The organism is Psychrobacter immobilis, assembly GCF_904846185.1.
GTDB lineage: Bacteria > Pseudomonadota > Gammaproteobacteria > Pseudomonadales > Moraxellaceae > Psychrobacter > Psychrobacter immobilis_B.
Window position 1 is genome coordinate 1 of record NZ_CAJGZQ010000012.1, and the last position, 105,086, is coordinate 105,086.

The window sequence follows — 105,086 nt, forward strand, 5'->3', positions numbered from 1 at the left end:
CATGTCTTTGTTTTGGACACTTTTGATCACTTGCGCTCGAAAGTCTGCTGAATAGGTCATGTATTCTTCTGCCGTGTCGCTTATTTTAAAAGTATTGTATCTTATTTATAAAAGACTGACTATATATCTAATATTTTCTTTCGAGATAAAAAGTGCAAACATGGAGCCTGTCGATATTAAAGCTCTTAAAGGTGCGCATATTTCTGCACTATCATCTAAATATAATGGCGAAGAAGCTTTAGAAGAAGGTAATAATTTCTACATAGCTTTAAAAGAAAAATATCCAGATTTTGATACATTTGATATGTTATTAGAAGACTCTGTATGGATTGATATATTCGATAAGAGTTTAATACATAGGGAAAAAATAGAAGAGTCTTTAAAGAACTCACGTTATTTTCCTAATAAAAATCAACCAGAGTGGATACGGCTATGGTATTTTATGCATCTTGAAGATGATGAATTTGATAGTCTATTATATATCGTAAAAAAGCAGTTCTGTAATAAAAAATATGAGGAATTAGGTGAGATAAAGCACGTAACTGGTTTGTTTTTGGAGCTTATAGATAAAGGACTTCTGAATATAACTAAAGAAGAAGTTTTTGACATAGCTAAAGATAATATTGATAACCTAATTATTAGTGGAAAAGAAATACCTTTCTATGATTGTGTTAACTTCTATGACGATATACAGACATTTGGTCTGGGGTTTCGGAATAAAGATGATATTAAATTTATAAAATTATTAGAATATATAACTGAGATGTCTAAAAAGCAAGTTGACGACAGCTTGCCACAATTGGGCAAAGGGTTGTTAAAGTATATAGAAAATGATCTAGGCAGTTTTCATGAAAAAATTCGTTATACTGGATCAGTAAATAATTATAATAATTACCCTATCTTAACTTATATTAGACCCAGTGATTTTGTAAAATGTTTAATTGGAGCTCAATCCTGCGAAAGGCTAGATGTTATCAGAAGTATTTCATTAAGATATAAAAAATCAGCAGATATTAGGTTGTTTTTACCAGAGATAGCTTGGTTACAAGAAGTGGTGTTTTTATTAAAAGAAGAAGAAAAACAAAGAAAGGGTAAGGTTACAGGGAATCAGATTAAGGCATACATAATTGATTATTTAGTACCTGCTATCAACTTGTTGCATCAGAGTAATTACAATATTAAACAAGTGAAGAATTATAGATGGTTGGAATATGATAAAAACTATAGCTACCTCAAAATAGTTCTATTCCTGAGTTAAATATATTTTTTAACTGCTCATAATAATTTATGAGCATCTCTAAGAGGAAAAACTGGAATAATGGGCTCCATTTTATATCCACGGAAAATTAAAAAACAATCGACTCTAGGCATTCTTACTAATTGTCTGAATACTTATTAATTTTCTCTTTAGCCCCAGCAATCAACTCATGAATCTTGGCACTTTCCTTTAGCACACACGCATCATAAGCAGAGAGCGGCTCAGACTCTAGTTCTTTTTCCTGATCTTGCTTGGCTTTTTCTGCTAAATACTTTTCAAGTTTATCGGCTTCAGAATCGCTCATAGTTTATCCCTCGTATAATTTTTACTTTATAAAAATCGGCACTGAAATCAGTGCCGTTTTATCAGTCGTGATAATGTAAACCCTAACCACGACTCCTAAAATACTGACGCACCACATTATCAATCCCAGCTTAAAATCACCTTACCGCATTGTCCGCTTTCCATGATATCAAAGCCTTCTTGAAAGTCATCAATGTGCATGCGATGGGTAACGATGGGCGATAGATCAATACCGCTAATCAGCATTTGCTCCATCTGATACCACGTCTCCCACATCTCACGGCCATAAATACCTTTTAGAGTTAGCGCCTTGAAAATAATCTTGCTCCAATCCACCGTGGTGGTGTTCGGCAAAATACCCAAGAGAGAGATTTTAGAGCCGTTATACATATTACTAATCATCGAATCAAAGGCCTGAGGCGAGCCTGACATCTCAAGCCCAATATCAAAGCCGTGCATTTTTAACTCAGCAATGGCGCCTTCGATGGTTTCACCTTTGGCTGGGTTGATGGTCATCGTCGCGCCCATTTTTTTAGCAAGCTCTAGGCGATAATCACTGATATCACTGACCACGATATTACGCGCCCCTGCGAAGCGGCAAATCGCTGTCGCCATAGAACCAATCAGTCCAGCACCCGTAATCAGTACATCTTCACCAAGGACAGGAAATGAAAGGGCAGTATGTGTGGCATTGCCAAAGGGATCCATAATGGCTGCCATCTCATCGCTGATACGCTCATCGAGTTTGATGACATTATCAGCAGGTATCACCAAATATTCGGCAAACGCGCCATCGCGGTCGACGCCCACGCCGATGGTGTTTTCGCACACATGCAGCTTACCACGGCGGCAGTTACGGCAATGCCCGCAAGCGATATGTCCTTCGCCAGTGACTCGATCACCCACTTCAAAGTGCTTTACGCCATCGCCCATTTCGCTAATGATACCGACGTATTCGTGTCCGATGATCATAGGCGTCTTGATGGTTCTTTCTGACCACTCATCCCATTTATAAATGTGCAAATCTGTACCACAAATAGCGGTTTTCTTAATTTTAATTTTAACGTCATTGATGCCAACAGTAGGTTCTGGCATGTCTTGCATCCAAATGCCTTTTTTGGGATGGGCTTTAACCAGTGCTTTCATACTTTTCTCTTATTTAACGGTGTTGTACTTAATGGTTGAATCTAGCGAGTGAATACCGAACAAATACCGAACGACACTTAATCAATCACTTTCATTTGCTTAGCAACTTTGACAAAGGCGGTGATACATTGGTCTAGCTGCTCGCGAGTATGGGCAGCAGAGAGCTGGACGCGAATGCGAGCCTCGTCTTTGGGTACGACGGGGTAAAAGAAGCCAATCACATAAATGCCTTCTTTCAGCAGCTCATCTGCCATTTGCTGAGAGACATTGGCGTCATAAAGCATAACCGCACAAATCGCCGATGCGGTGGGCTTGATATCGAAACCCGCGTCTTGCATTTTCTTCACAAAATAGGCGGTATTCTCATGCAATTTATCTTGTAGAGTATTGTCTTGCGACAGCATCTCAAACGCTTTTACCCCAGCTGCCGCTACCATAGGAGGAATGGAGTTTGAAAACAAATACGGGCGTGAGCGCTGACGCAACATCTCAACGATTTCTTTTTTACCCGTGGTAAAGCCGCCAATAGCACCGCCAAATGCCTTGCCTAAAGTACCAGTGATCAGCTCAATATCACCACGTAGATTGAACAATTCAGTCACGCCGCCACCAGTGTGACCGACCACGCCTGCTGAATGCGACTCGTCAATCATTACCATGGCATCATATTTTTGTGCCAATGCATAAATCTCATCCATTGGCGCGACATTACCATCCATCGAAAACACACCATCGGTCACAATCAAACGAAAACGCTGTGCTTGCGCCGCTTGTAATTGCGTCTCTAAATCTTGCATATCTGCATTGGCATAGCGATAACGCGCCGCTTTACACAGGCGTACACCATCGATGATTGAGGCATGATTTAACGAATCAGAAATAATGGCATCTTCACTGGTCAGTAGTGGCTCAAAGGCACCACCATTGGCATCGAAACAGGCCGCATAAAGAATCGTGTCTTCGGTATTAAAAAACTTAGAAATCGCTGCCTCTAATTGCTTATGCAAATCTTGCGTCCCACAAATAAAACGTACCGATGACATGCCATAACCTGAGTTTTCGATAGCCTCGATAGCTGCCTTCTTAATCTCAGGGTGATCAGACAATCCAAGATAATTATTGGCACAGAAGTTAAGCACCTCACGGCCATCAGTGATCTTGATGAGAGCATCTTGTGGAGAGGTGATCACACGCTCGTTTTTATACAGTCCTGCCGCGCGTATGTCGCTGATTTCTTGTTGTAGATGTTTCTGAAAGTCTTGATACATAAAGATTCCTTTTTTAATATTATTAAGGCGTGTCCTCAATTCAAACGATAATATCTAAATGGGCTAAAAATAGCTAAATTTTGCCAAACATAGTCAAATAGCTTATCAATATCCCGATATTATTTGCGCTATTTTCCTCGTTGGACTGCAATTTATCCAATTTTTATGACCATTTTTAGCATGAGGACACGCCTTAGATTTCGCTTGATGATGCAGATATTAGAACTGCTGATAGGAGCAAACTATTTATTATTAATGTGGTTTAAGCACAAATTGCTAAATACTGACGCACGACATTATCCATGCCTTGCTCCAGTGATTCAATCGTAAAGGCATGACCAATCGACACCTCAGCGATATCACTAAGCGCGAGCAGATCAGCCAAATTATCCAAATTCAAATCATGACCCGCATTGACGCGGATACCGTTTTGATTGGCTAGATTAATACAGTCGCTAAAGCGTTGCTTGACCTCATCGAATTGGTCGCCGCTCTTACTATTACTGTAGGCGCGCGCCCATTCTTCGGTATACATCTCGATCGTCTGTACATCACTCTCGATGACCGCTTTAATTTGCTCGATATCAGGATCGATAAACACCGCACAGCGCGTACCAAAGGCTTGTAGCTCATGACTGAGTTCTGACAACATATCTTTATGCTTGATAATGTCGAAACCATGATCGGAGGTCAGTTGATCTTCGCTATCGGGTACGAGGGTACATTGATGCGGCTTTACTTCACGGATAATCTTTAAAAACTGCTCGTTTGGATTGCCTTCGATATTGAACTCAATCTCTGGATAGTCCTTTAAGAATGCACTGATATCATAGACGTCCTGATATCTGATATGACGCTCATCGGGTCTCGGGTGTACGGTAAAGCCTTTAACCCCTAGGTCAATCAGCTTTTTCACAAAGTACAACAGGTTAGGGTAGTCAGTACCGCGCGAGTTACGGATCAAAGCCAATTTATTCAAATTTACGCTAAACAATGTGCTCATAAAATTCCTTGTACAGCTTGTTTATTATTGATGATATGAAAGGGTTAATAAAAATCGTTGGTATCAGCATACTTCTTATTCAATGCCTTTAAAATAGCATAAGTCTCTAAGTCTACCGTTCCTGTTGGGTTACGGGGTCGAAAGTGTAGTTGGAACGCATAGACGACATCGCGACTGGTTTTGTCCCACTCGTCGCTACTGTTAACCTGATAGCCATAATCACGAAACTGCTGCTTCAGCTCAGGTATCGTGGCCGCTGCAAATGCGTTTGTATCCATAAAAGCAAGCTTATCAGTGTCATCATACCAAGCACCGATGCCATACTCTTTATATAGCTGCTGCCAAGGGAACTTTGCACCGGGGTCTATTTTGCGCGAGGGTGCCATATCAGAATGACCGATGATATTTTTCGGTGAGATGTCATATCTCGCGGTGATATCTTGTACCAACTCCGCGACCTTTTTAATCTGCCACTCATTAAATGCCACATAATGGTCATAAGGATGATAGTCGAGTTCGCCATTCTTTAGCGCATCTTTATATTCAGGCGCAATCCCTGCATTGACAATTTCGATGCCGATAGAGGTATCGTTCAAGATGGTTCTACCCGCAAAGCCACCATCACCCGCATGCCAAGCGCGCTCGTTTTCTGGTACGAGGTTATAAATTTTATCATCGTCATTATCTAACACTAAATAGTGTGCGCTGACCTTGCCTGTGGTCAGTGTTTTGATGGATCGGTCATTATCTGACACCGTGTAGTGCAGCAGGATGGTTTTAATTCGCTCGCTTTTGCCAGTGGCTTGGTAGGTTTTACTGTCCACGATGTAGCTTTTGGTGGTCGCGACTGGAGAGGTCGTGGTCACGCAGCCAATTAAAGGCAGTGTTAGGCCAAACGCTAAGAATATGTTTTTTACCATGAAATGCTCTGTGTAAATAAAGGTGAGCTTTGATATAGTCGTTTCAATATGATTTGGATACAAGGAAGGCGAGCGAAAGTACTACAAATAGTAGACTAAGCGAGCCTGACACCGTATCTGATTTATATAGGATTGACTATACTTGCCTTTATTTTTTTATTGATAGTAGATAGATGAGGTCGAGATATCTTTGAAAGCTTTTTTAATTCTTGCGAATCTTCTTAGCCAACACCTTTTTCCAACTATCTTCTAAACACTCAATCGCGAGCCATGGCTCAATCACCTCGGCATTAAACTTCTCTTTTGAATTAGACAATTGCCACAGCTTCTCTAGCGTGGCGAATGGATAAGGGCGTTCTCTCAAGTAAACTGGCAAATCCGCATTAATTATGCCATCACGTACCACTTGGAAATACCAACCAGAGATGCCTTGCTTGCTGACCCATGCTGCGATATTGGGTACTTTGGTAAACTGTCCGATCTGATCATTGATCTTATAGCAGGGGCGGCGCGGTTGGACGATGCGCAGTTGTAAATTATCAACATCATCCGTACTAGTAGCCGTATCACCATACTCAAAAACGTCACCAATGCAAACCGTAGATTCGGTCATTTCAGGCAAATCATTTACTGCTTCGGTCGTGAGATTTTCGCCCAATGTACCGACGCGTACCTTTAGACCAAATTCTGTATTGATCCTCTCATAAGTTGCAGGTGCCAGTTGATGCACGGCTTTGAGTGGGCCGCCATGATGCTTACGATCGGCTTGTTCGTCAGTAATTAATCCCATAAAATTGACCGCGACAGGTGCGTTAATCGGTGCTTTATCAATAGCACTCATTTCTTCACGGGTGAATGGCATGGCTTTGCCAGCGCGGACGCAGATTAGATTCGCAATATGTAACGGCAGGGTTTGGTTAAAGTCGGCTACATTTTTTGGGGTAGAAGATGTTAGCGTTGCTATATTTACAGGTTCTAAGCTCATAGGTTTTCCTAATCTATAGGGATTTATTAGGGGAGAGGCTACTTTAATACTGGTATTAATAATGCGTATTATCTTAGCTTAATCATTCATCTAATGCTAAGCATTCAGCCGCTTAATATTTAGCAGTAGGTGAAAGGGTATTAGAACGGTAAATTTTAGACAAAAAAAGACCAGAATAGATATCTGGTCTTTTTGGTTTTCACAGCGTTATAAAAATAAATAAAATTATTTATTTTTATTGCGGCGACCAGCGGTTTTCTTTTCACGCGGTACAGCGACCAGCTCAGCCAATTGCTCAGGTGATGACCATAGACCTTCTAAGTCATAGAACTCACGGGCTTGTGGCGTCATTACATGCACGACGACAGCGCCCAGATCAATCAATGTCCAGTCAGAGTCGATACCGCCTTCGCGACCAAGTGGCATAAAGCCCGCTTGTTTCGCTTCAGCGCCGACATTGTCAGCCATCGCGCGTACATGGCGCTTAGAAGTACCGTCAGCGATAACGATGCGTTCGGTTACGTCAGTCAAATCTTCTACGTTCATTACGGTGATGTTCTTCGCTTTCATATCGTCTAGAGCGGTCTCAACAACGGCTAAGCATTCTTTTAAGCGTTCTTCAGTCATGGTGTTGGTCATAAATTTTGATCTCTTGAATCGTCAATATTAAAAATAAAAAGGTAAATCGTCAATTTGCATGCGTTGGCATTGTCGAATGGACTAGATGTCGCCAGTCAGCTGTAGAGACTGGATGGGCAAAATGACAAAGATAAGGCGATTTTAACGGAATTGAGCAGCAGAATATAGCTGATGGGCGATAATATATTGATAAACAGCAGGATTTAGCCATTTAGCTAATGGATTGGGTGCAGTATTGTCTATGATATCATTTATTGGTGCGATAGATGTAATTTGCCTTGCCGCTGCGGATATTATATTCGATCGATTGTCTGTCGGCTGCAACTGTTGGCGTATCTGTGTACTGGATATCGTGGCGATAGGACGCGAGTCTATATAAATGTGGCCTTGATGGGTGTTTTTCAAGAGACGGCTATCGGTCAGTGCTTGAGAGGTGGGCTGTAATAAGTCAATCGGCGCATCGATGCGTAAAGATTGCAGCTGCGCAGGTAATTGGGCGTGCAAGTTCATCGTATCCTGCGCGACTAACGTTTTGTTGGCGCAATGAGTCGTGGTTGTCAAAAGGCGATTATTTTTATTGTTAATATCAGACAGGTCATCACGATTAAACACCCAAAGATTGACGTAATCCGTAAGCTCTAAACCGTTTTTCCATTTGCTCAAACTCAGCGCGCTATCCATACCGATGATGAATATCAGACTGTCATTTGGATAATGCTGGCGCAACGTGCGTACACTATCGATGGTATAAACAGGCGGTGTTTGCCACAGCTCAAGCTCATTAATTTGTAGCGGTGTATGGAGTGTCGCAAGCTTTAACATCGCCAGACGGTGTTTAGGGTCTGTACTTTTTTCTTTAAAGGGAGAGCGTGCATTGGGTAATAGTGACACGTGCAGCGCGCGCTGTTGCTGCTTGGCTATCGGTAGCAAACGCTGATAAACAGTCATCGCCATTTGCAGATGACCATCATGTACGGGATCAAATGAGCCGCCAAGATAAGCACGGATGGCTGGCGCAGGTGTATTTTTTTGAGGATTTTTGCTGGTATTTGGCATAAATAAATGCGTAAAAATAGATAAGAGGTACGTTGTCGTTGATGCATTTTACCCTTTTATCAGCGGACCTTTTTAGGTTAAATGCTTCGATGGTAGCGCTATTGTAGAGGGCAAGCGGGCATCTGTCATTAAAAGCGCTGAAATACTAGGTAAAATGAGCGCTTAGATATCCGTAATGAAAATTTTTTAGAAAGTCAGTTGTAAACGTAGCCAATAAAAAACCGACCATCATTTTGATAGTCGGTTACCTATAGCGCAATTAGTCCTACATTTTAATGCAATTAAATCGCGTCGCTATGAGCTTGAATAGCAGTAAGGGCGATGGTGTAGATAATATCATCGACCAAGGCTCCGCGAGACAAGTCATTTACTGGCTTATTCAAACCTTGCAGCATTGGGCCAACACTCACTACATTGGCGCTACGTTGTACGGCTTTATAAGTGGTATTGCCCGTATTGAGATCTGGGAAAATAAAGACGTTGGCTTGCCCAGCGACAGGCGAATCAGGCGCTTTTTGCTTGCCGACGCTCATGACAGAAGCGGCGTCATACTGTAGTGGTCCATCGACTTTTAAGTGTGGCGCACGCTCGCGGACGATTTGGGTCGCACGGGTGACTTTTTCGACGTCCGCGCCAGTTCCTGATGAGCCTGTAGAATAGCTAATCATCGCGACTTTTGGATCAATACCGAAGGCAGCAGCAGACTGTGCTGATTGAATGGCAATCTCAGCCAGTTCTTCGGCATTTGGATCAGGATTAATGGCACAGTCACCGTAGACCACCACTTGCTCAGGCAGCAGCATAAAAAATACTGATGATACGAGCGAGTATTGCGGTGCGGTCTTAATCAACTGAAACGCTGGACGGACAGTATTGGCAGTGGTATGAATCGCGCCAGAAACGAGGCCGTCGACTTCGTCCATCTGTAGCATGGTCGTGCCTAGATATACGGTGTCTTTTAAGTATTCAGCAGCGACTTCTGCGCTGGTTTTACCTTTACGGCGTTCGACCACTGCAGCGATATATTTGCTCATGTCAAGCGTATCTGGATCAATTATTTCAAGACCTTCAGGTAAAACTAAGTCGAGATTTTTAGCCACTTGCTCGACATCGCTACGCTTAGCGAGTAGTACACAGTTGGCGATGCCGCGGCTTTGACAGATACAAGCGGCTTCAACCGTACGCGGCTCAGAACCCTCTGGTAGCACGATGCGTTTTTTGGCGTCTTGTGCTTTTTTAACCACTTGATGACGGAATGCAGATGGTGAGAGGCGCGGCTCATGATTTTGACTAAAATAGTCTTTAATCCAGCTAAGATCTAAATGGGCGGCGACATAACGGGCCACTTCTTCAGCACGTTCAGTATCATCACTTGGAATCTCTGCGCTCATGTGCATGAGGCTCTGTACGGTCTCATAGCTGTCGCTTTCGACACTCATGACAGGGATGCCTGTTTTGAGGGCAGATTGCCATAGCTCAGCGACGGTTGTACTCGGCTCGACGCCGCCAGTTAATACCAATCCTGCCAGCGGGATACCATTGATACAAGCCAAACCAGCTGCTAATAGTAAATCATCACGGTCACCGGGTACGACGATAAGGGTGCCACGTTTAAACACCTCATCGACGCGTGCAACTGAGCGTGCGGTTAGGCTAATGCGGTTAATACGGCGTGACTTAGCTTCACCAACATTGAGCCATTTGGCATCCAGCTCAGTGGCAATATCCCACGTACGAGGCACGGACAGTGAATCACTGAATGGCACCACCCCGATTAAACGGAACGCGTCAGTATTAAAATGCGGTGATAGGCGCTGGACTTCTTGCATAAAGCTTTCATCTAAACTCACAACCGCTTCACCAGGGGCAACGATTTGATTTTCTACGGTGCTTTGCGCATTTGGCAAGTCATGTACACGCATCAAAATCGCGCCGAGCGTGCGCTCATGGGCGATGCCGCCAAACTCACGAGCGTGAACGTCAAGCTTATCAGCCAGATAGGCCGGTTTACTGGTATCAGCAGTGCTAACAAAGATGATTCTAGCATCTAATGCATGGGCAATCGCACGGTTGATTTGTGAGGCATAAGAGGTCTCTGTGGTCGGTACTAAGCCCTCACAGATCACCACATCGTAATCATCGCCCAGAGTATGATAATTGACGACCACTTCTTCCATCAAGTCATCAAGGTTACCATCACCAATCATACGCTCAACACGCTGCCGACTGATAGATTTAGGTGGCGTCAGACCAAAAGCATGCATTGCTAACGCGCTTGAGCTGTCTAAACTGTTTTGCTTATCAAGTGTATCATCTTGCAAAAATGGCTTCATAAAGCCCGCTTTGATACCGTTGTAATCAAGAGCGCGAATCAATCCAAGCGCTGCTGACGTTACGCCGATACCACGGCTGATGGGAACTAGTAAAATGGTTTGCATAAAGTATCCTACGGTTTATTATATTTTTAAAGCTCACTTCATCCTTGCTGGAATGAGTAAAACGTCGCGCTTCTCATCATAGGCTATGTATAAGAAGCGCTGGGCAAAAAAATAACTTAACACGTCTAATGAATAAAAAAGCTGATAAGACGACTAAAAGCTTATGAGAAAATCACAAGTAACTTATAATATAAGCAACTTATAAAAAGCATTGAGCTTAGAGTAAGCCCAATGCTTCACGTGTTTCTTGAGCAATACGGCACTCTTCATCAGTTGGCACAACCCACAGCTCAATGCTGCTATCGTCTGCGTGGAAGCTGCCTTCGCTACCACCAAACAAGCTCGCATTTTTGTCAGCGTCTACTTTTATGCCGAAATGACGCATCACTTCTAAGATACTGGTACGGGTGGTGACTGAGTTTTCGCCGATACCGCCCGTAAAGACAATGCCTGTGAATTCTGGTAACGCGCAGCTTAAGCTGGCAAGATATTTACCGACGCGGTAACAGAACATCTCGATAGCGAGCTTGGCATCTGCGTGACCTTCGTTCGCCGCTTGTTCGACGGTACGTAAATCATTAGACAATCCTGAGACACCCAATAGACCACTTTCATTATTGAGCATGGCATCAATCTCTTCCAAGCTCATACCGAGCTGGCGCTTTAGGTGTATGTGTAGACTTGGGTCAACATCACCACTACGCGTACCCATCATGAGCCCTTCAAGCGGGGTCAGACCCATGCTGGTATCGAAACTTTTGCCATCATAAACGGCAGTCGCCGAGCAGCCGTTGCCCAGATGCGCTGTAAGCCAACCATGTGGGCCTTTAGACTCAGTAATTTCACTGGCACGCTCTGAGACATAGGCATGAGACGTACCATGAAAGCCATAACGGCGGATTTTGTGTTCTTCGTATAGGGCTTTTGGTAGTGGGTAGCGAAAAGCAACAGGAGGCATGGTTTGGTGAAAGGCTGTATCAAAGACGACGACTTGAGGAATATCAGGATAAATCGCCTGTACCGCTTCGATACCTAAAGCATGGGCAGGGTTATGCAGTGGCGCGAGTATTTTTAAGCGTTTTACTTCGTCCAGCACATGCTCATCGACACGGACTGCTGCAGAGTACTCACGGCCACCATGAACCACGCGATGACCAACGGCGATGAAATGATACTGTTCTAATAGCTCAAGGATTTTTTGTAATGCTAACTGATGACGACCACCTGAGATAGAGATTTCCAGCTTATCACCATTCAACGTCGTGTGTTTGATACGAGCAGTATCGAGTCCTAAGTTTTCGGCCAAACCAGTGATACGAATAGAATTGTCTTCGCTAATCAGCGCGTATTTGATAGAAGAGGAACCGCAGTTGAGGACTAAGGTGGGATTGATTAGGTTCGATGTTTCGGTATTTTTGTCATCAAAAGTGGTGGTTAGGCTGGCGCTCATACTCTGTCCTTAGATTGTATTTTGTAAAGGGTGACTCATCACAGACGAGTACCGGTTGAATAAACAAAAACCAGCCGCATCCATGCCGACATAGGTCAAGCAAGTACATTGCTGATTCTGGTCACTCTTGGGCTGGCACTATTGATCAGTGCTTGTTAAGTCGCATGCTAGCGCCTCAACACAGTCGCAAGGTCTACACATAATGTACCATAGTTTTATGGCTATACCACGATAACTATAAGGGTTAAATTGATAGAATGTGGTATAGACAATACAACTGTACACCGAGTGTCGCTAGGGTTTGTCGGCTGCTACAGCCAAATATAGTAGCTCATAATAAATTGTAAGAAAATTTGTCTAAGTAAATATAATAGGCTGTTTTACCATTATAGCGATACATTAAGACCGCTAGTATCAACGATCGCTTAGTAAATGGCAGTCGCACGGTCTAGTAAAGCTTAGCAAAACTTAGAAAAACCAAACTCGTCCAAATTTATTGATTAGGGACATTCAGTATGCACACAGCATTATGTAATAATGCTATTATCCAAAGCAGTCATATTGTCATTTTTTAGCGATGGCGATAGCTTTTATTTAGCTGTCTATAGGGTTGGATCTATCGCCTTTATGACTCGTGCTTTTTATCATCCTCATGCCATTGCAAAGTCACAGGTTCTCTATTCTATGTTTACTATTAACCGCTTTTCGAAAACTGAGCACACTAATGTTGCTGATCTTGGTCGCCGTGTTATCTCCACTTTTATTATTAGTGGGGTGATTATGATGGGTTTGGTGGGTTGTGGTCAAAAAGGCAATCTATACCTCGCCGACGCTAGTAGCCAGACGGTTCAAGGAGCTACGGATAGCGCTGACATACAGGGTAGTACCTATTCGGCACAAGATGATGGTCATCAAGAAATGGATGATTTTAAGCTACCGGAACCCAGTGAAGACCCTAATGATTATTGATTTTTATTAAAAACTCAATGCCGTCAACGAGATTTCGGTGTGCACCCTAAGATTTTTTAACTTTGATAACCTGATGAAATTAGAGATGTTTATATGAGTCATTCTGAGCAAAAAACTGGCGAATCTGTCACGATCCAAACTGAGCAAGGCTTGTATGTTAATCCTCAAGCTTTAACCGCCCATTTACCTGCGCTAGATTATCGTGATGGTGCATTGTATATGGAGCAGGTGAGTATTGATGATGTGGTTAAACACTACGATACGCCATGCTATGTCTACTCAAAACAAGCCATTTTGGATGTCTATCAAGCTTATAGCGATAGCTTTGCCAGTTTAACGCACCAGATTTGTTATGCGGTAAAAGCAAACTCTAATCTTGCAGTACTTGGTATATTGGCGCAAGCAGGCGCAGGATTTGATATCGTTTCACGCGGCGAGCTCATGCGCGTACTGGCGGCAGGTGGTGATGCTTCACGTGTGGTGTTCTCAGGTGTGGGCAAGACTGATAGCGATATCGAGTATGCCCTGACCCAAGGTATTGGTTGTTTTAACGTTGAGTCAATCAGCGAGCTGACTTTGATTAATGATGTGGCACAGAAATTGGATAAACCTGCGCCAATTTCACTACGGGTTAATCCCAATGTCGACGCCAAGACGCATCCGTATATTTCAACAGGGTTAAAAGACAATAAATTTGGTATCACCCACGAAGACGCGGTTGCCGTCTATGAGCAAGCGGCGCAGTTATCCCATATTGATATCGTCGGTATTGACTGTCATATTGGCTCGCAGTTGACTGAAGTTGCGCCATTTGTAGCAGCTTTAGATAAAGTGATTGAGCTGATATATAACTTACATGATAAAGGTATCGAGCTGCGTCATATCGATTTGGGCGGTGGTTTGGGTGTGCGTTATATCGATGAGACACCAGTATCTATCGACGAGTTTGCCCAAGCGTTATTACCGAAACTTAGCGAGCTTGGCTTAACGGTATTCTTTGAGCCGGGTCGCAGTATTGTGGCAAATGCTGGGGTATTATTGACCAAGGTTGATGTGCTCAAACCAACGGAACATAAGAACTTTGCCATTGTTGACGCAGCAATGAATGACTTGATTCGTCCGGCGTTATATCAAGCTGAAATGGCAGTCATTCCAAGTGTCTTGTCTGATAATGGCATCGACACTGATGGCACGCAGCCATGGGATATCGTTGGCGCTATTTGCGAAACGGGTGATTTTTTAGCGAAAGACCGTTTATTGTCGCTCGCGGCAGGCGATGTTTTAGCAATCACAGGCGCTGGTGCGTATGGCTTTACCATGAGTAGTAATTATAATTCACGCCCGCGTGCTAGTGAAGTAATGGTCGCCGATGATAGCCATCAACTGATTCGCAAACGCGAAATTATTGAAGCGCTATATGCAGACGAAGTATTGTGGCAAGGTAAATAAATCGTTGACCAACAGATTTAGCCATTTTTAGCCCATTTAGGCGTTTTCGTTTAGATTGAGGGCATGCTCTAGATAAAAAGCCTATTGTCTTTATGATGATGGGCTTTTTTATGGCCTGCTCTAATGAGAGATATCAGTTTGGCTGTACAAGGTGGATTCAGCATCGTGTTAACTTAGTATTTGATAGCGGTGATAGTTATGATTGTATCTGACAGCGTGCTAATATAAGACATACATAAAAATAGGATAGGATAACAAGGATATGCTAATAGAATTTACGAAGATGCATGGTCTGGGCAATGATTTTATGGTCATCGATTTGGTGACTCAGCGCTTAGATTTGACCAAGGATTTGGTACAGTTACTGGGTGACCGTCATTTGGGTATTGGCTTTGATCAGCTGCTCGTCGTTGAGCCACCGATGCGTCCTGACGTTGATTTTAGTTATCGCATTTTTAATGCTGATGGGTCAGAAGTTGAGCAGTGCGGTAATGGTGCGCGCTGTTTTGCCCGTTTTGTGCAAGCGCGTAAACTGTCATTTAAACAGCGTTTGCGTGTTGAGACGGCAAGCGGCATCATTTCATTGACCACTGATCGTTACGGCTGGGTCGAAGTCGATATGGGTAAGCCGAAATTTGAACCAAGCGAGATTCCTTTTACCCCCAGAGCCACAACCAAAATTCAAAACGCCTATCATCTCGATGTAAATGGCACTCCTGTACAGCTTTATGTTGCCAATATGGGCAACCCGCATGCCGTTATCAAAGTTGATAACGTGCTCGATGCCGACGTTGAAACCTTAGGCAAAGCCATCGAATCGCATCCCGCCTTTCCTGACCGTGTCAATGTTGGCTTTATGCAAGTGATGAATCAGCGTCACATTCGTCTGCGTGTCTATGAGCGCGGTGTCGGTGAGACACAGGCCTGTGGTACTGGCGCTTGTGCCGCAGTAGCGGTTGGTATCCGCGAAGGCTGGCTCGATGAAGGCGAAGACGTGCGTGCGCAACTTTATGGTGGCAGTATGATCATCAAATGGCAGCCGGGTTATTCAGTGATGATGACCGGTCCGACCGCCTTTGTTTATGAAGGCGTATTTAGCCCAGATGGTCTGATGGCACAAGCGGGCATCAAGCCCAATCCAGAAGGTTAATGGATAATAGGGCTATGTCCAATAAAAACAATCATACGATGGAGCCTACCTCAGATTCTGAGGCAAAAGCATGGCTATCAGTCGAGCACGCCGCAGCTATAGAGTCGGATGCTGCATTACGTGATTTGTTAGCGCCCGTGCATCGTTGGCTTAATGTCTTGTCGGTGCGCCATCACTCGCCGCATACGTTGACCGCTTATTTTGCAGGATTGAATCAATTGGCGCTGTTTTTACGTGGGAAACGCCTGACGTGGACGCGCTGCGATAAGCGCCAATTAGCCCAGCATATTAGTCAACGCTTGGATGAAGACAAGCTCGCACTTGCTAGCGTCCAGCAAGAGCTGTCAGCCATTCGCCATTTTTATGGCTGGTTGATAGAAGAGGATTTAGCACGTATTAACCCAACGACTGGCTATCAGCTCAAGCGTAGTCCTCGACCGCTGCCGTCTATCGCTGATGTTGATTTGCTCACTCAGCTGCTTGACCAAAAGATGCCTGATACACCCGAACAAGCGCGCCTATGGCTGCGTGATAAGGCGATGTTTGAATTGCTATACAGCAGCGGTCTGCGCGTAGGCGAGTTGGTCGCGTTGGATATGGGCGATGTGGATTTGTCAGACCTGCGCGTGCGCGTGACAGGTAAAGGCAATAAAACGCGTTTGGTGCCGTTAGGTATCAAGGCAGCAGAAGCGATTAGCCGTTATCTACCGCATCGTAATCTGTGGGTGGAGCAAATGGACAGCGCACTATTTATTAGTGAAAAACTAGGTACACGTTTATCAACACGGGCAGTGCAGCAGCGTCTCAAAGTTGCGGCTACGCGTGCCGGCATCGCACAAAATATGTATCCGCATTTATTGCGTCATTGTTTTGCCTCGCACATGCTGTCGGGCAGTGGCGATTTGCGCGCGGTGCAAGAAATGCTCGGGCATAGTGATATCAGTACCACGCAAATTTATACCCATGTCGATTTTGCTAAACTTACACAAGTCTATGATCGTGCTCATCCACGCGCGACTCATGCAAGGACTGAAAAAAATACCACTTAACATCCGATATTGAATATGAGCATTCAGTACTCAGCATTGAAACTGGCTTACGTCAAACGATGACAGTCAAAAATGGGCATTTTTTGGCGTCCTTGCTGTTGAGCCTGTTTATCTAAGGTTGCCAAGATCAAAGCATAATTTTTATTATCTTTATTAATAGCGTTGTTTAATTCACTATCCTCATAGCTGTTAATAATCGTGCCATCAAAAGCTGTGATAGTGGTATGCCCCCACGTTTGACGGATATCACCGTTTTTGTAAACATGGTCGCCGCCTTGTGCTGCGCCAATGACCATGCACTGACTGTCTAACGCCCGTGCGCGAAGTAACAGCGACCAGTGTGCTTGCCCCGTTAAATAAGTAAATGCCGATGGCGCACTTAATAGGTCAGCGCCTGCTTGACGTAAGCGCTGTGCCAATGCGGGAAAACGCAAATCAAAACAAACCATCATACCCAGTTGATAAGCAGCATGATTACTCTCTACTGTTGCAACTACAGTCTGTGTGCCAGGCTCAAACGTCGCCGCTTCATTATAGCTGCCATGTTTATCTGCTACCGTCGCCGTGAATAGGTGAATTTTGTCATAGCGTGCCACTCGCGTGCCGTCAGGGGCAAATAGCTGACTGACTTGGCGCAGTCTGCCATCAGGCACGATGACGCCATCAGGGCGATAAAGGCAAGGCAATGAGCCTGCCAGCACATAGACACCGTAAGTACTGGCATAGTTTGCTATCGTCGCTGATAGCGAATCAAAGCGCTCTGCGGTGGCAAATTGCTCGCCCATGCTACAGCAGTTTTCTGGTAAGACAACAAGGTGAGCACCTTGATGACTGGCATCGCTGATGGCAGATTTTATAGCCGCTACGTTTTTTTCGATGTCTTGCTGGCTATTCATTTGAATCGCAGCAGTGATAAGGTGTGGTTTAGTTGCTTGGTCATTCATCGTATTATTCTCGGTTAATGTTAAGAGTGGTTCAATTGGCTCGAAGGTTTTGTGTCATGTACCTTGTATTTTTTACATAGCCTTATTATTATCAACAAGATTTGGTTGTTTTTTGTTTAGCGGTTCATGCTAAAACGGTCAAATTTATAGGGTTTTATAAGTAGAGAGCAATAAGCGTATTGGGCCGTCTATAAATTATCATAGCAAAATTGCCACGAAAAATGCTATCGTCATGTCCTGATAACGTTAACTCGCTACTTTAAGTGGCAACATATATAGACTATCACCAGTATCGGAGTGTAATAAGCCACCCATGAGTATGTCTTTCGGATTGGCGACCACGCTGAGCACCTCACAAAAACTGACCCCGCAAATGCAGCAAGCCATTAAATTGCTGCAACTCTCTAGTCTTGAGCTTGCGCAAGAAGTTCAGGCCAAGCTGGATAGCAATCCATTGCTTGAACGTATTGAGGATGATGAATACGATTATGGCAGCGGCGATAGAGTAGATGAGCCATTGACACTTGATAGCTGGAACCAGAGTACTGATACTGACTCATTTAGTGCAACCTCTGAGAGTAATACCCATACCTCTGAACCAGATGAAGACTTTAGTGACAGCTTGGACAAATTACAGCAAGCCAGTATCGATGATAGTGCCATAGACAATCATACGATGGATAGTGACGACTATAGTAGCTTTGAAAATAGTGCTGATAGCAGCAACTATGCATCTACGCCGAGCAGTTCGGGGAGCAAAAGTGACGAGGATTTTGATAGTTATCAAGGCGGCACTTCTGCCACCATACAAGACCATGTGCGCTGGCAGCTGAACTTTAAGCATCTCTCAGAAGCGGACATGTTGATTGCAACCTATCTGATGGACTCTATGGATGACATGGGTTTTGTGCGGCTTGATATCGATGAGCTGTTGCAAAGCTTCGATACGATGGCAAGTTTTTATCAATGGGATGAATCTGTTGAGCACGATGAAGTCATGGCTGTTTTACGTGTTATTCAGTCTTGCGATCCGCTGGGTGTCGGGGCGCGAAATCTCAGTGAGTGCCTAGCGATTCAGTTGTCCAAGCTCGATGCAAATACTGACCATCTAAAAGAAGCGCAAGCATTATTGTCAGCCAGTGAGCATTTGGTGAGCAATAACATCAAAGCATTGACTGAGCGGACTGGACTCGCGCCTGCACAGATTACCCCCGCGCTTAACTTACTGCGTACTTTGAATCCGTCACCTGGATTGCTGTTTCAAAGCAGTCAACCAGACTATACTCAGTCGCCAGCCAGCTATGATATTCCTGATGTTTTGGTCACGCCTATACGTCACTATCAGAGTCAGACGAGTTCAGATACATCGACGCAGGAGGACGGCTGGAATGTGCGCCTCAATCCTGACACCATGCCAAAGCTAAGAGTCAATCAAGAATATGCCAATTTGGTGAAGCGCGGTGATGACAGCCCCGACAATCAATATCTGCGTGAAAACCTCACCGATGCCCGCTTGTTTATTCGTAGTATCGAAGAGCGTAATCAAAACCTATTAAAAGTGGCAACCAGTATCGTGCGTTATCAGCAAGAGTTCTTGCAGCATGGCGCGACTGCCATGCAACCCCTTATTCTAAAAGCCATTGCGGAAGAAGTGGATTTGCACGAATCGACCGTTTCACGTCTAACCACCAGTAAAACAATTTTGACGCCGCAGGGATTGTTTTCACTCAAGCATTTCTTTTCATCTCATGTTAGCAGTACCGACGGCGATATTTCATCGACTGCCATTAGCGCCATGATTAAGCAACTGATAGCCGATGAAGATGCCAAAAAGCCATTATCTGACAGTCGCATAAAAGATTGTTTATTATCCGAAGGTATCGATATCGCCAGAAGAACCGTGGCCAAATATCGTGAAGCAATGAATATTGGCTCGTCTACTCAGCGTAAACAGAAATATTAAATGTCACAATTCAATGACTTAAGAGAAAAATCGTGCTATCGCTAATATATTTGTTGGTAAATATAAAAAATAAAATTTTCTGATTATATAGAAATATTAAGGAAACAACCGTTTTTATTACATTTAATTACACTTTACTGTCTTGCTACTATTCGATATTCATGACAAATTAGAGTCATACCAACAACGAAATCTAAGTGTCGATTTAGCGTATTTACTTATCTCATTAATCAAGATGACAACGAAAGGACACGTTCGATTTTTGCTAAAAGTATCGATTACTAAAGGCGCTGATCAATAAAGACACACCATTCATTGTTGGTAAGGCAGGGTGAAAAAGCAGGAATGCTGGCTCATCTGTTGATTGTAAGTAACAACGCAAGCAACAACGTAGGCAACAATGTAAGTCATAATAAAAGGACAACAATATGAATGTTTCTATCAGTGGTCACCATATCAGTGTTACCGACGCTATGAACGCAGCTGTTCAAGAAAAACTTGATAAAATTGGTCGTCATTTTGATCAAATTCAAAGTATTCAAGTCATTTTATCATTAGATAACAGCGGTGCTATAAAGAGCTATAAGGCTGAAGCGATTATGCGAGTCTCGGGTAAAGAGATGTTTGTCCAAGCGCTTGACGATGATATGTATAAAGCCATTAACGAGATGGCAGACAAACTTGATAGACAAGTACGCAAGTACAAAACCAAGTTGGAGAGCAAAAAGACTCAGGGTGCTGGGCGTGATGGACGCTATGAAGAGCTGATGACAGACGATGCTGCTCCAGCAGTTTAATGTTATAGAGTTTAGGATATTTAAAGGTTAATGATTACTGGCTGATGAAATAATAAATAGTATCAGTAGCCGCATTTTTAGATATCTCTAAATGACATTGCCTAAAACGGAAAAAGACCTCGAACATTTGCTATGTTGAGGTCTTTTTTATGAGCAATTATTTTTTTAAAAACTCACCTTTAAATACATTTCTTTAAGCACATTTGTTTTCAAATCAACAGATCATCATTTTAGCTAATTAGCCACCACCGACTGCTTGCACCACTTCGATATTCATACCTTCAGCGATACTTAATTGAGCAAGCTCACTCTTTGGAATCAGTTCACCATCGACTTCTACTGCATAACGACCTTGGCTAAGACCAAGCTCATTGATGACCAATTGCACGGTCTGATGGGTAGTCTGTAGTGTCTTACCATTAACGATAATGGTACTCATAAAATATACTCCTTAATGATTTTTTATCCTTTTGTGCGTACTAAGGCGTGTTCTCATTTTTATCTCTATTTTCAAAATGAGGATATGCTATAGAGTGCAACTTACTTATCGTTTGATCGATTGATTATTTTGTGACCAATTTGTTCATCTTAAATGATGACACTGCTAACCATAGCCAACCTGCAATCATTAGTACGCCGCCGATAGGCGTAATCGCGCCAAACCAAAGTGGTGCGCCAAGTGTCATTGCATATAAGCTACCAGCAAATATCATAATGCCAATTTGTAGTAGCCATGCAGTAGTTTGCGTGGCATATCTCAGGCGAATCAACAGACCAACCAGTAATAAACCCAGCGCATGTACAAATAAATACAGTGTTGCAGTGTGCCACCATTCGAGTTGTTGAGCACTGACGATGTTTTTTAAGCCATGCGCTCCAAACGCTCCTAAAGCGACGGCGATGGCCATATTGATCGCTGCAATGCCTATCCAATTTAACATGACAAACTCGTATTATTGAAAACTATAGCTGTTGAAAGCCAATGATTCTTGACAGGTAGTGACTATTTATAGGTAAAAGCTATTTACAGGTAGTAATTATTGACAAGTAACAACTACTGAATATCATCTGGCAAAATAACGCTATCAATGGTCATTGCCTCGCGGATTTTGTCCATGGCGTTTTTTTCGATTTGGCGCACGCGTTCTGCTGAGATAGAGTAGACGGCTGCCAATTCGTGTAAGGTTGATTTTTGCTCAGAGAGCCAGCGTTGCTCCACGATATCGCGTGAGCGCTCATCAAGGGTATCCATTGCCGCAATCAATGCAGATGAGTTGCTTTCTTCCCAATCTGCTTCTTCTAACTGCTCGGCAGGATCGATACCATCTTCTAAAAATAGCTGCGGTGCATAACGTCCATCGTCGTCATCGCTAGATTGCGCTTCAAACGAGGCGTCATAAGAGGTAAGCCGCGATTCCATTTCTAACACCTGCTTGCGTGTGACATTTAAGTCTTTGGCAATGGCATCAGCCTCTTCTAGCGTGAGCTGGTTGTTGGTTTTTTTGAGACTACGTAAGTTAAAGAATAGTTTACGATGCGCTTTGGTGGTCGCGACTTTGACAATGCGCCAGTTACGAATCACAAATTCATGGATTTCTGCTTTAATCCAATGCACAGCAAATGACACCAAACGCACGCCCTTATTCGGGTCAAAGCGTTTTACAGCTTTCATTAGTCCCAGATTGCCCTCTTGGATTAAGTCTGCTTGCGGCAAACCATAACCCGAGTAGCTGCGGGCAATATGAATCACAAAACGCAGGTGCGACATCACGAGCAGACGCGCCGCTTCTACATCGCCTTCATCATAATAACGATGTGCCAGCTCTTGCTCTTGGATTGGTGTCAAAATTGGGATTTGGTGCACCGTGTTGATATAAGCGCCCAAATTGACCCCAGGCGCTGACAAATGAGTCGGCATCGCTGGCACTAAGTCACGGGTGCTAGTGTCGCCTAAGGCGCTAGCATCATAAGGTGGACGTTGGGCGGCAGCTTTTAATGCGGCATCACGTGCTTCGTTTTTTATAGGAGCTGCCTCATCTTTTTTATTCGTTTTTGCCGTATCAGTAGAATTATTAGCCATATTCTTGACCTTGATTAAATAGTGACGCAAATAGTCAGATAAAAATCTTTATAGTTGTAATTGTAAAGGATAGCGACACTTAGTTGCTATCAGTTTTAGTAATGATAAAGTGATATATTGTATCGAAACGCTGTGCTGATAAGCTATCCGCTGATGGCTGATCCGTCATGCTATTAACGATTAATCGCAGTTGACTTGCGGCATTTGCTTGCTGGCTTTGTTGACAAAAAGCGGTGATATCAGCCTGTGAGTTGGCATCAGTTGCGACCACATATAATGAACCGCCAGCTGTGACGTCACGTAGTGCCACTTTGGTTTTTAACAGTGGCATTGGACAAGCAAGTCCGCGACCATCGACGAAACGTTGGACATGAATAGGCTGCGTTTCATTCGCCTCATGATCTGTAGTGACAGTATGCGCTAGTAACAAGTCTAACAGGTTGTTGATGTCTTGCTGCTCAGTATCAGACAAATCTGCTGATAAGTTTATAGAATAAGGCGAATATACGGTGGTTGACTGACGATCAGCAGACATAAAATAAACCTTATAAATATTTTGGTTTGTACTAGATTGTATTGAACATTCGCAAACACGCAATGACAGTGCCTGTTCTTCATAAAAGACACTCGGCAGTGACCAGACCCTATAGTCATGAAATGTCATTATACCAAATAGCCGATATGTAGTTGAAGTTGAATATAATCAACGTCACATTCAGTTCATTAGAATCACCTATGGTCTATTCAAGATAATTTAGATACAAGGAAGGCTAGCAAAAGTACTAAAAATAGTAGACTGAGCGCGCCTGATATCATATCCATTTTATAGGGGATTGACTAAAGCCATGTTGCACAATAGTGACGGGCAGCTGAGTTATTGGTAGTCGAATGCAGACTAGAATTGACCTTATATCAGCAAGCTCGTATAGTCGAAAAACGTTTAGTCAAAAAATCAGTCGAAAACACCTTACTTCAAAAACAGTATCATCACTCACTTGCATAGGATACGTACTTGAACCATTTTAATAGACAATCGATACTTGGTAATGCGCCCATGACCCAGGAAAAAAAATGTAAAAGTGCCGCGCGTTCGATGGCATTATCGAGCGCTATTAAATTGGCATTGTCGGCGGTACTAATGACGATGACCACTGCTGCCATGAGTGAGGATAGTCTTAATAATGCTAATACGAGCAGCAAAGCGATGGAATCCAATTATAATTCATGGCAAACCACCGGCTCAGAAGAGCTAAATCTGCCCAATTTGCGCGGACAAGGCTTGAGCTTCGCTGAGCAATATCAAAACAAATTGCTCGGCGAATGGTCGTTACGGAACGTCAATGGTCGTATCAAAATGGAGCATGATCCTTGGATTCAAGAAACGGTCAAAGACATGACTTGGCGTCTCAATGCGCAAGCAAGGCAGCAAGCGCCGATGGGTTTGGTTATCATTGATAACCCAAGTATCAATGCCTTTGCAGCACCAGGCGGTGTCATTGGACTCAATACAGGGACGATTCTGGCCGCTAGCAGTATGGATGAGCTTGCCAGTGTGGTGGCGCATGAAGTTGCTCACATCAGTCAGCGCCATTACGAAAGTGGTGCTGATGAGCGCAAAAAGGCCTTGCTGATGCAGATAGGCGGTATGCTGGCAGCGATTGCAGCATCGGCGGTCGATGGTGATGCAGCGGCAGCAGTGATGATGGGCAGCCAAACGGCAACGATGAACAGCACGATGGCATTTAGTCGAAATAATGAGCGCGAGGCCGATCGGGTGGGCATGCAAATCATGACCCAAGCAGGCTACGACCCAAGGGCGATGCCGCGATTCTTTGCCACGATGAACCAACGCAGCCAGCTCAACCAAGTTGAAAATCGATTTTTACCAAGCTTTGTACGCTCGCATCCACTGAGTAACGAGCGCTTAAGTGAAGCGCAAAGTCGTGCCCAGCATTATCCTTCACTGTCACTAAATCAGCAGCAGCGCCATCAGGCTTTATTTGATCTGCTCTACTGGCGTGTCCAAAGTACGGGTAAACATGCCTCAGAGACAGTGCTAATGACGGCTGCTAAAAATAGCGTAGGTGCCAAATTGGCTTTGATGAACTGGTATGGCGAACAGCAACGCTTTACAGAGGCAAGCGATTTACTGGCTGAAATCAATCGACTGCCGCCTACGCAGCTCCAAAATTTAGAGCCTTTACTATCGATTACTCATAGCAAAATTCTAACGGAACAGAATAAATGGTCACAAGCGGCGGACGTATTAGCCAGCCAGCAGCGTGTTTATCCTGAGCGTCGTGATCTGCGTCTTTATTTGGCAGAAGCGCTCACCAATAGCAATCAGCCAATCAAAGCCCAAGCACTACTCAAGCCACTGACCGAGCAGCAACCAAGCGACCGTTATGCTTGGCAAAGTTTACAACTGGCCAATGAAAAACTGGCAAAAACGACCGACTCTGCGTCCCTGAAAAATATTGCCACCATTAACGCGCTACGCTATCGCAGTCATGACCAACTATGGAGTAGTCGTTACGAGAGTGCATTGACGTCACTCACCCAAGCCAAACAACTGGCGGAAAAGCTACAAACCACGGCTCAAGCCAGTAGCGCCCGTCCATTGCTTGCCAATATCAATGCAGAAATCAAAGCAGTAAAAACCGCCAAAGACTTTGAGCCTTAGGCGGTTATTTTTACGATGTCGTCATTAGCTTTTGATGACACTAATTACTAGCCTTGTAGCGCATCTTTCACCAGCTTAGAGATGAGAGCAGGATCTGCGCGTCCTGCGGTTTTGTTCTTTAATACACCCATCACACTGCCCATGTCACGCATAGATGTCGCGCCTTGTGCAGCGATTTCCGCATTGACCAAAGCCGCAAGTTCAGCATCATCCATTTGTTTTGGCATAAACTCATTGATAATATCAATCTCAAACTGCTCTTTGGTTGCCAGATCATCACGATTGTTTTCGGTAAAAATAGTCAATGACTCATGGCGTTGTTTTAGCTGCTTTTGCAGTATATCTAAGACTTGCGCATCATCAAGCTCTATTTGACGGTCAATCTCAATTTGCTTGATAACCGCTTGCACGTTACGCAGTACTTTGACACGCTCAAGCTCACGCGCTTTCATAGACACTTTGACATTGTCTGATAAAGTCTGTTTAAGTTGGCTCATTGTTATTATCCTTATTTGTTAAGAGGTATTTATTCAAATTTTTAAGCAATAATAATAAAAATTGTAGCATAAAAAACGCCACTGATATCAATGGATAACAGTGGCGTTAATGTAGCACTTGTACTTAATTAATCGAATTATCGATTAGTACATACGAGTGGTACGAATAGTTTCGCGTTGTAATTTTTTCTTATAACGCTTTACGGCAGCAGCTTTTTTACGCTTACGTACTTGCGTTGGTTTTTCATAAAACTCACGCTTACGTACATCTGATAATACGCCAGCTTTTTCGCAAGCACGCTTGAAACGACGGATAGCGATGTCAACTGGTTCGTTTTCTTTAACCTTAACTGCAGGCATGAAGACTCCTCGATTAGGATGAGATATAAGGGCATTAGTCTGGCTGTGTATTAGTATTTAGCCGTAATATCTCAAGATTACAGGCATCAGCTCAAACTAGGATAATCTTGCGCATGAGCACAAGGGCAAGCATTTTAATAAAAAATGTCACTTAAGTCAATGATTTTAGCACATTAATCCATATTTATCATTAAGTTGCAATGCGCAATGCGCAGAGACAATTTTAAAAGTAGTTAGAACGCAGGTTTTTGCTCCAGCTTTAGTGAAACTATAAATGCAAAGTATAAAATTACTATGAATAAAAAACCCTACTGTCTATAACGGTTTGGTTGGAGTTTATGCTATGATAATTTGCATATAATAGTCAGCATATTAACCATTTTATGTGTATTTTATTGAGGATGTTGGAATGAAAAAAACAGGACTAAATACAGCGCTAAGCACCGCATTTATCATTGCTCTTGGCTTTGGCATTAGCGCTTGTAGTGGTGAAAAAGAAGGCGAATCACACGAAGTATTGGCAAAAGATCGCGTTGATGAAGCCGCTGAGCTGGCTCGCAAAAACGCACCTGAAGCTGAAAAAATGGAGTTCCCAGAAACGGCTCCAGCGCCAGTAACTGAAGCTGAGGGCACAGTAGATGGTGCTGCAACTGCTGAAGCAGGGACGACTGCTACTGATATGACAGATGCAACGGATAGCGATGTTGCTGTCGCTGACAGTGCAGATATGCCAGCTAGTAGTGCAGATGTGCCAGCTGCTGCTACGGCGGCAACGCCTACTGCTGACGCTGAACCAGCTACGAACTAATCACGGTTTGTGTGTTGATAGGTTTTGAATTTATGCGCTGTCATAAACAGTCGCTAACATGAAATATCGAATAGAGGTGTGATCATGATAAGTAAACAGCAGCGTATGAATAAACTGGTCTTATCTGCTATCAGTTTAAGTGCGCTATTAGCAATCACTGCTTGTAGTAGTGACAATGCAGCGGTCGAAGAGCCAGCTGTTGCCAGTGAATCTGCCGATACAACGGTAGTGGTAGAAGACGCGCCTATAGTCGAACCTGAGGTCGTTACGCCTGAACCTGTGGCAGATACCGAGACGACGGTCATTGAAGATAAGCCAGTGCAGGAAATCTCTGCGGAGCCAGAAGTGTTGGCTGCGGATGCAGGCGCCAAACTTTATGAGACCAACTGTAAGGTTTGTCATGAAGGCGGGCTGCTGAACGCGCCTAAATACGGTGATAAAGCCGCGTGGGAGCCGCGTCTGGCTAAAGGCACAGAGACGCTGCACATGCATTCGGCAAAAGGCTTTAATAAGATGCCAGCCCAAGCCACCGATAAGGTCAGTGAAGCCCAAGTTTACGCAGCTGTAGATTACATGATTGAAGCAGTTAGTTGATCCGGTATATTAAGAGATATTGACCATTGAAATTTGTTAAACTGACCGTCATTGTGTCTGACAATGGCGGTTTTTTTTATGCACGTTTTTTGGCAGATACTAGGGCGTGTCCTCAATAATTCAATCGATTAACCTCTAAATGGGCTAGAAATGGCTAAACTTTGTCAAATAGCTTATTAATATCTCGATAGTATTTACGCTGCTTTCCTTGTTTGACGGCAATTTATCTCATTTTTATCACCATTTTTAAAAAGACGACACGACCTAAAAGATAGCAACGTTGTAAAAAATAATACGCAGACCAAAGTATGATAAAGGCAAAAATATGAAAGTATTGGGTTTAGAGACTTCTTGTGATGAGACAGGTCTGGCGATTTTTGACAGTGAGCAGATGAATAGTGACAATCAAGGGCTGGTTGGACAAGTTCTGTATTCACAAATAGAGCTGCACGCACTATATGGCGGCGTTGTGCCTGAGCTTGCCAGCCGCGATCATATTCGTAAGTTGGTGCCTTTGCTTAATGAGTTGTTAGAGCAGTGCAATGTGAAGAAAAGCGAGATTGATGCCATTGCTTATACCAAGGGACCCGGACTCATTGGCGCTCTGATGACGGGCGCATTATTTGGGCGAAGTTTGGCGTATGGTTTGGATATCCCTGCCATTGGTATCCATCATATGGAAGGACATCTGCTCGCACCGCTGATGGGTGCCAATCCACCCGCCTTTCCGTTTGTTTCGTTATTGGTCTCAGGTGGGCATACATTACTCATCGCCGCACGTGGTGTTGGGCAATATGAGATATTGGGTGAGTCGATCGATGATGCCGCAGGTGAATGCTTTGATAAAGCCGCCAAAATGCTAGGCTTGCCGTATCCGGGTGGCCCTAATATTGCCAAATTGGCTGAAACAGGCAACCCAACTGCTTACAATTTGCCAAGACCGATGCTACATCGTGGCCTAGACTTTTCTTTTAGTGGTATGAAAACCGCCGTGCATAATCTTATTAAAGACACCGATGGTTCAGGTGGCTCAGGGAATAATGCGGACAGCGATCCGCAAGTTCGCGCCGATATCGCCGCCAGCTTTCAGCATGCAGTCGTCGATACGCTGGTGAGAAAGTGCGTGAAAGCACTGAAGCAAGTAGAGATGAGTCGATTGGTGATCGCGGGCGGTGTCAGTGCCAACACTCATTTGCGTGAAACTTTGGAGAGCGAGCTTGCTAAGATAAATGCCACTGTGCATTATGCGCCGCCTGCATTATGCACTGATAATGGGGCGATGATTGCTTATGCTGGTTATGAGCGCCTGCAGGCAGGGCAGTCTGATGATTTAGCGGTGAGCTGTGTGCCGCGTTGGCCGATGACTGAGCTACCAGCAGTGTAAAGACGGCTTTGCTCAATACTATCTCCGTTAACCTTTATTAACCTAAGGATGAACTATGCAGTGGCTTGCTATTGGACTAGGGGCTGCCATTGGGGCTTGCCTGCGGGCATGGTTGGCTCGCTTTAATCCGCTGCATCACTGGATACCCCTTGGGACGCTTGGTGCTAATGTATTGGGTGGACTATTAATAGGGTTGGCACTGGTGTGGTTTGAGCGCGTGGGCAGCAGTTTATCGCCCAATGTCCGACTATTTGTGATTACCGGTTTTTTGGGCGGATTGACCACCTTTAGTACTTTTAGTGCAGAAGTTTTTACCTTTATCAACGCTGGTAAATTATTAGCAGGTTTGGGATTGGTCGGACTACATCTGGGACTGACGTTACTAGCAACGGCTATCGGATTTTACTTTTTTAAGCTGGTTTTATGAGCTTTGATAGATGCCATTCGCATAATGGTCTAATATAAGTGGTTCCATTATACCAGTCTGTTATAAGTGGTCTGTTAATAGGTTTGAAGGGTGAAAGAGCTGGTTCCCTTGGGGTATACCTAAAATACATATTCAACGCACCCTAAAGATACGGTTTCCTAATATACTGGCATTGCAGGTGAAAAATAATGAGCTATTTAAATGAAAAATGGAAACCAAACTTTGGAATTGTATATACATGGTTTGCAATGGATAAAAATGGTTTAATTGCTATGATGTTTAACAACTCGTGGGGAGATATACCAAAATCTATTCTAGGAATTAATGGCGCTGAGTTATTATTAGATGATCTAAATGAATTTACTTATGAAGAGTCTGAGAAATTTTCTGAATATCCTGTTCGTAAGGATGGTAAAGCTACTTTAGATCTATATTCTAGTCTAATGTACAGAGACTACAAGTCTAAAAAAGAGGTTGAAAACTTCATTCAACACAGATTACGTGATGAAAATGAAATGTCTGATTGGACTGTTCCTTCCTTTAAAGGTTACTTTATTTATGAAGCAGTTGAAGGAAGTAATGAAGGAGAAGATTATCCTGTGGGATATGAAGGTCAGACTAAAATAGGAGATTATTTTCGTCATCTTATGCCAACAGTATATGGTTCTATTAATGACTTCCCAAAAGAGCTATGGTACGGTATTGCCGTTTCAGATACATTAGATTTTACTAAAGATAGAGTGCTTGACAATGACAAGATCAATAACTACTTTCCTAGAAATTATGAATCCAGATAGATAATAATCCTTTGAATCTGCTACAACTTATTCATAGCCGATAGTTCGATGCCTGTATAGCGCACCGATCATGGATTAGTAGAAATGAATGCGACCATCAAAAATCGACCTTTATACACCCTATTAAACTATATTTGAGGATTGTTCTTAGCATACTGTAATCTTGCATAAAACTCTGGATCAGTATCCTCTAAGCTGTTCTCATACTCTTCTCTGGAAGTTAAGGATTCAATGAAACAATCAAAGCTATCAGCTATTTTGATTAAAGTATTAATGTCATCAGCATAAGAAGACTCATGATCATAAAAGTATACTTTGCCGTATTGCTTAGGCAGCAAACAAATGCAAAAGTTGTTACCTCCCTCATCATAAGAAAATGCCAGTAACCCTGTTTTCCTTGTGCTGTTGTCATCACCAAAGTTTGATTCTAATTGAACGTATTCAGGACCATCATGTATACCTAGCATACCGTGTATAATCGTTATACCTTCATCTTCTGATATATTGCAAATAGTATTAATAGGCTCTGCGCCATTAAAATTAAGGAGGTATTTACGATAATCTTCTGGCAAACGATACTGTATTGTTTGTTCAAAATCTTTTAGTACCTTAGTGCTAAGCTCTCCAAAAGGGTTAGCTGATGTATACTTTGTTTCCATTAATTTATACCTTGATTTAAGTTTACATTTCTACATCTTACATTATCAAAATCTTAAAAAATATGAAAAACAATCAATGTCAGGTGTATCTCTACAATTATCCTCGAAATATCAGCCTTATGTACACTCACAAGTACACTGCTATTATTTTCAGCTGATCAATCTATCAGCGTATATGACATACAGCTAGATGTTCAAGTCCTCACTAGGGTACCGTTATTTACCATAACGCTCGTCATAGCGTAAGAGAGCGGATGATATTTCTCAACTGGGATAATTTAGTAGATAGTGAAATATTACACCGGCTTCACAATGCCTTCTAATAAATTCGCAAATCCTTGCATATAAGCGGTATCTTGGCTCGATGTGCGCGTCGCAGCATAGAGCTGACAATGCACACCCGTACCCAATGGACGCGAGACGACCCAGCCTTTTTTTTCATATTCAGCAACCACCCAATCAGGTAACGCCGCCACACCGCGTTCACTAGCAACCAACTGAATCAGCATCGCCGTCAATTCTGTGTTACGAATGCTATCAAAGCTTACTTGCGCAGGGGTCATAAAATTGGCAATAATATCAAGGCGCTTGGCTTCCACTGGATACGCAATCAGGGTTTCATTGGTTAAATCATCTGGCTCAATAAATTTCTGCGCCGCCAAATCATGCGTTGGCGATAGCACCAAGCGACTTTCATACTCAAATAACGGCTGATAGCTGATGCCGTCTATCGGTAAATCGCTGGTGGTAATGAGTAAATCGATATCACCTTCCATCAATAAGTGGTGCGGCTCTGGCTCAAAACCTGTCGCAAAATCTAGCTCTACATCAGACCATTCGCGGCGGTAATGATTGAGTATCGGCATTAGCCAATCGAAGCAACTGTGACATTCAGAGGCTAGCCGTAATCTACCCGCTTGACCGTGAGCTAAGCGTTTAAGATTGGATTTGGTACGAGTGACCTGCGGCATGATGCTATCTGCCAATGCCAGTACCGTTTTACCTGCTGGCGTAAAAGTCAGTGGACGTGTTCGGCGATTGACCAAGCTGATATCGTAATAATTCTCTAGCTCTTTTAGCTGATGCGAGACCGCAGACGCCGTGACGTGCAGTTCATCGGCAGCCGCCGCCAATGAGCCATGCGCTCGTAGCGCGGTTAAGGTATTGAGATGACGAAGTTCTAGCATAAGACGACCTAACCGCTAAGGTGAGAAAAATTCATTATAATTGATATAGCAATGACTTTCATTCAAAGTCATTATTTAATCCGCGGTGATAAATTAGCGTCGACGTAATAATAGCTGCGAAATAATGACCAATATCAGCGAAGCAACCAGTAAAATCGTCCCAATGGCATTGACCTCTGGTTTGAGTCCTACTCGTACCATTGAATAAATCCGTAGCGGTAAAATCTCATAACTGGGCCCCGTGACAAAGGTAGAAACCACCACATCATCGAGCGATAAGGTAAATGCCAGTAGCCAACCTGCCATCACTGCGGGCAGAATGACAGGAATGAGCACGGTACGCACCATCGTTGATTCACTAGCGCCCAAGTCGCGTGCGGCTTCCATCAAGCGTTCATCCAGACTGCTCAATCGTGCAAACACCGTGATGACTACAAACGGTAAGCAAAAAGTAATGTGCGCGAGTAACAGCGAGACGAACCCTAATTGCAACCCTATTAATAAGAATAATGCCAATAATGAAATAGCGAGTACAATTTCAGGCGACATCATTAATACAAATAACAGCCCATTTAATAAGCCTTTACCGCGAAAGTTATAGCGATGTAAGGCGAGAGCAGTTAGCGTTCCTATCAAAGTTGAGACGGTGGCTGCGACCAATCCCAATACAATAGAATGCCAAAAAGCATCGAGCATCGCTTGGTTATTCAACAGCGACTCATACCACTTTAAGCTAAAGCCGCCCCAGTTATAGCCGACTTTTGACTTATTAAAGGACATGACGACTAAGACGATAATTGGCAAATACAGCATGGTATAAATGAGACCAAGATAGCCTTTAGCCGCGATACTGCCAATCTTAATAGACGATCTTTTTTTAGTTGCCGAGCTATTCAGTTGATGATTCAGTGAACTATCAGACATTAGGCCACCTCATTAAAGTCGGTCTTGCCAATGCGGCGACTACTGGCACGGTAGGCGAGTAATAGTACCACCATTGCTAGTGTTAATAACACGCTTGCGGCTGCGCCAAATGGCCAGTCACGCGCATCCAAGAATTGGTTTTTGATGATATTGCCGACCAATAAATTGCGTGAACCACCCAAAATATCTGCCACATAAAACATACCCATTGCAGGCAGCAGCACCAATAATACCCCTGAGATAATGCCAGGCGTCGTCAATGGCAATATGATATGCCAAAAAGTCTGGGTCTTTGATGCGCCCAAATCCTGTGAAGCGAGTAGCATGTCATTGCGCAAATCGGTAAATACTGCGTATAACGGCAACACCATAAATGGGAACAATAAATACGTCAAACCAGCAATAACCGCCACTTGCGTGTATAAAATATCAATTGGGGCATCGATGATACCGATCGCCAGTAGCGATTTATTAATCAAACCATTATTGGCAAATAGCAGTTTAAGCGCATACGTCCGCACAAGAGAGTTGGTCCAAAATGGTAGGATTAACAGCATCATGAGTAGTGGCTGCCAACGCGTTTTGGCTTTGGCTATCAGCCAAGCAAAAGGGTAGCCAAGTAACAAGCAGATGATGGTTGTGATGCCTGCCATCCATAATGAATGAATAAATACGCCAAAATATAGCGGATCAATCATGCGTATATAGCTGTCGATGCTGACAGGCAAGCTAATAAAAGCACTGCTATCGCGGGTCAAAAAACTGACAGCGATGACTAAGATATTTGGCAATAGGGCAAATATCAATAACCAACCCCAAATCAGCCAGAGCGTTACGGTACGAAAAGGACTTTTGCTGCCTAAGCTATGACCTGCCATCAGCTAATATCCTTTTGAGCAGCTAAACTGGCAGCTTGATGATTGGCTTCATCATCAAGCGTACCGTCTTCTGGTAGTACCCACTCCCAGCCATCGACCCATGATACTTTGACGCCTTCATATAACTTGTAATCAAAGCTTGGATCATCCTCATCAAAGAATTCAGAAGCCTTAATAATGTGACCGTTTGCTAACTCAATAATCGAATCTAAGGTGCTACCTTTATAGTTGCTTTCAATCACTCGCCCGAGTAAGCCACCATGTTCTTTATCATTGGGGTCATAAATTCGCAAATCTTCAGGGCGTAGCAATAAATTAACGATATCGCCCACTTGTACATCGTTAGCAAAATCAGGACGGCGTAGATTGCGTAAGGTGGTCGGGCCATCTTGTGCTTGTGCTTCACAAACTTCGACTTCGATACGGCCATTGGTCACGCGACCGTCGCGATCTGGTTGCTCAGGGTAAACGCCTCTGACTTCCGCTTTAAACAAGTTGGTCTCACCGATAAACTTGGCGGTAAATAAATTCGCGGGTGTTTCATAAATCTCAATAGGCGTGCCGATTTGCTGAAAAGTGCCATCTTTCATCACGGCGATACGATCCGACATCGATAGCGCTTCTTCTTGATCGTGGGTGACAAAGACAAAAGTGATGCCAAGCTCTCGTTGCAGCCGTTTGAGCTCAGATTGCATTTGCAAACGCAGCTTATGATCGAGCGCAGATAGGGGCTCATCAAGTAGCAACAGTTTAGGACGATTGATGACGGCCCGTGCAATGGCGACACGCTGCTGCTGACCACCAGACAAGTCTTGTGGTCTGCGATTGGCTAAATGCTCCAGCTGTACCATGGCGAGCATCTCGCGCACGCGGGTTTGAATCTCATCTTTGGGTACTTTTTTGAGCTTAAGCCCGTAAGCAACGTTTTGCGCGACACTCATATGTGGAAACAAGGCGTACTGCTGAAACACTGTGTTTACGGGACGTTTATCCGCTGGCAAGCCTGCCATCTGTACGCCGTCTAGATAAATTGCCCCAGCGTTTGGCTGCTCAAAACCAGCGATTAGGCGCAGTAAGGTTGTTTTACCGCAGCCTGATGGACCAAGCAGCGTCAAAAATTCACCGTGCTTGATATCAAGATTGATGTCTTTTAATACTTCAGTTTGATCATAGGTTTTTTTTAGACCAGTCAGTTGCAGTAGTACTTTGTCATCTTGAGCTGATGCAGAGGCTCTGTGCATATTTGGCGGTGAATTGGTCATAATATTTATTCCTACGTGTCCGACATCGCAGTACAGCTATTTATTTAGGACACTGTGGTCAAGGTGATTTGATATGGATATAAGCGATGGGTGTAAACCCGATTTGGTCGCCGCGTATTATAACAAACCCTTGATATAAATCAGTGCAAGTTCGTTATAAGTTCTGCGAGCAACACGATTAAGCTGTCAATGGCTGTTGATGCTTGATAGTTCGGTGTTGTCTGTTTGATGCTCGGTTTTGGCTAACGCATTTCTGTTTTTCAGTTTCACTGCCAACTTTATAATTCTGTATGATTAGCAATAACTGCCATTCTATGACGATATTTAAACAAAATTTTTTATCATTTTTTGGTTTTTATTCCTATACAATCACGGTATGGCAGACAAACACAATGCGCCTGATAGGTTAGTAGCCATTCGCAAATCTATGTTTGAATACATGTGTGGAAAGCTGTTTATAACGCTAATATTATTAATGATAAAGGATGTCTTATGCCTAACGATACACGCCCGAAAACCGGTCAAGAAGCTCTTGCGCTTTTAAAAGAAGGCAATATGCGCTACATAGATAGTTTGACCACCACTGACCCAACAATGCAAAGACGACCTGAATTGGTTAAAGATCAAGATCCCTTGGCCATTATTTTGGGTTGCTCGGATGCACGAGTACCAGTTGAGATTGTATTTGATCAAGGCTTGGGTGATTTGTTCGTTATTCGAGTCGCTGGTAATGTCGTCGCGCCTTCACAGATTGGCTCGATTGAGTTTGCGGCCGAAAAGTTCGGTACAAAATTGGTGGTTGTGCTTGGGCACTCACATTGTGGCGCGGTCACGGCTTGTGTTGAGACACTGATCAATCCTGAGAAAAACTATTCGCCCAACTTGCAATCGATTGTCGATCGCATTCGCCCAAGCGTTTATAACTTGCATGAGCTTGCCACTGCCAATGGTCAAGATGTCGATGCCGACGAGTTGGTCGATCGCTCTATCCGCGCCAACGTCCGTATGTCAGTTAGCCAGCTCAAACATGGCTCGCGGGCATTAGAGGACTTAACCAATAGCGGTCAATTGCTGGTCGTGGGTGCAGAGTATGATTTGGAGACAGGAAAAGTACGTTTCTTAGACAGCTAATTAATCGGTTAAATGGGTAGCACCCAGTGTGCGCTCTTACAAAATCCACTCAATGCTTTCGCGATTTTTTATTATGATAAAAGGGTCAAGCGCGTAAAAAATATTCACGCGCTTGCTTTTAAACTCTCTATTTTGTCAATATTAGGATGACTATGTCTATAGCAAATACTGGCTCAGCCACTGATAATAATAACGAATCACTTATCGCTCAACCAACGAGCAGCGTCAATACCGATGGTGTGCAGCCTATCTCAGCACAGACGACAGGTTTTACTTTTAACCACACCATGCTACGTGTCAAAGATCCTGCCAAGTCGTTGGCGTTTTATACCGGTGTCCTTGGTATGACTTTGCTGGCGGTAAAAAAATTCCCTGACATGGGTTTTGATTTATATTTTTTAGCCAAGTTAACTGAAAGCGAGCGCGACAATTTGCCCGCGGGTGATGATTTGGAAATCTTTGCCTTCCGTCAACGCGGCATCTTAGAATTGACCCATAATTATGGTACCGAAACGAAAGCTGACTTTAGTTACCATGATGGTAATGGTGAGCCACAAGGCTTTGGACATATCTGCTTTAGCGTACCTAGTCTCGATGAAGCGGTTGCTTGGTTTGATAAAAATAATGTCGAATTCAAAAAACGTCCAGAAGATGGCAGCATGAAAAACATTGCCTTTATCAAAGATGTTGATGGTTACTGGATTGAAATTGTACAAGCAGATTTAATGGGCTAGCTTGACAGGCTGGTACGTCAATACGCCAGTTAATCTAGGACATGCCCCAGTCAAACAATCAATTAATCGAGTGGATGGAAGCATAAAGCTAACCAACCAAAGGAGTGACGTCTAGATGCCTACCTCTGAGGCAGAAACGACAGTAAATACCAATATAGCTGCTGAACCAGTAACGACGGATGTGCTGACATATCAAAGCATCATTGATTCAGCAAATGAGATAGTGGTTGGCTTTGTTGAACGCATTCCCTATTTTGTCGCATCAATTATTGTTATTCTGATTTTTTGGTTTCTATCGATTGTCTTCAAAAAAGTGGTATACAAACTTTTAGGCAGTCGCAGTCGGCATCAGAACTTGGTTAAAGTGTTTCAGCGAGTAGGTGGCGCACTCATCATTTTTATCGGTTTTATGATTGCTATGGTGATTGCCGTGCCAGGATTTACGCCTGCTAAGCTGATTGGTGCACTCGGTATTGGTTCCGTCGCTATTGGTTTTGCCTTTAAAGATATTTTTCAAAACTTGCTCTCTGGTATTTTGCTGCTGATCTCAGAGCCGTTTCGTATCGGTGATCAGATTGTCTCAGGCGACTATGAAGGGACGGTTGAGGATATTAAAATACGCGCCACGACTATTAAGACGTATGACGGTCGGCAAGTGGTTATTCCCAACTCTGACTTGTATACCTCAGCATTGACTGTCAATACCGCCTATAAGCAGCGCCGTTTGCAAGTGGCTGTCGGTATTGGCTATGAAGATGATATCGAAGCAGCAAAAGCTGAGATTCTACAAGCGTTAGATAAAGTCGAAAGCGTATCGAAGAAAGCGCAGCCAAGTGTGATTGCTACGGGCTTTGGTGATTCAACGATTGATTTGATGGTACGTTGGTTTATCGAAGATGGTACTCAAGCCAACAAAGTGACCTCGATTCATCAAGTGATCGTAGAGATTAAGAGCGCACTCGATGCAGCAGGCGTCAACATTCCATTCCCGATACGCACGATAGATTTGAGTGATCCATCAGTGACATCAATTGTGAATAAATTGCATGAGCAAAAGGCGATCGATGTTAATAACGATGTTAATAACCATGTTAATAAAGCTGTGGCAGAGTAATTTGTTTAGCGCGTTATTTTAAAGAACGGCCTTTCACACAATATTTTCGAAATAAAAATCCGCCATATCAAATGACATGGCGGATTTTTTTACGATATCAATTTATGACAATTTAGTCAGTTTTGACTTTAAAATCGGTATGACATGATTTACAGCTAGCGCCGACTTCACCAAAGGCTGGTTTGACATCGTCGATGCTAGTGGCTGTTTGTGCAGCAGCGTTCAGCTCAGCAGTGACTTTTTGAAAGTTTTCTGCTTCTGCGCGAAAACCATCGGCATTTGACCAAACGGCATCAGTCGCATTGCCAACGGCTTCTTTATTTTCAAAATGACTCCAAGGCGTAGCAGCGTCTTCTGCTAAAAATGCGGCTTGCTCTTTGAATACGGCGGCATCAAAGGTGTCAGGTGCTTTCATCATATCACCCATGACACCCATCGCATCACCATAGCTTTTCATGCTATCTTGGCGGGCTTTTACATCAGGGTCAGTGGCAGTGCTACACGCTGTTAGACCTAGGGCGGCTGCCATCAATGTGATGCCAAAGATAGATTTTAATGATTGGTTGGTATGAACCTGTGCCATGTGAATTACTCCTGTAAAATTGGTTAGTAGTAGGCGCGCTTATAAACGCTGGCTTTACATACTGTTTTTAAATATCTGCCCTTAAAGGCTTCTTCTAAATTAAAAGGTTTCTTTTAAATACTGCTTTTAAATACTGCTTTTAAATAAAGCGTATTGTTATAAAAATTACCTCATCATCTTTTGGAAACGCATTCGCTTCTAAAGGATTTTTCCAACAATAGTTTTCATTGTAACGGTTATCTGTGCAGTGAACGTAAATTTAGTTGTTATATCATCGTAATTTTTGAGTCAGTGACTTTCGCTCATATAAATTTGCGCCCATATAAATTTGCGCTCATATAAAAAGGTCAGCGTGGATAGCTGACCTTCTTGATACTCTCTAAAGACAAGCTAACAAATACCTTAGCCTTTATTATATTCACACAAACTATAGAGTCAACCAATCGCGTGGTTTTAGATAAAAATCGGTCAATGCAAACTCAGGCGAGCCTTCAGTCGGCTCAAAGCGATAATGCCAGCTGGCAAGCGGCGGCATACTGACTAAGATAGACTCGATACGACCATTGCTTTGTAGTCCAAATAGAGTGCCGCGGTCATAAACAAGGTTGTACTCAACATAGCGACCACGGCGATAAAGTTGAAATTCACGCTGTGCCTCGGTATAAGGGGTATCTTTACGCTGTTCAAAGATGGGCATGATACCGTCAAGATAACCGTTGCCGACCGCCTTCATAAAATTAAAACAGGTTTCAAAGTCCCAGCCGCGACTTTCTGTATTGACATCATCATAAAATAAGCCGCCGATACCGCGTTGCTCATCACGATGACGTAGGTGAAAATACTCATCACACCATTGCTTGAAATCAGGGTAGACGCTGTCACCAAAAGGCGCACACAGATCATGACAGACTTGATGCCAATGCACGCAATCAGCAAGTACAGGATAAAACGGCGTCAAATCAAAACCACCACCAAACCACCAGATAGGGTCTTCGCCTTCAGCTTCAGCAACGAACAAACGCACATTGGCATGGCTGGTTGGAACGTTCGGGTTTTTGGGATGGACAACCAATGAGACACCCATGGCTTGGGCTTTACGACCAGCGATATGGGGATGGCGTGCAGTGGCTGAAGCAGGCAAGTTATGCACGTGAATATGACTGAACATCACACCCGCTTTTTCAATCACCTCACCGTCTGCTAGAACACACGAGCGACCGCCGCCGCCTTCAGGACGTTGCCAGTCATCAGGAATAAAGACTGCCGACGTTTGGCTATCACTGCTGCCATCGCGCTCTTGCGCTTCTAAGGCTTGACAGATACGAGCCTGCAAATCGACCAAAAACTCACGCACACGCATAATGTCGTTATTGGCTGGCACTGTTAAGTCTGTCGCTGATAGCTCTGTTTTATTATCTGTATTTGAAATACTCATAAAATATCTATTTATTTAGTGTATTGATGTCTACTTATTAAGATGTAACGCGGTATTGAAATCTTTATCTAATAAATGACCCATGCGGTCGCGCTTAGTCGCTAAATATTCAGCATTCATATCATTCACCCCAACCAATAAAGGCACGCGTTCCATGACATTAATACCGTGCTCGGTTAGATAAGCCACTTTGTCTGGATTATTGGTGATGAGTCTGACGGCGTCAACACCGATATGAGCGAGCATCGGCCCGCACATATCATAAATGCGCGCATCAGCAGGTAAGCCCAACATGAGGTTGGCATCTAAAGTATCATGACCTTGGTCTTGCAGGGCGTAAGCGCGAATCTTATTGGTCAGACCAATACCGCGACCTTCTTGGCGCAAGTATAATATCGCCCCGCAGCCAGTCTCTTGAATTGCTTGCATCGCTGTGTTGAGCTGCGGCCCACAGTCACATTTTAATGAGCTAAAAGCATCGCCCGTCAAGCATTCTGAGTGAATGCGAATCAATGGAATGGTTTTTTCTGCTCGCGTGGCGTCCGTTTGACTCGGTGAGCTGTCCGTCATATGTTGATCGACGACAGGCAGACCGACAGTCAGCATCACATGCTCTTGACCTTCGTTGTTTTCAAAGATATGAATATCAAACTCGCCGTGACGAGTAGGTAGTTTGGCACTGGTAATAAATTGATATGACATTAATGTCCTGCATAAGCCGATAAGCGTGGCGGTAGAGGGTCTTTTTTAACCATATTAAAACAGCGATGACATCCTAGCTGCATGATGAAAGTAGGATAATGCCAGTATAATTCATTCGTAAAGAGTGCATGCTGATTGTCTTTATTATAAAAACACACAAAGTTCACAAACGACGCACGATGATTAAAGCGACAATTAAAAATAAATGCTATTATGCCATACTATTTTGACGGATACAGTGACAAGTCTTTGCCCTTACATTACTATGTCGTCACTAACATCCGATATTGATGCAGAATAATAAGGCATAATATTATTCCTTGTTATGAAAGCGCCAAAGCAAAGCTCCATCGCTGTCTATGACGGCAGCGTATGTGCTATTCGGCACAGCTTCTATATGTTTATATAAAGACATAGAGGCTGCCTGAATAAATTTATGAACAGTTATATGGTCGATTACACCAATAATGGTGTAGATATTATTGACGTCACTTAGGTAGCATTATGCACTAAGAGGCTGTCTTGTCAGCAGATTGGTAGGTATCGTACGGTTTATGCAGCAGTCACCTCATTCCCCACAGTCTCAGTCCGTATCTATGCCAGCTGTCGATTCTGCTGCCCAGCTGTCGAATTTACAGCAGACTTATACTGTGATTCCACGCGTCCGTCCTGATACGCCTTTGCTGGATAGCATTGCAGCGCCAGCTGATCTTAATGCCCTGACAACCGCTCAACTTATCACCTTGGCTGATGAGCTGCGGCTATTTCTATTGTATTCAGCAGGTCAAAGCGGTGGGCATTTTGGTGCCAATTTGGGCGTGGTTGAGTTGACCATTGCGCTGCATTACTTACTAGATACGCCGCAAGATCAAATCGTTTGGGACGTGGGTCATCAAGCCTATGCTCATAAAGTCTTGACAGGTCGCCGTGATCAGTTGGCGACGATTCGCTCAAAAGATGGTTTGACTGCTTTTCCTGAGCGTGCAGAATCCGTTTACGATACCTTTGGCGTTGGTCATTCATCGACGTCAATCTCAGCTGGTCTAGGCATGAGCTTAGCACTGCGTTATCAAGGTCGCGTGCAAACCGTCGCTTGTATCATTGGTGATGGTGCAATGACTGGTGGTATGGCGTTTGAAGCGATGAATGATGCGGTGCAACAAGATGCGGATTTATTGGTCATTTTAAACGACAATGACATGTCGATCTCTTGTTCTATCGGTGGTTTTTCACGGCATTTAGCGATGCTATGGGAGTCAGGGTATCAGGTTGATATCTCTGATGCAGGCGAGCCAGTACTATGCCAGCGCCCTGATATGCAAGGCTTTGATCGCCGTAAGCGTCACAAAGAGATGCGTGATGTGCCGCAGTTAGAAGACAATTTATTTAAAGCGATTGGTTTTACCTACTTTGGTCCGTTTGATGGACACAATATCCCTGAGCTACTGCGAGTATTGTCACTTGCCAAGCAGATAAAAGGGCCTGTTTTAGTCCATATTTATACCACCAAAGGCAAAGGTTTTGCCCCAGCTGAGTTAGATCCTGTCGGCTATCATGCTATCAGCAAGCTCCCTGTCGAAATCAAGAATGATACTCAGACTGTCGCCACAGAAAAATCACTGCCCAACATCAAATGTGCGTTAAAATACTCGCAAGTGTTTGGGCAATTCTTATGTGATAAGGCTGCTGATGACGATAAGCTGCTTGCCGTCACACCTGCTATGGAAGAAGGCTCTGGGATGATTGATTTTGCCCATCAATTTCCAGAGCGTTTTTTTGATGTAGCCATCGCTGAGCAACACGCAGTCACACTGGCTGCTGGTATGGCAACCCAAGGCGTCAAACCGATTGTGGCGATTTATTCGACGTTTTTGCAACGTGGTTATGATCAGCTGATTCATGATGTGGCTTTGCAAAACCTTGATGTGATGTTTGCTATTGATCGTGCTGGCCTAGTCGGTGAAGACGGTGCAACGCATGCAGGCGTATTCGATTTTGCCTTTTTACGCTGCGTACCTAATATGCTGATTGCCGCGCCAAAAGACGAAAACGAATGTTACCATTTGCTCAATACGTGCTATGAATATCAAGGCTGCACAGCAGTACGCTATCCGCGCGGTGTCGGTACTGGCACAGTTATCGCATCGCCAGCACAGACTTATAACGTTGGCGAGGCAGTGATAGAGTCGGTATTAGGTAGTGAGGATGCGCCTAAAAAGCTGGCGCTACTCGCATTTGGCACTATGGTTGCGACGGCTCAGCAAGCGGCAGAAAGCCTAATTGACAATGATATAGAATCAGACTGTCAGATACATGTCATTAATATGCGCTGGGTAAAACCTTTAGACACGGCATTATTAGAAAAGTTATTAGAGCAAGGTATTACACACATTGCGACTTTGGAAGAGCACATGATTATGGGCGGCGCGGGCAGTGCGGTAAATGAGTATTTGCTTAACGAATCACCAGCCTTTAAAGACAACCGCCCCGCCGTTATTAATGTCGGCATTCCAGATCGCTTTGTCGCCCATGGCTCACAAGCAGAGCAAATGGCTGATTGTGGTTTAGATGTTAATGGTGTGGTAAGGCAGCTTGAAAAGCTTCTGTCGTAAGTTATACCTTTGAACGTTTTTAAGTTTTTAAACTGTCATTTGGACAGAGTATTGGTTAAATAGATAAAAGCTCGATCGATAGAGCGAACGCCTACTTAGTCGTAGGTGCTGACTTTTTTACAACTTACGCAGTTTGTGATGACCACCAAAATTTGGGTTGGTTTGGCGAACGTCATGGTTTTTTTCGTTTTTTATCGAACAATTTTAGTATAATGCGATCATCGCTTTTAAATGGCGCATTTTTTTAATCGTATAAATACAGTGTGATGCAGCGGCTGATTGGCATGTTGTGGGCACATAGTTCGTCTTATTTTTGACATTCATTCATCAAGCAAATAGGTTATTTATGGAACCCATGGTCGTCATCGCAGCACGTACTGCTGAAAAAGTTGGTAAAGAGATTTTATATGCGCATCAAAACCGCCATAAAATCGAGTTGGATATTGAGTCAAAAGGGCTTGATGGATTGGTTACGCGTATTGATCGTTTTAGCGAAGAGCTGACGATTGAAACCCTAAAAGCCAGCTATCCAAATCACTCGTACTTGGGTGAAGAGTTTGGTATGCAAGAAGGTCGCGGTGAAGATGCGGACTGGTGCTGGATTATTGATCCGCTAGATGGCACCAAAAACTTCGTCCATGGTGTGCCGCAGTTTTGTGTGTCTATCGCTGTGCAGCATAAAGGCGTGACCCAACATGGCGTGATCTATGATCCTGTCCGTGATGAGATGTTCTCTGCTAGCCGTGGTAAAGGCGCGCGCTTGAACAATCGCCGTATGCAAGTGAGCGAGCGCAAAACCATTGACGGTGGTCTATTTACCACTGGTCATCCGCTTGAGCGTAAACGCAATGGCGAAGTCATCTCTTATGCCAAGCAGCATTTTGAAAGCTTGCAAAAAATCTCTGAAGCAGGCGGTCAAGTTCGTCGTTTAGGCTCAGCTGCGCTTGATTTATGTTATGTCGCTGCTGGTCGTTTTGACGGTTATTTTGAGATGTCAATTAAGCCTTGGGATATCGCGGCAGGTGAGCTTATCGTGACCGAAGCACGTGGTGTGGTGGTTGACCATACAGGTGCACACAACTCAATGACTTCAGGCTCTATTTTCGCCTGTAACATTAAGTTATTGAAGCCATTGATGCAAGTGGTTGTTCCAACGTGGGGTGATGCATTTTAAGCACCACTTAAGCATAAGTATTAAGACAACTTAACACTAAAAAGCTGGTTCCATTATGGAGCCAGCTTTTTTGTTTTACCATTATTCTTATAGCCACCTTTATCTTCAACCGTAATGCCTTGGAACTTAAGCGCTTTACTGGTGGTTTCCAACAGTTGCAACTCTTCTTCAATAAGCGTTAGCATTTCTTGTACATGTGGCAGTGCTTTACTACAAGCCGTAATCCCAAATTCAATCTTATCTAGATAACTAGCAAGGGTGATATTCATTGCTTGACCATTGAAGACAATAGATGCAGGGTACAACGATTGTAAACGTGCACCATTCCAATATAGTGGTTTTTCAGAACCAGGCACATTAGAGATAATCAGGTTAAACGCCTGTTTTTTGGGAAATAGACTGGTCGCTAAATTGATACCTTCCCAAGCATAGGCAATCACGCTGTAGTTAATCACTTGGGCTTGATTCATGCGTCGAAAGCGGCGTTTGCCGTTATTCATACTGCGATGAATCAGTTTGATTCGGCTCAGAGGATCATCTAAATGCGTGCCCAAATTGGCCAGTACAAAGGATAATTGATTGCCTGCCACACTGTCATCCGTACGCAGCGACATCGGTACAAAAGCAATGAGAGGCTTGCTCGGCAGCGCATCCATGGATATAAGATAACGACGAATGGCACCCGCACATACAGCCAGCACCACATCATTTTTACTAATATTTAGTCGCTCAGCAATATCGTTAAAACGCTGAATATCATAAGACTGCGCGGCTATACGCCGTGATGCTGAGATGCGTTTATTAAGCACACTCATCGGCGCATCAAAAGTACCGACATAGCTGTCATCACCGTAATTTTTCAAATTATCCAGCAGTTCGGTAAATACAGGTTTAATGGTAGATATTTGCTCTTTAATGATGCGTAATGCGGAGCGCTCTTTGGGTAAAATCGCATCGACTTGATTGCGATGGCGTGCCATTAATGACCAAATCGGTAGCGTTACTGGCTCAGTAGGCGATTGTGATAATGATTTTTTGACAAGGCGCATGGCAGCAATGCCATCAACCAATGAATGGTGAATTTTGAAATATAGAGCAAAACGCTCAGGGTCGCCTTCATTTTCTGGTTGAATACCTTCAATCACGTGACATTCCCACAATGGCATGGCACGATCCAACAGCCGACCATGCTCTCTTGAAACATACATCAATAACTCGCGAACCCGTGCAGGCTTTGGTAAGGCAACATGATGCAAATGATGCTCAACATCAAAATGTTTGTCCTTTTTCCAAAAAGCTAAATGCTCAAGCACTTGGTTAAAAGGAAAGGTAGGCGACACATCAGAATCTTGCATCTGTTTGACCAATTGGCAAACAAAACCGCTACCCGCATTCTCTGGCAATTCGAATAGGAATAAACCTCCAACATGCATGGGCTGTTTACGCGACTCAAGAAGTAAAAACAACTGGTCGACTGCTGTGAGAAGCCGCATAATAAATCCTTTTATGACGATAAGTTGAGTAAAAGTTACTTCTTTTATTATTATTTTATAGCTGACTTTTTATTAAATACTATGAATTTAATAATGGTCATTAAATTTAAAAGCTATTGAAAAAAGTATCCTGTTTGCGGTGAGCTGGCAGTTGCCATTTTGCGCATTGGCATACGACCCGCCAAAAACGCCGCGCGCCCTGCCCAGATGGCATGCTTCATGGCATGGGCCATCATGACTGGGTTTTGCGCATTGGCAATCGCCGAATTCATCAGTACGCCATCACAGCCCAGCTCCATAGCCAGTGCTGCATCAGAGGCCGTGCCAACGCCTGCATCGACCAATACCGGTACTTTGGCATTTTCGATAATAAGACTGAGGGTGTGACGATTCAGCAAACCCAGACCTGAACCAATCAAGCTACCAAGTGGCATAATTGCCACACAGCCCATACTCTCTAATTCTTGAGCGACGATAGGGTCGTCTGAGGTATAAACCATCACTTCAAAGCCATCATCAATCAATACTTTGGCAGCTTTTAGCGTTTCCATCACATTCGGATAGAGGGTTTTTTCATCGCCCAATACTTCAAGCTTAACCAGATTATGCCCGCCTAACAGCTCGCGAGCAAGCTTACAGGTACGAATTGCAGTCTCGGCGTCAAAACAACCAGCAGTGTTGGGTAAGATGGTATATTTATCGGGGGAAATCACATCAAGTAGATTGGGCTCATTGCTGTTTTGGCCAATATTGGTACGACGAATAGCAACGGTGACAATCTCTGCTGCCGACGCGCCAATGGCGGCGCCCGTTTCAGTCATATCTTTATATTTGCCCGTACCGACCAACAGGCGAGAAGAAAAAGTACGACTCCCGACCGTAAAAGTGTCTTGTAAAAGGGGCGTCGGATGAGTAGCAGTGCTTGTGTTCTCTGACATAACTGAAAATCCTAATGGCGAGTAAAACAAAATGCTATTATAACAAAATCATGCAATCTTACTTGCAGTCTTTTTTGGTTTAGCCAGTTAAGCATAATACGTTTGCCACGCTTTGACACGAGTTTCTTTCTGAGTTTATCTTTATCTATCAGGTCGCTTTTATGATGCAACTGCCGTACAGTTTTGCGAAACGCCATCAAATTTTGGCCATACTTGCCATTGATCCTGAGCTGCCAGCGACTTTGGTGCTGACCAAAGCCACGCCATTATCAGCGATTAATGAGGCAGTGCGATTTTTACAGCAGCAAGGGGTACGCGGTGTGCCCACTTATGAAAGCATCAGCGCCGATGACTTTGAAAAGCGCATGAACGCCGCTTATGCAGGCAATACTGGTGAGTCGCAACATATTGCCGCTGGACTCGAAGACCATCCTGATCTTGATAGTTTGGCAGATAGTGTCCCTGAAACTGAAGATCTGATGGATCAACAAGATGATGCGCCTATTATTCGTCTCATCAATGCATTGTTGTCCGAAGCGATACGTTTAAATGCCTCAGATATCCATATTGAAACCTTTGAAAAACGCTTGGTCGTGCGCTTTCGTGTTGACGGTGAATTAAAAGAAATCATTACGCCAAAACGCCAATTAGCGCCATTATTGGTGTCGCGTATCAAGGTCATGGCCAAGCTCGATATCGCCGAAAAACGCGTGCCACAAGATGGACGTATCAGCTTACGGCTGGCAGGGCGTGAGGTTGATGTGCGGGTATCGACATTGCCATCGAGCTTTGGTGAACGCGTGGTCATGCGTCTATTAGATAAGCAAGCAGGTCGCCTGAATATGACATATTTAGGGCTATCTGATAACGATTACAGTGAGCTAAAACGCTTGATTCATCGCCCACACGGCATTATTTTGGTGACAGGGCCGACAGGTTCAGGGAAAACCACGACGCTATATTCAGCATTGACCGATCTCAATGACCAAACCCGTAATATCTTGACCGCTGAAGATCCGATTGAGTTTCAGCTCGATGGCATTGGGCAAACGCAGGTTAATAATAAAGTCGATATGACCTTTGCCAAAAGTTTACGTGCGATGTTACGTCAAGATCCAGACGTGGTGATGGTTGGTGAGATTCGGGATTTAGAAACGGCAGAAATTGCCGTACAAGCGTCGCTTACTGGACATTTGGTTTTATCAACTTTACATACCAACACCGCCATTGGTGCCGTCACGCGTCTGCAAGATATGGGCGTTGAGCCATTTTTATTATCGTCATCGCTGATTGGTGTCGTCGCCCAGCGCTTGGTGCGTACGTTATGCCCGCATTGTCATGGTTGGCAAGTGGCTGATAGTGAGCAAGCCAAATTATTTACTGAAATTGGTATTGTGCCAGTCTCAGAGAATGGTGCTGAAACTTTAACAACTACACCTATCAATCTACCCAGACCAGTTGGCTGCGACAAATGCAATCAATCAGGGTTTAAAGGACGGACGGCGATATATGAAGTGGTGCCCGTTGATGATACCTTGCGCCGTATGATTCATAGTAATACCGCCGAGTATGAGCTAGAGGAGTACGCACGTCAGCAGACACCGTCGATTCGTGCGGATGGGTTGCATAAAGTCATTGCAGGTCGTACGACGTTAGAGGAAGTGCTACGAGTGACGAAAGAGAGTGCCTTAGCTGATGACACAATACTTGTATAAAATGTCTAGAGTGCATTGGTGATGGTTTAATCTACCTCAGCCAAAGGGTCTGCATAGCAGGTAAAAAAATAACTGGCTATGGTAGCCAGTTATTTGATGGTCATTCTTTACTGTTTTTAATACTTTACTGTTTTTAATACTTTAGTGTTTTGAATAGTTCAGTGCTTTTAATAATTTAACGTGTGACGTCATTATTATTTTGCAGCGATACATTCAACTTCAACGCTGGCACCAGCCGCCAATTCAGCGACGCCAAAGGCTGAACGTACCGGATAAGGTTTGGCCAATTCTGCTTTATAGACTTTATTAAAATCGTCAAAGTCATCCATGTCTGTCAGCATCGCCATACATTTGACGATGTCTGACTTTTGATAGCCGTACTCTAACAGGGTTTCATTAATATTATCCAATGCTTGCTTGGCTTCGGCTTTGACACCACCTTTGACTAATTTGCCATCTTTAAAACCAATTTGTCCAGACATGTATAGCGTATCGCCCACACGTACTGCTTCTGAAAAAGGATAATTACCGCCATCACCAAGAAATACAGGGCTAGATTTAGTCACACTTGCGGTATTTGCCATTGGCGCCGCATTCGCTGTCATAGCAAGGCCTAGTGAGCACGCGCCCACGAGCAACGCCTTAGTTAAATGGGTAGTCAATTTATGGGTAATCTTGGACATCGCTGTCTCCTTATTATAAGTTTTTTTCACAATTTTTTTAAATTCACTATACAAGTTTAACAAACATAATGTCTCATCACACTAGATGACACATTATGTCTTACTTATGCTTAACCAGTTATTGGTCGTTTTGCTCAGCTTCGACTTCTGTTTTAGATTCAGTGTCAGCTTCTAGCGGCTTTTCGCTACTTTTGCCTTGACGGCGGGCTTCTAATTCAGACTTAGGAATCCAAGCCCATGTCATCTCAACCACGATAGGGTCACGATCACTGTCAGACTCACGGTCATGAATGACGCACGGAATTACCATTTCGCCTTTTGGTGTATTTAGGATATCTAAGCGCTGCTCATCCGATAAAGACGCCACTGCTGCAATTTGACCTTTTTTAATCGGGCGATAAAAATTAACCGAGTATGATTTAATCAATAGTACGCGGTCAGAGGGTAGGTTTAAACCCAAAATAAAACCAGTCGCTGTTTCGGCAAGTAAGGTAATGGCGACCGCATGAATAGAGCCAATATGATTTTGCACTGCTTTGGTGTTGTTTAAGCTCACGACGACTTGGTTGGGTTCGACCGTTTCATAATAGACGCCCGTTGTGCCTACATATGGAACCACTTTACCAAAGGCTTTGGATAAGATGCTCGAGCGTGCGCTGGCAGGTAAGTACTTGGTGATAGATAACAGTTTGGTAAATTGATTGCTGATGGGCTTGAGCGTGCTGTTGGGTTTTTCGACGGGCGATCTTGTGCTGTCAGAGGTTTTGGCTGGCAATTTATTGGTTAGCTTGCTAGGGAGTTTTTTTAATAATCCTGACATACAAAATTCCTTAATGTAGATAGATTAAATGACGCTTTGAGTGTTACATATTTCATCATAGCAGCTGATAGGATGCCTATTGTGTAAGCTGCCATGCTCACTATGGTACATTAACCGCCGTCTGCCTACTATTATTAGCATGAACTGCTGCGCTTATAAAATAGGGCTAACGTCATGATACTCTAGATGCTAGGAATACTATCGCTCAATGCAATATCGTATCACTCAGATGCTTTCATAAACAGTGCTGCTGGATGCCATAAAGACAGTCACGCTATAATGATGACATTTTAGCGTATCTTATTGATTATTTTTCTTATTTCCTTTTTCTATGCTGGATGAAGCTATGCCTGACACGTCAATTCATGCACCGACCAATATCATTTATACAGGCGTTTCTGGTACGGGGAAAACCTATCGACTGTTACAAATTGCTAAGCGATATACTGACTATCTGCCGAGAGCCGATGAGGCAGATTTGTTGGGGCAGCTATTGCAAGAGCTTAGCTGGCGTGAAATCGTATGCTTGGTGCTTTTGGATTTTCAGTCTAAACACCAAGACTTGGTAAAAGTGCCTGAAATCGTCAATCATGCGTTCTTTGTCGCGAAAGCGGCGCAGAATGCACGCGAAAAAAACTTAAGCAATACGGCTTGGTCTGTCCTTCAAATGCATAGCCCTACCAATTCAAAAACTGTGACTTATAAAAACCGTGCCAGCCAAGCCTATTTTGATAAAGATGAGGGCGGTGCGTGGTATTTGCTGCCAGAAAGCTTTGAGTTATTAACAGAGCTATCGCAGCAACTTGCCGAATTTCAGCAAGCGCAGCGTGATAACAGTGTCAACCAAAGCCAAGCTAATCCAAATCAAGGTTTTAGCCAGCAGCGCTTTACCATGGTTAGCTTCCATCAAGCATATGGCTATGAAGAGTTTGTCGAAGGCATTCGTCCTGTCATGGCAGCGTCTAATCATACAACAAGTAGCTTATCTCAAATGAATTACGCCATTCAAGATGGTGCATTCTTAAAATTGTGTCAACGGGCAGCAAATGATCCAGAGCAGCGTTATGCCATCTTAATTGATGAGATCAATCGCGCCAACGTGTCACGAGTATTTGGCGAGCTGCTCAGTCTAATTGAGCCAGACAAAAGGGCTGGCATGACAAACGCGATGACCGTTCATTTGGCCTATTCTGGACGGGCTTTTAGCATCCCTGCCAACATTGATATTTATGCCACGATGAACACCCAAGATCACTCGTTAGCACTACTTGATATGGCATTACGTCGGCGCTTTCGTTTTATCGAATGTCCACCGCAACCCGAGTTATTACCGGTGATTCATGTGCCTCAAAACTTAGAAACTGACAGTCCAGCAGCAACGATAGATTTGGCAAAGCTATTAACCGGTTTGAATAATCGCATCACGCAAACATTGGGAATGGAAGCGCAATTGGGTCATGCTTTTTTATGGTCAGTGACGAATCTTGGACAATTGCAAGCGGTGTTGGTCGAACAAATCATTCCGCAGTTAATGCAAGCGACGGGTGGGCAAGAGGGTACTTTGCAATATATTTTTAGAGATGAGCAGCAGCCACTGCGCACGCAGTTTATTCATGATAGTCATGCATTCATTAATGACAGTGTGAATGACCAAGTGAATGCTAATAGTCAAAATCCGCTGTTTACTGGTCAAAATGCATTTTTCGGTCAGTCTATGAGCACCGCTGGCTATAGGATAAATACTGACCTCATCGCGAGAGTAGGCGAGTTTGCCAAACCCACTGTCTATCAACGTTTATATCCATAAAGGTGCTCAGCGTTGATAAATAATAGCTTCAGTCATAAACTCATAGCCAATAATATTGATAGTGCCAATGTTAATGCGTTTGATGTAAATACCATCACTGTGTTTGAACACCAGCGTTTAACAGCGCATGACTTCTTACGGGTATCTGATTTCCATTGGTTGATGGCGCAAGAGTTTGCGGTATTTAGCATTGAGCGCAGACAGGGACAATGGCAGTTAAAAGTCGGACATTATATAGGGGTTATTTTACTGCCCAGCGGCATGATGCTTGAGATTTTACCCAAACTCGCGGCAAAAACTTCTAGCGATCAAGTCGCGCAGCAATCATACCTTTCACAGAATGCTAGTCATCGCCATGCCAGTCATCGCCCCGATATCAGGCAAGCTCGCCAATGGGTGCAGGGCATGCTATCGGATTTGACCAATAGCAGTCATGCCAAAAACAAGTTACCCAATACAAAAAATCTAGGTCAATTTAGCAGTCAATTGTCGCCGCTATCGATAGCTGTACTGCCATTGTCAGACTGGCTTATCACGCAGTTTTTGCAGCGGCTGGCTCATTATCGACCAAGCAAACACTATCAGACGCAGGTCGATAATCAAGCATCGCTACAAGGTCGACTGCTCATCAAAGAACAATTGCGCCACAACAGCATGCAGCCGCATAAGTTTGTCTGTGAGAGCAGTATACTGAGCCAAGACATGCTAGGTAATCGGCTGATTAAGAGCACGTTGATTTTGCTGACACCTTTATTTTTTCAATCAACGTTATCGAAAGCAAATGCGCCTAAATTTTTGCAGGCTTGGCAGCGAGTAGCGGCGTTGAGTTATCAAGAGCTGACACAGTTAGAGTCGATATACAAGCAAGCCAAGCGTCAGTTAGCCGCTCAACCGCTTCGAGCACCGCAACTACAAGCTGCTCAGCAGTTGTTAGATATGGCTTATTGGTTACTAAGGCAGTCCAATGTGACAACAGGTAATGGTATTGCGCCAAATAAACCATTCAAGCAAAATCTGTCGTCTCCGCGTTTATGCTTGCTGATTGATATGAATCAAGCCTTTGAACAATGGGCAAGTATGCGCATTGCCTCGATGTTTCAGCAAGTGAGTCAACAATATCAGCCGTTATATCAAACGCAAAGTATCTGGCTAACGGATGCAGAAGGGCGCGCATGTTTGTCCATACGGCCTGATTTGCTCATATATAAAACTGATGCTGATGATAATTGTCAAAATCAGAGTAGCACTGCGGTTATTGAAGCTAGAGAAAAAGGTCACTATAGCCATGTCATCGATATTAAATGGAAGCATTTATCGCAGACAGCCAGCATTAGTGCCAGCGATGCTTATCAACTGATGAGTTACGCTCAGGCCTATCAAGCAGGGCAGGTGTGGCTGGTTTATCCAGTACAAGATAATGAGCGGTTGCCAGTTGCGCTCAGCCAACAAGTGCATGGTTATAAAAAAACTGATGGCGCTAACAACCATGATAATAGCAATAATGCTACTGATGAAAAAGTGAGTCCTGCGCCATTGTGGCTCGTACCATTCAATGTTCTTACTGGTACGATAAACGGCAGCTTGCTTCCTGGTAGGAATAGAGTATAATGAGCGCTGTCGATGAGTAAGTAGCACTTAGCATCGTGGAGAAAAGGATTTATCATAGTGGTTTTTATGATAAATGAGCGTTTTTTAAGTAATTTAGCAGTTTTTTTAAATTAATTAAAAATAGGTGTTGACACCATCGGCTTTTCCCCTTAATATGTGCACCTCGATAGCAAGGAACGTTAACAAGTTAGTGGCATTGCCAACAACGAGTTAATCAACAAACTATCGTGATAATAGAAATTTCGGAGTGTGGCGCAGTTTGGTAGCGCATCTGGTTTGGGACCAGAGGGTCGTAGGTTCGAATCCTATCACTCCGACCATCTATTTTTAAGAGCCTTACAGGCTTTTTTTTATGTATAATGGTTTAGTTTCTGATATATTTAAAACTTGCTTTAGTATATAAAAGTCCTCTAAGAGCGCCTGTAGCTCAGCTGGATAGAGCATCTCCCTTCTAAGGAGGTGGCCGCAGGTTCGAATCCTGCCAGGCGCACCATTTAGCCTGCAAATCTTGCCTCATCAGGCAATAGTTATGGCGGTTGTAGCTCAGTTGGTAGAGCCCCGGGTTGTGATCTCGGTTGTCGTGGGTTCGAGTCCCATCAGTCGCCCCATATTTTATTCTGCATTATCCTCTTCTTGTTCTACCTCATTATAAAAACCTTATTCTAAATAATAATACTTGCCATGTTTGGCTTTTTTTTGTGCCTGTATGATTGGTTTTAACCTATCTTACCCCCTGGGATTAAAATTTGTAGACTTATCAGCCCTTTGATTGTCTATTGGTTTACTGGCCTTTTGTCTCATTTATTTTTATTATGGGTTCTCTTTTGAGACGCTCGCTATCTCTGTACGTGCCTTAAACCTGCTTTGTTATTCTTTAACAGCCTTTGTATAGAATAACAAAGGCAACGCTTTTAGTAATGCATCATGATAAGGTTTTAAAGCCCGTTGATATATTAGGTCATCCATTAAGAAGTGATCCATTGAAGATGATGCAGGTGTTCAGAAAGTCAAAGGTCAGTTAAAAAATATATTGAATAGATTAAGTAAGCCTAAGACTGTAGTAGGGATGTGAGTGCTTGTCTGAGATGCGCTGCTATGGATCTTATATTATTGAGGAAGTGATTAATGGACGCATTGAGCGTATTGCTACAAAACGTACATTTGTTTGAAACCAAGTATTATCGTTTGAATGGGACTGGTAATTGGTCTTATTCCATCACTAGACAAGATACGATTTTATTTTATTTAGTGATGTCTGGGAGCTTTTGTATCGACGTCGGCAATGGTTTGCGACAGGCTCACGCAGGCGATATGATTATGATTCCCAGTGCTCATAAGCATGTGAGCTATGCCTTAGATCATAATGGTGACGATGCGCTACCGCTGGATGAGTTGTTGACTCATTGTAAGGAAAACACCCTTGATATCGATGGCAACGGTGATCCTAACTCGTCTTTGATATTGATTGAATGCAAGTATGACAAAGAAATGATACGTCCTTTGTTGTCTGTGCTGCCTGCGATTTTGCCTGAAATCAATGATGAGACTGACGGTAGGTTTGAGGTCATTGATGTCGAGATTAAGCTGCTGACCTTAGAAGCTGAGCGTGAGCGCATGGGCAAGACCGCGATCATTAATCATTGGGCAAGTATTATGATGATTGAATGTTTGCGGGTTTATATTGAAAGTTTGCCTGAGGCCACAGAAAATTGGCTAAAAGCTATGAAAGATCCGTTTTTGACCAAGGCGTTAGCAGCGATGCATCAAGCGCCCAATCAAAACTGGACCATTCATAAGCTGGCTGAAGTCGCAGGAATGTCACGCTCAAGCTTTGCGCAGCGCTTTAAAGATACAGTTGGTATGCCGCCGCTGACCTATCTCATTGATTATCGCTTGCGCTTGGCGGCCCGTTATCTACGCTTGCAGCAAAACAGTATTGGCCGTATCAGTGAGTTGGTTGGCTATGCGTCAGATTCGACCTTTAGTCAAGCATTTAAGCGCGTTTATGGAGTATCACCAAAAGCCTATCGCCAACAATATCAACAAGAAAACATCGCATAGCGTATCATTAATACACCATAAAAGCGTTAAGGTTGCCATTAGGCCCTTAACGCTTTTTTGTTTTCTCATGGTGAAGTATGAGACTTTTATGAAGATATTTCGTCTATGGTTGACAGGCGTTGATAGAGAGTATTTTGACGATGGACAGCTGACAATGTGCTTGTGTTCAGGTACTATGGAATAATGAGTCATCTAGGCGCAAACGCTTGTTTTTAGCGTAAGATATGTCACTGTATGGTGGTCAGATCGTTTGTTCTAAATGATATTTATTTTTGCTGCTGATGGTATGTTATGACTGAACCGACCGCAAAGCCACGCGCAGGAGCCAATAGCCAACAAGGCTCAGCTGTGTCCGCTAAAAAACAAAGCAATATGAATCCAAGCAACGTCAAGCATGGTCAAAAAGACAAGGCGGGTGCGACACCTGACAAAGCGATGTTATTGGCACTGTTTACGCTGCCAGATATTGAAGAGGCAGTTGTTAAAGAGGTCGTTAAAGTCGCCGCTGATGAGTTGTCTAATACCCATAGCGTGATGCAACAGCCTGCTACTAGCGAGATCAATATTGCCGAGCAGCGTGTGGCACTGTATCGTACTCAGCATGAGCGTACGCGATTATTATATATGGCATCCGCTGCCACGCGACCTACTTATTTGGTACAAACGCTCAAATCACAATTCGCAGAACATCAGCAATACTTGCTGGCACAGCAGCTTGATAAACGCGGCTTGATGGATACCGATGGATTAGAGCGTCTTTGGCAGCAGCTGCATGTGGTCGATGACATCATCGCTGATATTGTCCGTCATATGCCAGCTCAGCAGCCAGCAGGTTGGCAATTGACCACTCAGGATGGGCGAAATCCGCTATGCTTTGCCACCGTTGGCAAATTAAAGAACAGTAAGCCTATTCGTGATCAAGGCAGTCTAAATAGCTATGTACTTGGGCACTTCGGTGTGAGTAGTTTTACCTATGACCGCGGCTATTATATTGGACATGTCGTTGGCTACTTATTCAGCTGTTATTTTTGTGCCCATCTATCTATTAGCTATGGTGTTACGGCACTTGGTTCGCAGGTTATAGCTGATTACGATTATGCCAGTCTTGAGACGCCATACATGGTTAGACTGCTACAAGGGCTGGATGGCTACTGTAAAAAACGTATTTATCAGTTGGCAGTTATCTGTGCACGATTGAGTGTCTTTGCCAGTGACAAGCGTATCGAGAGAATGCTCATTGCTGAGGTCAACGACTTCGATAAAAAACTGCAGCAGCAGCACTTAGATGTTTTGTTATTGCAAGGTTTGATGCCAGACAGTAGCGATTCTACGCCGCTTTTTTAAGCCATTAAATCTCGATAGACCTCCTTTATAAGTCCTTGTTTATTACCTTTTCTTATTGACCACTTTAGGATATTCGCTGCTATGCCCGCTTATCATTATAAAGCGTTAGATGACCATGGCAGTGTGCAAAAAGGCTTGCTCGAAGGTGATTCTGCTCGACAAGTTCGCCAGCAGCTGCGTGATAAACAATGGACGCCCGTTGAAGTCAGTGCCGTCAATGATAGACAAAACCAGAATAAAAACCGCTATAAAAAACCGTCTGCTTACGAGTTGGCATTGCTGACCCGTCAATTGTCGGTATTATTGGCAGCGGGTATTCCGTTAGAGGAAACGCTTGCCGCCGTCGCCAAACAATCACCAAAAACCCATATTAAATCTCTCATGCTTGCCGTGCGCTCGCATGTATTAGAGGGTTTGAGCTTGGCGCGAGCATTGCAGCAAGCCGCCAGTTTTCCACCACTATATATCGCGACCATTGCGGCAGGAGAAAAGTCAGGTCACTTGGATTTAATCTTGAACCAGTTGGCAGATTACACCGAAAACCGCTTTGCATTGCAAAAGAAAATCCAAGGCGCGATGGTTTATCCGATTGTACTGATGGTGATGGCAGTCGGCGTGATTATGGGCTTGATGAGTTTTGTGGTGCCCAAAATTGTCAAAGTGTTTGAGCAATCTGAGCAAGCGCTACCGCTCATTACCCAAATTGTTCTTAGCCTATCTAACCTCATTACACAGTGGTGGTGGCTGATGCTGCTAGTATTGGCCGGAACGGCGTTTTTGTTTTATCGTTTCGCGCAGACGCAAGCGGGTAAGTTAGCGATAGACAGCATCGTGCTAAGATTACCGATATTGGCGCGGTTATCAAAAGGGCTGAATGCAGCACGTTTTGCCAGTACATTGGCGATATTGGTACGCTCAGGGGTGCCGTTGATTGAGGCATTGCATATTGGTGCGGCGGTGACGACCAATTTACACATTCAAAAAACTATTATCACTGCAGCTGATAGGGTGACGGAAGGCTCAAGTTTATCGAGTCAATTAGAAAAGTCCAGTTACTTTCCGCCGATGATGGTGCAAATGATTAAAAGTGGCGAAAACTCAGGCGAGCTTGAAAACATGCTCAGCCGTGCCGCCAATATGCAGGAAGCAGAAGCCACCAACTTTATCAGTACCTTATTGTCGCTACTTGAGCCGTTGATGCTAGTGCTGATGGGCGTGGTAGTCATGATTATCGTGATGGCAGTGATGCTGCCGATTGTAAATATGAATGATCTAGCAGGATAATAAATACTCAAATCTTCTGAACTTGTGTGCCTCCCGCTCACATTTTTATTGTAGCCATCTTACTAAATATTACGCTAGCTTTCTTAAGATTTGCTTACTGTTGTAGATTGTTGACTGAGCCAGGTTTTTACTAGGGTAAAGCCAGCCATCAAGCTATAGTAAGCGTCAGTCAAAAGTTATCCTTATAAATATCACTTATCATGCTGTGCTTCAATATTGATGCTTATAAAAGTCAAGGTTCATAACAATATACTTGCGGCGCTAGGGCGTGTCCTCATTTTAAAAATGGTGACAAAAATGAGATAAATGGCCGTCAAACAAGGAAAGTAGCGCAAATAATATCGAGATATTAAGAAGCTATTTGACGATGTTTGGCAAAATTTAGCTATTTTTAGGCCATTTAGAAAGTAAACGATTGAATTGAGGACACGCCCTAGATAAAAATAAAATCATGGTTTATAGTGATAATCGTTTCAGTGCTCATTAATACGACTATCATTAATGTTAATTGAACGCCACTTTTCCTATTTACATCACCCTGATGCCAAAAGCGATGACAAAAGCGATGACTATAATTGACAAAATTCAAGTAACTACTATGCCAACAAGTGCTATGAGTGCCAACAAGCCAGCTCCTACGAGAGCCAGTCAGCCACTGCCTATGCGTAATAAACAGTCTGGATTTACTCTGATCGAGATCATGGTCGTGATTGTAATCTTGGCAATTCTTGCAGGCTTGGTTGTCCCTAAAGTGGTGGGACAAAGTGATAAAGCTCGTGTCAAGACCACTGAAACAGCGCTTGCTACAGTATCCAACGCCCTTGATATGTATAAGGTTGATAATTCGCGCTATCCGACTACCGCACAAGGTCTAGAAGCATTAACCACACCGCCAGCAGAGGCCAAAAACTACCCAGATGGTGGTTATATCAAAGGCGGCTATCCAACAGATGGCTGGGAAAATGAGATGCAATATGTCGCCCCAGGCAGTGAAGGTCGTCCTTATGATTTATTCTCGCTGGGTGCAGATGGCCAGCAAGGCGGCGAAGGTCAAGATGCTGATCTTTATGCTCAATTATAAGTATTAGCTTGATGAGCAGTTAAAATATGGGTAGCTAACGATCCCTTACTCCATAGTATGTTTATTGGTGACGGTCGCTCTAATGCTCTTAAATATCAACCAATAAGACCTTATTGGTTGATATTTTTATATCAGTAAATAAATGGCGTGGCATTCCATAGGTAGTGTCAAACCATCCATTTTTCCAACAATCTATACGTTTGATACCAGTCATATCGCCCCGCTTATTTGTCATTAAAATCAGCCAGTAGAGGTCATTGCTCATGTTTACCAACAAACTCAACTCACAAGCCGTCATTACAAATAAACGAGTCTCTAAGTTGCCTCACGCACTTGCAATCATGAGTACTTCATTGATGATAGGGTTGTCGATGGCATCTATGAGCGCTCAAGCTGCAGGTTTGGGCGAGTTATTTGCTAATAATGGTGCCGCAAAATCGAAGTTTTTGCCTGTCGATAAAGCGTTTCAAGTTATTAGCAGCACTAAGGCCACGCCTAAGGGTACGCGCTTATCTATTAATTTTGATATTACGCCAGGTCATTATGTCTATAAAGATCAGCTTACTCTCAGTTTCCCTAAGGGCGTGAGTGCAACCCCCTTTACTTTTAGTCAGTCGCCAGTCTCCATTGACGACCCAACCTTTGGTAAGGTTCCCGTTTTTACCCAAAAAAATATGGTAGCAACCACGACTCTGACTACTAACAATGGTAAAGGCGCAAAAAATGCACCGATTGTCATTGGCTGGCAAGGCTGTGCAAAAGCTGGGCTGTGCTATCCGCCAGAGAAAATCAAAACCACGGTTGATATCGCCGTGACACGCAAATAGACCACAAGCCGATCGACTCAAATATTGGTAATAAATAGCATATTAGGTAATAAATAGGTAGCTCTTCATGTCCATCAAGACAATAGAAAAAAAACCAGCGCTAATGGTACATCGCTCGTCCAAAAGATCTTATCTACTAGCATTTGCGGTCTCTAGTAGCTCGTTGTTTACAGGACTGGCTGCGATGCCCATGATGACTCATGCGGCAGGGCTGGGTGATTTATTTAGCAGTGATAAAAATGCGGCACAGACGAAGTTTTTACCAGTGGACAAAGCTTTCCAAGTCAGTGATAGCAGTAAAACTACCAATAATGGCACGCGCTTAGCCATTAATTTTGACATTACGCCTGAGCATTATGTTTATAAAGACCAAATCAAACTGACGTTGCCAGCTGGTGTGACCGCCGCGCCTTTTACCTTTAGTCAAAAGCCAGTGTCAATCGATGATCCAACATTCGGAAAAGTACTGGTGTTTGACCAAGCGAATATGGTGGCTACGACGACCTTGAGCAGCAGTAATGGCAAAAGCGTCAACGATGCCGCCGTGGTGATTGGCTGGCAAGGCTGTGCCAAAGCAGGGCTATGCTATCCACCTGAAAAAATTAAAACGACGATTGATATCGCTGCTACAACGCCACAAATTGCAGGAAATAGCGCTAGTACTTCTACTCAAGAAGCTGCTAACAACAGTCTGACAGATAATGACAATACCGCCGAGTCAAGTGCAACGGTTGCCGATAGTCTTGTAGCAGAGCAAGCGCTGACTGATGATGGGGTGATTGATTATGCCTTGTTGGATGATGAGGCTTTAGAGGGAGAGCTTGGCGCTACCAATACGATTTCTGGCGCAGATGAACAAGGCGTCGATGGCACTGCGACAAGTGAGGTTTCTGCGACAACCAACAATACTGTTGCTGGAAATAATGCCACTGATAGCGATCCTTTTGGTTTGGCTTCTCATCCTTGGTTGGCATTGGTATTATTGTTTTTAGCAGGGCTGGGTTTGGCATTGACACCATGCGTACTACCAATGTTGCCAATCGTTGCCAATATCGTTGCCCGTGAGGAAAACCCAACGGTGAAACGCGGTGTTATTCTCACCACCAGTTACGCTATTGGCGTGGCAACGGCTTATGGTATTCTGGGCGCAGTTATTGCCGTGTTTGGTGAATCATTAGGCATTATCGGCTGGCTACAAAACCCCATTATCCTGATTGGTTTTGCGATTGTATTTGTCCTACTTGCACTATATATGCTGGGTGTGTTTAGTATTCGCTTACCGAGATTTATTAGTAATAAAATGCAAGGCTTGAGTCAAGCAGGGGATAGCAAGCTGGGTAGTACGGGCGGTAGTTTAATCGCGGGTTTCTTATCTGCGCTCGTCGTATCGCCTTGTGTTTCTGCGCCATTGTTTGGGGCGCTGCTTGCCGTATCGACGATTGGTAGTCCACTACTGGGTTTTGCAGCTTTATTTATGCTGGGTTTTGGTTTATCCGCACCGCTTATCTTAATTGGTGCCACCCAAGGTAAAATTATGCCGAAGGCTGGCGCGTGGATGAACTGGGTCAAGCAAGGTTTTGCCTTATTGCTCTTTGCCGTTGCTTTATTATTAATTGAGCGCGTCTTTATCTCACCCGTGATGCTAATGGTATGGGCGTTATGGTTTATGGTTGTAGCGATGTGGGCGTGGAGTTGGTTGGGTAAAGGTCGTATGCTGACCCAAGCATTAGGGTTAATCGCCGGTATTTGGGCAACATGTTTAGTCATCGGCGCGGCGTTGGGTAACGATGATAGTTTGCATCCGCTGGCATCTTTGAGTGCTGCTCCGACGATGCAGACGACTGGTCAGCCAGCCCTGAGTAATACAACAGATAAAACCGTCACAACGCTGACTGAGTTAGATGCCATTATCGCCGCCAACCCTAAAGTGCTTGTCGATGTCACTGCTGAATGGTGTATCGAGTGCCGTATTATGGATAAAAACTTATTTCATAATCGTCCAGCGCAGATGCAGGATTGGCAGTTGGTGAGACTGGATATAACAGAAACTACGGACGATTCTAAAGCAATCTTAGCGCGCTATAAATTGTTTGGCCCGCCAGCATTGCTGTATTATCAAGACGGTCAGTTGACCAATCAACAAGTAGGCGAGATTGATCGTCCAGAATTTGAGCAAACGTTGACGATGCTTAATAATTGATATCTTAATAACTGATACTTAATAAAACGAATAAGTCTTTTCTAAAGGCTTAACAATACAAAAGAGCCAATGTACTATTCATACAGTACGTTGGCTCTTTTATTTTTATCAATGGTTACCTGACATCCTGACGCTAAGCATTTGGTTTAGCGTTGATTATTGATATTTACATTGGTATAGGGCAGCGATAACGCTAGTATAGTACACACATTTTCATTACAATAAAGCAACAATGCTGAAGGCGCATTACTCGTTGTAACTGCTCACTTCTATATCTGAATGTCATTGGGTTTATTTTAGCGATGACGCTGATGGTCATACTCATTATCTTATATACTCTGCTGGCGATAATGTCAGTTAGATAAAGGACACTTATGTTTTCCCATATCACCGCACAGCGCCGCCCTATGCCTCTTATTACCGCGCGCAAAAACACTTTATTTCAGACAAGAAAGCATTATTTGAATATTGCTGTTGGTCTAGCGCTAACCTGCTTTACCGTGCAAGTCCAAGCTGCCGATAAAACTCAGAGCGATAATGAGTTACCAGTACCGAAGGCAGCGTTTGAGTTTGAAGATTATCAGGTGTCACAGGATGCCAATACAGCTTCGCAAGATCGCCAAGTAGTCAGTAAAGAATTTATTGCTCAGCAAGCAAAATTGTTTTTTGAATGTACTCAAGTACAGACCAGTGCCGCCCGTTTGGCTTGCTTTGACAAAGTGGCTGAAGAAGGTAAAACACCCAGCTACACCACAACTAAGCAGCCAGTAGATTTGGCAAAAACCTTTCAAAGTACGCTTTCAGGTAATCCGCAAGTTGTCTTTGTAGAAGAAAAATCTACCATTGCTGGTGCTAATAATGGCACTACTGACTCAGTTGCGCGCGCGCCTGCTACTAATGAAGGTTTAGACACCGTTGGGCTAACGCAAAGAGAAGCACAAGTTTTAGAAAATGTTGGGGTCACTCAAAAAGATATCGAAAAATATACACCGCTTAGTTTATCCTATGATCTCGATAAAAACAGTGAGCGTGGGACTTGGACGGTAAGGCCATACCGACCAACCTATTTATTGCCAGTATTTTATACCTTTGACCCTAACCTAGATCCAAGCACGCCGTCACAGGAAACGGAGTCCTTTACTTCTAATGACATACGCAATACTGAACTAAAATTTCAGTTGTCTTTGAAGACCAAAGTTGCCGAAGACTTATTCGATACCAGTGCTGATTTGTGGTTTGGTTATACCCAAGAGTCACATTGGCAAGTTTATAACGAAGACAACTCGCGACCATTCCGTGCCACCGACTATCAGCCTGAAATATTTTTGACTCAGCCAGTGACCGCAGATTTACCTTTTGGTGGTCGTCTTCGTATGCTTGGTGCTGGTGCCATTCATCATTCTAATGGACAAGACGATCCGTTATCACGCTCATGGAACCGTGCTTATCTCATGGCAGGAGCGGAGTGGGGTAAGCTATCAATCGTACCGCGCCTGTGGGCTCGAGTGAATAGTGAAAGCAGCAGCAGTGAAGACAATCCAGATATCGAAGACTACATGGGTTACGGTGATATCAAATTCTTATATGATTTGCCTGATCAACAGAGCCTGAGCGGTACATTGCGCTACAATCCAAGCACCAATAAAGGGGCGGCGCAAGTCGATTATATTTATCCATTATCAGAAAACGTTAATGGCTTTGTTCAGGTTTTCCAAGGCTATGGCGAATCCATCATCGATTATAACCACGAAAATACCTCTATTGGCTTTGGTATCGTACTGAATGATTGGAAAGGTTTCTAATATCAGCGCACATTTTGACAATCGTCCATGCGACTTTTAGCGCCTTATCAAACCGGACTATGGCTGGCAGAGTATCTCGATATACGCTGTCAGTTGTGCCGTATTTATCGCAGCACGCCACAATCTCAGCTATCTCAAAATTACCTCTTATCAAATATTCGTAGCTTGCCAACGGCTGATCCTATACCGCACTCGCTAAAACCCCTGCCAAACGATCCTTCATTTTTTGCTAATTTGCGCCAGCAATTTAACCACCGTTTTAACAGCGGACTACTTTGCTCACATTGTCATGACAGTATCGCGTGGTTGCCGAAACCCTTCAATGTTGATATTGCTGCTGGTACGGTTTTATCTATCCAAACGGCGACTTATTATGAGTATCCGCTGCGTCAAGCGATCAGAGCTTTTAAGCACCATGAAGACATGACCAAATTGCCGTTATTGTTACATGCTATACGTCAGCTACCACGTCCTCATGGTTGTCATCATGATAATAGCGTGATTATCGCCATGCCAACAACCGAGCAACGACTGGTCAAGCGTGGCTTCGATCCTGTCAGTATTTTATCCGCGCAATTGTCTAAGCATTGGCAGATACCTTTATGGCATGGTGTAAAGCGTATTGACGACACTGTCAGTCAGCAAAGGCTTACACGTGCTGAGCGCCTGAGTAATCTAGACAATGCTTTTGTTTTAATCGAAAAACCTCCTGTGAAACACTTATTATTGTTTGATGATGTTGCGACCACGGGTGCCAGTTTACAAGCATTAGGACGTACACTGCTTACCTCGGCTGAGACAGTCACCATGTCAGATATTCAAGCCAATCATAAATACCATCTTTCTGCCTATGCTTTAGCGCATGGAAATCAGTCTTAAAATCTGTTCCTCTCTATTGATAACTACTAATATGTTGCTAATATGTTGCCTTAACGCTATATTATTAAAATAATATATGTTTATTTGTTATTAACTCCCAAAATATTGTGCTTATTACTCAATAGCATTGCTTATAAAATGATATTTTCTAAATAGCTTGCATAACTGCTATGGCTATTGTTATTTCTATGCAAAAATTTTGTCAAATATTATGGAACAAAAATTGCTGTATTTTGATTGAATAACAATAAAAAGACGGGCGAAAATGATATGAAAATACGAATTCATTGTTGATATTTTTGGTCCAGTATTGGTATTGGACAAACAATAGTTATTATAAAATTGCCGTTATAAATAGGGATTTGATGTGAACGCATCTACAAACAATCTACCACTTACGCTACGAACAACCAACTCAGGATTCACCCTGATTGAACTGATGGTAACGATTGCTGTGCTTGCCATTATTGTCGGTATTGCAGCGCCCAGCATTAGCAATCAGTTGGCAAATCAAAGAGTGAAGTCGACGACTGCGACGCTGGTTAATGCACTAAAAGAAGCTAAGGCTGAGAGTTTGATTCGTCGGCAAGAGATTGAATTTTCGTATGATAATAATGGTACTGATGAAGCAGGGACTATAACGTTTGAGAGCGATAATACCGTCATTGCCACATACCAATACAGTGCCAAGAGTAAGATTACTTCTAGCGATGATGAGATAAAATTTAAGCCGAGTAAGACTGTAGATGCAATGGTATTTACTATCTGTGATAGCAATACTGATGTAACTCCGCGCCAAGTTACTATTACTAGTGTGGCTAATATCACTATCAAAACCAACGCAGGAGCAACGTGCTAATGAATAAGCTAAGTTATCAGCGAGGCGTTGGACTGATTGAAGTATTGGTCGCAGTGTTACTATTATCTATAGCTGTATTGGGCTTTAGTGCTTTGCAAGTACGTGCCATCAGTGCCACAGATGAAAGCTTAGTACGCACCAAGTCCTTAACCATAATACGTAACTTGGCTGAGGTAATGCGGGCTTATCCAGAAGCCTATGTAAAAAATGGCACTGCACCACCCTTTGAGAGTATTCTTTCGACAGAATTTTCTGACTTGACGGCCGCTGAGCGTGCGGCAGTGGTGTCAACCATACAGGCTGTGGTAAGTAGCTCTGCTACTGATAGCGTGGTTATTTATTACGTAAAGACCAATAGTGATGATACTAAAACTACAATTAGTAAAACCGTTAGTGTTGATGCGACTGGTGAAAACTGCCTATCAACCACTACCAAGACCGTAGGCGGTAAGATCGTCCCCAAGCAGACTTGTACGATTAATGAGCTTGCGGCTCGTGATGCGCTGATGATAAAAAAACAAGCGGCTGATCAAGGAATAACGATTAATATTGAAACTTGCCCTGGTAGTGCTGCCAATGCTATCCAGCAACAGATGTGCGTGATTACCGCATGGGACGGTACCAAAGCGATATTAGATGATACCGATGCCGCCGCTTGTGCTGGCGCTAATGGTACCTACAAAGCAGGCAGCCAGTGCCTAATTTCGGAGGCCTACTAATGAATACTCGGCATATAAACAGTAAACGTACTCATTCGTCAGGGTTTACGCTGATTGAGCTGATGATATCTTTGGTATTAGGGCTACTCATATCGGCCGCTGTCTTACAGGTTTATATTATCAATGTCCGTACCAGTACCGTACAGCAGAGTGCCTCAGAGGTTCAGGATAGTGCTATATTTTCGCTACAAGCTATTGAAGAACATATCCGTCTGGCAAACTTAGGCAACCCTATTAGCAACATCAAGGACACCACCAATCATGGCGGTGTCGTGCTGACTGCGGTGAACTTAGGTACGAGTAATGCCACCGATGCCAAGTACCTCACAGTGAGTGCGGATAGTACGGGCTGGACAGGATTGTCCAATATTACAGGTGTCGAAAGTGATCAATTGACCATTCAATATAAAAATGTCACCTCATCATCTTTATTTGATTGTGAAGGCACAGAAGTTGTTTTAGGTAGTAGTGACTGGGTGGTCGAGCGCTATTTTGTTCGCAAAGCTACAGGTGGTGCGGATACGGATCTCGTATTGGCATGTGCTGCTGGCCGTGTTGATGAAGATGGACAGATAGTTACAGCATTTACAGGTAACGGTGAAGTTATTATACCAGCCGTCGATCAGTTCAAAGTACTATTAGGCACACTTGCGGATGTTTCAACCTTGAGCTATTTACCCGCTAGCACCTATTTAGAGCTCACAGACAAGCCTTCGATCACAACGGTTAAGTTTGGTGTGATTGTCCGCAGTGATACACCATTGATAGAAAACCCTGAGAGTAGCTTACCTGTCGCAGATAAAGGTAAGTTTACAATATTGGGTGTCGAACAAAAACTAAAAGCTGATAGTGTGAGTAAAGTACGCTATCGTCGCAGTTATGAATCTACCATCGTACTGCGTAGCGCTCGTGTCATGTCCGTGACTGGTCTGAAATCTAATGTCAAGTCCTAATAGGAGAGGCGATATGTCAAATAATCAGCGCTATCAGCAAGCGCACTCAATAGCTCCGTCATCTCATCAGCAGGGTGCCGTACTTATTGTGGTATTGCTGTTCTTAGTCTTGATTATATTAGCAGGTGTCATCGCCGTAAAGCAGAGCACCACTGACCTCAAGCTATCAACCAGTGATCAAATCAATACCTTATTACTACAGTCAGCGGACAATGCTAACCAAAATATCGAGCAAAGCATGAATGGCAGTAGCGATGCCGATGCCTATGACGCGATGATCGCGCGTGGCGGGCCATTTGGTCATTTTATCTTGACCGATTATAGTGTTGAGAACGAATATGCATTTTGCTTTCGTCCACGCGATCAGTTGTTTAATATCAACAAAACCACCATTCTAACGCCAGATGGCACGATAACCAATAGTGGCTACTGTGACACTACCAAACCAGATGACTATGTAAGTAGTCGCAATACCAGTATGACCCAGGTCAATGTATCGCTCACACCGCCTAGTGCCGAAAACGAAGCTTTTGGAAGCTATACTATCGGTCAAGGTAGTGACTCGCTCGCGTCTAAAGCCTTTATGTTTGACATCAATAGTACAGCTGTATTACCTAGCTATGCAGATGTGGGTGATTGCTTTGAGAAGACCAGTAAGCTACATACCGAGACTGATGCTAAAAAAACCATTGGCGGTTGCATGGCAGAAAAGGGCGTACCGAGTACTGTCATCTATGAAATGGCCGAAGTCGAAAACCAATCACTACGCACCGCCTGTGTCGATTTTGGTAAAGGCTCAGGACTACTGTGTACATTACCTGCTAGCTAATCAGTACCCTGATTTTAATTTTGCAATACTATATTTGCACCACACACATATAGCATCATTACTACCATTTATAGAAGGAATAGGTCATGAAACAGATAATTAACAAAGGGTCTAATCGACAGTCATGGCCTATGAAAGCGCTAACAGCATCTATAGCAATAGTAATAATGGGATCTTTAGTATCTGCAAATAGTGCTACTGATACTTCAGTTAGAAAACCTATCGGTGATCTTGAGATCTATAAAGCAGCCAAGCCTGGTACCGCTTCTATCTTTATGATGCTCGATACTTCAGGGAGTATGAGTAATCGCAGTGGTTGCTCTAATTATAGTAGTTCCAACATAACGTCCCGTATAAAAGTATATCCACGTCAAGTTGATACTACTGCGCTTGATGGTTTATTCCGAGACGAAAACGGCAATACTGTCCTAGATAAAACAGCAACACCTACTACAAATCAAGAAATCACTTATTCTACCTGCAAAGACAGCAATGGTAATGTTATCGCTCGTACACTACTAGCTCGTTTACAAGTAGCACTTATAGAGCTATTAGCAGATGAGGTTTTTGAAGATGGTAGTATAAAAGATACTGGCTCACTCCCGGATAATTATGCCATAGGCATGGGTAACTATAGTTACAATGGCAACGGCAGAACTGGCGTGGTTCTAGAGCCCACGAGTGATCTAACGGCTGGACAAAGAGCAAAGCTAATTGCCGAGATTATAGATTTAGAGGCAGAGGGTAATACTCCGACAGCTCATGCATTTGCCGAGGCTGGTGCCTATATGATGGGTACAACAACAGCTGATGTAACAGTCGTTGCTGAGCGCGAGTATCGTAATAAAGGAGATGAGTGGCGTAAATGTAATGGTAATGAAAGCGTATTAACATTCGATAGCGAAATAGACACATACGTATATGATTGTAATAGTTGGGGTCCATGGTCAAAAAGCTCTAATGTATTACCAAGTTATAGTACCAAGTCTAATATAGACCACAAATATGATAGTGGTCGTACTTATTTTGCAAACGATAATTCCTACAGTGGCTTTACGCAGTCATCAAGTGATTCTAAAAAAGATGGTAGTTATATTTCTCCTTTAAGTGATAAGGAGTGTAGCGGCAATGGTATTTATCTACTGACAGATGGTCAGCCGAATGGTAGTAGTCCTGATAGAGCTAAAGGGGTAATGAATGCTTCTTTATCAGGCTCTAATCCTGCATTATCGATCAACAGTTGTAGCACCTTGCCAGGCGATACCGACAGTAGGTCATGGGGGTGTATGGCGAGCTATGCCGCACTGTTACGTAATAAAGCAAGTAATTCTAAAAGATTGCCCATTAAGACTGCGACTGTGGGCTTTGGTAGTGAGTTTGCTGGTTTGACGGGTACACGCTCCATCACAATAAATGGTGAAGCAAAAACAGTCGTGGATTGTACTAGTGGTAATGCTAATGATGATACTCGTAATCTATGTAAACTGGGTGAACGTAGAGGTGACGGAGAGACTAAGACTTACGGCGATGGCGGATTTTATTATACTGAAAACTCTGAAGATATCGCCAAAAGCATCCTTGACTTCTCGGCTAGTCTGGTACAGATTATCAACACAGCACCTTCAGGTACGATTACTATCCCAGAAGACCCATATCGCGCAGCGAATCAACTACCGTATGCTTATCTCCCGATGCTCGACCCCGATATCATCTCCACAGCCAGTATATGGAAAGGTAACCTCAAAAAATACAATTTGGATCAAGGCACGCTATTTGGGAAAAGTAATAGTAAACTCTACAAAGATGTAGCTGGTAATCTTGACGAAAATACCCAAGATGTCTGGCAATCTGCTGATTTTGAAGTCAATAACGTTATTGCAAATAATAATATCGCTGCTGGCGGTGTTTATGCTCAATTAAAAACGCCAAGTTCAGGTCTGAGCAGTGTGCGTACTTTGTATGTCGAGGATTATACCTCGAGTGGTGACAAAACCCCAATATTGCGTAAGCTGACGGTCAATGGTAGCGGTAAGCCAGTAGGATTCGATACACTGGTAGATACCGTGGCATATAGCCAAATAAACCAACGTCGCCTGCTGAGCTTCTTAGGCTTTGGTAGTGTGCTAACGAATGGTGGTCAAGCAGTAGACTCAATTCTTGTAAAAAATTTAAATCTAACTCAACCAACTAAAAAAACAAAAGTTTTAGGTGGTGTTGTGCATTCAAAGCCTGAAGCAATATCTTATGGCGCAGAGTTAGATGATAAGGGTAATATCATTAACTCTGGAGAGGACTATGTACTATTTGGTTCTATGGACGGTGCTTTGCATTTAGTAGAGGCGAAAGAAGGTAAAGAAAAAGTCGCTATTATACCTAGACAAATGCTCATCAATCAACCAGAAGCGTTAGTGGAAGGTTCAATCAAAGCTGACATAGGCCAGCCCTACTTTGGAGTAGATGCGCCGTGGCTGGTCAAGACCGACTACAATTATGACTTAGCGGGTAAAAGAGTAACCGTCGATACTACATCAGGCAAAGGCATGTTTGCTTATGGTGGTCTGCGTATGGGCGGTGAAGCGCTCTATGGTATGAACATCACTAATAAATCGACACCTAAGATACTATTTACCATTACATCGCAAGGGGTCAGCTCCACGACTGCTGGCAAATCTGCAACCACAGGTTTTGAGCGTTTGGGTCAGATTTGGAGCAAACCCGTTGCTGCAAAAATACGCCTAACTAAAGGCTCTAGCACTACAAAGAACACCGCGCCAACTGATGTGCTGATATTCGGTGGTGGCTATGATATGAGCTACGAAGAAGATGACTACGTACCAACTACTGCAAAGCCTGCCAAGGGTAGTGCTATATATATGGTCAATGCCCAGACAGGCGAGCTGATATGGTCAACTAGTAGCGCTGCATCATCAGGTAAAAATGTCAAAATAGATAGTATGATTAATAGTATTACCGGTGGTATTACCGTATTGGATCGCGATAATGATGGCCTGATAGATCATATCTATGCTGCTGACTTAGGCGGGCAAGTATTCCGCGCAGACTTTGAGAACGCTCGTATTGAGCAGTTTGGCTTTACCGCTGTCAATAGCTTTGCTAACAAAGGCGTGACGCGCATACTCAATGTCGTCCCAACTAATAAAAAGCTTGCTTATCGCTTTTATGAGAGCCCGATAGTGAGCTTTTTCCGTAGAGAAGCGGGACCAGATAATGGCAAACTCTTTGCTATGGTTAATGTGATCTCAGGTAACCGCAGCGCGCCACTATCGATACTGCGTGATAATAACGCTTATGCCAACCGTGTATACGGCATCATCGATAACGATGTGACCCATGCAGATCTATTTAAGAGTGGCTTTAGCAAAACGATAGCCGACCTAACAGAAGCCAAATTGGTCAACTTAGGCGATGAGATTCCAAAGATTGCAAGCCAAACCACCGATCCAAGCCGTACAGCTAAAAAAGACGCAGCCATCGCGGCGATGATAGGTAAGGCACAAAGTGGTGGAACAGCTGCTGTTCAAGCTAGCAAAAATGGCTGGTACTATCCGCTCACGCGCTTCGATGGCTATAACAACGTTAGATATAATAAAGGCATCGGCGATAGTGTGGTGATTAACAACCTACTCTATACCAGCGTTTATAACCCTGACAAAGTATATGGCAACACGGCGAGCTGTACCGCCAAGATATCAGGCGGCTCTGAGCGTCAGATATATTGTCTACCTTATGGTGTCTGTATGGAAGACACCTCTATATCAGGTACAGGCGGCTTTGTTCCAGCCGGTCAAGGTATCCAAGAGTTGGCACTTGGCGCATATAATGCTGATAATACTGATGTCAAAGTACTCATCGGCACAACCACTATCGCTGACCGTATCGAAGCAGCCAATCGCGCAAAGTATGGCAAAGATAGCGTAAAAGATGATAGTAATATCAAAGACTTGTATTCAGGAACAGACAAGGCCACTCAAGACAATGGTGATGGCTCATCGGTTGAGTACCTATTTAATGAACGCTATACCATGCAGCCAAAAGCTTGGTACGAGCGCAAGTAGTCGCTATAGCAACAGCCATACTTTTGCTAAGTATTGTAGCCAAGATTATCAATGTCATCATTATTAACGGCATTGCCAATAATATGATCAGCTACGATACTTATCTTTTATGCTACATAGGACATCGCCCATGACAGCCGTACCGCTGACCGCCCAACATAGCAATCGCGGCTTTACCCTTATAGAGCTATTGATTGTTATATTCATAATATCTATTTTGACTGCTGTCGCTATACCAAGCTATCGTCAATATGCGGTAAGCAATGCAGAGCGTGAGGTACAAGCAAAAATGCTGCGGCTTGAGATCGAACTAGAGCGCTGGCGAGCTAAATCGCTGACCTATCAAGGGTTCCAACCGCAAGTGGTCAATACTGCAACCAATGAAGTGACTTATAGCTATGACGATAGCCCTGCGACGAACAAGACTATCTATGTACCAGATGGTCGTGATGCTAGTAACTATCGCTATAAGATTATACTCGTAGATGGTACGGTGCCGGCCAATTCTTTAGTAAATGCAGGCCTGAATACCACAGGAAGGACGTGGAAGATGTACGCAGAGCCTAAAAAATCAGGTATAACCACTCATGCCAGTAAAATGATGCTGACCAGCAGTGGGCTAAAATGTAAGAATCTAGGTACCATTACTTTTGATGAGACCTATGCTGATTGTGGGACTGATAAGGAGGAATGGTAATGAACAGAGATGTGAGAAAGCTACCATCCGCTTCTAATCCTCAACTTGGATTCACGCTGATGGAGCTAATGATAGTGGTCGCCATCATTGGCATACTCGCCGCCATCGCCTATCCAAACTATCAGCGCTATATCATTAAATCCAAACGCACTGACATGATGAGTGAGATGCATAATATCGCTGCTCAGATAGAGAGTCGTAAATTGGCACAAGGCACGTATAGTAATACGCTAATCACAGGGCTGGGCGGCAACTTTCCTAGACAAGGTCCTGCCTTATATACGATTACCTTTACTCCAAATCCTCTCACGTCCGAGTGGAGCATCATTGCTACTCCAAAAGCGACAAGCCAAATGGCGAACGATGGCAATCTCAGTGTCAATTTCCAAAATGTGAAATGCAGAGGTAGCGTTTGTGATAGTGGAGACAGCTGGAATGATTAAAAACAGCATTAAAGCCTAATAACTGACAAAAATTGTCAATTTGATTTACCTTTTACTACCTGTAATAGGTAAACTGACAATTTGCAGTAGGGTAAGCGTAACATTATCTGTCAGTTACTATTAAAGTCATCATTAGTTATGCAAAAATAGTAATAATAATCGAGTACTTAGTACTTAGCACGCCTGTACATTATAGCCATTATTTTTGGCACGTTATATGCAACATTTATAATAAGAGAAACAAACATATTATATCCCTAAAGATAAAACGCGACTGTATTAAAAGCAGCCAATTATCTTTATATACCCCAAAGGAGTTCTTATGAACGCTCAAAAAGGTTTTACCTTAATCGAACTAATGATCGTTGTTGCTATTATCGGTATTTTGGCTGCGATCGCGATTCCTGCTTATCAAGACTATATCGCTAAATCACAAGCAACAGGTGGTCTGGCAGAGATTGCACCAGCAAAAACTCAGTTTGAAATCGCTACTAATGAAGGTAAAACCCCTTCTGTAGTTGCTGCAGATGCAGGGTTTATCGGTGTAACAGCGACAGGTTCTCAATATTGTGACGTAGCGGTTACTGCAACTACTATAGTATGTACGCTTAAAAATGGTAACGCTACTAAAATTGATGGTAAGACTATTACATTAACTCGTGATGCTGATGACGGTACTTGGGCTTGTACTACTGGTAACGGATTGGAAGCAAAATACAAGCCAGGTAATTGTGCTTAATATTGAGCTTTAAATATAGTTAATTAATAAAAAAGCCAAACTTAGTGTTTGGTTTTTTTATGTTTGTTCGAAATGCCATGACAATGGCATGATGCCTGCATTATTTAGATAACATAAATAATTTAATAGAAATGCTATGAGCATGATTCAACATCGCCACTTATCCTTACAATCAGGCTTTACGCTCGTTGAGATGATGATTGTAGTGGCTATTATTGGTATTTTGGCTGCTATAGCGGGTGTCAGTTATCAGACTCAAATACGTCAAACGCAAATAATGACTATTTATCAAACTATAAATCAATTTCGGCTACCGTATCAGACATTAGTCAATGAAGGGGCTGGTGTGACTGCTTTTAGCCCAAGTGGTCTTAATATGCCTGACCAAACCAAATACTGTCAGTTTACGGTCAGCTCTCCTGCTGTTAGTGGGACAACTACTAATGCTGTTACCTGTACCATTCAAAACCTTGCTTATCTGCAAGGTGAGACAATTGGTCTTGACCGCGCCACTGACGGGTCATGGCAGTGTAGAGCGTCAGTAGGTATATCTAGAAACTATTTAACGAAAGATTGTCAATAGTTATAAATGAAAAGCCAAAAAATCACCCAATAGCCGTTGCCATTGGGTGATTTTTATTATTTAAAGAGCGGGTGTTATCAGCTACTTCTCTAAATACTGAATCTTGCCTTCTACACCATCCCACTTCTCAGCTTCTGGCAACTGACCTTTCATCTCGGTGATGTTTGGCCATTTTTGCGCCAGCTCTTCGTTTAGCTGAATAAAGACTTCTTGCCCTTTTGGTACTTCGTCTTCTGAGAAGATCGCATTGGCGGGACATTCAGGCTCGCATAGCGCGCAGTCGATGCACTCGTCAGGATCGATGACTAAAAAGTTCGGGCCTTCATAAAAGCAGTCCACAGGACAGACTTCCACACAGTCGGTGTATTTGCAAAGAATGCAGTTATCTGTAACGACAAAGGTCATAGTGAGGTCTACCTGTTATTGGATTGGCTGATATAGTTCATCCCTTTTAAAAGAGTTACTGTGCTCACCGCGCGTGAAGTATTATTGATACATCTGCACTTGGTTGCCTTGATCTTCTTTTAAATTGAATCAACGATAAGGGCTACATAGAATAGTTGAAAAATAAGGCATATTTTAACGCCTTTACGGCTAATTGACAATTCCCTTTAATGACTAATGATTTTCTTCAAATGATACAATAAATCATGCGCTTGTTTTGGCGTTAGACTATCAGGATCAATCGCGCTTAGCTCATCCTGTAAACTAAACAGCTGATTTTGTTGTGGAATATCAGTTATTATTTGAGATTGATTGGTGGTTTTTATATCAGCTCTCTCTATTTCATGACCATTCATATGATCGCATTTATCATTTACTGACTTAGCTAATTCATTTTTGTCATCAACGGCTCTCACGTTTTCTACCTTGCTAGGGTCTAATTTTAAGTTATCGGCTAAGTAGCGCTTGGCATCATCCAGTACTTGGGTAGGAATCCCTGCCATTTTTGCCACATGCAGACCAAAGCTAGAGCTTGCTGCACCATCTTTGATTTGATGCAGTAGTAATAACTGACCGTCAACTTCACTGGCTGCTACATGGACATTACGGATATCAGCATGATGCTTACCAGTACCATTCGTTAATTGTGTCAGTTCAAAATAGTGAGTGGCAAATAACGTCAGGCAGCCAATCTCAGTTAGGCGATTGACACAGGCATGGGCGATGGCCAAACCGTCAGTGGTGGCAGTACCGCGACCGACTTCATCCATCAGTACCAGCGATTTATTGGTTGCTTGATTGAGAATATTGGCCGTTTCAATCATTTCCACCATAAAGGTGGATTTACCGCCCGCCAAATCATCGGCTGAGCCAATACGGGTAAAAATGCGGTCGATATCACCAATATTCGCATGCTCAGCTGGCACAAAGCTGCCGCAATGCGCCAGTAGGACAATCAATGCTGTTTGGCGCATAAAGGTAGACTTACCACCCATATTAGGGCCGGTAATCATTAACAGGCGCTCAGGATTTGCATGACTGCCTAAAGCGCAATCATTGGCGACAAAATGGCTCGTAGGTTGAGGAGTGTTGCTTTTATTAACGGTGTTTCCAGTATTGTCTGGATTTAGCGCCGCTTCGACAACCACATGACGACCTGCTTTGATATCGATACTGGTTTGACTTTTATGGTTCAAGCCATTTTTTGAGTGACTGTTTTTTAAGCCGCTATCTTCTTTTGAGTCGTTACTCATGACTGGACGCTGCCAGTTATAAATAATTGCAAGCTGTGCCCAATTACTGAGCACATCTATTTGCGCAACCGCAGCGCTCAGTTGTTGCAGTTCGGCTAAATGGTTGCTGAGTTCAGTTAAGAGTTCGTGATACAGCTGCTTTTCACGGGTTAATGCTAATGACTGCGCGCTTAGATATTCTGTCTCGACTGTTTTTAGCTCGTCAGTGATAAAGCGCTCGCTACTTTTGAGCGTTTGCCGCCGGATAAAATGCGTCGGTGCATTCTTTGCTTGCATTTTAGGCAATTCAAAATAAAAGCCGCTCACTTTATTAAAGCCTACTTTTAGGCTGGGTAATTGACTCTCTAAACGTGCGCGCTCGACCATTTCATCCAATGTCACTTGGATATTGTCATGTAAATGAGTCAGGCGATCAAACTCAGCATCATAGCCAGCGGCGAGCATGCCGCCATCACGAATATGGGCAGGTGGTTCTGCGATAATAGCTCGCTCAATCAGCTCAGCGACGGACTGTATGGCAGGTAACTGCGCAGGCAATTGTTGCATTAGCATCGGTAACAGTCCTGCTTGTTCATGGCGAATACCTGCATTTGTCAGTAGCGTCGTAAGCTGGGCGCTACTAGCAATACCCTCAGCAAGTTTACGCAGGTCGCGCGGCTTAGCACTCATTAGCCCAATACGGCTACTAATACGTTCCATATCACCGATAGCATGTAAAGTCTCGCGTAAACTAGTGACTAAGGAGCTACTTTCTAGATTTTGATGAATGTTTTGATTTTCGCTAAAGTGATTATCTGTATTTAACAAACTGGCTATCGCATCTAAACGTAGATTAATACGCTCATGCTGCCGCAGTGGACGCTTCATTTGTTGTACGAGCAAGCGCCTTCCCATTGGCGTTTGACAGTGATTAAGTACCGATATCAATGACGTACCATTACTGCTAACGGGTGTAAATAGCTCAAGATTTTGCTGACTATTGGCATCAATAATTAAATAATCGTCACTGTACTCAATGATCAGCTGATTAAGTTGTGGCACATGACGCTGCTGAGTTTGCCGCGCATAATGTATGAGCGCCGCACAGCTAGATTGGGCAAGAAGTGCGTCATTGATTCCTAGTCCCTCAAGGCGCTGCACGTCAAACTGCTGGCAAAGAGTTGCGCTGGCATGCTCACGGTGGAAGTCATTTTCCGCCACTTCGATAATCGGACAGTCGAGATGTTGACGTAGCCACAGCAGCCAATCTTCGCCGATACGGTCGTTAAGTGCTTCGCTAATGATACATTCACTAGGCGCAAAGCGTGCCAACACCGTCAGCATTTGCGTTTGCAAATTTTTAACATCATCGTGGCTGTTATTATAGCTGACGCTTAGTGTTTGCGTCGTTAGTGTTCCAGCAGCTAAATTCATTTGGCTAATGGCAGCTTGCACAGGTTGTTTGCTGTTCGATTTAGGTATCTCGATATCAATGGCGACCACAGTTGGCGTATGATTGGGCGCAATTAAAGCATCATCAGTAATTGTCCCTGCGGTCAGGGTTTTAACCACTTCACGGCGCATAATACTGCCAGCAGCAGATTTACTTTTATCTTTTTTCTGCTTATCGCCCATCGTCGGAGCATTGGACGGGTTATTCGTGTTGTCAGTGCCAGTGGCTGATTCGTCAATTTGCTCACACACAACGACGGTTTGCCCAGCAGCTATCAACCTTGCCATGTAGCTATCGGCCGCATGAAAAGGCACACCTGCCATGGCAATGGTATTGCCCGCTTTATCCGTACCACGGCGAGTCAAGGTGATGTCTAATATTTGTGCCGCGCGCTTGGCATCATCAAAAAATAACTCATAAAAATCACCCATGCGGTACAGCAGTAACGCTTGTGGATAGTTGGCTTTCATGGTTAGATATTGCACCATCATCGGCGTATGATCTGCCAAGTGATAAACGGTATCGCCTACCATCAACTGATCGGCAATCAAAGGTGTCACGGTCTGTTGTTTTGATATTGCGTACTTTGACGGAGTAGGTTTTTCGGCGTTAAGGTTTTGAGCGGATGGCTTAGCGGTCATGCAGAGTCTCTTATAATGCTTAAATGGGTTTTTTAGTCAGCTGGCGTTAAACGGACGACGGTATAGTCAGATCAGTGTAAAAAATAGATGAGAAAAACACTCGCTTATGAGTGGTTGATTTGCAAGATTCTGGTTGATTTTTACCAAAATAGCTTTATTAAAGGGTCATCATAGCGCGCAAATTTAGCAGTCAAAAAACTAAGAAGTGTGAAAGTGTAATTACTATTTTAACACGTCCTGCCGCGCTTTTACGTCGGCAAATATCTACTCGCTGCCCTTGTATCCATCGGCGTCATAACCATATATAATGACGTCACACTTAATTGGGCGATACTTCATTAGGCGACACTTCATTAGGCAGTACCTTATTAATTAGTACTTTGTTAAGAGGTGCTTTGTTAACAAAAGGTACTTAGTCAGGTGATGACTGTAATGACAAGGCGGCAGCGGGCGAAGCTTTGGCTAATGCGCACTAATTATCGAATATTTCCATAGGTCAAAAAATTATGTTATCAAAGATTATAGGCAGTGTGGTTGGCACTAAAAATGACCGCGAATTAAAGCGCATGCGCAAAGTGGTCAGCAAAATCAACGCACAAGAGGCTGCGGTACAAGCCCTGTCTGATGAGCAATTACAACAAAAAACCGAAGAGTTTAAAGCACGACACCAACAAGGTGAAAGCTTAGATGCATTACTACCAGAAGCGTTTGCCGTCTGCCGTGAAGCGTCATTACGCGTCAATGGTATGCGTCATTATGATGTGCAGCTGATCGGTGGTATCACCTTGCACGAAGGCAAAATCGCTGAGATGAAAACGGGCGAAGGTAAAACCCTAATGGGTACTTTGGCGATGTACCTCAATGCCATCAGTGGTAAAGGTGTGCATCTGGTTACGGTCAACGATTATTTGGCGGCGCGTGATGCTGAATTGAACCGTCCATTATTTGGCTTTTTGGGCATGACCGTCGGTGTCATTTATTCACAACAACCGCCGCAAGAAAAAATCGACGCTTATCAAGCGGATATCACTTACGGTACCAATAACGAATATGGCTTTGATTATCTGCGCGATAACATGGTTTTTAGTTTAAAAGAGAAAAAGCAGCGTCCATTAAACTTCTGTATTATTGATGAAATTGACTCTATTTTAATCGATGAGGCTCGTACGCCGCTGATTATCTCAGGTCAAGCCGAAGATTCTTCACGTATGTACGCGCTGATTAATACCATTATCCCTGTGCTGATTCGCTCAAAAGATGAAGAGGCCAATAAGAATAACGAAGAAGAAGATTTCTGGATTGATGAAAAAAATCGTCAAATCGAAATCAGTGAAAAAGGCTATGAAAAAATTGAGCGCTTCTTAATCGAAGTCGGTGAGTTGGGTGAAAATGAAAGTTTATACAGCCCAAGCCGTTTGCCATTATTGGCTCACGTACAAGCTGCCATTCGCGCCCATCATGTATTCGTTAAAAACGTACACTATATCGTCGATGATGGTGAAGTAGTTATCGTTGATGAAAACACCGGTCGCACCATGCCGGGTCGCCGTTGGTCAGAAGGTCTGCATCAAGCGGTAGAAGCCAAAGAAAACGTCGAAATTCAAGCAGAAAACCAAACGCTTGCGACCACGACGTTCCAGAACTACTTCCGTTTGTATGAAAAATTATCAGGCATGACAGGTACCGCTGATACCGAGGCAGCAGAATTCAAATCAACTTATGACTTAGATGTCATCGTGATTCCGACGCACGAGCCGATTGCTCGTATCGATATGGATGACCAGATTTTCTTGACCAAGTTAGGTAAATACAAAGGTATCATTCGCGAAATCAAAGAGATTCAAGCCAAAGGTGCTCCAGTCTTGGTTGGTACGGCGACGATTGAAGCCAGTGAAGAGTTGTCTTACTTGCTCGATCAAGAAGGCGTCAAGCATAACGTCCTAAACGCCAAACAACACGAGCGTGAAGCCGAAATCATCGCGCAGGCAGGTAGTCCAAAGGCTGTGACGATCGCGACCAACATGGCTGGTCGTGGTACCGATATTATCCTTGGTGGTAACTGGCAATCGTTTATTGAAGATATCGATTCGGTCAGCCCTGAAGAAATGGCGCGCCTAAAAGCAGAATGGCAAGTCAAGCATGACCAAGTGGTTGCGGCTGGCGGTTTGCATATCATTGGTTCTGAGCGCCATGAATCACGTCGTATCGATAACCAGCTACGGGGTCGCGCCGGTCGTCAAGGCGATCCTGGGATGTCGCGTTTCTTTTTATCGCTCGAAGATGACTTGATGCGTATCTTTGCTGGTGACCGCGTCGTAAATATGATGCGTGCCATGGGTCTGAAAGAAGATGAAGCTATTGAGCATAAAATGGTCTCAAAATCGATTGAAAATGCCCAAGGTAAAGTAGAAAGCCGTGATTTTGATGCGCGTAAAAATCTGTTGAAATATGATGACGTCGCCAATGAGCAGCGTAAAGTGATCTATGGTCAGCGTGATGACTTGCTAGCAGAGATGGATTTGCTTGAAGCCATTGAGATTATGCACGAAGAAGTCTATAACGCCATGATTAACCAGTTTATTCCGCCAGGTTCTATCGATGACCAATGGAATATTGATGGCTTAGAAGACGAGCTTGAAAATGAATTTAAGATTGCGATGCCGATCAATGATTGGCTCGATGAAGATCGCCGCTTAGATGAAGAAGGGTTGCGTGCCAAAATCATCCAAACGGCTATCGATCGCTATCATAGCCGCCGTGAGCAGATGGGCGAAAAAGATGCTGCCCAGCTTGAGCGTCACTTTATGCTACAGAGCTTAGACAAGCATTGGAAAGAGCATTTGACCCAAATGGATCAGCTGCGTAAAGGCATTCATCTGCGTGGTTATGCACAGAAAAACCCTGAGCAAGAATATAAGCGTGAATCATTTGAGCTGTTCCAAATGATGCTTGGCGCAATTAAATCTGAGACCGTTCAAGATTTATCACGTGTCCATATTCCGACCAAAGAAGAGCTAGAAGCGCTGGAAATACAGCAGCGTGAGAATGCTGCTCATATGCAAATGCAGTTCGAGCATAGTGATATTGATAATATGGATAGCGGGGCTGAAAAAGCCGCCGCGCAAAATCGCAATCTTGCTGGTAGTGCGGTCGCAGGTGCTGTTGTGGGTAGTGGTAGTAATACCAATGAGGCAGATCCATACGCTGGTATGAATATCAGTCGTAACGCCCCATGCCCTTGTGGTTCAGGTCTTAAGTACAAGCAATGTCATGGTAAAATATAGCATTCATAAGCGAATATTGATAATAAACAGCTAAGCATTGCTGCTTATATATCTTTAATATTCGTTAGTCTCAAAAGCCCTTATCTACTTTAGATAAGGGCTTTTCTGTATTTGCTCATATTCTTTGTCTCTACATTATCTTGAATCGACTATATTATTTGCAGATAGTAAAGTTGACTCTTCACAAATGCGTTGGCTATATTTCGTATTGATTACTTACAAATTCAACATAGGCGTGGATTTATGGACACGTTATAGTGTTTAACATATTCATTGGGGAAAGTGTTATGACTATAGAATTATTAAAAAAATTGCGTACTTCTGTGGCGCTGACTGGCCTACTTGCTGGCGTCCTGACGCTTGGTGCTTGTCAGCAACAGTCAGATACAGAAGCGGGTATAGATGATGGTGCTCATAGCGAAGAAACGGTGCCGATGTCCGCTGAACCTGCTGAGCCTAATGAGGTGGTTGTCGATACAGCGGATGCATCGCTCAGTGAAGTACAGGATGATACCGTAGCTTCGGTAAATAGTGGCGTCAGTCAAATAGCCTATCTGTGCTCACCTGAGCTGAAAGTTAATGCAACTTATAAAGAAGATGCCAAACAAGTAGTCATCGCGACTGATACGGGTACGGTGACATTAAATAAAACCAATGATGCCAGTAATCCAGAAGTGTTTGAAGTAGCAACTGCTATTGATGGGAGTCAGGGCTTTACCCAGTGGCGTGTAGCACACGAAGCGCGTGAGACGGGTGTGATGCGTACAGCAGGTACAGATGCGGCGAATGTCAGCACTTATGAATGTAAAAAAACCTCATAATAAGTAAGCAATCAAGAAAAAAGCAACGATAATGTTGCTTTTTTGATGTGTAGTTTTAATGAGTCAGCAAAATTATTTATGAGGAGTGGCACTAGATTCATGTGCCAAAAACCCTTCTTCCTTCACATCTAATTCTTCATGCTTAAGCACTACTTGGATGCTATCTGTATGGGTATGAGTGGTTTTATTGATATCGATTTCTTGGATAGCATAAGTGTCTTTAGTAATGGTAGCCACTTGACGTGATAGGATAATTTCAATCGGCTCATCACCAATTTCAATCTGTTTGCCATTCACGGTAACGACCGCCTTGCTATCTAACGATGGCTCGATATGGCGCAATATATCCTTTTCATCATAATTGCCTGACAATAAGTCCTGACTTTTCGCATCGTGGTATTCGGTACGAATAGTAATATATTCTTCTACCAACTCAATAGGCACGTCAATGGTCTTAGTGCGAGCGTGCTTGGTCACCGTCACTTTACCGACATCTAAACGCTCTTTATTGATGACAGGACGCTCTTCTAATAGTTCCAAGTGTCCAACATTATGATTGCTCTTATCTATGTTATTACTACTTATATCATTACCTTCTATGTCATTAGCTACTGTGCCATTATTAGTATTAATTGGGGCAGTTATAGCGTTTGGTGTCCCTTGCTTGTTATGTAAACTCTCTTGTAGAAAGCTATCGTTCGGGATGCTGTCGTCGTGATTGCTAGTCATCATAATGTCCTTATCTTTATGAAATAATCGTTATACAATATTTTAGAGCCATTTTTGCAGATTTTGCAAGGTTAGCCTTATCAGATGTCATTAAGTATTTTTAATTCCTAAGTATTTTTGAGTATAGTAAGCAAAAAAAGACCAGAGGCATGCTCTGGTCTTAATTCACTAAGTAAAAATACTTGGCTGCTTATTACGGTCATGTATTGCTCGGCGATCTTACTTTTGAATGACAGCCAAACAGTATGACGGTTTAGCGTATTACATACCACGAGCACGGCGTACGTCTTCTGCAGTAATACCATCACGGTCGATTATGTTGCCTTCGCGGTCTACTACGTTGCCATCGCGATCGATATCCAATTCTTCACGTTGGATAGTTTCAACGATAGTTTCAGTATGACGTTCAGTGGTTTTACCGACGTTCACTTCTTCAGATACGTAAGTGTCTTTACCAACGCGGGCACGTTCAGCCTCTAGTTCAACCTCAATAGTTTGATTACCATCAATGTCACCAATACGGCGATCTGTTGGACGATCTACGTTAGTACGCTGAATATTAGCGTGCTCTTCTTCTAGCTCAACATCGACATTGCGCTCTTCGGTCACTATATGCTTACCAACTTTAACCAAACCTGCCACGATACGGTCTTTATTGACGGTCAAGCGCTCTTCTAGTAGCTCTAGTGTATTTGGTGCGTCATAGGCATGGTCTGCAATCTCCATACGCTCTGCAACTGGAACAGTATCAGCAACAAATGCTTGACGATCCTTTTGATACTGGTCTTTGTAGCTATATTGATAATCATGGTCATATACTTCCATGGCATCGACTTGAGACTTGGTCAAGCTGTCAAAGAATACGTCATCACCAACGATACGTGCCAAGCCAGCGGGTACCAATACTTCTTTTGAACTGAACCAGCCACCAGCATCAACAATCAAATAACGAATGCGACCAGTGGTGTCTTCTACTAATGCACCTTCGATTTTACCGATTTTTTCTTCATTGACACCATAAGCAGTTTTACCTGTTGGGTCGTAATAATCATCACCGATTAAATCTTTATGAGTAGCTTGGATATCTTTTAAACGAATTAGTTGGCTCATTGTTGTCTTCCTTTTTTATGAGTTAATCATTATTAATTTTTTTAAAAACAATCGTTGTTTTGGAAAAGTTAAATTTCTAGTAAAAATATTTTTATAATAAAAGGTGTAGCAAGCCATGTGAGTAGCCTCTACATCGACTTGTAAGAATCTTAACATCATGATTTTCGATGAGATATATGAGCAAGGTAGCAAAGTGTGCGCTTGAAGTAATTGCGTGTAATAGGCTGTAAGTGGCATAACATAGCTGGGGTCAAAGATTAACGTGTCTTTACACAGAGCAATATTTCTAGCTTATTTAAGAGTCATAGACACAGAAAAACCGCAAAGCAAATAGCGATGCGGTTCCTGATATTTTGAAAATTTTATAATAAACGATAATTATAGAGGTAAATTTAACATATCAATCGATTAATTAATCTGCTTGAGTATCAAGCAAGTTCAATAGCAACAGCCACGGCTTCACCGCCACCAATACAAAGTGTCGCAACACCTTTTTTGCCGCCAGTACGCTTGAGAGAGTTGATAAGCGTGATCAAGATACGAGCACCTGAACAGCCTACTGGATGACCGAGTGCACAAGCGCCGCCTTCAACGTTTACTTTGGCATGGTCGATTTTTAGCTCGTCCATCGCCGCCATGGTTACCATTGCAAACGCTTCGTTAATTTCCCATAAGTCAACATCAGCGACTGACCAACCAGCACTAGCCAATACTTTTTCAATTGCACCAATCGGAGCAATGGTAAATTCGCTTGGATGACGAGAGTTTGATGCGGTTGCAACGATACGCGCTTGATAATCAAGGCCTTCAGCTTTTGCTTGCGATTCTTTCATGACCACAACCGCTGCCGCACCGTCTGAGATTGAGCTGGCGTTTGCTGCCGTGATGGTACCATCTTTAGCGAAGGCTGGACGTAGAGTAGGGATACGCTCGGCATTAGCAAGCGCTGGTTGCTCATCGGTATCGACGGTTTGCTCGCCTTTACGGGTTTTAAAAGTCACTGGCGTGATTTCATCTTTGAAGTGGTCGTCTTTGATAGCAGTGAGCGCACGATTTAGCGATTCTATAGCAAACGCATCCATTTGCTCACGGGTATAGCCCTTTTCGTCGGCCATTTCCTGTGCGAACATACCCATCAGTTTGCCAGTTTCAGCATCTTCCAAACCGTCTAGGAACATATGATCTTTGACTTCTTTATGTCCCATACGGTAGCCGCCACGTGACCCTGGCATAATGTATGGCGCATTGGTCATTGATTCCATGCCACCAGCGACTGCCACATTGAAACTACCAGCTTTGATGCCGTCATGTGCTTGCATGACTGCTTTTAGCCCTGAACCACAAAGCTTGTTAATAGTGACAGCACCAGTTGCATCAGATAAACCTGCATTACGCATTGCTTGACGCGCAGGACCTTGACCCAAGCCTGCGGTCAAGATACAGCCCATAATGACCTCGTCAATACTATCGACTGCCACACCTGAGCGTTCGACAGCGGCTTTAATAGCAGCACCACCAAGTTCCGTTGCGCTCATATCTTTTAGTGCGCCTTGGAAGCCGCCCATTGGAGTACGTGCGCCGTTTAAAATTACAATTGCATCATTTGACATCGTTATTATTCCTTTTACGTATTTTAAATGAGTTTGTTTTAATTAAAACCAAACGCGGACTAGATAGCATCTTTTAGGTTCAATAACTGCGGGCTTTATGCTAGCTCATCTAAGCGAATGCGTACTACTTTATCAGTAATGGTCTCTAATTTTTCAATTTTTTCGATGGCTAGATTCATCTGACTTTCGACCACGGGTAACGTCAAGATAATAACTGGAACTTGACCAACTTTGTGCGCAGGTTTTTGTAAAATCGCATCGATATTGATACCAGCATCGCTTAGAATGCGAGTAATATCTGCCAACACACCAGGGCTGTCATAAGCGTGTACGCGCAAATAATAACCGGTAATCATCTGCTCAGCGCGCAATATGGGCGTGTCTGATAGCTGCTCAGGGATAAATGCTAAATGCGGCACATGGTGACCGTGGTTGTTTTGATTACTGTTGCTTTCATCGCTACTGTCTTTGCTACCTAGAACACGCACCAAGTCCATCACATCGGCCATCACCGCAGAAGCGGTTGCGCCAGCACCAGCACCATCGCCACAATATAGCGTCTGTCCAAGCGGATGAGAGTTGACCAGTACGGCGTTTTTTACGCCATTGACGTTGGCGAGTAACGCATCCTGCGGAATGAGCGTTGGGTGCACGCGTAGTTCGATACCAGAAGCCTCATCATTACCTTGACCATCACGGCGTACGGCAAAGCCCAAATGCTTGATACGGTAGCCAAGCTCTTCCGCATAGTTGACGTCTTGTAAGGTGATACCAGTGATGCCTTCACAGTAGACCTTATCAAATTGCAGCGGAATACCAAAGGCGATAGATGCGAGTAATGCCAGTTTATGAGCCGCATCAATACCTTCGACATCAAAAGTCGGATCTGCTTCTGCATAACCCAATTCTTGTGCTTCGCTCAACACGTCTGCAAACGGGCGACCTTTATCACGCATTTCGGTCATGATAAAGTTGCCAGTACCGTTGATGATACCTGCTAGCCAATCGATTTTATTAGCAGCGAGCGCTTCGCGCATGACTTTGATAATGGGGATACCGCCTGCGACTGCTGCTTCATAAGCGACATGGACGTTATGCTCTTCAGCAAAGGCAAAGATTTCGTTGCCATGCTCCGCCAATAGCGCCTTATTTGCAGTCACCACATGCTTGCCGTTTTTAATGGCGTGCATAATTACGTCTTTGGCAAGGGTCGTACCGCCAATCACCTCGACGACGATATCGACATTGTCGCTTGCAGCAGTTGCCATCAAGTCACTGTTTTGCATAATATTGGGATCAATATCATCACGATGACGGCGCGTACCAACTTCGGTAATGATAATGTCGCGTCCGCTACGGCGTTTTAGCTCATTTAAGTTGTCATTGATTAGATTGATCACGCCCGTTCCGACGGTGCCCAGACCAAGTATCGCTAGTTTGATGGAATTACTCACAGTATCCTCAAGAGTTTAAATATAATGAACCAATGATAACGCTGTCATAGAGTCAAATGCACATGCGCTACTAGCTGTAGTATTTGCGTGCATTTTGACAGTCGCAGCTTTATCGATTTTTCATTACAGTTGAATAAAAAATACTCAAATAAAAAGTATGCTGCTGATTTTTCATAGCGCTTTATCGTATCATACCGACAAGCAGTTGTGACGTCTACACAATGTCGCCATCGTCATAGATATCACAAATACCTGAAACAATAACAGATTTTAGCTAGCACCGATAGCTTGAGCCAACTCCGCCGCAGGTAGATAGCCGCCTACTTGCTGACCAGATTCTGTAAAGATAGCGGGAGTACCACGCACACCAAGTTTTGCACCCAGTGCCATGTGTTCTTGTACAGGGTTAGCACAGCTAGGCGCTTGTACATCAGCGCCCATTTTTCCTTGATTCATGGCCGCCTTACGATCTTGACTACACCAAATGGCTTCCATTTTTGGCACTGATTCCTGACTGCGCGGCCATGCCAAATAACGTACTTCGATACCACGTGCATTGATATCATCCATCTCTTCATGCAATTTACGACAATAACCACAGTCTGCATCGGTAAAGGCATAGACCACTGACTTCGTTTCGCCTATGGCTGGATAAATCACCATGTCTTTTTTATCGACGGCTTTTAGGGCTTCTTGTGCGGTACTAGCAACCAATGCCGCACTGATATCGACAGGCAGAGCCTCGCCAACAGAAATAATCTGACCTTGGATAATGTGTTTGCCAGACTTATCAGTAAAGAAAGAAGGCAGTCCTTCCGCTGTGACCCAATAAATACCATCCATATCTGTTGGTACGGCTGAAATGATATTTTCTTCAATACCGGACGTATTCAAATTCGCCTGCAACGCCTTTACCACGGCAGCATCGCTATCAGCGGATGCCTTACTTGTACTGGTTTTAGCATCGGTATTATTGACGATACTGGTGTTGCTGGTCGCATCTGCTGCATTGTTTGAGCAGCCCGCAGCAACCACAACAAGCAGTGCACTCATCATAAAGCGAGATAAATTATTTCGAGAAAAGCGGTTATGAGCAAAGGTGTTTTTTGCAATCGGGGATGACATATATAGGTGTCCTGTAGGCATCGTGCCTAATCGTGAAGTCGTTTTAAGAAAAATGATACTAAATTTCTATATAAAGCAATACGTATTGATATTGTCTTAAAGGTTTAAAATTAAAAGGTTTTTTTACAATTTAATAATTATAAAAGGTAAGTAATCATGTCGCCTATATTAACATATTTATGGCAAATAACAGCCACAGGCTATGAGGTGATATAGGGAGGTGAGGGCAGCAATAATAGTAGTAGGTATAAACATCAATTCAAAAAAATAAGATACATTTGTACTATTTAATATCGACGCTTGCCCTTGTAGTCTACGGCTAATAACAGTGTTTTTATAAAAATTCATATAAAACTATTGGTATCAGTTATTTTTAACCCTTTATTTCAATAAATTTTTGCTAAGGAGCACACATGGCAGGTGCCAGTTTATTAACCCTACTTGATGATATCAGTGTGATATTGGATGATGTTTCCGTCATGACCAAAGTCGCTGCTAAAAAAACCGCCGGTGTATTGGGCGATGATTTGGCGCTCAACGCAGAACAGGTCACGGGTGTCAAAGCCAATCGTGAGCTACCAGTGGTTTGGGCGGTCGCCAAAGGCTCATTTATTAATAAACTTATTCTAGTACCAGCGGCACTCTTGATTAGTGCTGTTTATCCACCGCTGGTCACTTTTTTACTAATGTGTGGTGGTTTGTTTTTGGTTTATGAAGGCGCTGAAAAAGTCATTCATCGATTTTGGCCACATGCTTTGCCGCATGATGAGGAGCAAAATGCTCGTCGGCAAGCCAATGCTGATGAGACTATAGATTTGGTCGCTTTTGAAAAAGAAAAGATCAAAGGTGCAGTACGTACGGATTTTATTCTGTCAGCTGAGATTATTGTGATTGCCTTGGGATCAACGGCAAGCGCCACTTTATTAGAACGAAGCTTGGTGCTGTCTATTTTAGCCATCGGTATTACGATTGGTATTTATGGCTTGGTCGCTGGTATCGTGAAAATAGACGATGCAGGTCTGCATTTAATGGAACAAGAAGGAGTGTTCAAGCAAAAATTGGGCAAGTTAATGTTTGCAGCGGCACCAAAACTGATGAAGTTTCTATCTATCGCTGGCACGTTGGCAATGTTTTTAGTAGGCGGTGGTATCTTAGTACACGGTATCGGCTTCTTACATCATGGAGTAGAGGATATCGCTGATTTAACGGGTATCTTTGAAAGCTTAACGACAACGGTATTAAATGGCGTCATTGGTTTTATCATTGGCGCTGCGGTTGTGGCTATCTTAACAGTTATTAGTAAAATTCGTGGAAAAGACGACACAGCGTCATCTGCACACTAAGTCAGTTACCTGTGCTTTAGCTTTATATTGATTGTGATTTTATTTCGTAAAAAAGCCCCAAAGTTGCTGACAACTTTGGGGCTTTTGCGTTGGACGTTATACGATTAGCTTTCGCTATCTGAGTCATCAGTCTCTAGCTTTTCAGCTTGCGTGGGCTTTTTATGCTCCGTTTTAGGCTTACGGCTACGTGCCTTTGGTACTTTTGGCGTGGTCAAATTAAACATACCAGTCTGTGGCAGCAGTTGTTCAGCCACATTCTCAATCATGTTTTTATAACTGGCAATCGTGGTTTTTGACTTAGCAGCCTGACTGTCGTCTTTGCCTGCTTCTTTGCCTGCTTCTTTGGTATTGATAGGTTGCTCTACCTTAGGCTCATCTGCTGGCTTAGTTTTTTCAACGTCAGCTTCTTGAGTATTAGCCTCTTCAATGTCAGCAGCTTCGCTATCGTCATGTGCCCCGTCAGTCTTTTCAGCTGCTACTCGCTCAGCAATCACAGTGCCTTCATTCGACGGCTCGCCAGTTGTTTCTGCTAGGGCTTGATCTGCTTCTAGTAATTGTTCGCTGTGAGCGCTGATATTATCAGCCTGAGCTTGATTGGCTAGAGCATTTGCCTCAACATCATGAGCATCCACATTGTTATCATCATGTTCAATAACCGCTTGCTCAGTATCAGCCGCTTGTTCGGTCGGTAGACTCAACACTGCGGGCTCCTGATAACTAGGATGTTGACCACGTGGATCGTTGCCAGCACGCTTACCAATGGCACGTGGTTCGACGTCCGTTTTACCTTGCGTTGCCGCAAATTGACTGACCGCTTGTGTCATCGTTTCAAAGCGCGTCAGGTAATCTGCCGCCAATGGCTGATAGCCATAGTTGCTAAAGTCGAAATTGCTGTCCTCAACTTTGGTATCAGCAGTCGGTGTGACGCTCGTTTCAATGTTAGCTGATTTGTTAGCTGATTTTGTTTGCTGCGTATGTGCATCGATAGCAGCAATAAAGCAACTAATGACACCGTCATTTTTCAAACGACTTTCTGCATCTGCTAATGCTTTACGAACAAAATCACCAACAGTGCCACGAATAGTCGATGGGTTTACTACTGCAGGCTCAGCTACTGGTGGTTGTTGAGCTGATTGTGCTTGCTGACTACGAACCACACGTGGATCATTACTAGCCTGACCAAACTTCTCAGCAGTCACGTAGCGCTTGGCAAATAATGCTTCGTGCGTTAGCGCCAGTGCTGAGTTGTTCTTATCATTTGTGCTATGACCACTTGCGCTATGACTGTCATTGGCATTGCTAACATCGGCGTCACTGTCGGTAGCGTCAACAGTGTCAACAGTGTCAACAGTGTCACTATTCGCTTTTTCTGTCGATTCTGATTCGGGCTGTTTTGGCGTTATTGCTACGCTGTCCACGTTAGTATCCACAGATTTTGAATGGTCAGTTTGGTCTTTGGTAACGCTGTTAGATGTTGGTTGCTCATCTACGGCAGGTTTTTTGTCAGTAGCGTTACTGTCTATTTTCGGGGCATTATTTTGTCCCTTGTCTTCAGTGGTGCTAACGTTAACATCATCAACATTAACATCATGAGGCGCTACAGTGCCTTCGTCGTTACCCTTCACAGCAGCTGTTTCAGGAGCAACTTTTTTGTCATTGCTCTGCTGATTATCACTTTGCTGTGTATTAGCTTCTTTTTTACTGCTTTCTTTATTAACATCATTTACTGATTTTTGCTTTTCAGTAGATTGAGACTTTGTCTGTGTAGACTTACTGTCATCTAGAGACAAGTGTACGACTTCTGGTGATTTCAGCTCAACGGCTGCTTCATTGACCTGTAGCACGACTTCATTAGGATCTTGATTTCGACGCGTGTTAGAGTGATTTTTTCGGCTGTTCGCACCTGTCGTCGCTTGCTGATTGGGTTGCTTAATATTTTCAGCTGTTAGTGTCTCGCCGCGCTCTAACTTGCCACGTGAACCGCGTTGGCTATGCGATTTACGCTTCGCACGAGTTTGCTCATCTGCCGTATTACTGTCTTTATCAGCATCATCATTGCGCTCGTTTGCATGGTGGCTACTGTCTTGACGATTGCTGTTTTGCTGATTATTGTCTTGACGATTGTTGCGATTGCGCTCATTCGTGCGTCTGGTATCCTGCTGACGTTTGTTTTGATTGTCAGCCTGCTTGTCATCAGCATTACTTGCAGCACTATTTACGGCGTTGTTCTCGGTATCGCCGCTTGTTTCATTGCTTGACTCTTCTGCCTGATCTTTTCTTTGACGAGGTTTAGAAGATCTAGATTTACGTGGCTTACGTCTTCTTCTATCTTCATTACTGCTATCATCATCGGTGTCGCTGTCTGAGCTACGACGCGCTTGTTGACGATTGGCATTGTTGTCGGATGGTTGTTCGTTATTTTTCTGACTGTTCTGCTGATTTTCTGGTACGTTGTTCGATGCACTCGTTGATGTATTACTCAGGGCACTGCTATCAACTTGTCCAAATGAGCCTAAGCTTTGTGCGCCATTATTTACTAGTGCTTCAATGGCTTGTGCTGCATCACGACTACTGACGCTATGCGTCGTTGAGGCTTGTGGTGCTTGCGCAAATAGGTTTGATAACCACGCCACTGCTTGTGGCTGAGCTGCTGTCTCAACATGTGCAGGAGCTGTAGTTGCTGCTACTGGAGCAACAGGGGCAGGGGCTGCCACACTCTGGTTGTTGTTTGCTTGTGGCGCGCGCGCCGATGAAACGTTGGTCGTATTTTTATTGTTACGATGGTCGTTACTGTGTTTACTATGCTCAGCTGTACTGGTCGGTTTGTTTGATTGGCTAGCAGTATCATTGCTCGCTATTTGACGTGGCTGGCGCGTTGGCTGTTGCTCTGGACGCTCTTTTTCAGCCGTTTGCCAGTCAACTTCATAACCCAAATCGCTATGTTCTTGGGCTGTATCCGTAATACGCTCATAGCTTGAAGGCGCAAAGCCATCACGGTTAAAGTGTAGTTTAAAGTTAGGCGACTCTAAATGCGCGTGTGGCAAAATCGTGATACGCGTGCCACTGTCTTGCTCAAGATAAACTAAGGCATCACGTTTTTCGTTTAATAAGAAGGCGGCGATATCTGTTGGAACTTCTGCTTGTACTTCGCCTTGACGTTCTTTTAGCGCGATTTGTTCAATCTGACGCATAATTGATAGTGACAATGAGCGCAAGTCACGAATCATGCCGTTACCATGGCAGCGTGGGCAGATATAACCGGTTGACTCTTCTAGCGATGGACGCAGACGCTGACGGCTCATTTCCATCAAACCAAACTTAGAAATATCACCAAATTGCACGCGTGCACGGTCATATTTGGTGGCATCAATCAGACGTTTTTCGACTTCTTTTTGATGCTTATTGTCATTCATATCAATAAAATCAATGACAATCAAACCACCCATATCACGCAAACGTAGCTGACGGGCAATTTCATCGGCTGCTTCTAGGTTGGTATGATACGCAGTTTCGGCAACGTCTGAACCTTTGGTCGACTTGGCTGAGTTGATATCGATAGAGACTAGTGCTTCCGTTTGATCAATAACGATTGAGCCGCCTGATGGCAAACGCACTTCACGTTGATACGCGGTTTCGATCTGTTTTTCGATATTAAAGCGCGAAAACATCGGCTCATAATCGGTATATTTGCGTAGCTTTTCTGCTTGTTTTGGCATCACTGCATCGATAAATCCTGCCGCTTCAATATAAGCGTTTTCATTATCAATCCAAATCTCAGCGATATCATCACGTAGATAATCACGAACAGCACGTGTGACAACGCCCGCTTCTTGGTGAACCAAGCGCGGTGAAGGATATTTTTGGTTTTGTTCTTGAATGGCTTGCCAGATATTCAGCAAGTGATTTAAATCGTGCTGTAAATCTTCTTGAGTTTTACCAATACCCGCGGTACGAATGATGACACTCATGCCTTTTGGTAAATCAAGATTGCTTAGCATACGCTTCATGTCTTCGCGCAGTTTGCCTGAGATTTGACGTGAGATACCACCGCCGCGAGGGTTGTTTGGCATTAATACCAGATAACGACCAGCTAATGAGACATACGTCGATAGGGCAGCGCCTTTGTTACCGCGCTCCTCTTTTTCGACTTGGACGATTAATTCATCGCCTTCTTTGATCAGTTTTTTGATGTTTTCGTCACGTGGATTACCGCTTAAGTATTCAGCAGAGATTTCACGAATGGGTAAAAAACCTTGGCGCTGTGAGCCATATTCGACAAACACCGCTTCAAGCGATGGCTCGACACGGGTCACATGACCTTTATATATATTGGATTTTTTTTGTTCACGAGTACGGTTTTCAAGATCGAAATCGTAAAGATGATTGCCTTTACATAAGGCGACACGAATTTCTTCGTTTTGAGTAGCGTTGATCAAAATGCGTTTCATATTTGTATCCTATGAGTACGCATAACAACGACGAGACGGGCTTTAGAGCGCAATGGCAAGTATGGCTAACATTTAAATTAGCATGGGCAGATGTTAATCAACGATAGAACGTAAATCATGGGTTAATAAAGCACTTGGGCTTTGTCAATGGCTTGTTTTTTACCTAAAGCGTGTTAGCAGAACTAACGTAAATATAAAATTTATAGGGTGTAAGGCTATCTATTTATATCCTATTATTGATAGGCTTGGTACAAATATTAATGCGTCAGCATGCGATTCAGTTTTACTATCAGCAAGCTTTATTGGTAGTCATGCCAGCTTACTTTGTAAGAGCAGGCGACGGGCAGTGACGAGATTCAATATACTGATATTCAAAAGGCGTTGTGCTGCTGCAATCCATCCATCAAAGTCTAGCAATAATATCGCTGTTATAAATACCATTATATGAAATGGTGATATTCAGCAATTATTTGTTTAGGTAAAGCAATTGGTCACTCTTTATTTATCGTTCTTTCTGGTATAACGTCAATAATATCTTGGGTGTTTTACGGTTAGGTGTCGCGGCTCCGGTGATCAGCGGGGCGTACTTGGCAAACAGAATAAATGACCAAACTATCGGTGTGGTGCTGTATTCATATCTTTTTTATCGTTATCTGTTTGACCACCAATACGTAGGCAGCTATCGATATACTTCTCGATCCTAATGCTAAACAACCCATACTTGCTCAACTACACTTGCGTAAAAGACCGCCAATAACCAGTCATTAAATCATGAATAATTATCAAATAAAGTCGTTGTCATGCAGGTTGTGAGTCAATGTAGTGTCATTATCGGTCAATAAACAGGCATTTAGCCAAACTTATCAACACTGAATTTATGAACACAAAGGTATTTAGTGTCACTATTTATTCTATGGTACTGAGTAAAGTCAGTACGATACTTTCATTTTACAATTTATGGGGACATATCTATAAATATCTACAAGTGATATTTCTAAACAGATACTGCGCCCTAAAATCCGATTAAACATACAATGTTGGCAGGGTATACTGCTAATACCTTTTCACTAAAAGTTCGTAAAAATGGTAATGCGCTATTTAGAACAACAACAATGATTATTGCTGCAGTCTCTGCTTAATTGTCGCTCAACATGCTAAACTATAGCAAATCTTTCTGTAAATACCTAACTAAAAATGACGAAGCCAAAAATGACTGACGACGCACCTACCCATGAAGCCCCTGCTATTTTTAATAGTAAAACACGCCCGCAAAGCGCTGATGATGAAATCAGCAACTTTGGTAAGGTAAATTATCTTGAAGTAACCCGCCATCAACACGATCAGCGCTTGGATAACTTTTTGTTGAACCGTTTAAAAGGTTTGCCAAAACCGCATATCTATAAAATGATTCGCTCAGATGAGATTCGGGTCAATAATAAACGCTGCAAAGCGCACGATAGAGTACAGCGTGAAGACGTGGTACGTATCGCGCCAGTGGTACTTGCTACCCGCGAAAAACCAATTATCAGTGCTGAGTTTGCTAAAAGCTTGTTAGCACGCGTAGTGTATGAAGACGAAGGAATGCTAGTGCTGAATAAGCCTTCTGGCATCGCCGTTCACGGTGGTAGTGGTTTGGACTTTGGTGTTATCGAAGCCATGCGTGAAGTGACAGGTAAAAAATACCTAGAGCTGATACATCGCATTGATAAAGACACCTCAGGTCTATTGATGATTTCTAAAAAACGCTCAGCGCTAAAAGCGTTGCAACAGCATCTCGTTGATAAAACCATCCAGAAGCATTACTTATGTATCGCCAAAGGTCAGCCAGCATTAAATGAGCAACGCATTGATGCGTCATTGCTACGCTATACAGTTGCTAGTGGTGAACGCCGCGTCAAAGTAGATGCGCAAGATCCGCAATCTAAAGACAGCCAGACGGATATCGTCGTTCATGGTCGTTTTATGATTGCTGATCAGCCAGTTAGTCTAATTGAAGCCAAACCACTGACGGGTCGTACCCATCAAATCCGTGTGCATTTGGCTCACATTGGTCACGCTATCTTGGGTGATGATAAATATAATGTGCATGATAAATCAGGCGTCCATCGTCTGTGTCTGCATGCGTGGCGTTTAGACATTCCAGGCTATGAAACTATTACTGCACCGCTACCAGATGACATGGCAGACTGGTTGCCAGAGCAAACCAAGTTGCCTGAATAAGTCGCCAAATAAAATTTTTAAGCATTAACTTTAAACGTCACGAACGCTTATTTTTCTTAATAAGTTGCCGTGACGTTTTCGTATCTACCATTTATTATTGATATTCGTTAAGGTCTATTTATGAGCAATCAATCTGTCGCTAGTATCTCTAGCGCTTTCAAAGGAACTCAGTTGTCAGCCAGTCATCGTTTAGCGGATAAGACGCTGATTATTTTTGATTGGGATGGAACGCTAATGGATTCCATTGGCTTAATCGTTGAGTCAATGCATGTGGCAGGAGAGGCGCATGGGTTCCAGACCACCGATAAAGCTGTACAAGACATCATTGGGCTGAGCTTAATGAATGGCATTGAGATTTTGTATCCGCAAGCCAATGACACACAAAAGCTTGCGATTCAGCAAAGCTACGCAGACCACTATATTGCCAACAGCCACAGTACACCGCTTTTTGCGCCGATAGAAGGGATGTTGCAGACCCTACAAGCCCAAGGTAAAAGTCTCGCGGTTGCAACTGGTAAAAAGCGAAAGGGCTTAGACCGCGTATTAGATGCTTCAGAGAGCCACCATTATTTTGTGATGACCCGCTGTGCCGATGAGGCAGGCTCAAAACCTGACCCGCAGATGTTGACCGATATTTTGAATTATACGCAGCAGCAAATCGCCAATGCTGTTTTCATCGGTGACAGTATCTACGATATCCAAATGGCAACGGAACTAGGCATGACCAGTATTGCGGTGAATTATGGTACAGCATCACCTGCAGAGCTCGCCGCACAGCAACCCACTTATCAGGTTGACACGCCACAAGCGTTGGCTGAGCTACTATGTGCTTAACTAAAAGCACTTAAATAAAAGTGCTTAAATAAAAAACTTTTTGAATGCTAAAAAATGATAATAAAAAAAGGGTTTATCGATAATAACGATAAACCCTTTTTACTTGGAGACGATAATGTTTATTTGATTTATTTTTGAGCACTATCCTTATTGAGTGCTATCCTTCTGAGTACTTTCCTTTTCAATAGCACCTTTTTCGATGTTGTCTTTTTCAATCGCTTCTTCCAACTCAGTGCCTTCTAGTAACGCAAAAGAGGATTCAATGATTTTGTCTGCCTCAAGCTGATACTCATACCAGTTGCCCATGACACCAGCCAGCTCATCCAGACCTTCTTTTCTTAGTGCTGAAAATAGCTGAATGGTGCAATTCAATCCCAGTTCTTTTAGTCTTTTACGAGTATTAAGTAACGCATTTTTAGATGCGCCATACTTTAGCTTATCTGCTTTGGTTAACAAGATATGCACCGGCAGTTCACCATCATTTGCCCAACGTAGCATTTGCTCGTCAAAGAATTTCAATGGATGACGAATATCCGTCATGAGCACCAAACCTGCAAGGCTTGAGCGCGCCACCAAGTATTCTTCTAGCTCAACCTGCCATTCTTTTTTCATCTCAAGCGGTACGGCTGCGTAGCCATAACCTGGCAAATCCACCAAACGTCTATCAGCATCACCAATACTAAAAAAGTTAATCATCTGCGTACGACCAGGCGTTTTAGATGAGCGTGCCAGTTGGCGTTGGTTGGTTAAGGCATTAATAGCAGAGGATTTACCTGCGTTTGAGCGTCCTGCAAAGGCAACTTCTAAGCCCATATCGGGTGGGCAGAGACGAAAAGTAGGCGCTGACATCATAAACTCAGTTTGCTGAATTTTTTGACGAGATTTAGTGTTGAACAATGCATGTTCGGCGGCGACATCAGTAAACGGGGTACTCATAAATGGCTCATTAATCTTTAAGAAATTGGATACGGTTATAAAATTTTAATCAACTGGTTGTCGAGAAGACAGTGCATTAGACAAAAAATCGTTACGAATTTATTCATCATAACTTTCAATGTTTATTGGTCATAAACACAGTCATTTCAAGTTATCGACTATTCTATACTATTACTTATCTTACTTATTGAAATAACTATGATTAGCATCACATAAATGACAGAATACCATTAAAATAAGCGCTCATTAGAGCAAGTTGCCGCTTTTATTCATGCGTTACCAAAGCCAAACTATATTTATCTATATTTATACGACATACATTGTTACAATGTTTAATAAGATATACTGAACGAACGACGTTTAATAGCAAGATTGATTAAACGAGAGAAGCATCAAAAGGAGGTGTTCTATGGTTTCAATCAATGCACTTTTTAGCCAGACCTACCGAGTTTTAATAGGTAGCGGAGCGGCATTACTGCTCAGTAGTGCTATCATGACTAGCGCTAATGCTGCTGATATTGCAGCCACCTATGATAACTCATGTGCTGCCTGTCACGATAGTGGTGCGCTGAACGCCATCAAAAAAGGTGATAGTGCCAAATGGCAACAGCTTATCAAACAAAAAAGCATGCCGACACTTATTAATTCCGTTAAAAGTGGTATGACGCAGATGCCTGCTGGTGGTCTTTGTAACAGTTGTAGCGACGATGATTATCGTAAGTTGATTGAGTACATGAGTAAGTGAGACGCTGACCGATAAAGCAACACAATACGACACACTATAAAACAACTTAAAAAAGCGCTGGGTTTTTTAGCCTGTAAGCGCTTTTTGTTTTTTGTTGGCATACTTGTCTATGTGTTAGAAAAACTGATGGATGTGACGATTAAGTAGGCAAATGCTACAAAGTCTTGCTATAATAATCTAAAATAAACCCTGATGTTAGTAAGTACTTTCAGACTGCTTGTGGCCAAGACCTTAAAACATATACCTACCTAACCAATAGTAGGGTGGTTTATATGAGGTATCTTATCAGTGCAATCACTCTAAATAATGCTTACGCCGAGCTAGTAGGATTTGTATCAATGAAAAAGTTAATCGCTGCTGCCAGCTTATGCGTTGCAAGTTTCAGCGTACAAGCTGCTATTATTGTCCCTGAGTACGACGTCAATGCCGGTAAGCAAATTGCAGAAACGGTTTGTGCTGCTTGTCATGGTGTTGATGGTGTCAGTGTTGTCCCTGCGCAGCCTAACTTGGGTGGCCAAAACGTAAAATATCTTTACAAACAGTTGGTCAACTTTAAAGCAGGTTATCGCAAGAACGGTATTATGCAATCACAAGTTGCAAATTTATCGCAGCAAGATTTAGCCAACGTGGCTGGTTATTATGCTAGCCAAGCGCCTTGGGGTGTTGGATTTGGTAATCCTGCGACCAACCAAGAAGCCACTAAGCTATTCTTAGGTGGTGATAAGTCACGCGGTGTCATCGGTTGTGCAGGCTGTCATGGTCCAGATGCTGCTGGTAATACTTGGGCGGCATTTCCACGCTTAGGTGGTCAGCATGCACAGTACATCTCCACTCAGCTAAAACTTTTCCGTGCGGCTGGTCGTGTTGATGATGTTGATAGTGATGAGCAAAAACGTGTCAATGATGCTGCGAAAGAAGGCGATATGGGCATGATGCAGACAGTCGCATCGAAACTATCGGATCGTGATATTCGTATCTTGTCAGACTATATCAGTGCTGTTCACTAATTCATTGGTATCAGCTACGAGTGCCTAATACACCTTGCCTCACTGAAATTAATAAGCACTTGACCAGATATCCGCCATTGTTTCATTATTAAACCCCGATTTCGGGGTTTTTTTATAACTGTTCATCCCTTATATTATAGAGACCTTATAGTCATTCCATTATAAAAGAGTCGCTGCATTAACCTCGCTTGAAGTATTGAATATACATTTGCTTCTGGTTACCTTGTGCTTCTTTTAAATTGAATCGACTATATAAAATAAAACTGCTTACAGAGGCCTATCATTGCTCTGTATCATGATAAATTATCGTTATTCACTTTATACCAAACCCACAGAGTATGATTTGCGCTGTCAAACTTGTTTCGTCTACAATGCATAGTACGGACCCTCGTTTTCCCAGCTATTCTCATTTTTGTGAAAGGTATTAGATCGTTTGGGTTTAGATTATGATGATCCGTTATGCTTCTTATTTTATCGCGGCACTGCTACCGCTACTGCTGTTTCGTTGGTTTGCACCAGCATCCGTTGGTGAGATTGACTTTTGGTTACTCTGGCTATTGGCTATGGTATTGGTATCCTTGCCCGTTGTTTATGCGGAAATTGCCTTAGCCTATCGTAGTGTCGATGCGCCATTAGCAGGGATGCAAAAGCTTACTCGCGAAGCAGATGCCAGCCCAATATGGCGTAGTTTTGGGTGGCTCGCCGCGCTGGTCTCTATTCTGATTGCGGCGTTAGTGATCTCAGGCGCGAGCACAGGTATTTTGGCGGCATTGACGGAGCTTAATAGCGCTCCTGCTATACCAGATTTTGCGATCGCTGCTGGCCTTATGGTCATTGCTGTGTTACTCAGTTTATTGGGCGTTGTACCGTTACCGATTGGCCTAGGATTAATGGTGATAGGCTTATTGCTCGGCGTGGCAAATGGCCTACCCAATATTGACTTTGCGATGACTGATATCAGCTTAAATGAATGGGCACGTGCAGTCGCGTTAGCGTTGGTTAGTGTGGGTGCAGGCACAGGCTTATACTGGTTTGGTCAAAACTTGGTAACGAACCAAGTGACAACAGCGGTAGACACGAACAATATCAATGCGCAAAAACCTGCTCGCAGCCGTGCGACGAGTGAGTATCGGGCAACCAAATTGGTACTCCCGATTTGGATATTGCAATTGATCGTTGGGGTTGTGGCGTTATCTATTAGTGGCATGGCATTGCCACCGATTGGACAGCTATCATATTGGATAGGGGTGTTATTTGTCGCCAGCTATTTGCTGCATTATAGTACCCAGCAATTAGCACACAAGTTTGGACTACTGGTCAGTTTGGTATTAACCTTTGTCTTGGCGCTTTTGTTAGTCGTTATCATACCAACTGTTTGGCTGGTCGGACTTTTAGTGATTATTAGCAGCATAGCGGTATTATTGCTGTCTATCTTTGCGGGTTGGCAGATGAAAATTAGTCATCTGCGTAAGTCATTAAATTTTGGCAATGAAGCGTTTTATAACTTATGGCGAATAGCGATTCGTTTGATTGTGCCACTAGCACTGTTATTGGCATTGATAGGTTGGGTGATGCAGTGGTTGAGTTAACTGCTAATGGCGTTCAATCTGATAATAATTGTGCGCCGTCATCTGAGCAGACCATGCTAATGACTGTTTATTTGGCATACGCTGAAGATGCAAAATGTCAGCATTATTTAACCCTACAAGTTAATGATGAAACAAGTTTGTATGAGGCATTGAGGCAGGCAGGATGGTTGATGAAATTTCCAGCGTTAGCACGTTGGTGTGAGCAAGTGGCAGATATTGCAACGCCAACGGCAAAGCGTTGGCATGTGGGTATCTATGCACAAAAACAGCCGCTCAGCTATCGCTTGCAGCCTTTTGATCGTATCGAAGTATATCGCAGCTTAAGCGCTGATCCCATGTCTCAGCGCAAAAATAAATCTCGAGTTTAAGCGATGTTGCGCCATCTATCATTAAAGCCAGTTGCCGTTCTTGATTATGAGGCAGGCAGGCTTTCGATACCTTCAATACGATTGACCAAACCATTATTATCAAAGTAGATAATTAAGTGCTGACTGGCATTTTTGACATCAGCAATACCTTTGCGGCTACCTTCTGTCCCTGCTTTGTAATCGTAAATATAATCCCAACGCTTAGGTTCTAAGGTGTCTCTAATAGCTGGGCTACCAAGGATATAAAGGACTTGGTTTTGATTCATACCCACTTGCAGTTTTTGCGCTTGCGCTTGAGTGATGGCAGTGCCTTGTGGCAAATCAATCTTATAAACACTCAATAATGAGCAGCCAGACATAGCGACAGTAGCGCTAAGCATACTGGTTATGACAATCTTGCGTAATACGCTTGTAGGGCTTAACGGACGAAAAGTTAATGTCTTTATCATGGTAAGATGACTCATAAGAAATGAATTAGGCGCAGCCAGAGGTTGTTAATGCTAGTCTGGCCGACAATCTTGGACAAATGATACGTCATTTACTTGCAATTTCCTACCACTTACGACATTATTTACCAAATGCTACCTGAGGCATTTTATTATTTATATTTTAAATTCATAGACTTGCGTTAGGATTATTATAGAAAATAACAGGCTTGGAAATGAGGTCAAATCAGCCAGTCTGCTGTTATTAAAATGTTTCATATACTATAAAAAATAATCATTAACGATTATTTATCTCATATTTTTGGTTCTTTATTTGCTAAGACTGTCACAGTCAGAAGGGATATTATGGCTTCTTTTACCAATCAAGATTTACGTAAAGCGGGATTAAAAGTCACGTTACCTCGCATCAAGATTTTAGAGCTACTGGAGAGTGCAGAGTTGCATCATATGAGTGCTGAGGAGGTTTATAAGGCACTGATAGAGCAAGGTGAGGATGTGGGTTTAGCGACTGTCTACCGAGTACTGACGCAGTTTGAGCAAGCTGGTATCGTCGAGCGTCATAACTTCGAAAATAATTTATCGGTGTTTGAAATTACCCAAGAAGGCCATCATGACCATTTGGTTTGTGACGTTTGTGGCAAGATTATAGAGTTTCATAACGAAGTCATCGAAGAAGAGCAACTTAAAGTCGCAGAAAAGCACGGATTTAAGTTATCAGGTCATTCATTGGTGCTATACGGTATTTGTAATGACCAAGAGTGTCGGGATAGCATCAAGTAATTTTTTTAATTGGTGAGCATGCTCTATATTTGATATTATTTTTAGTGCGTTATCGCCATATATAAAATAAGAAAGCCCTCATAATAATATGAGGGCTTTCTTATAAGTTTTTATGGCAAAAACGAATAACAATGCTCAAAAGCCATGCTTAACTGATATCTAATGATAAGTTATCCGCACCTTCATCCAGATTGGCGGTGCCGTTCTTACTGCTGAGTTTGATTTTTAGGCGCAAATCATTAGGAGAGTCAGCATGAAGAATGGCTTCTTTATAGGTGATTTCTCCTTGCTCATATAAGTCAAAAAGAGCCTGATCAAAGGTTTGCATGCCGCTATCCCGCGATCGTGTCATGACATCTTTGATTTCATGAACCTCGCCTTTACGGATATAGTCACTAATCAGCTGTGAGTTCAATAAAATCTCAATAGCCGCACGGCGTCCTTTACCATCAGGGGTTGGGATGAGCTGCTGCGCGATAATGGCTTGCAAGTTGAGCGACAAATCCATAAATAACTGATTGTGGCGACTGGTTTCAAAAAAGTGAATGATACGGTCAATCGCTTGGTTGGCGTTGTTGGCGTGTAAGGTTGCAAACACTAGATGGCCTGTTTCCGCGTACTGGATCGCGTAGCTCATGACTTCACGGTTACGAATCTCACCAATCAAAATAACATCAGGTGCTTGGCGTAACGTGTTTTTTAGTCCTGCCTCAAATGAATGGGTATCGATACCAACTTCACGCTGGGTAATAATACAACCACGATGTTTATGAACAAACTCGATAGGATCTTCGATGGTAATGATGTGACCATGCGAGTTTTGATTACGGTGTCCGATCATAGAAGCAAGGGTCGTTGATTTACCTGTACCTGTCGCACCCACTAGCAGAATGATACCGCGTTTTTTCATTGCCAGCTCTTTTAACGCGGGCGGCAAACGTAGCTCTTCGACAGTCGGAATTTTATTCTCAATTTTCCGTAAAATCATCCCTGCCATATCACGCTGTATAAAGGCACTGACCCGAAAACGTGCTTGCTGTGCTTCATCAGCAATGGCAAATTGGCACTCGTTAGGGCGTGTCTTCAATTCATCTTACAATGAACGATAGTACACGCCAGATAAAGCATTGACTTAAAATTACGAGCTAACTTTTCATAGCGAGTGGCGATACTACGAAAGTGTTTGAGCCTTGCGAACATATTCTCAACACGAAC

The 105,086-nt window shown here is 43.3% G+C and carries 88 protein-coding genes, 3 tRNA genes and 1 pseudogene; 51 read left to right on the top strand and 41 right to left on the bottom strand.

Going from position 1 to position 105,086, the window contains the following annotated elements; genetic code table 11:
• Positions 1 to 160 precede the first annotated feature (160 nt).
• Entirely contained in the window at positions 161 to 1,258 is a 1,098-nt protein-coding gene (locus tag JMW94_RS08020; protein WP_201603835.1) for a hypothetical protein, read from the top strand.
• Between the two features lie 118 nt (positions 1,259 to 1,376).
• Here JMW94_RS08020 and JMW94_RS08025 read toward each other — a convergent pair whose 3' ends face one another.
• The 10 genes from JMW94_RS08025 to JMW94_RS08070 all read right to left on the bottom strand — a co-directional run bounded on the left by JMW94_RS08025 (position 1,377) and on the right by JMW94_RS08070 (position 12,466).
• Positions 1,377 to 1,562 carry a hypothetical protein gene (locus JMW94_RS08025; RefSeq protein ID WP_201603837.1) on the bottom strand — a complete coding sequence of 62 codons (186 nt, stop codon included), beginning with the start codon at positions 1,560 to 1,562 and terminating at the stop codon, positions 1,377 to 1,379.
• A 119-nt stretch (positions 1,563 to 1,681) separates the two neighbouring features.
• Entirely contained in the window at positions 1,682 to 2,707 is a 1,026-nt protein-coding gene (gene tdh / locus JMW94_RS08030) for an L-threonine 3-dehydrogenase (RefSeq protein WP_201603839.1), read from the bottom strand.
• Between the two features lie 77 nt (positions 2,708 to 2,784).
• Complete coding sequence (gene kbl, locus JMW94_RS08035; protein ID WP_201603841.1) at positions 2,785 to 3,975, bottom strand: glycine C-acetyltransferase; 1,191 nt, start codon at positions 3,973 to 3,975, stop codon at positions 2,785 to 2,787.
• Between the two features lie 262 nt (positions 3,976 to 4,237).
• A complete protein-coding gene (locus JMW94_RS08040) occupies positions 4,238 to 4,978 on the bottom strand; it encodes a pyridoxine 5'-phosphate synthase (RefSeq protein ID WP_201603843.1) in 741 nt (246 codons plus the stop codon).
• A gap of 44 nt (positions 4,979 to 5,022) precedes the next feature.
• On the bottom strand, positions 5,023 to 5,898 hold the full coding sequence (locus JMW94_RS08045) for an N-acetylmuramoyl-L-alanine amidase (protein WP_201603846.1): 876 nt from the start codon (positions 5,896 to 5,898) through the stop codon (positions 5,023 to 5,025).
• 202 nt (positions 5,899 to 6,100) lie between these two features.
• Positions 6,101 to 6,883: an MOSC domain-containing protein gene (locus JMW94_RS08050; protein ID WP_201603848.1), complete on the bottom strand. Its 783-nt coding sequence runs from the start codon at positions 6,881 to 6,883 to the stop codon at positions 6,101 to 6,103.
• A 225-nt stretch (positions 6,884 to 7,108) separates the two neighbouring features.
• Entirely contained in the window at positions 7,109 to 7,522 is a 414-nt protein-coding gene (rsfS, locus tag JMW94_RS08055; protein WP_045443355.1) for a ribosome silencing factor, read from the bottom strand.
• Between the two features lie 141 nt (positions 7,523 to 7,663).
• Entirely contained in the window at positions 7,664 to 8,578 is a 915-nt protein-coding gene (locus tag JMW94_RS08060; RefSeq protein ID WP_201603850.1) for a nicotinate-nicotinamide nucleotide adenylyltransferase, read from the bottom strand.
• A gap of 281 nt (positions 8,579 to 8,859) precedes the next feature.
• Positions 8,860 to 11,016 carry a phosphate acetyltransferase gene (gene pta / locus JMW94_RS08065; protein WP_201603852.1) on the bottom strand — a complete coding sequence of 719 codons (2,157 nt, stop codon included), beginning with the start codon at positions 11,014 to 11,016 and terminating at the stop codon, positions 8,860 to 8,862.
• 217 nt (positions 11,017 to 11,233) lie between these two features.
• Positions 11,234 to 12,466, bottom strand: coding sequence for an acetate/propionate family kinase (locus JMW94_RS08070; protein ID WP_055123535.1), 1,233 nt, complete (start codon positions 12,464 to 12,466; stop codon positions 11,234 to 11,236).
• A gap of 627 nt (positions 12,467 to 13,093) precedes the next feature.
• On the opposite strand from JMW94_RS08070, the gene JMW94_RS08075 reads away from it, so the two are divergent.
• The 4 genes from JMW94_RS08075 (at position 13,094) to JMW94_RS08090 (ending at position 17,083) form a co-directional block, all read left to right on the top strand.
• Entirely contained in the window at positions 13,094 to 13,435 is a 342-nt protein-coding gene (locus JMW94_RS08075) for a lipoprotein (protein WP_140412984.1), read from the top strand.
• Positions 13,436 to 13,528: 93 nt separating this feature from the next.
• Entirely contained in the window at positions 13,529 to 14,884 is a 1,356-nt protein-coding gene (gene lysA, locus JMW94_RS08080) for a diaminopimelate decarboxylase (RefSeq protein ID WP_087814550.1), read from the top strand.
• Between the two features lie 262 nt (positions 14,885 to 15,146).
• Positions 15,147 to 16,034: a diaminopimelate epimerase gene (dapF, locus tag JMW94_RS08085; protein WP_045443366.1), complete on the top strand. Its 888-nt coding sequence runs from the start codon at positions 15,147 to 15,149 to the stop codon at positions 16,032 to 16,034.
• A gap of 14 nt (positions 16,035 to 16,048) precedes the next feature.
• On the top strand, positions 16,049 to 17,083 hold the full coding sequence (locus JMW94_RS08090; protein ID WP_227685458.1) for a tyrosine recombinase XerC: 1,035 nt from the start codon (positions 16,049 to 16,051) through the stop codon (positions 17,081 to 17,083).
• A 47-nt stretch (positions 17,084 to 17,130) separates the two neighbouring features.
• Here the strand turns inward: JMW94_RS08090 and JMW94_RS08095 are convergent, their stop codons facing one another.
• Positions 17,131 to 18,027, bottom strand: coding sequence for a nitrilase-related carbon-nitrogen hydrolase (locus tag JMW94_RS08095; RefSeq protein ID WP_201603854.1), 897 nt, complete (start codon positions 18,025 to 18,027; stop codon positions 17,131 to 17,133).
• Between the two features lie 313 nt (positions 18,028 to 18,340).
• Between JMW94_RS08095 and rpoN the strand changes: the two genes are divergently transcribed.
• Both rpoN and hpf read left to right on the top strand, forming a co-directional pair.
• Positions 18,341 to 19,990, top strand: a complete 1,650-nt coding sequence (gene rpoN / locus JMW94_RS08100) for an RNA polymerase factor sigma-54 (RefSeq protein ID WP_201603856.1) — start codon at positions 18,341 to 18,343, stop codon at positions 19,988 to 19,990.
• A 428-nt stretch (positions 19,991 to 20,418) separates the two neighbouring features.
• Complete coding sequence (gene hpf, locus JMW94_RS08105) at positions 20,419 to 20,787, top strand: ribosome hibernation-promoting factor, HPF/YfiA family (RefSeq protein ID WP_201603858.1); 369 nt, start codon at positions 20,419 to 20,421, stop codon at positions 20,785 to 20,787.
• 238 nt (positions 20,788 to 21,025) lie between these two features.
• On the opposite strand, the gene thiS is transcribed toward hpf, so the two are convergent.
• The 4 genes from thiS to JMW94_RS08125 form a co-directional block, all read right to left on the bottom strand.
• On the bottom strand, positions 21,026 to 21,226 hold the full coding sequence (gene thiS / locus JMW94_RS08110; protein ID WP_055123529.1) for a sulfur carrier protein ThiS: 201 nt from the start codon (positions 21,224 to 21,226) through the stop codon (positions 21,026 to 21,028).
• Positions 21,227 to 21,350: 124 nt separating this feature from the next.
• On the bottom strand, positions 21,351 to 21,728 hold the full coding sequence (locus tag JMW94_RS08115) for a DUF423 domain-containing protein (protein ID WP_201603860.1): 378 nt from the start codon (positions 21,726 to 21,728) through the stop codon (positions 21,351 to 21,353).
• A gap of 113 nt (positions 21,729 to 21,841) precedes the next feature.
• Complete coding sequence (rpoH, locus tag JMW94_RS08120; RefSeq protein WP_198329691.1) at positions 21,842 to 22,705, bottom strand: RNA polymerase sigma factor RpoH; 864 nt, start codon at positions 22,703 to 22,705, stop codon at positions 21,842 to 21,844.
• A gap of 241 nt (positions 22,706 to 22,946) precedes the next feature.
• The gene (locus JMW94_RS08125; RefSeq protein ID WP_201603862.1) at positions 22,947 to 23,402 is read right to left on the bottom strand and encodes a sulfurtransferase TusA family protein; all 456 of its coding nucleotides are present in this window, start codon (positions 23,400 to 23,402) and stop codon (positions 22,947 to 22,949) included.
• Between the two features lie 519 nt (positions 23,403 to 23,921).
• On the opposite strand from JMW94_RS08125, the gene JMW94_RS08130 reads away from it, so the two are divergent.
• Complete coding sequence (locus tag JMW94_RS08130) at positions 23,922 to 25,550, top strand: M48 family metalloprotease (RefSeq protein ID WP_201603864.1); 1,629 nt, start codon at positions 23,922 to 23,924, stop codon at positions 25,548 to 25,550.
• A gap of 47 nt (positions 25,551 to 25,597) precedes the next feature.
• Here JMW94_RS08130 and JMW94_RS08135 read toward each other — a convergent pair whose 3' ends face one another.
• Both JMW94_RS08135 and rpsU read right to left on the bottom strand, forming a co-directional pair.
• Entirely contained in the window at positions 25,598 to 26,047 is a 450-nt protein-coding gene (locus tag JMW94_RS08135; RefSeq protein ID WP_045443381.1) for a GatB/YqeY domain-containing protein, read from the bottom strand.
• Positions 26,048 to 26,191: 144 nt separating this feature from the next.
• Entirely contained in the window at positions 26,192 to 26,407 is a 216-nt protein-coding gene (gene rpsU / locus JMW94_RS08140) for a 30S ribosomal protein S21 (RefSeq protein WP_010195908.1), read from the bottom strand.
• 409 nt (positions 26,408 to 26,816) lie between these two features.
• Here rpsU and JMW94_RS08145 point away from each other — a divergent pair, with 409 nt between their 5' ends.
• From JMW94_RS08145 to JMW94_RS08165, 5 genes are all read left to right on the top strand, one after another.
• Complete coding sequence (locus tag JMW94_RS08145) at positions 26,817 to 27,215, top strand: hypothetical protein (protein ID WP_198329557.1); 399 nt, start codon at positions 26,817 to 26,819, stop codon at positions 27,213 to 27,215.
• Between the two features lie 84 nt (positions 27,216 to 27,299).
• Complete coding sequence (locus JMW94_RS08150) at positions 27,300 to 27,809, top strand: c-type cytochrome (protein ID WP_198329558.1); 510 nt, start codon at positions 27,300 to 27,302, stop codon at positions 27,807 to 27,809.
• Between the two features lie 325 nt (positions 27,810 to 28,134).
• Positions 28,135 to 29,193, top strand: a complete 1,059-nt coding sequence (gene tsaD, locus JMW94_RS08155; RefSeq protein WP_055123523.1) for a tRNA (adenosine(37)-N6)-threonylcarbamoyltransferase complex transferase subunit TsaD — start codon at positions 28,135 to 28,137, stop codon at positions 29,191 to 29,193.
• Between the two features lie 55 nt (positions 29,194 to 29,248).
• Positions 29,249 to 29,620 (top strand): CrcB family protein, encoded by a 372-nt coding sequence (locus JMW94_RS08160; RefSeq protein ID WP_045452571.1) that lies wholly within the window; start codon positions 29,249 to 29,251, stop codon positions 29,618 to 29,620.
• Between the two features lie 188 nt (positions 29,621 to 29,808).
• Positions 29,809 to 30,417 (top strand): hypothetical protein, encoded by a 609-nt coding sequence (locus tag JMW94_RS08165; protein WP_045452568.1) that lies wholly within the window; start codon positions 29,809 to 29,811, stop codon positions 30,415 to 30,417.
• A gap of 128 nt (positions 30,418 to 30,545) precedes the next feature.
• On the opposite strand, the gene JMW94_RS08170 is transcribed toward JMW94_RS08165, so the two are convergent.
• The 5 genes from JMW94_RS08170 to potA all read right to left on the bottom strand — a co-directional run bounded on the left by JMW94_RS08170 (position 30,546) and on the right by potA (position 35,327).
• Positions 30,546 to 31,076 (bottom strand): SMI1/KNR4 family protein, encoded by a 531-nt coding sequence (locus JMW94_RS08170; RefSeq protein WP_201603866.1) that lies wholly within the window; start codon positions 31,074 to 31,076, stop codon positions 30,546 to 30,548.
• 296 nt (positions 31,077 to 31,372) lie between these two features.
• On the bottom strand, positions 31,373 to 32,263 hold the full coding sequence (locus JMW94_RS08175; protein ID WP_201603868.1) for a LysR family transcriptional regulator: 891 nt from the start codon (positions 32,261 to 32,263) through the stop codon (positions 31,373 to 31,375).
• A 93-nt stretch (positions 32,264 to 32,356) separates the two neighbouring features.
• Entirely contained in the window at positions 32,357 to 33,187 is an 831-nt protein-coding gene (gene potC / locus JMW94_RS08180; protein ID WP_201603870.1) for a spermidine/putrescine ABC transporter permease PotC, read from the bottom strand.
• Complete coding sequence (gene potB / locus JMW94_RS08185) at positions 33,187 to 34,065, bottom strand: spermidine/putrescine ABC transporter permease PotB (protein WP_201603872.1); 879 nt, start codon at positions 34,063 to 34,065, stop codon at positions 33,187 to 33,189. Before potB ends, potC begins: the two co-directional genes overlap by 1 nt.
• The gene (potA, locus tag JMW94_RS08190) at positions 34,065 to 35,327 is read right to left on the bottom strand and encodes a spermidine/putrescine ABC transporter ATP-binding protein PotA (protein WP_201603874.1); all 1,263 of its coding nucleotides are present in this window, start codon (positions 35,325 to 35,327) and stop codon (positions 34,065 to 34,067) included. Before potA ends, potB begins: the two co-directional genes overlap by 1 nt.
• 492 nt (positions 35,328 to 35,819) lie before the next feature.
• Between potA and JMW94_RS08195 the strand changes: the two genes are divergently transcribed.
• From JMW94_RS08195 to JMW94_RS08205, 3 genes are all read left to right on the top strand, one after another.
• Positions 35,820 to 36,458: a carbonic anhydrase gene (locus JMW94_RS08195; RefSeq protein ID WP_045443399.1), complete on the top strand. Its 639-nt coding sequence runs from the start codon at positions 35,820 to 35,822 to the stop codon at positions 36,456 to 36,458.
• Between the two features lie 152 nt (positions 36,459 to 36,610).
• Complete coding sequence (gene gloA / locus JMW94_RS08200; RefSeq protein ID WP_055123520.1) at positions 36,611 to 37,192, top strand: lactoylglutathione lyase; 582 nt, start codon at positions 36,611 to 36,613, stop codon at positions 37,190 to 37,192.
• Positions 37,193 to 37,307: 115 nt separating this feature from the next.
• Positions 37,308 to 38,306: a mechanosensitive ion channel family protein gene (locus tag JMW94_RS08205; RefSeq protein ID WP_227685459.1), complete on the top strand. Its 999-nt coding sequence runs from the start codon at positions 37,308 to 37,310 to the stop codon at positions 38,304 to 38,306.
• Between the two features lie 112 nt (positions 38,307 to 38,418).
• Here the strand turns inward: JMW94_RS08205 and JMW94_RS08210 are convergent, their stop codons facing one another.
• The 3 genes from JMW94_RS08210 to ribA all read right to left on the bottom strand — a co-directional run bounded on the left by JMW94_RS08210 (position 38,419) and on the right by ribA (position 41,026).
• A complete protein-coding gene (locus JMW94_RS08210) occupies positions 38,419 to 38,889 on the bottom strand; it encodes a c-type cytochrome (protein ID WP_045443409.1) in 471 nt (156 codons plus the stop codon).
• 427 nt (positions 38,890 to 39,316) lie between these two features.
• Positions 39,317 to 40,324, bottom strand: coding sequence for an oxygen-dependent coproporphyrinogen oxidase (gene hemF / locus JMW94_RS08215; protein ID WP_201603876.1), 1,008 nt, complete (start codon positions 40,322 to 40,324; stop codon positions 39,317 to 39,319).
• A 30-nt stretch (positions 40,325 to 40,354) separates the two neighbouring features.
• On the bottom strand, positions 40,355 to 41,026 hold the full coding sequence (gene ribA / locus JMW94_RS08220) for a GTP cyclohydrolase II (RefSeq protein WP_201603878.1): 672 nt from the start codon (positions 41,024 to 41,026) through the stop codon (positions 40,355 to 40,357).
• A 554-nt stretch (positions 41,027 to 41,580) separates the two neighbouring features.
• Between ribA and dxs the strand changes: the two genes are divergently transcribed.
• Both dxs and JMW94_RS08230 read left to right on the top strand, forming a co-directional pair.
• On the top strand, positions 41,581 to 43,638 hold the full coding sequence (dxs, locus tag JMW94_RS08225; RefSeq protein ID WP_201603880.1) for a 1-deoxy-D-xylulose-5-phosphate synthase: 2,058 nt from the start codon (positions 41,581 to 41,583) through the stop codon (positions 43,636 to 43,638).
• A 346-nt stretch (positions 43,639 to 43,984) separates the two neighbouring features.
• Positions 43,985 to 44,812 (top strand): inositol monophosphatase family protein, encoded by an 828-nt coding sequence (locus JMW94_RS08230; protein ID WP_045452546.1) that lies wholly within the window; start codon positions 43,985 to 43,987, stop codon positions 44,810 to 44,812.
• A 53-nt stretch (positions 44,813 to 44,865) separates the two neighbouring features.
• Here the strand turns inward: JMW94_RS08230 and JMW94_RS08235 are convergent, their stop codons facing one another.
• The gene (locus tag JMW94_RS08235) at positions 44,866 to 46,305 is read right to left on the bottom strand and encodes a WS/DGAT/MGAT family O-acyltransferase (RefSeq protein WP_201603882.1); all 1,440 of its coding nucleotides are present in this window, start codon (positions 46,303 to 46,305) and stop codon (positions 44,866 to 44,868) included.
• Between the two features lie 113 nt (positions 46,306 to 46,418).
• The gene (locus JMW94_RS08240; RefSeq protein WP_087814573.1) at positions 46,419 to 47,243 is read right to left on the bottom strand and encodes a thiazole synthase; all 825 of its coding nucleotides are present in this window, start codon (positions 47,241 to 47,243) and stop codon (positions 46,419 to 46,421) included.
• A 161-nt stretch (positions 47,244 to 47,404) separates the two neighbouring features.
• Between JMW94_RS08240 and gspE the strand changes: the two genes are divergently transcribed.
• Positions 47,405 to 48,958 (top strand): type II secretion system ATPase GspE, encoded by a 1,554-nt coding sequence (gene gspE, locus JMW94_RS08245; protein WP_193011286.1) that lies wholly within the window; start codon positions 47,405 to 47,407, stop codon positions 48,956 to 48,958.
• Positions 48,959 to 49,152: 194 nt separating this feature from the next.
• Here the strand turns inward: gspE and JMW94_RS08250 are convergent, their stop codons facing one another.
• Both JMW94_RS08250 and JMW94_RS08255 read right to left on the bottom strand, forming a co-directional pair.
• Positions 49,153 to 49,641, bottom strand: coding sequence for a RidA family protein (locus JMW94_RS08250; RefSeq protein ID WP_201603884.1), 489 nt, complete (start codon positions 49,639 to 49,641; stop codon positions 49,153 to 49,155).
• Positions 49,642 to 49,759: 118 nt separating this feature from the next.
• Positions 49,760 to 50,461 (bottom strand): DUF4442 domain-containing protein, encoded by a 702-nt coding sequence (locus JMW94_RS08255; RefSeq protein ID WP_201580827.1) that lies wholly within the window; start codon positions 50,459 to 50,461, stop codon positions 49,760 to 49,762.
• Between the two features lie 346 nt (positions 50,462 to 50,807).
• Between JMW94_RS08255 and JMW94_RS08260 the strand changes: the two genes are divergently transcribed.
• From JMW94_RS08260 to JMW94_RS08365, 22 genes are all read left to right on the top strand, one after another.
• Positions 50,808 to 52,268 carry an McrB family protein gene (locus JMW94_RS08260; protein ID WP_201603886.1) on the top strand — a complete coding sequence of 487 codons (1,461 nt, stop codon included), beginning with the start codon at positions 50,808 to 50,810 and terminating at the stop codon, positions 52,266 to 52,268.
• Positions 52,269 to 52,280: 12 nt separating this feature from the next.
• A complete protein-coding gene (locus JMW94_RS08265) occupies positions 52,281 to 53,876 on the top strand; it encodes an McrC family protein (protein ID WP_227685460.1) in 1,596 nt (531 codons plus the stop codon).
• Between the two features lie 243 nt (positions 53,877 to 54,119).
• Positions 54,120 to 54,196, top strand: a tRNA-Pro gene (locus JMW94_RS08270).
• A gap of 96 nt (positions 54,197 to 54,292) precedes the next feature.
• Positions 54,293 to 54,369 (top strand) — tRNA-Arg (locus JMW94_RS08275).
• Between the two features lie 39 nt (positions 54,370 to 54,408).
• Positions 54,409 to 54,484: transfer RNA gene (locus JMW94_RS08280), tRNA-His, on the top strand.
• 517 nt (positions 54,485 to 55,001) lie between these two features.
• On the top strand, positions 55,002 to 55,937 hold the full coding sequence (locus tag JMW94_RS08285) for an AraC family transcriptional regulator (protein WP_201603888.1): 936 nt from the start codon (positions 55,002 to 55,004) through the stop codon (positions 55,935 to 55,937).
• A 291-nt stretch (positions 55,938 to 56,228) separates the two neighbouring features.
• On the top strand, positions 56,229 to 57,281 hold the full coding sequence (locus tag JMW94_RS08290) for a hypothetical protein (protein ID WP_201603890.1): 1,053 nt from the start codon (positions 56,229 to 56,231) through the stop codon (positions 57,279 to 57,281).
• An 81-nt stretch (positions 57,282 to 57,362) separates the two neighbouring features.
• Positions 57,363 to 58,565, top strand: coding sequence for a type II secretion system inner membrane protein GspF (gene gspF / locus JMW94_RS08295; protein WP_109591221.1), 1,203 nt, complete (start codon positions 57,363 to 57,365; stop codon positions 58,563 to 58,565).
• Positions 58,566 to 59,178: 613 nt separating this feature from the next.
• Positions 59,179 to 59,646 carry a type II secretion system major pseudopilin GspG gene (gspG, locus tag JMW94_RS08300; protein ID WP_201603934.1) on the top strand — a complete coding sequence of 156 codons (468 nt, stop codon included), beginning with the start codon at positions 59,179 to 59,181 and terminating at the stop codon, positions 59,644 to 59,646.
• A gap of 263 nt (positions 59,647 to 59,909) precedes the next feature.
• Positions 59,910 to 60,473, top strand: coding sequence for a protein-disulfide reductase DsbD domain-containing protein (locus tag JMW94_RS08305; protein ID WP_201603892.1), 564 nt, complete (start codon positions 59,910 to 59,912; stop codon positions 60,471 to 60,473).
• A gap of 67 nt (positions 60,474 to 60,540) precedes the next feature.
• Entirely contained in the window at positions 60,541 to 62,673 is a 2,133-nt protein-coding gene (locus JMW94_RS08310; RefSeq protein WP_201603894.1) for a protein-disulfide reductase DsbD domain-containing protein, read from the top strand.
• A 374-nt stretch (positions 62,674 to 63,047) separates the two neighbouring features.
• Positions 63,048 to 64,475 (top strand): phospholipase A, encoded by a 1,428-nt coding sequence (locus tag JMW94_RS08315; RefSeq protein WP_201603896.1) that lies wholly within the window; start codon positions 63,048 to 63,050, stop codon positions 64,473 to 64,475.
• Between the two features lie 27 nt (positions 64,476 to 64,502).
• Positions 64,503 to 65,354, top strand: coding sequence for a ComF family protein (locus JMW94_RS14860; protein WP_227685461.1), 852 nt, complete (start codon positions 64,503 to 64,505; stop codon positions 65,352 to 65,354).
• A 367-nt stretch (positions 65,355 to 65,721) separates the two neighbouring features.
• Positions 65,722 to 66,213: a Tfp pilus assembly protein FimT/FimU gene (locus JMW94_RS08325; RefSeq protein ID WP_201603898.1), complete on the top strand. Its 492-nt coding sequence runs from the start codon at positions 65,722 to 65,724 to the stop codon at positions 66,211 to 66,213.
• The gene (gene pilV / locus JMW94_RS08330; protein ID WP_201603900.1) at positions 66,213 to 66,932 is read left to right on the top strand and encodes a type IV pilus modification protein PilV; all 720 of its coding nucleotides are present in this window, start codon (positions 66,213 to 66,215) and stop codon (positions 66,930 to 66,932) included. The genes JMW94_RS08325 and pilV overlap by 1 nt, the downstream gene beginning before the upstream one ends.
• Entirely contained in the window at positions 66,932 to 67,885 is a 954-nt protein-coding gene (locus JMW94_RS08335) for a PilW family protein (protein WP_201603902.1), read from the top strand. Before pilV ends, JMW94_RS08335 begins: the two co-directional genes overlap by 1 nt.
• Positions 67,886 to 67,898: 13 nt before the next feature.
• Positions 67,899 to 68,714, top strand: a complete 816-nt coding sequence (locus JMW94_RS08340; protein ID WP_201603904.1) for a pilus assembly protein PilX — start codon at positions 67,899 to 67,901, stop codon at positions 68,712 to 68,714.
• Positions 68,715 to 68,881: 167 nt separating this feature from the next.
• Positions 68,882 to 72,790 (top strand): PilC/PilY family type IV pilus protein, encoded by a 3,909-nt coding sequence (locus JMW94_RS08345; RefSeq protein WP_201603906.1) that lies wholly within the window; start codon positions 68,882 to 68,884, stop codon positions 72,788 to 72,790.
• A 130-nt stretch (positions 72,791 to 72,920) separates the two neighbouring features.
• A complete protein-coding gene (locus JMW94_RS08350; protein WP_201603908.1) occupies positions 72,921 to 73,487 on the top strand; it encodes a type IV pilin protein in 567 nt (188 codons plus the stop codon).
• A complete protein-coding gene (locus tag JMW94_RS08355) occupies positions 73,487 to 73,930 on the top strand; it encodes a type IV pilin protein (protein ID WP_201603910.1) in 444 nt (147 codons plus the stop codon). The genes JMW94_RS08350 and JMW94_RS08355 overlap by 1 nt, the downstream gene beginning before the upstream one ends.
• Before the next feature lie 322 nt (positions 73,931 to 74,252).
• A complete protein-coding gene (locus JMW94_RS08360) occupies positions 74,253 to 74,669 on the top strand; it encodes a pilin (protein WP_201603912.1) in 417 nt (138 codons plus the stop codon).
• Positions 74,670 to 74,805: 136 nt separating this feature from the next.
• Positions 74,806 to 75,252, top strand: a complete 447-nt coding sequence (locus JMW94_RS08365; protein WP_201603914.1) for a pilin — start codon at positions 74,806 to 74,808, stop codon at positions 75,250 to 75,252.
• Between the two features lie 81 nt (positions 75,253 to 75,333).
• On the opposite strand, the gene fdxA is transcribed toward JMW94_RS08365, so the two are convergent.
• Together fdxA and mutS are read right to left on the bottom strand one after the other, a co-directional pair.
• On the bottom strand, positions 75,334 to 75,657 hold the full coding sequence (gene fdxA, locus JMW94_RS08370; protein ID WP_192994430.1) for a ferredoxin FdxA: 324 nt from the start codon (positions 75,655 to 75,657) through the stop codon (positions 75,334 to 75,336).
• A 206-nt stretch (positions 75,658 to 75,863) separates the two neighbouring features.
• On the bottom strand, positions 75,864 to 79,022 hold the full coding sequence (mutS, locus tag JMW94_RS08375; RefSeq protein WP_201603916.1) for a DNA mismatch repair protein MutS: 3,159 nt from the start codon (positions 79,020 to 79,022) through the stop codon (positions 75,864 to 75,866).
• A 506-nt stretch (positions 79,023 to 79,528) separates the two neighbouring features.
• Here mutS and secA point away from each other — a divergent pair.
• Both secA and JMW94_RS08385 read left to right on the top strand, forming a co-directional pair.
• Positions 79,529 to 82,306 (top strand): preprotein translocase subunit SecA, encoded by a 2,778-nt coding sequence (gene secA, locus JMW94_RS08380; protein ID WP_109592334.1) that lies wholly within the window; start codon positions 79,529 to 79,531, stop codon positions 82,304 to 82,306.
• Positions 82,307 to 82,593: 287 nt separating this feature from the next.
• Positions 82,594 to 83,127, top strand: a complete 534-nt coding sequence (locus JMW94_RS08385; protein ID WP_109592336.1) for a hypothetical protein — start codon at positions 82,594 to 82,596, stop codon at positions 83,125 to 83,127.
• Between the two features lie 72 nt (positions 83,128 to 83,199).
• On the opposite strand, the gene JMW94_RS08390 is transcribed toward JMW94_RS08385, so the two are convergent.
• The 5 genes from JMW94_RS08390 to JMW94_RS08410 all read right to left on the bottom strand — a co-directional run bounded on the left by JMW94_RS08390 (position 83,200) and on the right by JMW94_RS08410 (position 89,155).
• The gene (locus tag JMW94_RS08390; protein WP_227685462.1) at positions 83,200 to 83,859 is read right to left on the bottom strand and encodes a YsnF/AvaK domain-containing protein; all 660 of its coding nucleotides are present in this window, start codon (positions 83,857 to 83,859) and stop codon (positions 83,200 to 83,202) included.
• A gap of 258 nt (positions 83,860 to 84,117) precedes the next feature.
• The gene (locus tag JMW94_RS08395; protein WP_045443477.1) at positions 84,118 to 84,966 is read right to left on the bottom strand and encodes a DUF2382 domain-containing protein; all 849 of its coding nucleotides are present in this window, start codon (positions 84,964 to 84,966) and stop codon (positions 84,118 to 84,120) included.
• 428 nt (positions 84,967 to 85,394) lie between these two features.
• The gene (locus JMW94_RS08400) at positions 85,395 to 86,576 is read right to left on the bottom strand and encodes a thiolase family protein (RefSeq protein ID WP_109592340.1); all 1,182 of its coding nucleotides are present in this window, start codon (positions 86,574 to 86,576) and stop codon (positions 85,395 to 85,397) included.
• A 95-nt stretch (positions 86,577 to 86,671) separates the two neighbouring features.
• Complete coding sequence (locus tag JMW94_RS08405) at positions 86,672 to 88,030, bottom strand: homoserine dehydrogenase (protein WP_109592342.1); 1,359 nt, start codon at positions 88,028 to 88,030, stop codon at positions 86,672 to 86,674.
• A gap of 270 nt (positions 88,031 to 88,300) precedes the next feature.
• Positions 88,301 to 89,155, bottom strand: a complete 855-nt coding sequence (locus JMW94_RS08410) for a DsbC family protein (RefSeq protein ID WP_109592344.1) — start codon at positions 89,153 to 89,155, stop codon at positions 88,301 to 88,303.
• A gap of 413 nt (positions 89,156 to 89,568) precedes the next feature.
• Here JMW94_RS08410 and JMW94_RS08415 point away from each other — a divergent pair, with 413 nt between their 5' ends.
• A complete protein-coding gene (locus tag JMW94_RS08415) occupies positions 89,569 to 90,498 on the top strand; it encodes a DUF808 domain-containing protein (RefSeq protein ID WP_109592346.1) in 930 nt (309 codons plus the stop codon).
• A 104-nt stretch (positions 90,499 to 90,602) separates the two neighbouring features.
• On the opposite strand, the gene JMW94_RS08420 is transcribed toward JMW94_RS08415, so the two are convergent.
• Positions 90,603 to 94,946: an Rne/Rng family ribonuclease gene (locus JMW94_RS08420; protein WP_201603918.1), complete on the bottom strand. Its 4,344-nt coding sequence runs from the start codon at positions 94,944 to 94,946 to the stop codon at positions 90,603 to 90,605.
• 1,209 nt (positions 94,947 to 96,155) lie between these two features.
• Between JMW94_RS08420 and JMW94_RS08425 the strand changes: the two genes are divergently transcribed.
• Together JMW94_RS08425 and JMW94_RS08430 are read left to right on the top strand one after the other, a co-directional pair.
• Positions 96,156 to 97,166 carry an RluA family pseudouridine synthase gene (locus JMW94_RS08425; RefSeq protein WP_087814857.1) on the top strand — a complete coding sequence of 337 codons (1,011 nt, stop codon included), beginning with the start codon at positions 96,156 to 96,158 and terminating at the stop codon, positions 97,164 to 97,166.
• 120 nt (positions 97,167 to 97,286) lie between these two features.
• Complete coding sequence (locus JMW94_RS08430) at positions 97,287 to 98,000, top strand: HAD-IA family hydrolase (protein ID WP_087814856.1); 714 nt, start codon at positions 97,287 to 97,289, stop codon at positions 97,998 to 98,000.
• Between the two features lie 147 nt (positions 98,001 to 98,147).
• Here JMW94_RS08430 and yihA read toward each other — a convergent pair whose 3' ends face one another.
• Positions 98,148 to 98,936, bottom strand: a complete 789-nt coding sequence (gene yihA, locus JMW94_RS08435) for a ribosome biogenesis GTP-binding protein YihA/YsxC (protein WP_201603920.1) — start codon at positions 98,934 to 98,936, stop codon at positions 98,148 to 98,150.
• Between the two features lie 409 nt (positions 98,937 to 99,345).
• On the opposite strand from yihA, the gene JMW94_RS08440 reads away from it, so the two are divergent.
• The 4 genes from JMW94_RS08440 (at position 99,346) to JMW94_RS08455 (ending at position 102,645) form a co-directional block, all read left to right on the top strand.
• Complete coding sequence (locus tag JMW94_RS08440; RefSeq protein ID WP_045443485.1) at positions 99,346 to 99,681, top strand: c-type cytochrome; 336 nt, start codon at positions 99,346 to 99,348, stop codon at positions 99,679 to 99,681.
• Positions 99,682 to 100,019: 338 nt separating this feature from the next.
• Positions 100,020 to 100,688, top strand: a complete 669-nt coding sequence (locus JMW94_RS08445; RefSeq protein WP_201603922.1) for a c-type cytochrome — start codon at positions 100,020 to 100,022, stop codon at positions 100,686 to 100,688.
• Between the two features lie 446 nt (positions 100,689 to 101,134).
• Positions 101,135 to 102,277, top strand: a complete 1,143-nt coding sequence (locus tag JMW94_RS08450; RefSeq protein WP_201603924.1) for a hypothetical protein — start codon at positions 101,135 to 101,137, stop codon at positions 102,275 to 102,277.
• Positions 102,265 to 102,645, top strand: a complete 381-nt coding sequence (locus tag JMW94_RS08455) for an RnfH family protein (protein ID WP_227685463.1) — start codon at positions 102,265 to 102,267, stop codon at positions 102,643 to 102,645. The genes JMW94_RS08450 and JMW94_RS08455 overlap by 13 nt, the downstream gene beginning before the upstream one ends.
• Before the next feature lie 44 nt (positions 102,646 to 102,689).
• On the opposite strand, the gene JMW94_RS08460 is transcribed toward JMW94_RS08455, so the two are convergent.
• Positions 102,690 to 103,109 carry an outer membrane protein assembly factor BamE gene (locus JMW94_RS08460; RefSeq protein WP_045443819.1) on the bottom strand — a complete coding sequence of 140 codons (420 nt, stop codon included), beginning with the start codon at positions 103,107 to 103,109 and terminating at the stop codon, positions 102,690 to 102,692.
• Between the two features lie 327 nt (positions 103,110 to 103,436).
• Between JMW94_RS08460 and fur the strand changes: the two genes are divergently transcribed.
• Positions 103,437 to 103,871, top strand: coding sequence for a ferric iron uptake transcriptional regulator (gene fur, locus JMW94_RS08465; RefSeq protein ID WP_045443492.1), 435 nt, complete (start codon positions 103,437 to 103,439; stop codon positions 103,869 to 103,871).
• Between the two features lie 148 nt (positions 103,872 to 104,019).
• Here fur and JMW94_RS08470 read toward each other — a convergent pair.
• Both JMW94_RS08470 and JMW94_RS08475 read right to left on the bottom strand, forming a co-directional pair.
• Positions 104,020 to 104,940 (bottom strand): annotated as a pseudogene (locus tag JMW94_RS08470) (PilT/PilU family type 4a pilus ATPase); the annotation flags it as partial.
• 14 nt (positions 104,941 to 104,954) lie between these two features.
• A partial coding sequence (locus JMW94_RS08475) for a transposase (RefSeq protein ID WP_201603926.1) occupies positions 104,955 to 105,086 on the bottom strand: 132 nt, incomplete at its 5' end.

Excerpts from the sequence above, each read along its gene's own strand:
- JMW94_RS08415 (WP_109592346.1), top strand. The coding sequence starts at position 89,569 with ATGGCAGGTGCCAGTTTATTAACCCTACTTGATGATATCAGTGTGATA.
- JMW94_RS08365 (WP_201603914.1), top strand. The coding sequence starts at position 74,806 with ATGAGCATGATTCAACATCGCCACTTATCCTTACAATCAGGCTTTACG.
- JMW94_RS08445 (WP_201603922.1), top strand. The coding sequence starts at position 100,020 with ATGAAAAAGTTAATCGCTGCTGCCAGCTTATGCGTTGCAAGTTTCAGC.
- pilV (WP_201603900.1), top strand. The coding sequence starts at position 66,213 with ATGAATAAGCTAAGTTATCAGCGAGGCGTTGGACTGATTGAAGTATTG.
- hpf (WP_201603858.1), top strand. The coding sequence starts at position 20,419 with ATGAATGTTTCTATCAGTGGTCACCATATCAGTGTTACCGACGCTATG.
- JMW94_RS08135 (WP_045443381.1), bottom strand. The coding sequence starts at position 26,047 with ATGAGCCAACTTAAACAGACTTTATCAGACAATGTCAAAGTGTCTATG.
- JMW94_RS08385 (WP_109592336.1), top strand. The coding sequence starts at position 82,594 with ATGACTATAGAATTATTAAAAAAATTGCGTACTTCTGTGGCGCTGACT.
- thiS (WP_055123529.1), bottom strand. The coding sequence starts at position 21,226 with ATGAGTACCATTATCGTTAATGGTAAGACACTACAGACTACCCATCAG.
- JMW94_RS08145 (WP_198329557.1), top strand. The coding sequence starts at position 26,817 with ATGAAAAAAACAGGACTAAATACAGCGCTAAGCACCGCATTTATCATT.
- JMW94_RS08050 (WP_201603848.1), bottom strand. The coding sequence starts at position 6,883 with ATGAGCTTAGAACCTGTAAATATAGCAACGCTAACATCTTCTACCCCA.
- gloA (WP_055123520.1), top strand. The coding sequence starts at position 36,611 with ATGTCTATAGCAAATACTGGCTCAGCCACTGATAATAATAACGAATCA.
- JMW94_RS08240 (WP_087814573.1), bottom strand. The coding sequence starts at position 47,243 with ATGTCAGAGAACACAAGCACTGCTACTCATCCGACGCCCCTTTTACAA.
- lysA (WP_087814550.1), top strand. The coding sequence starts at position 13,529 with ATGAGTCATTCTGAGCAAAAAACTGGCGAATCTGTCACGATCCAAACT.
- JMW94_RS08250 (WP_201603884.1), bottom strand. The coding sequence starts at position 49,641 with ATGTCCAAGATTACCCATAAATTGACTACCCATTTAACTAAGGCGTTG.
- JMW94_RS08025 (WP_201603837.1), bottom strand. The coding sequence starts at position 1,562 with ATGAGCGATTCTGAAGCCGATAAACTTGAAAAGTATTTAGCAGAAAAA.
- rpsU (WP_010195908.1), bottom strand. The coding sequence starts at position 26,407 with ATGCCTGCAGTTAAGGTTAAAGAAAACGAACCAGTTGACATCGCTATC.
- JMW94_RS08285 (WP_201603888.1), top strand. The coding sequence starts at position 55,002 with ATGGACGCATTGAGCGTATTGCTACAAAACGTACATTTGTTTGAAACC.
- JMW94_RS08360 (WP_201603912.1), top strand. The coding sequence starts at position 74,253 with ATGAACGCTCAAAAAGGTTTTACCTTAATCGAACTAATGATCGTTGTT.
- JMW94_RS08020 (WP_201603835.1), top strand. The coding sequence starts at position 161 with ATGGAGCCTGTCGATATTAAAGCTCTTAAAGGTGCGCATATTTCTGCA.
- JMW94_RS08040 (WP_201603843.1), bottom strand. The coding sequence starts at position 4,978 with ATGAGCACATTGTTTAGCGTAAATTTGAATAAATTGGCTTTGATCCGT.
- JMW94_RS08045 (WP_201603846.1), bottom strand. The coding sequence starts at position 5,898 with ATGGTAAAAAACATATTCTTAGCGTTTGGCCTAACACTGCCTTTAATT.
- JMW94_RS08210 (WP_045443409.1), bottom strand. The coding sequence starts at position 38,889 with ATGGCACAGGTTCATACCAACCAATCATTAAAATCTATCTTTGGCATC.
- JMW94_RS08450 (WP_201603924.1), top strand. The coding sequence starts at position 101,135 with ATGATGATCCGTTATGCTTCTTATTTTATCGCGGCACTGCTACCGCTA.
- JMW94_RS08205 (WP_227685459.1), top strand. The coding sequence starts at position 37,308 with ATGCCTACCTCTGAGGCAGAAACGACAGTAAATACCAATATAGCTGCT.
- JMW94_RS08460 (WP_045443819.1), bottom strand. The coding sequence starts at position 103,109 with ATGAGTCATCTTACCATGATAAAGACATTAACTTTTCGTCCGTTAAGC.
- pta (WP_201603852.1), bottom strand. The coding sequence starts at position 11,016 with ATGCAAACCATTTTACTAGTTCCCATCAGCCGTGGTATCGGCGTAACG.
- JMW94_RS08390 (WP_227685462.1), bottom strand. The coding sequence starts at position 83,859 with ATGATGACTAGCAATCACGACGACAGCATCCCGAACGATAGCTTTCTA.
- rpoH (WP_198329691.1), bottom strand. The coding sequence starts at position 22,705 with ATGCCGACTCATTTGTCAGCGCCTGGGGTCAATTTGGGCGCTTATATC.
- tsaD (WP_055123523.1), top strand. The coding sequence starts at position 28,135 with ATGAAAGTATTGGGTTTAGAGACTTCTTGTGATGAGACAGGTCTGGCG.
- dapF (WP_045443366.1), top strand. The coding sequence starts at position 15,147 with ATGCTAATAGAATTTACGAAGATGCATGGTCTGGGCAATGATTTTATG.
- JMW94_RS08355 (WP_201603910.1), top strand. The coding sequence starts at position 73,487 with ATGAACAGAGATGTGAGAAAGCTACCATCCGCTTCTAATCCTCAACTT.
- JMW94_RS08170 (WP_201603866.1), bottom strand. The coding sequence starts at position 31,076 with ATGGAAACAAAGTATACATCAGCTAACCCTTTTGGAGAGCTTAGCACT.
- mutS (WP_201603916.1), bottom strand. The coding sequence starts at position 79,022 with ATGACCGCTAAGCCATCCGCTCAAAACCTTAACGCCGAAAAACCTACT.
- JMW94_RS08260 (WP_201603886.1), top strand. The coding sequence starts at position 50,808 with ATGCCTGACACGTCAATTCATGCACCGACCAATATCATTTATACAGGC.
- JMW94_RS08420 (WP_201603918.1), bottom strand. The coding sequence starts at position 94,946 with ATGAAACGCATTTTGATCAACGCTACTCAAAACGAAGAAATTCGTGTC.
- JMW94_RS08350 (WP_201603908.1), top strand. The coding sequence starts at position 72,921 with ATGACAGCCGTACCGCTGACCGCCCAACATAGCAATCGCGGCTTTACC.
- potA (WP_201603874.1), bottom strand. The coding sequence starts at position 35,327 with ATGACCAATTCACCGCCAAATATGCACAGAGCCTCTGCATCAGCTCAA.
- JMW94_RS08430 (WP_087814856.1), top strand. The coding sequence starts at position 97,287 with ATGAGCAATCAATCTGTCGCTAGTATCTCTAGCGCTTTCAAAGGAACT.
- JMW94_RS08095 (WP_201603854.1), bottom strand. The coding sequence starts at position 18,027 with ATGAATGACCAAGCAACTAAACCACACCTTATCACTGCTGCGATTCAA.
- dxs (WP_201603880.1), top strand. The coding sequence starts at position 41,581 with ATGCAGCAGTCACCTCATTCCCCACAGTCTCAGTCCGTATCTATGCCA.
- fdxA (WP_192994430.1), bottom strand. The coding sequence starts at position 75,657 with ATGACCTTTGTCGTTACAGATAACTGCATTCTTTGCAAATACACCGAC.
- JMW94_RS08290 (WP_201603890.1), top strand. The coding sequence starts at position 56,229 with ATGACTGAACCGACCGCAAAGCCACGCGCAGGAGCCAATAGCCAACAA.
- JMW94_RS08315 (WP_201603896.1), top strand. The coding sequence starts at position 63,048 with ATGTTTTCCCATATCACCGCACAGCGCCGCCCTATGCCTCTTATTACC.
- JMW94_RS08115 (WP_201603860.1), bottom strand. The coding sequence starts at position 21,728 with ATGTTAAATTGGATAGGCATTGCAGCGATCAATATGGCCATCGCCGTC.
- JMW94_RS08335 (WP_201603902.1), top strand. The coding sequence starts at position 66,932 with ATGAATACTCGGCATATAAACAGTAAACGTACTCATTCGTCAGGGTTT.
- gspE (WP_193011286.1), top strand. The coding sequence starts at position 47,405 with ATGATGCAACTGCCGTACAGTTTTGCGAAACGCCATCAAATTTTGGCC.
- rpoN (WP_201603856.1), top strand. The coding sequence starts at position 18,341 with ATGAGTATGTCTTTCGGATTGGCGACCACGCTGAGCACCTCACAAAAA.
- JMW94_RS08345 (WP_201603906.1), top strand. The coding sequence starts at position 68,882 with ATGGGATCTTTAGTATCTGCAAATAGTGCTACTGATACTTCAGTTAGA.
- JMW94_RS08255 (WP_201580827.1), bottom strand. The coding sequence starts at position 50,461 with ATGTCAGGATTATTAAAAAAACTCCCTAGCAAGCTAACCAATAAATTG.
- JMW94_RS08070 (WP_055123535.1), bottom strand. The coding sequence starts at position 12,466 with ATGAGCGCCAGCCTAACCACCACTTTTGATGACAAAAATACCGAAACA.
- rsfS (WP_045443355.1), bottom strand. The coding sequence starts at position 7,522 with ATGACCAACACCATGACTGAAGAACGCTTAAAAGAATGCTTAGCCGTT.
- tdh (WP_201603839.1), bottom strand. The coding sequence starts at position 2,707 with ATGAAAGCACTGGTTAAAGCCCATCCCAAAAAAGGCATTTGGATGCAA.
- JMW94_RS08340 (WP_201603904.1), top strand. The coding sequence starts at position 67,899 with ATGTCAAATAATCAGCGCTATCAGCAAGCGCACTCAATAGCTCCGTCA.
- yihA (WP_201603920.1), bottom strand. The coding sequence starts at position 98,936 with ATGAGTACCCCGTTTACTGATGTCGCCGCCGAACATGCATTGTTCAAC.
- JMW94_RS08310 (WP_201603894.1), top strand. The coding sequence starts at position 60,541 with ATGTCCATCAAGACAATAGAAAAAAAACCAGCGCTAATGGTACATCGC.
- kbl (WP_201603841.1), bottom strand. The coding sequence starts at position 3,975 with ATGTATCAAGACTTTCAGAAACATCTACAACAAGAAATCAGCGACATA.
- potB (WP_201603872.1), bottom strand. The coding sequence starts at position 34,065 with ATGGCAGGTCATAGCTTAGGCAGCAAAAGTCCTTTTCGTACCGTAACG.
- JMW94_RS08195 (WP_045443399.1), top strand. The coding sequence starts at position 35,820 with ATGCCTAACGATACACGCCCGAAAACCGGTCAAGAAGCTCTTGCGCTT.
- JMW94_RS08235 (WP_201603882.1), bottom strand. The coding sequence starts at position 46,305 with ATGCGGCTTCTCACAGCAGTCGACCAGTTGTTTTTACTTCTTGAGTCG.
- ribA (WP_201603878.1), bottom strand. The coding sequence starts at position 41,026 with ATGTCATATCAATTTATTACCAGTGCCAAACTACCTACTCGTCACGGC.
- JMW94_RS08060 (WP_201603850.1), bottom strand. The coding sequence starts at position 8,578 with ATGCCAAATACCAGCAAAAATCCTCAAAAAAATACACCTGCGCCAGCC.
- JMW94_RS08440 (WP_045443485.1), top strand. The coding sequence starts at position 99,346 with ATGGTTTCAATCAATGCACTTTTTAGCCAGACCTACCGAGTTTTAATA.
- JMW94_RS08075 (WP_140412984.1), top strand. The coding sequence starts at position 13,094 with ATGACTCGTGCTTTTTATCATCCTCATGCCATTGCAAAGTCACAGGTT.
- JMW94_RS08160 (WP_045452571.1), top strand. The coding sequence starts at position 29,249 with ATGCAGTGGCTTGCTATTGGACTAGGGGCTGCCATTGGGGCTTGCCTG.
- gspF (WP_109591221.1), top strand. The coding sequence starts at position 57,363 with ATGCCCGCTTATCATTATAAAGCGTTAGATGACCATGGCAGTGTGCAA.
- JMW94_RS08165 (WP_045452568.1), top strand. The coding sequence starts at position 29,809 with ATGAGCTATTTAAATGAAAAATGGAAACCAAACTTTGGAATTGTATAT.
- JMW94_RS08400 (WP_109592340.1), bottom strand. The coding sequence starts at position 86,576 with ATGTCAAATGATGCAATTGTAATTTTAAACGGCGCACGTACTCCAATG.
- JMW94_RS08125 (WP_201603862.1), bottom strand. The coding sequence starts at position 23,402 with ATGTCTGCTGATCGTCAGTCAACCACCGTATATTCGCCTTATTCTATA.
- potC (WP_201603870.1), bottom strand. The coding sequence starts at position 33,187 with ATGTCTGATAGTTCACTGAATCATCAACTGAATAGCTCGGCAACTAAA.
- JMW94_RS08090 (WP_227685458.1), top strand. The coding sequence starts at position 16,049 with ATGTCCAATAAAAACAATCATACGATGGAGCCTACCTCAGATTCTGAG.
- JMW94_RS08230 (WP_045452546.1), top strand. The coding sequence starts at position 43,985 with ATGGAACCCATGGTCGTCATCGCAGCACGTACTGCTGAAAAAGTTGGT.
- secA (WP_109592334.1), top strand. The coding sequence starts at position 79,529 with ATGTTATCAAAGATTATAGGCAGTGTGGTTGGCACTAAAAATGACCGC.
- JMW94_RS08150 (WP_198329558.1), top strand. The coding sequence starts at position 27,300 with ATGATAAGTAAACAGCAGCGTATGAATAAACTGGTCTTATCTGCTATC.
- JMW94_RS08410 (WP_109592344.1), bottom strand. The coding sequence starts at position 89,155 with ATGTCATCCCCGATTGCAAAAAACACCTTTGCTCATAACCGCTTTTCT.
- JMW94_RS08130 (WP_201603864.1), top strand. The coding sequence starts at position 23,922 with ATGACCCAGGAAAAAAAATGTAAAAGTGCCGCGCGTTCGATGGCATTA.
- JMW94_RS08305 (WP_201603892.1), top strand. The coding sequence starts at position 59,910 with ATGTTTACCAACAAACTCAACTCACAAGCCGTCATTACAAATAAACGA.
- JMW94_RS08175 (WP_201603868.1), bottom strand. The coding sequence starts at position 32,263 with ATGCTAGAACTTCGTCATCTCAATACCTTAACCGCGCTACGAGCGCAT.
- hemF (WP_201603876.1), bottom strand. The coding sequence starts at position 40,324 with ATGAGTATTTCAAATACAGATAATAAAACAGAGCTATCAGCGACAGAC.
- JMW94_RS14860 (WP_227685461.1), top strand. The coding sequence starts at position 64,503 with ATGCGACTTTTAGCGCCTTATCAAACCGGACTATGGCTGGCAGAGTAT.
- fur (WP_045443492.1), top strand. The coding sequence starts at position 103,437 with ATGGCTTCTTTTACCAATCAAGATTTACGTAAAGCGGGATTAAAAGTC.
- gspG (WP_201603934.1), top strand. The coding sequence starts at position 59,179 with ATGAGTGCCAACAAGCCAGCTCCTACGAGAGCCAGTCAGCCACTGCCT.
- JMW94_RS08395 (WP_045443477.1), bottom strand. The coding sequence starts at position 84,966 with ATGAGCCAACTAATTCGTTTAAAAGATATCCAAGCTACTCATAAAGAT.
- JMW94_RS08425 (WP_087814857.1), top strand. The coding sequence starts at position 96,156 with ATGACTGACGACGCACCTACCCATGAAGCCCCTGCTATTTTTAATAGT.